General features: G+C 67.5%; 116 protein-coding genes, 1 tRNA gene and 1 riboswitch. Of the genes, 39 read left to right on the top strand and 78 right to left on the bottom strand.

Translation table 11 applies throughout. The annotated features are described in order from the left end of the window. Window positions 1-146: 146 nt before the first annotated feature. The gene (locus VO99_RS00575; protein ID WP_157039389.1) at window positions 147-1244 is read right to left on the bottom strand and encodes a CAP domain-containing protein; all 1098 of its coding nucleotides are present in this window, start codon (window positions 1242-1244) and stop codon (window positions 147-149) included. A gap of 460 nt (window positions 1245-1704) precedes the next feature. Between VO99_RS00575 and VO99_RS00570 the strand changes: the two genes are divergently transcribed. Together VO99_RS00570 and VO99_RS00565 are read left to right on the top strand one after the other, a co-directional pair. Next, entirely contained in the window at window positions 1705-2238 is a 534-nt protein-coding gene (locus tag VO99_RS00570) for an antitoxin Xre/MbcA/ParS toxin-binding domain-containing protein (RefSeq protein WP_083440262.1), read from the top strand. Then, window positions 2235-2711, top strand: a complete 477-nt coding sequence (locus VO99_RS00565) for an RES family NAD+ phosphorylase (protein ID WP_046110852.1) — start codon at window positions 2235-2237, stop codon at window positions 2709-2711. Before VO99_RS00570 ends, VO99_RS00565 begins: the two co-directional genes overlap by 4 nt. A 713-nt stretch (window positions 2712-3424) precedes the next feature. Here the strand turns inward: VO99_RS00565 and VO99_RS00560 are convergent. Next, a complete protein-coding gene (locus VO99_RS00560) occupies window positions 3425-3589 on the bottom strand; it encodes a hypothetical protein (RefSeq protein WP_157039388.1) in 165 nt (54 codons plus the stop codon). Window positions 3590-3671: 82 nt separating this feature from the next. Here VO99_RS00560 and VO99_RS30030 point away from each other — a divergent pair, with 82 nt between their 5' ends. From VO99_RS30030 to VO99_RS00545, 4 genes are all read left to right on the top strand, one after another. Next, window positions 3672-4595 carry a hypothetical protein gene (locus tag VO99_RS30030; protein WP_157039387.1) on the top strand — a complete coding sequence of 308 codons (924 nt, stop codon included), beginning with the start codon at window positions 3672-3674 and terminating at the stop codon, window positions 4593-4595. Window positions 4596-4835: 240 nt separating this feature from the next. Continuing rightward, complete coding sequence (locus VO99_RS00555; protein ID WP_198156827.1) at window positions 4836-7088, top strand: AAA family ATPase; 2253 nt, start codon at window positions 4836-4838, stop codon at window positions 7086-7088. Window positions 7089-7116: 28 nt separating this feature from the next. After that, on the top strand, window positions 7117-7323 hold the full coding sequence (locus tag VO99_RS00550) for an AAA family ATPase (RefSeq protein WP_046110849.1): 207 nt from the start codon (window positions 7117-7119) through the stop codon (window positions 7321-7323). Window positions 7324-7450: 127 nt separating this feature from the next. Next, window positions 7451-7768, top strand: a complete 318-nt coding sequence (locus VO99_RS00545) for a hypothetical protein (protein WP_046110848.1) — start codon at window positions 7451-7453, stop codon at window positions 7766-7768. A gap of 186 nt (window positions 7769-7954) precedes the next feature. On the opposite strand, the gene VO99_RS00540 is transcribed toward VO99_RS00545, so the two are convergent. From VO99_RS00540 to VO99_RS00515, 6 genes are all read right to left on the bottom strand, one after another. Then, window positions 7955-8140 carry a hypothetical protein gene (locus tag VO99_RS00540; RefSeq protein ID WP_046110847.1) on the bottom strand — a complete coding sequence of 62 codons (186 nt, stop codon included), beginning with the start codon at window positions 8138-8140 and terminating at the stop codon, window positions 7955-7957. 116 nt (window positions 8141-8256) lie between these two features. Continuing rightward, on the bottom strand, window positions 8257-9072 hold the full coding sequence (locus tag VO99_RS00535; protein WP_046110846.1) for an SIR2 family NAD-dependent protein deacylase: 816 nt from the start codon (window positions 9070-9072) through the stop codon (window positions 8257-8259). Window positions 9073-9515: 443 nt separating this feature from the next. Next, window positions 9516-9956 (bottom strand): hypothetical protein, encoded by a 441-nt coding sequence (locus VO99_RS00530; protein ID WP_157039386.1) that lies wholly within the window; start codon window positions 9954-9956, stop codon window positions 9516-9518. A 118-nt stretch (window positions 9957-10074) separates the two neighbouring features. After that, window positions 10075-11073, bottom strand: a complete 999-nt coding sequence (locus VO99_RS00525) for a helix-turn-helix transcriptional regulator (RefSeq protein ID WP_232315221.1) — start codon at window positions 11071-11073, stop codon at window positions 10075-10077. Then, on the bottom strand, window positions 11049-13073 hold the full coding sequence (locus tag VO99_RS00520; RefSeq protein ID WP_157039385.1) for a DUF2779 domain-containing protein: 2025 nt from the start codon (window positions 13071-13073) through the stop codon (window positions 11049-11051). The genes VO99_RS00525 and VO99_RS00520 overlap by 25 nt, the downstream gene beginning before the upstream one ends. Then, entirely contained in the window at window positions 13070-13660 is a 591-nt protein-coding gene (locus tag VO99_RS00515) for a hypothetical protein (protein ID WP_046110842.1), read from the bottom strand. The genes VO99_RS00520 and VO99_RS00515 overlap by 4 nt, the downstream gene beginning before the upstream one ends. A 279-nt stretch (window positions 13661-13939) precedes the next feature. Here VO99_RS00515 and VO99_RS30025 point away from each other — a divergent pair, with 279 nt between their 5' ends. From VO99_RS30025 to VO99_RS00475, 8 genes are all read left to right on the top strand, one after another. Continuing rightward, window positions 13940-14797, top strand: coding sequence for a hypothetical protein (locus tag VO99_RS30025; RefSeq protein ID WP_157039384.1), 858 nt, complete (start codon window positions 13940-13942; stop codon window positions 14795-14797). A gap of 1437 nt (window positions 14798-16234) precedes the next feature. Beyond that, the gene (locus tag VO99_RS00505) at window positions 16235-21532 is read left to right on the top strand and encodes a DEAD/DEAH box helicase family protein (protein ID WP_046110840.1); all 5298 of its coding nucleotides are present in this window, start codon (window positions 16235-16237) and stop codon (window positions 21530-21532) included. Window positions 21533-21550: 18 nt separating this feature from the next. Next, complete coding sequence (locus VO99_RS00500; RefSeq protein ID WP_046110839.1) at window positions 21551-24403, top strand: DUF8741 domain-containing protein; 2853 nt, start codon at window positions 21551-21553, stop codon at window positions 24401-24403. 23 nt (window positions 24404-24426) lie between these two features. Further along, entirely contained in the window at window positions 24427-28497 is a 4071-nt protein-coding gene (locus VO99_RS00495) for an Eco57I restriction-modification methylase domain-containing protein (protein ID WP_046110838.1), read from the top strand. Beyond that, the gene (locus VO99_RS00490; RefSeq protein ID WP_046110837.1) at window positions 28497-29855 is read left to right on the top strand and encodes an AAA family ATPase; all 1359 of its coding nucleotides are present in this window, start codon (window positions 28497-28499) and stop codon (window positions 29853-29855) included. Before VO99_RS00495 ends, VO99_RS00490 begins: the two co-directional genes overlap by 1 nt. Next, the gene (locus tag VO99_RS00485) at window positions 29842-30378 is read left to right on the top strand and encodes a hypothetical protein (protein ID WP_046110836.1); all 537 of its coding nucleotides are present in this window, start codon (window positions 29842-29844) and stop codon (window positions 30376-30378) included. The genes VO99_RS00490 and VO99_RS00485 overlap by 14 nt, the downstream gene beginning before the upstream one ends. Next, window positions 30375-31082 (top strand): RNA ligase family protein, encoded by a 708-nt coding sequence (locus tag VO99_RS00480; RefSeq protein ID WP_046110835.1) that lies wholly within the window; start codon window positions 30375-30377, stop codon window positions 31080-31082. Before VO99_RS00485 ends, VO99_RS00480 begins: the two co-directional genes overlap by 4 nt. Window positions 31083-31107: 25 nt before the next feature. Continuing rightward, on the top strand, window positions 31108-31896 hold the full coding sequence (locus VO99_RS00475) for an HNH endonuclease (RefSeq protein WP_046110834.1): 789 nt from the start codon (window positions 31108-31110) through the stop codon (window positions 31894-31896). 228 nt (window positions 31897-32124) lie between these two features. Here the strand turns inward: VO99_RS00475 and glmS are convergent, their stop codons facing one another. Beyond that, a complete protein-coding gene (glmS, locus tag VO99_RS00470) occupies window positions 32125-33954 on the bottom strand; it encodes a glutamine--fructose-6-phosphate transaminase (isomerizing) (protein WP_046110833.1) in 1830 nt (609 codons plus the stop codon). Between the two features lie 154 nt (window positions 33955-34108). On the opposite strand from glmS, the gene VO99_RS00465 reads away from it, so the two are divergent. Continuing rightward, entirely contained in the window at window positions 34109-34570 is a 462-nt protein-coding gene (locus tag VO99_RS00465) for an Lrp/AsnC family transcriptional regulator (RefSeq protein WP_046110832.1), read from the top strand. On the opposite strand, the gene VO99_RS00460 is transcribed toward VO99_RS00465, so the two are convergent. The 7 genes from VO99_RS00460 to VO99_RS00430 all read right to left on the bottom strand — a co-directional run bounded on the left by VO99_RS00460 (window position 34560) and on the right by VO99_RS00430 (window position 40340). Continuing rightward, complete coding sequence (locus tag VO99_RS00460; protein ID WP_046110831.1) at window positions 34560-35759, bottom strand: class I SAM-dependent rRNA methyltransferase; 1200 nt, start codon at window positions 35757-35759, stop codon at window positions 34560-34562. The genes VO99_RS00465 and VO99_RS00460 overlap by 11 nt on opposite strands. 22 nt (window positions 35760-35781) lie before the next feature. Further along, window positions 35782-36000 carry a hypothetical protein gene (locus tag VO99_RS00455; protein WP_157039383.1) on the bottom strand — a complete coding sequence of 73 codons (219 nt, stop codon included), beginning with the start codon at window positions 35998-36000 and terminating at the stop codon, window positions 35782-35784. 88 nt (window positions 36001-36088) lie between these two features. Continuing rightward, complete coding sequence (locus VO99_RS00450) at window positions 36089-37048, bottom strand: tyrosine recombinase XerC (protein ID WP_046110829.1); 960 nt, start codon at window positions 37046-37048, stop codon at window positions 36089-36091. Further along, on the bottom strand, window positions 37045-37728 hold the full coding sequence (locus tag VO99_RS00445) for a DUF484 family protein (RefSeq protein WP_046110828.1): 684 nt from the start codon (window positions 37726-37728) through the stop codon (window positions 37045-37047). The genes VO99_RS00450 and VO99_RS00445 overlap by 4 nt, the downstream gene beginning before the upstream one ends. Further along, window positions 37725-38576: a diaminopimelate epimerase gene (gene dapF / locus VO99_RS00440; protein ID WP_046110827.1), complete on the bottom strand. Its 852-nt coding sequence runs from the start codon at window positions 38574-38576 to the stop codon at window positions 37725-37727. Before dapF ends, VO99_RS00445 begins: the two co-directional genes overlap by 4 nt. 7 nt (window positions 38577-38583) lie before the next feature. After that, complete coding sequence (locus tag VO99_RS00435; protein ID WP_046110826.1) at window positions 38584-39474, bottom strand: lysophospholipid acyltransferase family protein; 891 nt, start codon at window positions 39472-39474, stop codon at window positions 38584-38586. Continuing rightward, window positions 39471-40340 (bottom strand): lysophospholipid acyltransferase family protein, encoded by an 870-nt coding sequence (locus tag VO99_RS00430; protein ID WP_046110825.1) that lies wholly within the window; start codon window positions 40338-40340, stop codon window positions 39471-39473. The genes VO99_RS00435 and VO99_RS00430 overlap by 4 nt, the downstream gene beginning before the upstream one ends. A 193-nt stretch (window positions 40341-40533) precedes the next feature. On the opposite strand from VO99_RS00430, the gene metK reads away from it, so the two are divergent. The 3 genes from metK to VO99_RS00415 all read left to right on the top strand — a co-directional run bounded on the left by metK (window position 40534) and on the right by VO99_RS00415 (window position 43946). Next, window positions 40534-41715: a methionine adenosyltransferase gene (metK, locus tag VO99_RS00425; protein WP_046110824.1), complete on the top strand. Its 1182-nt coding sequence runs from the start codon at window positions 40534-40536 to the stop codon at window positions 41713-41715. Between the two features lie 85 nt (window positions 41716-41800). Further along, complete coding sequence (locus VO99_RS00420; protein ID WP_046110823.1) at window positions 41801-42898, top strand: DNA glycosylase AlkZ-like family protein; 1098 nt, start codon at window positions 41801-41803, stop codon at window positions 42896-42898. 136 nt (window positions 42899-43034) lie between these two features. Continuing rightward, a complete protein-coding gene (locus VO99_RS00415; protein ID WP_083440260.1) occupies window positions 43035-43946 on the top strand; it encodes a transglutaminase-like domain-containing protein in 912 nt (303 codons plus the stop codon). A gap of 27 nt (window positions 43947-43973) precedes the next feature. On the opposite strand, the gene VO99_RS00410 is transcribed toward VO99_RS00415, so the two are convergent. Both VO99_RS00410 and VO99_RS00405 read right to left on the bottom strand, forming a co-directional pair. Further along, window positions 43974-45173, bottom strand: coding sequence for a YbfB/YjiJ family MFS transporter (locus VO99_RS00410; RefSeq protein WP_083440259.1), 1200 nt, complete (start codon window positions 45171-45173; stop codon window positions 43974-43976). Then, window positions 45170-45979, bottom strand: a complete 810-nt coding sequence (locus tag VO99_RS00405; protein WP_046110822.1) for an HAD-IIB family hydrolase — start codon at window positions 45977-45979, stop codon at window positions 45170-45172. Before VO99_RS00405 ends, VO99_RS00410 begins: the two co-directional genes overlap by 4 nt. Window positions 45980-46075: 96 nt before the next feature. Further along, window positions 46076-46172: riboswitch (S-adenosyl-L-homocysteine riboswitch) on the top strand. A gap of 78 nt (window positions 46173-46250) precedes the next feature. Here VO99_RS00405 and ahcY point away from each other — a divergent pair. The 5 genes from ahcY to metF all read left to right on the top strand — a co-directional run bounded on the left by ahcY (window position 46251) and on the right by metF (window position 50098). Then, a complete protein-coding gene (gene ahcY, locus VO99_RS00400; protein ID WP_046110821.1) occupies window positions 46251-47678 on the top strand; it encodes an adenosylhomocysteinase in 1428 nt (475 codons plus the stop codon). 68 nt (window positions 47679-47746) lie between these two features. Beyond that, window positions 47747-48064, top strand: a complete 318-nt coding sequence (locus VO99_RS30020; RefSeq protein ID WP_157039382.1) for a FitA-like ribbon-helix-helix domain-containing protein — start codon at window positions 47747-47749, stop codon at window positions 48062-48064. Beyond that, window positions 48054-48524: a type II toxin-antitoxin system VapC family toxin gene (locus VO99_RS00390; protein WP_052736004.1), complete on the top strand. Its 471-nt coding sequence runs from the start codon at window positions 48054-48056 to the stop codon at window positions 48522-48524. The genes VO99_RS30020 and VO99_RS00390 overlap by 11 nt, the downstream gene beginning before the upstream one ends. Next, window positions 48514-49248 (top strand): TlyA family RNA methyltransferase, encoded by a 735-nt coding sequence (locus tag VO99_RS00385; protein ID WP_046110820.1) that lies wholly within the window; start codon window positions 48514-48516, stop codon window positions 49246-49248. Before VO99_RS00390 ends, VO99_RS00385 begins: the two co-directional genes overlap by 11 nt. Before the next feature lie 13 nt (window positions 49249-49261). After that, window positions 49262-50098 (top strand): methylenetetrahydrofolate reductase [NAD(P)H], encoded by an 837-nt coding sequence (metF, locus tag VO99_RS00380; RefSeq protein ID WP_046110819.1) that lies wholly within the window; start codon window positions 49262-49264, stop codon window positions 50096-50098. On the opposite strand, the gene VO99_RS31130 is transcribed toward metF, so the two are convergent. Next, a complete protein-coding gene (locus tag VO99_RS31130) occupies window positions 50082-50837 on the bottom strand; it encodes a choice-of-anchor Y domain-containing protein (RefSeq protein WP_046110818.1) in 756 nt (251 codons plus the stop codon). The genes metF and VO99_RS31130 overlap by 17 nt on opposite strands. A gap of 21 nt (window positions 50838-50858) precedes the next feature. After that, entirely contained in the window at window positions 50859-51461 is a 603-nt protein-coding gene (locus tag VO99_RS00370; RefSeq protein WP_046110817.1) for a 5-formyltetrahydrofolate cyclo-ligase, read from the bottom strand. A 66-nt stretch (window positions 51462-51527) separates the two neighbouring features. Here VO99_RS00370 and VO99_RS00365 point away from each other — a divergent pair, with 66 nt between their 5' ends. Then, window positions 51528-51905, top strand: a complete 378-nt coding sequence (locus VO99_RS00365; RefSeq protein WP_046110816.1) for a TfoX/Sxy family protein — start codon at window positions 51528-51530, stop codon at window positions 51903-51905. Between the two features lie 4 nt (window positions 51906-51909). On the opposite strand, the gene VO99_RS00360 is transcribed toward VO99_RS00365, so the two are convergent. Beyond that, window positions 51910-52290, bottom strand: coding sequence for a DUF2917 domain-containing protein (locus tag VO99_RS00360; protein ID WP_083440258.1), 381 nt, complete (start codon window positions 52288-52290; stop codon window positions 51910-51912). Window positions 52291-52385: 95 nt separating this feature from the next. Here VO99_RS00360 and VO99_RS00355 point away from each other — a divergent pair, with 95 nt between their 5' ends. From VO99_RS00355 to VO99_RS00340, 4 genes are all read left to right on the top strand, one after another. Next, window positions 52386-53345: a LysR substrate-binding domain-containing protein gene (locus VO99_RS00355; RefSeq protein ID WP_046110815.1), complete on the top strand. Its 960-nt coding sequence runs from the start codon at window positions 52386-52388 to the stop codon at window positions 53343-53345. 150 nt (window positions 53346-53495) lie between these two features. Next, window positions 53496-55508: a lytic transglycosylase domain-containing protein gene (locus VO99_RS00350; RefSeq protein ID WP_046110814.1), complete on the top strand. Its 2013-nt coding sequence runs from the start codon at window positions 53496-53498 to the stop codon at window positions 55506-55508. Between the two features lie 51 nt (window positions 55509-55559). After that, window positions 55560-56513 carry a complex I NDUFA9 subunit family protein gene (locus VO99_RS00345; protein WP_046110813.1) on the top strand — a complete coding sequence of 318 codons (954 nt, stop codon included), beginning with the start codon at window positions 55560-55562 and terminating at the stop codon, window positions 56511-56513. Window positions 56514-56518: 5 nt separating this feature from the next. Continuing rightward, the gene (locus tag VO99_RS00340) at window positions 56519-57778 is read left to right on the top strand and encodes a multifunctional CCA addition/repair protein (protein ID WP_198156838.1); all 1260 of its coding nucleotides are present in this window, start codon (window positions 56519-56521) and stop codon (window positions 57776-57778) included. Here the strand turns inward: VO99_RS00340 and VO99_RS00335 are convergent. Together VO99_RS00335 and VO99_RS00330 are read right to left on the bottom strand one after the other, a co-directional pair. Then, a complete protein-coding gene (locus tag VO99_RS00335) occupies window positions 57766-57957 on the bottom strand; it encodes a DUF2905 domain-containing protein (protein ID WP_046110811.1) in 192 nt (63 codons plus the stop codon). The two genes, VO99_RS00340 and VO99_RS00335, sit on opposite strands and share 13 nt — an antisense overlap. Window positions 57958-57969: 12 nt before the next feature. Continuing rightward, entirely contained in the window at window positions 57970-59082 is a 1113-nt protein-coding gene (locus VO99_RS00330) for a class I SAM-dependent methyltransferase (protein ID WP_046110810.1), read from the bottom strand. A gap of 17 nt (window positions 59083-59099) precedes the next feature. Between VO99_RS00330 and VO99_RS00325 the strand changes: the two genes are divergently transcribed. From VO99_RS00325 to VO99_RS00310, 4 genes are read left to right on the top strand one after another with little or no spacing between them, the layout of a single operon-like run. Continuing rightward, complete coding sequence (locus VO99_RS00325) at window positions 59100-59873, top strand: SDR family oxidoreductase (protein WP_046110809.1); 774 nt, start codon at window positions 59100-59102, stop codon at window positions 59871-59873. 9 nt (window positions 59874-59882) lie between these two features. Next, window positions 59883-60269: a dihydroneopterin aldolase gene (locus VO99_RS00320; RefSeq protein WP_157039381.1), complete on the top strand. Its 387-nt coding sequence runs from the start codon at window positions 59883-59885 to the stop codon at window positions 60267-60269. Between the two features lie 10 nt (window positions 60270-60279). Beyond that, window positions 60280-61191 (top strand): tRNA 2-thiocytidine(32) synthetase TtcA, encoded by a 912-nt coding sequence (gene ttcA, locus VO99_RS00315; protein WP_083440257.1) that lies wholly within the window; start codon window positions 60280-60282, stop codon window positions 61189-61191. A 16-nt stretch (window positions 61192-61207) separates the two neighbouring features. Next, complete coding sequence (locus VO99_RS00310) at window positions 61208-61810, top strand: DUF4136 domain-containing protein (RefSeq protein ID WP_046110806.1); 603 nt, start codon at window positions 61208-61210, stop codon at window positions 61808-61810. A gap of 7 nt (window positions 61811-61817) precedes the next feature. On the opposite strand, the gene VO99_RS00305 is transcribed toward VO99_RS00310, so the two are convergent. After that, complete coding sequence (locus VO99_RS00305) at window positions 61818-62702, bottom strand: DUF6279 family lipoprotein (RefSeq protein ID WP_046110805.1); 885 nt, start codon at window positions 62700-62702, stop codon at window positions 61818-61820. Between the two features lie 19 nt (window positions 62703-62721). On the opposite strand from VO99_RS00305, the gene glmU reads away from it, so the two are divergent. Next, entirely contained in the window at window positions 62722-64092 is a 1371-nt protein-coding gene (glmU, locus tag VO99_RS00300) for a bifunctional UDP-N-acetylglucosamine diphosphorylase/glucosamine-1-phosphate N-acetyltransferase GlmU (protein WP_046110804.1), read from the top strand. 55 nt (window positions 64093-64147) lie between these two features. Here the strand turns inward: glmU and VO99_RS00295 are convergent, their stop codons facing one another. From VO99_RS00295 to tsaB, 3 genes are read right to left on the bottom strand one after another with little or no spacing between them, the layout of a single operon-like run. Then, window positions 64148-64954 (bottom strand): uracil-DNA glycosylase, encoded by an 807-nt coding sequence (locus VO99_RS00295; RefSeq protein WP_046110803.1) that lies wholly within the window; start codon window positions 64952-64954, stop codon window positions 64148-64150. Further along, a complete protein-coding gene (rimI, locus tag VO99_RS00290) occupies window positions 64944-65444 on the bottom strand; it encodes a ribosomal protein S18-alanine N-acetyltransferase (protein WP_046110802.1) in 501 nt (166 codons plus the stop codon). The genes VO99_RS00295 and rimI overlap by 11 nt, the downstream gene beginning before the upstream one ends. A 13-nt stretch (window positions 65445-65457) precedes the next feature. Next, window positions 65458-66225: a tRNA (adenosine(37)-N6)-threonylcarbamoyltransferase complex dimerization subunit type 1 TsaB gene (gene tsaB / locus VO99_RS00285; RefSeq protein ID WP_083440256.1), complete on the bottom strand. Its 768-nt coding sequence runs from the start codon at window positions 66223-66225 to the stop codon at window positions 65458-65460. 78 nt (window positions 66226-66303) lie between these two features. Between tsaB and dacB the strand changes: the two genes are divergently transcribed. Then, the gene (gene dacB, locus VO99_RS00280; RefSeq protein WP_083440255.1) at window positions 66304-67782 is read left to right on the top strand and encodes a D-alanyl-D-alanine carboxypeptidase/D-alanyl-D-alanine endopeptidase; all 1479 of its coding nucleotides are present in this window, start codon (window positions 66304-66306) and stop codon (window positions 67780-67782) included. 45 nt (window positions 67783-67827) lie between these two features. Here the strand turns inward: dacB and VO99_RS00275 are convergent, their stop codons facing one another. Genes VO99_RS00275 through purE form a run of 4 tightly spaced genes read right to left on the bottom strand, consistent with a single transcriptional unit; the run spans window position 67828 to window position 71422 of the window. After that, window positions 67828-68748, bottom strand: a complete 921-nt coding sequence (locus tag VO99_RS00275) for a hypothetical protein (protein ID WP_046110801.1) — start codon at window positions 68746-68748, stop codon at window positions 67828-67830. Window positions 68749-68776: 28 nt separating this feature from the next. Further along, window positions 68777-69784 (bottom strand): L-threonylcarbamoyladenylate synthase, encoded by a 1008-nt coding sequence (locus VO99_RS00270; RefSeq protein WP_046110800.1) that lies wholly within the window; start codon window positions 69782-69784, stop codon window positions 68777-68779. Window positions 69785-69794: 10 nt separating this feature from the next. Further along, window positions 69795-70961: a 5-(carboxyamino)imidazole ribonucleotide synthase gene (locus VO99_RS00265; protein ID WP_083440254.1), complete on the bottom strand. Its 1167-nt coding sequence runs from the start codon at window positions 70959-70961 to the stop codon at window positions 69795-69797. Then, entirely contained in the window at window positions 70958-71422 is a 465-nt protein-coding gene (gene purE / locus VO99_RS00260) for a 5-(carboxyamino)imidazole ribonucleotide mutase (RefSeq protein WP_046111182.1), read from the bottom strand. The genes VO99_RS00265 and purE overlap by 4 nt, the downstream gene beginning before the upstream one ends. A 98-nt stretch (window positions 71423-71520) precedes the next feature. Here purE and VO99_RS00255 point away from each other — a divergent pair, with 98 nt between their 5' ends. Next, the gene (locus tag VO99_RS00255) at window positions 71521-72462 is read left to right on the top strand and encodes a tetratricopeptide repeat protein (RefSeq protein WP_046110799.1); all 942 of its coding nucleotides are present in this window, start codon (window positions 71521-71523) and stop codon (window positions 72460-72462) included. Between the two features lie 22 nt (window positions 72463-72484). On the opposite strand, the gene VO99_RS00250 is transcribed toward VO99_RS00255, so the two are convergent. The 3 genes from VO99_RS00250 to fba form a co-directional block, all read right to left on the bottom strand. Then, window positions 72485-73597, bottom strand: a complete 1113-nt coding sequence (locus VO99_RS00250) for a hypothetical protein (RefSeq protein ID WP_046110798.1) — start codon at window positions 73595-73597, stop codon at window positions 72485-72487. Between the two features lie 19 nt (window positions 73598-73616). Then, window positions 73617-74519, bottom strand: coding sequence for a phosphoribosylaminoimidazolesuccinocarboxamide synthase (locus tag VO99_RS00245; RefSeq protein WP_046110797.1), 903 nt, complete (start codon window positions 74517-74519; stop codon window positions 73617-73619). 76 nt (window positions 74520-74595) lie between these two features. After that, window positions 74596-75660: a class II fructose-bisphosphate aldolase gene (fba, locus tag VO99_RS00240; protein ID WP_046110796.1), complete on the bottom strand. Its 1065-nt coding sequence runs from the start codon at window positions 75658-75660 to the stop codon at window positions 74596-74598. A 207-nt stretch (window positions 75661-75867) separates the two neighbouring features. Between fba and VO99_RS00235 the strand changes: the two genes are divergently transcribed. After that, on the top strand, window positions 75868-76629 hold the full coding sequence (locus VO99_RS00235) for a DUF481 domain-containing protein (RefSeq protein WP_198156826.1): 762 nt from the start codon (window positions 75868-75870) through the stop codon (window positions 76627-76629). Window positions 76630-76725: 96 nt separating this feature from the next. On the opposite strand, the gene pyk is transcribed toward VO99_RS00235, so the two are convergent. From pyk to def, 9 genes are all read right to left on the bottom strand, one after another. Next, entirely contained in the window at window positions 76726-78156 is a 1431-nt protein-coding gene (pyk, locus tag VO99_RS00230) for a pyruvate kinase (protein WP_198156825.1), read from the bottom strand. A gap of 41 nt (window positions 78157-78197) precedes the next feature. Beyond that, window positions 78198-80525, bottom strand: coding sequence for an NADP-dependent malic enzyme (locus tag VO99_RS00225; RefSeq protein WP_046110793.1), 2328 nt, complete (start codon window positions 80523-80525; stop codon window positions 78198-78200). Window positions 80526-80687: 162 nt separating this feature from the next. Further along, window positions 80688-81875 carry a phosphoglycerate kinase gene (locus tag VO99_RS00220; RefSeq protein WP_046110792.1) on the bottom strand — a complete coding sequence of 396 codons (1188 nt, stop codon included), beginning with the start codon at window positions 81873-81875 and terminating at the stop codon, window positions 80688-80690. 63 nt (window positions 81876-81938) lie between these two features. Further along, window positions 81939-82268, bottom strand: coding sequence for an AzlD domain-containing protein (locus tag VO99_RS00215; protein ID WP_046110791.1), 330 nt, complete (start codon window positions 82266-82268; stop codon window positions 81939-81941). Next, window positions 82265-83026 (bottom strand): AzlC family ABC transporter permease, encoded by a 762-nt coding sequence (locus tag VO99_RS00210; protein ID WP_046110790.1) that lies wholly within the window; start codon window positions 83024-83026, stop codon window positions 82265-82267. The genes VO99_RS00215 and VO99_RS00210 overlap by 4 nt, the downstream gene beginning before the upstream one ends. 34 nt (window positions 83027-83060) lie before the next feature. Continuing rightward, window positions 83061-83444, bottom strand: a complete 384-nt coding sequence (locus VO99_RS00205) for a hypothetical protein (protein WP_083440251.1) — start codon at window positions 83442-83444, stop codon at window positions 83061-83063. A 107-nt stretch (window positions 83445-83551) separates the two neighbouring features. Further along, a complete protein-coding gene (htpX, locus tag VO99_RS00200; protein WP_046110788.1) occupies window positions 83552-84394 on the bottom strand; it encodes a zinc metalloprotease HtpX in 843 nt (280 codons plus the stop codon). Window positions 84395-84461: 67 nt separating this feature from the next. Beyond that, complete coding sequence (fmt, locus tag VO99_RS00195; RefSeq protein WP_046111181.1) at window positions 84462-85424, bottom strand: methionyl-tRNA formyltransferase; 963 nt, start codon at window positions 85422-85424, stop codon at window positions 84462-84464. Window positions 85425-85435: 11 nt separating this feature from the next. Further along, on the bottom strand, window positions 85436-85945 hold the full coding sequence (def, locus tag VO99_RS00190; protein WP_046110787.1) for a peptide deformylase: 510 nt from the start codon (window positions 85943-85945) through the stop codon (window positions 85436-85438). Window positions 85946-86189: 244 nt separating this feature from the next. Between def and VO99_RS00185 the strand changes: the two genes are divergently transcribed. The 3 genes from VO99_RS00185 to VO99_RS00175 all read left to right on the top strand — a co-directional run bounded on the left by VO99_RS00185 (window position 86190) and on the right by VO99_RS00175 (window position 89051). Then, window positions 86190-87368 carry a LysM peptidoglycan-binding domain-containing protein gene (locus VO99_RS00185; RefSeq protein WP_046110786.1) on the top strand — a complete coding sequence of 393 codons (1179 nt, stop codon included), beginning with the start codon at window positions 86190-86192 and terminating at the stop codon, window positions 87366-87368. A gap of 10 nt (window positions 87369-87378) precedes the next feature. Then, complete coding sequence (gene dprA, locus VO99_RS00180; RefSeq protein WP_046110785.1) at window positions 87379-88509, top strand: DNA-processing protein DprA; 1131 nt, start codon at window positions 87379-87381, stop codon at window positions 88507-88509. Window positions 88510-88598: 89 nt separating this feature from the next. After that, window positions 88599-89051: a Smg family protein gene (locus tag VO99_RS00175; RefSeq protein WP_046110784.1), complete on the top strand. Its 453-nt coding sequence runs from the start codon at window positions 88599-88601 to the stop codon at window positions 89049-89051. Window positions 89052-89075: 24 nt separating this feature from the next. On the opposite strand, the gene VO99_RS00170 is transcribed toward VO99_RS00175, so the two are convergent. From VO99_RS00170 to rpsJ, 35 genes are all read right to left on the bottom strand, one after another. Beyond that, entirely contained in the window at window positions 89076-91448 is a 2373-nt protein-coding gene (locus tag VO99_RS00170) for a DUF1631 family protein (RefSeq protein WP_046110783.1), read from the bottom strand. Window positions 91449-91487: 39 nt separating this feature from the next. Beyond that, window positions 91488-92519 carry a protein translocase subunit SecF gene (gene secF / locus VO99_RS00165; RefSeq protein ID WP_046110782.1) on the bottom strand — a complete coding sequence of 344 codons (1032 nt, stop codon included), beginning with the start codon at window positions 92517-92519 and terminating at the stop codon, window positions 91488-91490. Between the two features lie 11 nt (window positions 92520-92530). Then, a complete protein-coding gene (gene secD, locus VO99_RS00160) occupies window positions 92531-94417 on the bottom strand; it encodes a protein translocase subunit SecD (protein ID WP_046110781.1) in 1887 nt (628 codons plus the stop codon). 56 nt (window positions 94418-94473) lie between these two features. Then, window positions 94474-94800: a preprotein translocase subunit YajC gene (gene yajC, locus VO99_RS00155; RefSeq protein WP_046110780.1), complete on the bottom strand. Its 327-nt coding sequence runs from the start codon at window positions 94798-94800 to the stop codon at window positions 94474-94476. A 124-nt stretch (window positions 94801-94924) separates the two neighbouring features. Then, window positions 94925-95001: transfer RNA gene (locus VO99_RS00150), tRNA-Met, on the bottom strand. Between the two features lie 90 nt (window positions 95002-95091). Next, window positions 95092-95490 carry a 50S ribosomal protein L17 gene (gene rplQ, locus VO99_RS00145; protein ID WP_046110779.1) on the bottom strand — a complete coding sequence of 133 codons (399 nt, stop codon included), beginning with the start codon at window positions 95488-95490 and terminating at the stop codon, window positions 95092-95094. Window positions 95491-95558: 68 nt separating this feature from the next. Continuing rightward, complete coding sequence (locus VO99_RS00140; protein ID WP_046110778.1) at window positions 95559-96551, bottom strand: DNA-directed RNA polymerase subunit alpha; 993 nt, start codon at window positions 96549-96551, stop codon at window positions 95559-95561. A 157-nt stretch (window positions 96552-96708) separates the two neighbouring features. After that, complete coding sequence (gene rpsD / locus VO99_RS00135) at window positions 96709-97332, bottom strand: 30S ribosomal protein S4 (protein ID WP_046110777.1); 624 nt, start codon at window positions 97330-97332, stop codon at window positions 96709-96711. Window positions 97333-97467: 135 nt separating this feature from the next. Then, window positions 97468-97872: a 30S ribosomal protein S11 gene (gene rpsK / locus VO99_RS00130; protein WP_046110776.1), complete on the bottom strand. Its 405-nt coding sequence runs from the start codon at window positions 97870-97872 to the stop codon at window positions 97468-97470. Window positions 97873-97907: 35 nt separating this feature from the next. Continuing rightward, window positions 97908-98273 (bottom strand): 30S ribosomal protein S13, encoded by a 366-nt coding sequence (rpsM, locus tag VO99_RS00125; protein WP_046110775.1) that lies wholly within the window; start codon window positions 98271-98273, stop codon window positions 97908-97910. Window positions 98274-98302: 29 nt separating this feature from the next. Next, window positions 98303-98416 carry a 50S ribosomal protein L36 gene (gene rpmJ, locus VO99_RS29315; protein WP_009548427.1) on the bottom strand — a complete coding sequence of 38 codons (114 nt, stop codon included), beginning with the start codon at window positions 98414-98416 and terminating at the stop codon, window positions 98303-98305. A gap of 10 nt (window positions 98417-98426) precedes the next feature. Further along, window positions 98427-98645: a translation initiation factor IF-1 gene (infA, locus tag VO99_RS00120; protein ID WP_009855680.1), complete on the bottom strand. Its 219-nt coding sequence runs from the start codon at window positions 98643-98645 to the stop codon at window positions 98427-98429. Window positions 98646-98658: 13 nt separating this feature from the next. Next, the gene (secY, locus tag VO99_RS00115; RefSeq protein ID WP_046110774.1) at window positions 98659-99969 is read right to left on the bottom strand and encodes a preprotein translocase subunit SecY; all 1311 of its coding nucleotides are present in this window, start codon (window positions 99967-99969) and stop codon (window positions 98659-98661) included. Window positions 99970-99996: 27 nt separating this feature from the next. Then, the gene (gene rplO, locus VO99_RS00110; RefSeq protein ID WP_046110773.1) at window positions 99997-100428 is read right to left on the bottom strand and encodes a 50S ribosomal protein L15; all 432 of its coding nucleotides are present in this window, start codon (window positions 100426-100428) and stop codon (window positions 99997-99999) included. Beyond that, window positions 100428-100610 carry a 50S ribosomal protein L30 gene (gene rpmD / locus VO99_RS00105; RefSeq protein ID WP_046110772.1) on the bottom strand — a complete coding sequence of 61 codons (183 nt, stop codon included), beginning with the start codon at window positions 100608-100610 and terminating at the stop codon, window positions 100428-100430. The genes rplO and rpmD overlap by 1 nt, the downstream gene beginning before the upstream one ends. Window positions 100611-100632: 22 nt before the next feature. After that, window positions 100633-101151, bottom strand: coding sequence for a 30S ribosomal protein S5 (gene rpsE, locus VO99_RS00100; RefSeq protein WP_046110771.1), 519 nt, complete (start codon window positions 101149-101151; stop codon window positions 100633-100635). A 19-nt stretch (window positions 101152-101170) separates the two neighbouring features. Further along, window positions 101171-101542: a 50S ribosomal protein L18 gene (gene rplR / locus VO99_RS00095; RefSeq protein WP_046110770.1), complete on the bottom strand. Its 372-nt coding sequence runs from the start codon at window positions 101540-101542 to the stop codon at window positions 101171-101173. A 14-nt stretch (window positions 101543-101556) separates the two neighbouring features. Next, a complete protein-coding gene (gene rplF / locus VO99_RS00090; protein WP_046110769.1) occupies window positions 101557-102090 on the bottom strand; it encodes a 50S ribosomal protein L6 in 534 nt (177 codons plus the stop codon). A gap of 12 nt (window positions 102091-102102) precedes the next feature. Then, a complete protein-coding gene (gene rpsH / locus VO99_RS00085; protein ID WP_046110768.1) occupies window positions 102103-102495 on the bottom strand; it encodes a 30S ribosomal protein S8 in 393 nt (130 codons plus the stop codon). A 24-nt stretch (window positions 102496-102519) separates the two neighbouring features. Next, entirely contained in the window at window positions 102520-102825 is a 306-nt protein-coding gene (rpsN, locus tag VO99_RS00080) for a 30S ribosomal protein S14 (protein WP_046110767.1), read from the bottom strand. Window positions 102826-102833: 8 nt separating this feature from the next. After that, window positions 102834-103466: a 50S ribosomal protein L5 gene (gene rplE / locus VO99_RS00075; protein WP_083440249.1), complete on the bottom strand. Its 633-nt coding sequence runs from the start codon at window positions 103464-103466 to the stop codon at window positions 102834-102836. 5 nt (window positions 103467-103471) lie between these two features. Beyond that, window positions 103472-103789 (bottom strand): 50S ribosomal protein L24, encoded by a 318-nt coding sequence (rplX, locus tag VO99_RS00070; protein WP_046110766.1) that lies wholly within the window; start codon window positions 103787-103789, stop codon window positions 103472-103474. 26 nt (window positions 103790-103815) lie between these two features. After that, window positions 103816-104184: a 50S ribosomal protein L14 gene (gene rplN, locus VO99_RS00065; RefSeq protein ID WP_011831006.1), complete on the bottom strand. Its 369-nt coding sequence runs from the start codon at window positions 104182-104184 to the stop codon at window positions 103816-103818. A 223-nt stretch (window positions 104185-104407) separates the two neighbouring features. Further along, on the bottom strand, window positions 104408-104929 hold the full coding sequence (locus VO99_RS00060) for a peroxiredoxin (protein ID WP_046110765.1): 522 nt from the start codon (window positions 104927-104929) through the stop codon (window positions 104408-104410). Window positions 104930-105018: 89 nt separating this feature from the next. Further along, on the bottom strand, window positions 105019-105318 hold the full coding sequence (gene rpsQ, locus VO99_RS00055; protein ID WP_046110764.1) for a 30S ribosomal protein S17: 300 nt from the start codon (window positions 105316-105318) through the stop codon (window positions 105019-105021). Continuing rightward, window positions 105315-105515 (bottom strand): 50S ribosomal protein L29, encoded by a 201-nt coding sequence (gene rpmC, locus VO99_RS00050; RefSeq protein WP_046110763.1) that lies wholly within the window; start codon window positions 105513-105515, stop codon window positions 105315-105317. Before rpmC ends, rpsQ begins: the two co-directional genes overlap by 4 nt. 14 nt (window positions 105516-105529) lie before the next feature. Then, window positions 105530-105946, bottom strand: coding sequence for a 50S ribosomal protein L16 (gene rplP / locus VO99_RS00045; protein ID WP_046110762.1), 417 nt, complete (start codon window positions 105944-105946; stop codon window positions 105530-105532). A 2-nt stretch (window positions 105947-105948) separates the two neighbouring features. After that, window positions 105949-106785 (bottom strand): 30S ribosomal protein S3, encoded by an 837-nt coding sequence (rpsC, locus tag VO99_RS00040; protein ID WP_046110761.1) that lies wholly within the window; start codon window positions 106783-106785, stop codon window positions 105949-105951. Window positions 106786-106794: 9 nt separating this feature from the next. Next, window positions 106795-107124: a 50S ribosomal protein L22 gene (gene rplV, locus VO99_RS00035; protein ID WP_046110760.1), complete on the bottom strand. Its 330-nt coding sequence runs from the start codon at window positions 107122-107124 to the stop codon at window positions 106795-106797. Between the two features lie 12 nt (window positions 107125-107136). Then, window positions 107137-107412, bottom strand: coding sequence for a 30S ribosomal protein S19 (rpsS, locus tag VO99_RS00030; RefSeq protein ID WP_046110759.1), 276 nt, complete (start codon window positions 107410-107412; stop codon window positions 107137-107139). Between the two features lie 17 nt (window positions 107413-107429). Further along, window positions 107430-108254: a 50S ribosomal protein L2 gene (gene rplB / locus VO99_RS00025; protein ID WP_046110758.1), complete on the bottom strand. Its 825-nt coding sequence runs from the start codon at window positions 108252-108254 to the stop codon at window positions 107430-107432. Next, on the bottom strand, window positions 108254-108574 hold the full coding sequence (rplW, locus tag VO99_RS00020; RefSeq protein WP_046110757.1) for a 50S ribosomal protein L23: 321 nt from the start codon (window positions 108572-108574) through the stop codon (window positions 108254-108256). Before rplW ends, rplB begins: the two co-directional genes overlap by 1 nt. After that, a complete protein-coding gene (rplD, locus tag VO99_RS00015) occupies window positions 108571-109191 on the bottom strand; it encodes a 50S ribosomal protein L4 (protein WP_046110756.1) in 621 nt (206 codons plus the stop codon). The genes rplW and rplD overlap by 4 nt, the downstream gene beginning before the upstream one ends. Further along, window positions 109191-109871 carry a 50S ribosomal protein L3 gene (rplC, locus tag VO99_RS00010; protein WP_046110755.1) on the bottom strand — a complete coding sequence of 227 codons (681 nt, stop codon included), beginning with the start codon at window positions 109869-109871 and terminating at the stop codon, window positions 109191-109193. The genes rplD and rplC overlap by 1 nt, the downstream gene beginning before the upstream one ends. Before the next feature lie 187 nt (window positions 109872-110058). Further along, a complete protein-coding gene (gene rpsJ, locus VO99_RS00005) occupies window positions 110059-110370 on the bottom strand; it encodes a 30S ribosomal protein S10 (protein ID WP_046110754.1) in 312 nt (103 codons plus the stop codon). Window positions 110371-110484 lie beyond the last annotated feature (114 nt).

The raw sequence follows: 110484 nt of genomic DNA, 5'->3' as shown, positions 1-110484 counted from the left end.
CGACGGGGCCGACTGGACCGAGGGTATGGATGCGGGAGCCGTCAGCTGGCTGATGATGGCGAGGTCATTCATGCTCATGGGTGGGCTGCTGCAGAAACACAAGAGCCCGGCTGTGCCGGGTTCCGAGCTAGGCGGTAGGAGACCGCTTAGTTGTTGGTGGTGAAGCTCCAGGTCTTGGCGACAGGGGTACCGCCCGACTTCAGCGTTGCAGTGAAGGTCGCGGTGTAGACCGCGCCCTTGGCCAGCGGCGCCAGGGGCACCAGCACGGCGAAGCCTTCGCCCAGATTCGAGTCGGCCGTCAGGGCGACGCCGGAACCGGTCAAGCCCGCGTTCGCCAGGATGCCTGCCGGCACCACGCTGCCGGCCGTGTCCTTCAGCTCGAACTTGGTGACGACAGCCGCCAGGGTGCCGGCCGCCTTGAAGTTCACGAAGTCGGCGTTGCGCACGCTTACGATGACGGGCCTGCCCGCAGTCGTGTTCGGGAAAAGCGTGACCGGCGGGCGCGGCAACTCGTAGCCGACGTAGAACGTCTCGAAGACGCCGGTCTGGCCAGCCGACGGATAAGCGACCAGATCGCCGGCCGCCGCCACCTGCGGGTATGTCTCGCTGGCCGGGGCACCCAGGACCGTGACGCACATCGGGATGCCTGCAGCATCAGTGCCGACGCCCACGCCGACGTTGGTCGCCGGGCTCAGTACCGCCGCGGCGTGGTACACGGTGTTCAGCAGGCCCAGTACGCAGTCAGCGGCCTTCATGGTGGCGCCAGTGCCGCCCACCGCCTCGGTGACGAAACCGCTGGGATAGCCCGCCTTGGTGGCGCGGCTGTCCGCGGTAGCTTCGTAGTAGTCGGCCTTGGTCGGGTCTTCGGCGTGTCCGAGGCCGAGGGCGATGTTCGTCGTCAGGTACTTGGCATGCGCCGCTGCAGCGGTGTCCAGTGCAGCGCTCTGCGAAACGTAGCCGGCACCGGCGACGAGGCGGGTCGCGTTGATGGTGGCGAACGCTTCAGCTTCGAAGCCGGCGCCCGCGTACGGGGAGGTGCCGGCGGATGTCTTGAGGGTGCCCACGCTCGTCACCACGTCGGTCGAGGGCGTCGTCACCGTGCCGCCGCCGGGGTTGTTGACACCACCGCCAGTCGAGCCGCCGGAGTTGGAGTCGCTACCACCACCGCCACCACCGCATGCGGCGAGCGTTGCGGCCAGCGCCAGAACGCTGAGGTTGCGGAGCGTGTTCGTGCGTGCATTCATCGGAAAAATCCAAGAGGGAGGTGGTAAACGCCGGTCGAGTCCGTTGGGCGTCAATGCCAACGAGAATCACATGCGTTGTGATGTGCCAAGCTGATGACGCAGTCCGGCACGCTGTTTGACTGCTTCATCACAAGCGTAATCGGCCAGGTGGCCGAAAAGTTGAGTGGTCACTAACTGAGGCCGTGCCGCGGCCAGCCTGCTTACGACTTTGTACGTGGGGTCGCCTGCTCTCGGGCAATGGCGCCGGACAGAGCTAGTTGGATTCGCTCGCAGGCTCTGCGTCTGGGGCTGTCGGACAAGTCGTAGCGGCCTCTTGCGGCGCACGCGCTGGTTCTATCCGTGCACTGGTATGGGAAAGCGCAGGATCCGCGAAGTGCGCAGCCATCGACTCCTCATGAAGGAAAGTCGCCGGCGCAGTGGTCTCCGTATGGCGTAGAATCGCCACCAAATGGAGGCTCGTATGGACGCAGTCGTTCCCGCTCGTCGCCTGCACACCCGTGGGGGTTTCTGGGCGCTTCCCAGCAGCGTTGTGGAGAAGAGCTGGCGGTCCCAGTGGGATCGCTTGGTCGACCAAGTACGCCTGAGCGACCACCTCACGCTTTACCGCGCCGTGGAAGAGGGTGTGCCGGCCATCACCGTGATCCTCTTGTCCAAGGCCCTGAGCGAGCCGGCCCCTAGTGTGCTCGACATCATCGGTCTTCCGGAAACCACGTACCTGCGCAAGGCAAAGGCCGGCGAGGTGCTCCCCGACGCGGCTGGCCACCGTACCGTCGCGTTGATGCGCGTGGTGGCCACTTTGCGCCAGCTGCTGGAGGAGAGCGGGGACGCCGAACAGGTGAAGGACTTCGACCTCGAAAGCTGGGTCAGTACCTGGATCCGTACTCCGCTGCCGGAACTTGGCGGCGCCACGCCGGCGGCGCTGCTGCGCAACCCGGATGGGCAGCGCGTGGTCGAGACGCTTCTCGAACGCATGCGGGGCGGCCTGGTCGCATGACGGTTTCGCTCTGGCGCATCGCTTCCGATACGCCCGACTGGACCGTTGAGGACCTGGCCGGCAAGGGTGCGGCTCACAAGGGCGGACGCTGGAACGCCGCAGGCGAGCACGTGACCTACACGTCCATGTCGGCCTCGCTCGCCGCCTGGGAGACGCGTGCGCACCTGGGCCATCAGGGCACCAAGCTTCCGTTCAACCGGATCCTTGTGCGCATTGACGTCCCCGACGACGTTTGGGCGGCACGCGAGGTGAAGACCCTCCCGCTGCCGCTCGGCTGGGACGTTGTCCCGGAGGGAAGGGTGAGCACGACCATCGGGTCCACGTGGCTGGCGCGCGGGTCGAGCGCCTTGCTGTGTGTCCCCTCCGTCATCATCAACGAGGAACTGAACGTCCTGGTCAATCCGGCTCACGCAGATGCGAAGCGCCTTGTGACGCACCGTGTGAGACGGTTCTTCTACGATCAGCGAGTCTAGCCGGCGTTGACCGCGCGCCTGACGACCTCTTTGAGCAGGCGCGGCCCGGCATCGCAGCGGGGAAACTGACCACGGGGGCGTTCGTTGCCACGCACGGTCGCCTCGTAAGGTGCAGGTCCAAAGGTCCCATAGTTACCCTAGATGCTGACCGACAAATTGCGCTCTTATTGCCTCGCACGGGCTTTGCCGAAGAGAGGACACACTCTGTGCAAGTGCAGAGCACCGCTGACGGCATCGATTCGCTCGCACGTTGAGGTTCACCTTCATGAAGTGGTGAGCGAAAACTGAACTTAATCCGGGGCCGCATGTGCAGCGGCTCACACACCGCTAGGCTGCACCATCGGCGGCGCATTGCCGCCAACGACCATCGTGTTCCTAGTTGAGATCTTGGTCAAGTTTCGGACCCGCTTGTACGTTGGTCGCCACCTCCGCTATGTGGATTTGGAGGATGGCGGCTGTGCCCGATTGCCGGCCGCGCTCCTGCTAGTGTCGTAACGACGACATAAGTATCCGTTCAACCGGACTTATATCTGCGATTAAGGAGTGTCGCTTCGCTGGTGCAGTGCCTTTGAAGGCAACAAGATATAGTTTTCGGTCGCTACCAAGGATTTGGCGCAGTATTTCGTGGGAGAGCTGGCACTGCCCCGTTGGCCTGCAGACATCTACGTGTATTCCAATCGCCTCTATACGGCCGACGAGCGCGGGGGGCCGACTCATGCTTGCGGCGTGCACACCAGCAGCACGATCCGGCCGGTGACCAGACGCTCACGGATCTTTGCGCTCGCGGCGGCACATGCCGCCTCGTTCTCGTAGGACTGGGTCAACGACGTCACGCCCTGCGGCATCGCAAGCACGAGGATCAACAGGATCGAGGACATGGCGATTCCAGGGAGGCTGCTGGACACCTTCACATCGTGATCCATTGAACGACAAGGCATGTCGCTCGGATGCGATTGAAGGTTGGCCAGATTCGAGGTTGGCTTTGGCAAACTCTTGCTGCCCATTCAATGCCCAGCAAAAATGCTCAGATCTCAATTTGCCGTCGTCAAGGCCGGCACACTACTCAGTGCCGTGCTCCTCGCGGTGTCCGGCTGTGCGTCATCCGGAACGCCTATCGATCGCGACATCGACCTTGTCGTTGTACCGTCAGTTGAGCTTGCAGTTGCAGCTCACAGCCCTTCACTTCCTGTGTCGGCAGAACTGGTTTCGGTGAACGAAGTGGTCAAGATCGATCACAAAGCCAACCTCGGTCGAATCGCCACAAGCGAACAGCAGTCGACATTTCGTTGGCAGTCAGATGGTCGGCTTAGCTCTACCTCCACAGGGCGCTACAAGGGTGGAGACGGGTCGATGAGTGCTTCGATCGCGACTTCCGTCAGTCTCTGCGGACTTGTACCCTTGCTCGGTGAGTCTGGGAGTACGACCGACTCACGACTGACAACTGCGATCCCCGCCGGTGGGGTATTCCTGCCGTTCGACGTCAGCAGCAAGCATCAGATCGGCTCGCGAGTGAGGCTGGTGAGCTTCTCCACAAGCGCCGCGAATCTCTGCAAACCCACGCCAGGCACTTCGTTCACCTATCAGTCCACGCGAGAAGAGCAACGCAAGTTCCAAGGCTCGATGCTGTCTTCGAACACGCTGCACACGATCACAGAGTCGGCCTCGTGCACGGTAGGAAGCGCTGAAGTTTCAGCCAAAGCCCTTGACCCATCGATTGTCGGTAGCTACTTGCTTGTCACTTGCACCTACTCGGTCCCATCGCAGTCTCCGCGCAAGTCTGAATTTGCATATCTGCTCTCCTCAGGCCTATACCTTCCGGTGTTCATCCAGTCGAATGAGTACCAGGCCAACAGCATGCGCTACACCGCCCCTAGATACAGGTAGCGGCCCGAGTTCATGGTAAGCGGGGTCGGCCGCTCAGCGAGCCGGTGGTTGCTGCGCACCGCGGGGTCAGCGAAGCCTCGCCGAACTCGAAGCGATGGGCGGACAACGCGACGCTGTGCGCTGGCTTCATCGTCGCTCCGATTTCGCAGACACCTCGACGAAGCCGGCGTGTGTGCGACACATGCTGTCGTTCACCTGCAGACACTGAGTTCCTCAGCAGCAACAGTAGGGTCAGTCGTTATGCCTCGCATCAACAAAAACTTGTGGAAGCTCGATCCGAGCGACCCGCAGGCCGTTCCGACTGCGCGCATGGCACTTGCCTTGTTCTACTGTGTGCGGCACACAGGCAATCCCTTTCCCGAACACAGCATGGATGACCTCGGCGCTGCGTTCGCTCCAGCATTCCAAAAGCACCCTCGCGCGCTTTTGACCGCGTTGCAAGCGCACAGCAAGGCCCAAAGCGCAGCGGGCCTCGAACCTTGTGTCGAGCCGGGTGAAAAGCCGAGCATGCCCTTCAGCCGCGGCATCCTGAGTGCGCTTGGAGAGGCCATCGCTCGTGACCTGCCGCGATTCCGGACCCTGGTCGACAAGGTGGAGCAGACCCTGCTGACCTTTGTCACCGAGAACGAGTATCCGGGTGACCGGAACCTGGAGATGTTGACCAGGCTCGTCGGTCTAAACGACGGAGAGGCCGGGATGCTCCGCCTCGTCACTGCCTGCTCTTTCGGCCGTATCGATGCATCGCTTTTCCAGTTCGTCAAGCGAGCGGCTCGCGTCGAGCTGGCTGTGGCCACGCTCATGGACCTCAGCGCTGTCGAGGCCGCAAAGTTGTTCAGTTCCAAAGGCCGGTTGACGCGCTGCGGGCTGATAAAAGGTCTCAGCAGCATGCGTGACTGGAGCGAACTCGACGACCTGCTGTCCCTGAGCTCCCTCGGTGAACGCCTCCTGGGCGGCGTCTATGCCAACGAGCAAGAGATGGCGTTGTCCGTCTTGGCTCCCATCGCAAAGCCCGACACCGCCTCGCTCGAGTGGCCGCACCTTGAGCGCCAACGCACGCTCCTGAAGACTGCACTGCGCGGTGCGCTCGACAGCGCCGCGCACGGAGTCAACATCCTGGTCTACGGCCCTCCCGGCACCGGCAAGACCGAGTTCGTTAGGCAACTCGCGGCCGACATCGGCGCGAATGCCTTCGCCGTGAGTGCCTGCGACGACGACGGAGACGAGGCCAGCCGCAACGAACGATTGGCTCATTTGCAGCTGAACCAGAGCTTTGTCGGCCAAGCTGGAAGCTCCATCATCGTGCTCGATGAAGCGGAGGACATCTTCCAGCACAAGTTCAGCCACCCCGTCTTCGGAGAAATCAAGTCCCAGACGGAGGGCAAGGCCTGGATCAACAACCTGCTCGAGCAGAACCCGACACCTGTTGTCTGGATCAGCAACAGCATCTCTCAGCTCGACCCTGCCTACCTGCGGCGGTTCTCGTTCTGCCTCGAGTTTCCCGCCACCCCCTACGCCCTGCGTCGCACGATTGCGCAGCAGCGCCTGGGCGCACTGGGTTGCGACGACGAGACGGTCGAGTACGCCAGTGCCATCCCGGAGATCAGCCCTGCCCACCTGGACATCGCAGCGCGATTCACCTCGATGTGTTCGATGGACAAGTCGGCGGTCAACGACGCTGTTCGCTTCGTCCTAGATTCGCACCTCAAGGCGAGCGGCAAGACGTCCCTGTCGACATCTCCACAAAGGTCGACCCGGTTCGACCTGCGCTACCTGAACGTCCAGGGGAACACGACTCCGGCGGCCGTCATTCAATCGTTGAAGCGCCGAAGCACGGCGAAGGACGCAGGCGCAGGGGTGGCCATGGTCTTCTCCGGACCACCCGGCACGGGCAAGACGCAGCTTGCAGGTGAAATCGCAGCGCAGCTCGGCGTGCGCCTGGTAGTTCGCACCGCTTCCGACATCCACTCGAAGTGGTTCGGCGAGTCGGAGGGCAACGTGGCCGCCATGTTCCGCGACTGTGACCCTCGCACGGAACTGCTCTTTCTGGATGAAGCCGAAGTCCTGCTCGGCGCGCGAGGCCAGGACTCGCATCGGGCCGACAGCGCCGTGACGGCGGAGTTCCTGCGCTGGATCGAACTGTTCCAGGGCATCTTCATCTGCGCGACCAACCACGCGAGCTTCTTCGATGCAGCGTTGATGCGGCGTTTCACGTTCCGCATGGACTTCGCACCACTGCTGGAGCGTCAACGCATCGAGCTGTACGCCGAACTCGCACAAGGCTGGCGACCGGAACCTGAAGACAAATCCCCACCGGTTGACGATGTCACTCGAAGGGAGCTCAAGCACCTCGAAGGCCTGACACCCGGCGATTTCGCAAACGCGGCACGCCGCATCCGCGCGTTGGGGCTTCCCGGGTCTGCCTGGCTGGAGGAGCTGCGAGTCGAACACAGCACCAAGCGCGGCTCCAAGAGCACGCGCATCGGTTTCGTTTGAGCGGTTCGCTCAAGCCCTTGGAGCTTTCATGACACCTCAAACCACCCTCTCGATTCAGCAGGTCGGCACCTTCCTCCTGCAAGTGGCGCCCGTCCGACCGGTGTTCATCTGGGGGCCACCCGGAATCGGCAAGAGCTCGCTGGTCGAGCAGTTCGCACAGGACCTCGGCCTGGAATGCGTGTCGCTGCTCGGCTCGCAGCTCGCACTGGAAGACCTGATCGGCATACCGACCTGACGGTCGTGAGAGACCATGCATTCCTGTTGCCGCAGGGCCGCCGGTTACCGTCTCGCACCGGCAAGCCCGTCTTCCAGTTCAGCTAATCCGCCGGGTTCGCAACCGTCTACCACCAAGGAGATCACCGATGCCGTCTGCCATCTGCTTCATCGAGAAGGCCAACAACATCCGCCAGATCGACCGCGAGGCCCACCGGTACGAAAGTGGGAACTGGGTCGTCGCGGAGGAGAAGGCTGCGTCACTGGTGGGCCGCAGGATTTACTTCCTGGAAACGCAGGCCGGCGAGTCCTTCTACGGCGGCACCATCGAAAGCTTCCGCGTCCTCCCCGACAATCATCCGACAGCTCCGAAGCGGGTTGTGTTCACCTTCATCGCCGACCAGGCCGGTCGCGGGTTTCGTCCAGGGCCGGACGGGTGGAGCACCGAGCAGAAGACCCTGCCCTGATTCCCCGCTGCATTCAGCAGAGCCGCTGCACGCCGGCCCACAGCGCGGGGTCCGTGATCAGCCCGAGGTGCTCGATGTACTGACGCGCCAAGACGTGGCATGTGCGTTGTGTATCCCACAGCTCCTGCGCCACACGGATGCGCTCCTCCTGGGTCTTGCTGTCTGCTGGGAAACCAGACCGTAGTCTCACAGGAAGTATTTGAGATCGAACTGAAGGTCCGGGTCGTGATCCGGCAAGGGCATGCGTCCGTTCAGTTCGAGAACGTGGGTGCCATAGGCGTTCTCGAAAACAAGACCGACCCAGTGCCCATCAGGAGTCGGGTCTGGATTGGCCTTGCAGCGACGGGCGTGGATGTCGGGAACCTTCAGCATGGGAGCTTCCTGCGTTTCGAGACCCACGATGCTCGGCCGGCGTGCGACAGGCTGTGTCACATCCAGCCCGTTGAAGCTCCGCCGCGGCCCTCAGTCGCGCCATCGCATGCAACGTACTACTCCTCCTTCGCACACCCGGCGACCAGCGCCGGCAGCGCGACCGCCGCAGTGGATCGCCAGGCCTTTCTGAAGGTCGTATCAAGGCCATCGGCGGGATTGATGATCCAGACCGGGCAACCACGCTCCACGGCCATGTCGGGAAGGAGCGCCGCCGGGTACACCTCCCCAGAGCTGCCCACCACCAGGACCAGGTCGGCGCCCTGCACATGCCGGCAGGCTTCCGTCCAGTTCGCTGGCGACAGCAGCTCGTCGAACCAGACGACCGCCGGGCGAACCAGACCGTTGCAGCGACGGCATCGCGGTGGAGGGGTCGGGCGATCTTCCTCTGCATCTGGCTCAGCAAGATCCTCAACGGCCGACGGCGTATCCGCGACGTATGGGCGCTGGCAGGCGAAGCACTGCGACCCGAACAGGTTGCCGTGCAGGTGAATCAAATCGGTCGACCCTGCGCGCTCATGCAGGTCGTCCACGTTCTGCGTGATGACCGTCAAGCTCTCGACACCATCGAGCTTCGCCAAGTCCTGCAATGCGAAGTGGCCCGCATTCGGCTTTCGGCGCCTCACGTCGCGCCGCCGCCCTTCATACCAACCCCAGACGAGTGCCGGATTTCGCTTGAACCCCGATGCGCTGGCAAGCGCCGACGGATCGAAGTTGGCCCAAAAGCCGGTGCGCGTGTCGCGGAAGGTGGGGATGCCGCTCTCGGCGGACATGCCGGCACCGGTCAGCACCACGATGTTCCTTGCGGCTCGGGCATCGCGAACCAGTTCGGGTGGGACGTCAAGGGATTGAGAAGATAGAGGGTTCTCGTTCATGCCGGGATGGTGCCCAGGGCATGCGACGCGCTGTATCGCAGCGTGCGCTCGTCCTCTGAATCGACGCGCCCCCGGCTCGGTGCCCGCCGCTCAAGTCCAGGGTTTCGCCTCACGGAGGCCCCGGCGCCTCGCCTGTCTGACTGGATCCGCCTGGCTGCAGCGTGACCGCCGACCGCCGGTGGCTCTACTGTTCTCCCGCTGCGTGAATCGGTCCCACGCATTCACTTGCCGCAGCATCAGCCCGTCTGAGCCGTGCCAGCCTGCCACGCGGCGACGAACATCGGCCAAGAGACGATCCGCCACTTGTGCATCAGCACAATGCGTTCGCCACGCTGAGTCTTGTCGTTGACAGCCAAAGCCGCTGAGAAGCGCTTCCAGCGCCGCCACACCCTCTTCAGCGTCGTCGAGTCGGCATTCGACGGTCACGGCATCCGCCGCCTCGATCAGCTTTCGGAATCCGGTACCAAACTCTTCGGAAGTGGCTGGTCGAGGACAAAGCAGAGCGCGCGACAGTCGTCTTCAAGGGTGTGCCCGGAGGCACCGCCGCCGTGGTGCGTCAGAAGGAGGTCGATCGATGCATTCGCCAGACCCTCCGGTTGACGCCAGCCGATGTCCGTCATCGAACACGCCCAGCGCTTGTGAGTCAAGGCCTGGATCAGCGGCTCGAGGAATAGTCTGTCGAAGGCTGCGGCATGTGCGACAACCACGTCCGAGATCGACAGCACCGCATCGATCTCCGCCTCGTCGAATCGGCAGCCTTTCAGCTCCCGCTTCGTGACCCCGACCATGGCTTCCCCCTTGGGGCTCATGCGCCCTGGTTCGCGACGCTGCGCGGTTCTCATGAGCACGCCTGCACTGCGGCCCGTCTGAACGTCGATGCGCACGCACAAAAAGCTCAAGCCGATGACTCGTGCTGGTCCGGGTCGAGGCCGGTCGTCTCCGTGTCGACGAGCGTGACGTTGACGTACTGGCGTGCGGCACACGGTGCCGCCATGAAGCCGATCAGGGGGCGAGCAAGCCTCTCGGGCTGATCAGTTCGAGGTCTGCCCCGAATCCCCGCAGCCACCACTTCAACTGCTCCGACTCGGTCACCGTCGCCGTGAACTCGTATCCACCGGCCGACTCCCTGACGGTCTGATCCGGCGAGAGCGGCGACTCGGTCAGGTGGACACCCGCCAGCTTCGGCAGGCGGAACACGAGCGAGATGCGCTTTCCGGTGCTGAAGCCGAACCGCCCGTCTTCCTCATAGGCCTGGAGATCGAAGTCTGCCGGGCGCTTGAAGGGCATCCCCGTGTCCTTGGCCGACTGGAGGCGGTGCACGGCCAGGGCGCGCACGTCGTCGTGGCCATCGAACCGGCACGCGAGTAGCAGCCGCGCGCCTTGCTGCGCCAGCCCGAGCGGCATGACCTTGGCGTCCGACCGCTTGCCGCCGGCGTTGACGTAGCTGACCTCCAGCCAGTGGTCCGCGTAAAGCGCCTGGCTAACGGCCTCGAAGACCTCCATGCTGGTCTTCGGCGGCAGCAGCTTCTGGCTGGTCGGGATCACGCGCACCTTGCGTTGCCACGCCTTGGCCGAGTCGGAGGCGCCATGGTTCAGCGTCAGCCGGGCCTGCTGGAAGAACGCATCCATCGATTTCATGAGGTGCGCAGGCAGCAGGTTCTGCAGATGCTGCTGCGCGAGCGTCAGCAGCACGGCCTCCTGCTCGTTGATGCTCGGCAACGAGAATCCGGCGCCGTGCGACTTCCACGAATAGCCATAAGGCTTGTTCCGGGTGTCGCGCTCGATGTCGAAGTGCTCGCTGAGCGCCTCGAGCTGACGCTGGATGGTGCGCAGATCGCGCTCGAAGCCGGCATCCGCCAGCTGGCTTTGCAGTTCGACCGTCGTCACCTTGCGGCCACGCGGGATGCGCTTGAGCAGGTGCAGAGAGAACTGCACGGTGTCCAGGTTGTTGGATCGCTTCGTCATGACGTCGAGGATCAGGGCGCTGCTTCTTCGATCCATGCCTGCCAAGCCTGGACCGCCATCACCATCGCCAGTGTGTCGAGCTCGCAGTAGCGCAGAAGCGCGTTCTCGATGGCACGTCGCGCGGCCGGGTCGATGTCCTCGAACTGCAGACGCGCATAGGCCGACATCGCTGCTCCGCCCGCTCGCAGCTCGGACATGGCTTCGTCGCTCGAGGGCTCGCCCACCGCGTTGAGGTCGGCGAAGACGGGCGGCAGGAGTTCGTAGGGGTCCAGGATGCGCCCGTCCTGTTGCACCCACCAAGCCATGGGCTCGCGGAAATTCAGGCTCGAGATCTCGGCGCCCTGGCCGTACACGGGTCGGCTGTAGATCGACCGAAGCCGGGCCGAGCCGTGCATCAAGGCCGGCAGTACCTTCTTGAGCGATGCGCCGCCCTGCGTCGACGGATGGAAATGATGCAGCGCGGCGAGCTCGCACAGATCCACCATCGCGCGAGGGCCGTCCACCTCACCCTCTGCGATCTTGCGGCGGGTAATCGAGTCGATGAACGCCAGCAACTCCTCGGCATCCGCCGGTGGGGCCACGTCTTCGGCAAGCCGTGCGTGCAACTGGCGCAGCACGGTGTTCTCATGCGACGCCCACCGGAACACGGTGCCTTCGTCGCCGCTCAGCGCAGCGTGCAGCGCCCTCAGGAACGGCACAGTGGGATCCAACCCGGGACTGGCCTCGAGAAGCTGCGTGCGATGCTCCACGCGCCCGTCCGCGTGCATGACGTGGTGCGAGAACTGGAATGCGACCGTCTGGTACGGGCGCTGCCCACGGCGGAAGGGAATGGCCACGGCCGACGTCTCGAAGTCGACGAAGTGCAGCGGATAGCGCCAAGTGCGCATAGCAGCCCGAAGCCCGGCCGCGTTCACGTACTGCTCACCGCCGCCCGGCCATTGGCCGCTGCACTGGAACCATTGCCGCTGCTGCTTGCTCATGCCCTTGGGGCCAGGCTCCGCGTCCGCCAGAGGCAGGTGCTCTGATGTGATGTCGCTTAGCTTGCGGACGCCGCTCTCCAGTAGCTTTTGCTTGTTGCGCGAGTTCCACAGATCGAGGACCGTCCCGCCTTCAAAGTCAGCGGGCTGCCACCCGAACGCTTCGGTCCAGCACTCGTGGAACCCGCTTCGCAACTGGCCAGGCTGAGGAGGTGCCGACGACCTGAATTCGCAGGAACCGCAGTTCGAGCTCGGCTGGGCAGCAATGCGCCGATCGGCGCGGTAGGCATCGGCCAGCTGCGCGACAGCTGCGGGATAACTTATCAATTGTCCCGAGACCACCAGCTCGCCGCCGAGGATTTCATCCACTTGAGTGTCGACCGGCACGGCTCGAAGCAGCGGGGCTCCGAGTTGCCCTTCCGTGCCCGGTTCGATCTCAACACGCGTGCGCCGACCCGCACGCTTGATGCGGAAGCACTGGTTCAGCCCATCCACCGAGGACTGCGCCGACTTGTCGGCCAGCATAAGGAAACACTGGAACGCGATCTCCGGGAACGCCGCCTGTGCCACGTAGCGCTGGAAGGCGATGTCGCGCAGGTACGGCAGCATGCCTCTCGACAACTGGCCCTTGGCACCGCGGAAGTCGGCGTCCTCCATCGGGTCGTAGGACTTCGCCTTGACCTCGATCAGCTCGACCGTGTTGCCGCGCTTGCGCAGGATGTCCACACGCACGAACAGGCCGTGGGCCTCGAACGCGGCTTCGTAGATAGTGACCTCCGGCCGACGCAGCAGCTCGCGGGTCGTCGCCAGCTGGGCGGCATGGCTCGAGTCCGTGACCTCGATGCCGCCGGGGTACATCAGACAGGCCAGTGCCCCGACCTGGAACCCGCCTTCGGCTAGTGCCTGCAGGAAGCTGTTGTCCAGGGCGTTGTTCTGAAACTCCGGCTTGCCGGTGTAAAAGAGCTTGGTCGGGCACTCGAGCGCCAGCTTGAAGCGGCTCTTGGTCAGGTACCGAGGCGCCACCCGCACAGCGTCGGCCGAAACGGCCGCCGAACTCACGGAAGACTTCTCGGGTACAGGCGATATTTCGCAGCGCCCAACAGCTCGAAGAACACCTCTCCGTGCGGGTAGTGACCAGGAGGCGCTGCGTCAGCCCAGAACGTGCTGAGGGCAGTGGCTTCCTGAATGAAAGATCGCGCGACTTCGTCTTCTTCGACCAGTTTCTGCACATCGTCACGTGCACATGCGGGAGAGAACAGCAGAGATGCGCGCTGACGCGCCTCCCAGCTCAGCGATTCCCATGCGGGCTGTCTCTCCTGCAAAAGCCGAAGCACGCGGCGAATGTCTGGATGCTCCCGCGCGTCTCTTTGGGGAATCTGCGTGGCGAAATGCTCACCTTCGATGCGGACCTCGTACGCGGAGAACAGATGACGCTGATCTTCCGTCGCCGCACTGGACAGCGCGGACGCCGCGCTCGGGCTCGCGTAGATGGCTCGGCGGCGGCAGGGCATGCCTGTGGGGCGAAGGTACTCCCAGAGGTTGTCGACGACGTAGGGCACGTTGGCCGGCAACCGGGTCGTGTGGCGCGCAGCGATTGGCAGTTCGCAGTCTGAAGCTGCGAGGGTTTTGACGGCACGGAAGAACATCTGTCGACTCCAGAGGGACGACTCATCTTCGGCGGACGCTGCGACAAGTTGAGTCGCATGACTAGCTTGCAGGCACTCCCCAGCGCAAATTTCCGTGAAGTGGTGCCCGATGGTGCGAACCACATCGCCCGACGCGTGTTGCGCATCCGACCTCTTCAAGCACGCCTACCACCAATGACTGCGAAGGGCTCCTTCTGCAGCGACATCGACTGACAGCATCGATGACTCGGCATTCTTCCCGGTTCACCAACCCTCAAATACACCGTCAAGAAGGGATCGTTGGAACCGATTACCCGTAGAGTTCACCTGCACCTTCACGCAAGGTCTGGGATCCCCTCTGGACAACTCAAGTTCTTCAGTTTCAATATGCCTATCACCGCAGCGATCACCGAGCTCTTCTCTGAATATCACAGCCAACCATTCGCCGTTATGCGTGAAATCGGCCTCCAGGCGCGACTCCACGCGATGTTGCGGGAATGTCTCTTACAAGAGACCTGTCGAGTTCAAGTGCGAGCAGGACGCGCCAATCATCTCACTACCATGTTGACCGAACGCATCCAGATGGAGGTCCGGGTGACAGACAACGAGGGCATTGGCCCTAAAAAGTCGGACATCGTCATCCTTCGGTCTACAAGCGAAGCCACAGCCGACCCTATTACAGCAACGCGCTATCCAAACGGCGTATTCGACATCGTCTCGAAGCTGTGTGTTGCCGATACGTCTGCAGTGATTGAAGTAAAGGCTGCTTGCTCCGCTGATCTTGCAGAGCGCCACAAATTCCGGCTTGATCTTTCGAAGCTTCTTGAACTTGCCGAAGCCTGCCCTCAATGCACCGCCTGTCCGGAACTTCATTTTGTTCTGGTGGACAAGTCTGTCGGCCTGGGCGGCCAACGCTACGGCGCCCAGCCCTTGGCACATCGGATGCCCGTTCGTGATTGGCATTGTGAGGATCAGGAGTTCATTGCAAAACAGACGCCGCGTAGTCAGAAACTTTTCTGGGAGGATTCACCGAGGCTTCAGCTTCTGGACGCTCCCCCTGGCGATTCGCAACCCTACGTGCACGTTTGGGAGCTTGTACACGTCGACGGTGTCGCCACTGACAGCACGCCACTGCATCGCTGGGCAGTTCGAATCTGACATCAAAGCGATGCCGGGGCAATGCGCGCCTACTGTGATTGCATCCATGGACGGTCAAGGAATTTCCTTCGGGCGATCAGGCGGTCAAGGTGATACCTATGACCCGGACGTAGTGTTGATGATCCAAGCCATCGCCAAGGACAACTTCGGCCGTTACTCGCCCAAGTGGAAATCCGGGATCGTTCCTCGTTGGCGAGCCGAGGCAGTCAGGTCCGCACTCACATCACGGCCCTTGTCGTCAGCGCTGATAGGGGCGGACCTCCAGTGTGGGATCGCGCTGGCTCATCCGGTGAGCCAGCCGTGAAGAGCTGGCAACTAGGCGGTTTTAGCTAGCGGCCTTGCCCGGCGCACGGGCAGACTCCTCTTTAGTCTGTGTGATGTTGTTCTCGCTACGCTCCTGGAGACCGACGGATTGGTATCAGTCGGCGAAGTAACGGCGGACACTCTCTCGGTTTAAAAAGTTAAGTCGCTCACATCGTGAGCCGCAAGACGCAGACATCAAAACAGCAGCCGATCAGTCAGACGGCTCGATTCGCGACAGGCAGATCAGATATGCCAATTCCTTTCATCATCCTGGGCGCCGAGCCAATTCCGACTTCGTCGACGGCGAGCGTCTGGCGCGCTGGCGCCGCAACTCGGTTCAACTTCCGAGGATATCGCTTCGACGGCGTACAGCGCCTGGATACGTTGAAGCGCCTGACATCCGCTGGTACAGCAGGGAGTGGATCCGAACTTCACTCGGCCTCCGCATCCCCAACGAGCACCCAAAGCTTCTAGCACTCGCTGCATAACAGTACAAGAAAACCGCCGCACCCCCCAGAAGCTCGCGTCAACGCTCGGAAGTGGTTGAGTTAGCAGAACCTTCTTGGCTGCAAATTCGGCCGCGGGCACGCCAGCTCATGGGACCAGTCGACGCGTTGATGGCCTGCAGATTGACTCGCCTCACCCTGCTTCGCTGGGAGTGCTTGTCATTTTTAAAAGGGCAGCCTTCGACCTTCTTCATCTCGGCGCTTGGCAGACAGTTGACGCGGTGCTGGACAAGTACCTCTACATCGATCGAGACGCGATGGTCGCGCTACGGCGTACATTCAATCGGCATGATGGCCACGCCATGTCGTTGGCCGAGATCGGAAAGAAGCTGGGAGCAAGCCACGAGGCAATCCGACAGAACTTCCTATACACGTAAGACAGCTCGCGAGGACCAGCGAGCGCAAGCGGACAGTCGCAAGCGGAGCGCAACGGCTCCGCCAGAAACTCGGTCTGGACAGCTGACGCTTGGCCTCTTCAAATATAGCAAGCTGGCAAGCCTTCAGCCTACCTCGATACACCGGCGTTCTCCTTGATGGAGACGCGCGTCGAGAACCTAAACTGGACACCTCGCGTTTCAAAGTCCGATGAACGGACGCAGCGAGTCACTTTGCCAGGGAGAAGCCACACGTGAAGGACGTCTTCGACTTCCGCAACCGTCTCGTCGACGAGTACAGCGCGTTCTCGCGCAGCTTTTCCCGAATTGCCGCCGCGGATTTGGCTTCCCGGGTGGAGGAAGAGTACGCCCGCGGCCGCTACTGGCCAGAGCCGCTCATCCAGATCAATCCGAACTACAAGCGTAGCGGCACTGTTCAAGAGTTGGTCGCCCAGGGCAGCCTGCATTCGTCCTGTGCAGAGCTGTTCAAGACCGGCAAGGTGGAAGGCAAGCCCGCCAACCTTCACCTCTACGTACATCAGCTGCAAGCGATTGCCAAAGCGCACCAGCAGCAGAGCTACGTCGTGACCACCGGCACCGGGTCCGGCAAGTCGCTGTCTTTCTTCATCCCAGTCATCGACCGAATCCTCAAGGCCAAGCAGGCCGACCCGACACCCCGCACCCGCGCGATCGTCATCTACCCGATGAACGCGCTGGCGAACAGCCAGCTCGAAGAACTCGACAAGTTCCTGCATGGCTATGCGGCTGGGCAAGAGCCCTTCAGCGCCAAGCGCTACACCGGCCAAGAGAGCAGCGACGAGCGCAAGGCTATCGCCGACAACCCGCCCGACATCCTGCTTACCAACTTCATGATGTTGGAGCTGATCCTCACGCGCTTCGAAGACATCGATCGCCGCGTCGTCGATCACTGCCGAGGCCTGGAGTTCCTGGTGCTGGACGAGCTGCACACCTATCGCGGGCGACAGGGTGCGGACGTGGCCATGCTTGTGCGCCGCATTCGAGAACGCCTGCAGGCCGAACAGCTCGTGTGCATCGGCACCTCAGCCACGATGTCCTCCTCCGAGCGGGAAGACGATCGCAACAAGGCCGTCGCCGACGTCGCGAGCCTGCTGTTCGGCACACCGCTTACGGCGCTAGATGTGATTGGCGAAACCCTTGAGCGGGTCACGAACCCGTCTCGTGACGTTGCGGCCGTCAAGCGATTGCTGCTCGCGGCTCTCAAGAAAGCTGAGCACTCGTGGCCCAGCTTCGACGCTTTCAAGGACGACCCCTTGGCGATCTGGGTCGAGCTCAACCTGGGCATCGACCTCCCGGCCGACCAACCACCTCGCCGAGCGAAGCCGATCACCCTCAATGAGGCTTCATCGCGTCTGGCCGCTGACGCGGGGTGCCAGGTGGAGGTCGCGAAGGAGGGACTTCGCCGCTTCCTGGTAGCCGCTCATGACATGCGCACCCCGCAGGGCCGGGCACCCTTTGCGTTTAAGCTGCACCAGTTCATCAGCGGTCCAGGCAAGGTGCTGGCCACACTGGAAGCTCCGGGCCAGCGGCACATCACCCTCGACGCCCAGCGGTTCGCCCCCGGGCGCCAGACAGAGGGCACCCGCCTCTACCCCGTCCACTTCTGCCGCGACTGTGGTCAGGAGTACCACCCCGTGTGGCGCTCGGGAAAAGGGGCACCCAGCTTCGATCCCCGCGAGATCGATGACATCTCTGGCGACGACGATGAGGATGCGCGTTACGGCTTCCTCTGCCCCGTCCGCCCTGGGCTGACCTACAACAGCTGGGAGGACCTGCCCGAGAGCTGGCTCGACCTGACCAAGGTCGAGCCGAAGGTCAAGTCCACCTACAAGCACGCCGTGCCGGAGTCCGTCAGCGTCACTCCGCAAGGCGCCACGGGGCCCGGTGGGGAGTACTGGTTCATCCCGGGCAAGTACCGCTTCTGCCTGGGCTGCGGGCTCACGCACGAGGCCTACGGCAAAGACATGAACCGCCTGGCCAGCCTGTCCGGCGAAGGGCGCTCATCGGCAACGACGATGCTGACCCTCAGCGCCCTACGTCAGCTGTTCGAGCTGGGAGAGCCTTTTTCGGACCAGCCAGACCCTCGCAAACTCCTGGGCTTCTCCGACAACCGCCAAGACGCCGCCCTGCAGGCCGGGCACTTCAACGACTTCGTCTTCCTGCTCACCCTTCGTTCGGCACTCGTGGCCGCGCTGCAGAAGCAAGGCAGCGTGCTCGACGAAGAGCATCTGGCCGATGCCGTGTTCAAGGCTCTCGGCTTCGACCGCACCGACGCCGGCACGCTCGCGGAGTACCTGAAGACGCCTAAGCTCATGGGCTTGGCCCGCCAAGAAGCCCAGCGCACCCTGCGCTTCATCCTGGGCTACCGCCTGCTTCGAGACCTGCGCCGCGGTTGGCGCTTCAACAACCCCAACCTTGACCAGCTCAACCTGCTGGCCATTCAGTACCGAGGTCTGGACGAGTTCAGCAGCGAAGCGACGCTCTTTGCCGCGAACCCCGTGCTCTCCGCCATGACCCCGGCCCAGCGCACGGAGATGGCCGCCACGGTGTTCAACGCGATGCGGCGCGCTTTGTGCCTGCAGACCCGCTACCTCGACCCGGTCGAACAAGAACGCGCCAAGACCACCGCATTCCAGTACCTCAGCGAGCGGTGGAACTTCGGCGATGAGAACCTTGAAACGTCGCGTTGGTTGATTCTCAGCAAGCGGCCAGACGACAAAAAGGGCAAGCCCCGGACGGACCTGGTGCCTGGCGGGGCGCGTTCGCGTCTCCTTAAGGAGCTGAAGGTGCTTCCCCTGTGGAAGTCGCCCAACCTGCTGGGCAACGTCAAGGGCTGGAAAGACGCCCAGTGGCTGGAGCTGCTGCAACTGTTCCTCATCGGCGCCTCGCACTACGGCTACGCGCAGCGGCATGAGGTCGAGCCCAACCTGATCGGCTGGCGCCTGAACGCCTCCGCCATGGACTGGGTGCTCGTCGACACCCGCGAGGTCGAGCAAGAGGGCAAGCACAACCGCTTCTTCCGGCAGCTCTACCTTTCAGTCGCTGCCACCCTTACCCAGCAGCAGCACACGCTGTTCGACTTCGAGGCGCAGGAGCACACCGCGCAAGTTGATGCGGGCCGGCGTCAGCTGCTCGAACAGCGCTTCCGCTACACCGAGAAGGACCGAAAGGACTGGCTGGAGAACCCCGCCCATGAGGCCCCGCTTGAGCGGCTGCCGGTGATGTTCTGCTCGCCGACCATGGAGCTGGGCGTCGACATCTCGGCCCTCAATACGGTCTACCTGCGCAACGTTCCCCCTACGCCGGCCAACTACGCGCAGCGCAGCGGCCGTGCAGGCCGTTCGGGGCAGCAGGCTCTCGTCATTACCTACTGCGCGGCCTTGAGCCCGCACGACCAGTGGTTCTTCCACCACGCCAACGAGATGGTGCACGGTGTGGTCCGACCGCCTACGCTCGATCTGGCCAACCGCGACCTCATCGACAGCCATCTGCATGCCGTGTGGCTCGCGGCTGCCCAGGTGCAGTTGGACACCAGCATCGCACCGCTGCTCGATCTGGAGAAGCCCGACAAGCCGCTCGTTCCCGCACTCCGAGCGGCGCTGGAGGCGCCCGAGGTCACCCTACGGGCCACGGAAAGCGGGGAGCGCCTGATGCGACAGATTCGTCCGCTGCTGTCGTCCAGCACGTGGTTCACAGACGCGCACGTCTCCGCTGCGATGCAGCAAGCCAGCGCAGAGTTCAACGCCGCCTTCGGCCGCTGGCGGGTGATGGTCGACGCCACGCGCAAACAAATGGACATGGCGGACCAGGTGGTGAAGAGTTACACCACCACGCACCAGGAGAAGCAGAACGCCCAGCGCCGCTACGGCGATGCGGCCAGGCAGTACGCCGTGCTGCTGAAGTCGGGCAACACCCAGAACTCCGACTTCTACACGTACCGCTACCTGGCCAGCCAAGGCTTCCTGCCTGGCTACAACTTTCCGCGCCTGCCGCTGATGGCCTGGATTCCGGCGCGTGGGGGCAACATGGTCAAGGGCAAGGACGATGAAGGCAGCATGGTGAGCCGTCCCCGGTTCCTGGCGCTATCGGAATTCGGCCCCCGCAGCCTCATCTACCACCAGGGCCGCATGTACCGCGTGGTGCGTGCCAAGCTCAACGTCGGCTCGGCAGACCACGTGTCGGGAAACACCACCTTGGCCACGGTGGCAAGCCGCGTATGCAGCCAGTGTGGCTATGCTCATATGGGCGGCGAAGACGGCTCCGAGCCCACCGAGAACCTGTGCGAGAACTGCGGCGCCCTGCTCACCGACCATGACTGGGTGCGCAACCTCTACCGCATCGAGACGGTGGAGACCGTTCCAGTGGAGCGCATCTCCATCAACGACGAAGACCGCCAGCGCCAGGGCTTCGAGCTGCAGACCACCTACCGCTTCTTGCCAGGCCCGGAGGGTCGGATCGCGCTGCAGACCTCGCTGGTGATGGACGCCGCTGGCGACGCGGACTCTCCGCTCGCCAGCCTGAAGTACGCCCCCGCCGCGCAGATCTGGCGCATCAACCGGGGATGGCGCCGCCGCAAGCACAAGGAACAGCTGGGCTTCTACATCAACCCCATCACCGGCCAGTGGAGCCGGAAAGACGAACCCGGCGGCAGCGACGACGCGGCAGAGCCAGCGGAGGAGCTGCTCAACAAGGTTCCCAACCAGTCCATCGTCCCCTTCGTTGAGGACCACCGCAACGTTCTGATCCTGGCCCCCGTCAAGTCTCTCGAAGCCCCGGCCATGGCCACGCTCCAGGCGGCGCTCAAGCGCGGCATCGAACTGGTGTTCCAGATCGAAGAGTCCGAGCTCGTCGCAGAGCCGCTGCCCACCCAGGACGACCGCAAGGCGTTGCTGTTCTACGAAGCCGCGGAGGGCGGTGCCGGTGTGCTCACCCGCCTGGCAACGGAGCCCGATGCCCTGGCACAGGTAGCGGCACAGGCCCTCGAACTGATGCACCATCGCAAGCCCAGCGGCGCCTGGTCGGTGGATGGGCTACCGGATCTTGAGATCAAGCGCAAAGACGGCAGCAGCATCTGCGAAGCGGGCTGCTACCAGTGCCTGCTGTCCTACTTCAACCAGCCAGACCACGAGCACATCAACCGCCGCGACGCGGGCGCCTTAGGCTTGTTGGTCGCACTGGCCAACGCCCGGGTGGCTCCCCAGGCGGCCGAGGTCTCCGCCCCAGCGGCACCATCACAGCCTCCGGCGGCCGCTAGCGACGACAAACACGCCCAGTGGCTGCTCGCCGCCCGGGCTGCAGGCTGTCGCGCGCCCGACGAGGGCCAACTCGCCGTCCTGGGGGGGCGTGCCCAGGTTGCAGCCCGCTACAAGGCCACCCGCACGCTCGTGGCACTCGAGCCCTTGCAGCCCGATTTGGTGTCAGAACTGGCCGATCTGGGCTGGACGGTGCTGGACATGTCGGACCCATCCCAGTGGGCGCAACAATTCAGCACTCATGCCGCCCTGTTCGCCTGACTTCATTTCCGCAAGCTGATGACAACAACCGCCACCGAGTTCCTGCCTGGCAACCTCGTTCGGGCCCGCGGCCGCGAGTGGGTGGTTCAGTCCGACACCCGGCTGGCGGATGGCGCCTCCGCCCTGCGTCTGCGGCCCCTGGGCGGCTCTGACGGCGACGTGATCACACTGTTGCCAGAGCTGGAGGAATTCAGCCCGGTCGAACCGGCCACGTTCGAGAAGCCCGATCCGGCCCAGGCAGGCAACCACGCCGCAGCCCTGCTGCTGCGCGATGCCCTGCGCCTGAAGCTGCGCGCCGGCGCCGGCCCGTTCCGCAGCTTCGGCAATATCGCCGTGGAGCCGCGGGCCTATCAGCTGGTGCCGCTGCTCATGGCGCTGCGGCTGCCCACCGTGCGCTTGCTGATTGGCGACGACGTCGGCATCGGCAAGACCATCGAAGCCTCGCTGATCGTCCGCGAGCTGATGGACCGGGGCGAAATCCAGCGCGTTGCCGTGCTCTGCCCACCGCACCTGGTGGAACAGTGGCAGGGCGAGCTGCAGCAGCGCTTCAACCTGCCCGCCGTGGCGCTGACGGCCGCCAGCGCCAGCCGCCTGGAGCGGCAGCTGCCCCACGGCGTGGGCCTGTTCGATCACCACCCCGTGGTGGTGGTCAGCCTCGACTACATCAAGAGCGAACGCCACCGCGAGCACTTCCTCTCCATCGCACCCGAATGCATCGTGGTGGACGAGGCCCACACCTGTTCGGCCAGCGGTGCCGGCAAGCAGCTGCGCTTTGAACTGCTGCAGCGCTTGGCGGCCAACGCTGAGCGCCACCTGCTGCTGCTGACCGCCACGCCCCACTCGGGCGACGAGGTGGCGTTCTTCAACCTGCTGTCGCTGATCAATCCCGTCTTCGCCGAGCTGCAGCACCGCACGTCAAAGGATGATCCGCTGCGAGAGCAGCTGGCACTGCACTTCGTTCAACGCCGCCGCAAAGACATCGTCGAGTGGCAAACCGCCACCCAAGACGGCCACGGCTTCCCCCGTCGCATGAAGGCCGAGGTCACCTACCGCCTCAGCGGCGCCTGGGGCAGCTTCTTCGACGACGTACAGGCCTACTGCCGTGAGTTGGCCGAGAACGTCGAGCGTTCGGGGGACGCTGGCGGCGCACGGCTGATCTGGTACGCCACGCTGGCCTTGCTGCGCTGCGTGGCGTCATCACCGGCTGCGGCCGCCAAGGCCCTCAACACGCGGCTCGAAGGACACCTGGGCCTGGGAGAGGACGGCGATGACACCGAGGAAGACGCCGCCCTGGCCGACCTGCAAGACGGGGCGGCTGAAGACCTGAGCAGCCTCGACCTGGAGCCCGCTGCCCAACTGCAGGCAGAAGCCGGTGCGCAGCGTCTGCAGGCCCTCATCGCTACAGCAGAGCGCCTCAGCGGCGCGGCGGGCGACCCCAAGCTGGCTGCACTGGTGGCCCACATCGGCGACCTCCTGAAGGACGGCTACGCCCCCGTCGTTTTCTGCCGCTACGTGGCCACCGCCAACTACGTGGCGGCCGAGCTGCGCAAGCACTTTCCCAAGGCCATGGTCGATGCGGTGACGGGCGAACTGGTGCCCGAAGAGCGCCGCGAACGCGTCAACCGCATGGGCGAGGCTGACAAGGAAACCGGCCGAGTCCTGGTAGCCACCGACTGCCTGTCGGAAGGTATCAACCTCCAGCACCTGTTCACGGCCGTCGTGCACTACGACCTGGCCTGGAACCCCACCCGCCACGAGCAGCGGGAAGGCCGTGTCGACCGCTACGGCCAGCGCGCCACCGAGGTGCGATGCACCATGCTCTACGGGCAGGACAACCCGGTCGATGGCTTCGTCCTCAAGGTCATCCTGCGCAAGGGCGATGCCATCCAGAAGGAGCTGGGAGTGCTGGTGCCCATGCCCGAAGACCGCCCTCGCATCAACCAGGCCCTGGTCAAGGCGGCACTGATGCGGCGCAGCACCAACGCCAGCCCGCAGCAAACCTTTGACTTCGGCGAGCCCGAGCAACTGCTCGCACCGCTGCAGACCCGCTGGCAAGACGCGCTGGACAAGGCACGCAGTAACCGCACCGTGTTCGCCCAGCGGGCCATCCGGCCGGGCGAGGTTCTGCCCGAGTGGCACAAGCAGCAAGAGGCCCTGGGCTCGCAGGCCGATGTGCAGCGCTTCCTAGCCAGCGCCTGCGCGCGCCTGAACGCCCCGCTGGAGGCCCACCGCGATCAGCACCGGCTACACCCCCAACACCTGCCAGAAGCGCTTCGCCTACGCCTGGCCGACGAAGGCCTAGTCCCCGAGGGCAGCAACAAGCCGCTGCTGCTGGACACCACAGAGCTGCACCGCAGCCACCCGCTGGTGAGCGTGCTGGCCGAGTACTTGATCGAAACCTCATTGCAGGGCGAAAGCACCCTGGCCGCCCGCAGCGCAGCCACCGTCACCGCCAGCGTGGACCGTGTCACCACCGTGGTGCTGCTGCGGCTGCGCCACCAGCTGGCCTACCAACGCAAGCAGGTGAGCCACCAGATGCTGGCCGAAGAGTGCGTGGCCCTGGCCATCCGCGGGCGGCAGAACCCCGAGTGGCTGACAGGCCCCGAGGCTGCCCGCCTGCTGGAGAGCACCCCGGCCGGCAACCTGCCACGCGAAGCCGCCGAACGCGAGGTGACGAAGGCACTTGAAGCGCTGCAGGCAGAGACCCCGCGGCTCAACGAGCTGGCCAACCAGCGGGCCGCCGAGCTGCTGCAAGACCACGAACGCGTGCGCAAGGCCACCGAGCGCCGCGGCGGCGGTCAGCACCAGGTGCAGCCCTGCCTGCCGGTGGACCTGGTGGGCGTGTACGTGCTGCTGCCTGATACGGTGTAACGCTGCAGCCTGACAACAAGAACATGAAGACCTCTCGAACCACCGGCCTGAACCTTCCGGCACTGCGCCTGGAAGGCAGCTTGTTCCTGCCCGACATCCTGGAGAAGGCCGCGCTGGGCCAGGGCCGCCTGCAGACCGAGGCCGACTACGGCCTGCCGAAGGGCCTGAAGCTGCGTGACGAGGCCAGCCGGGCCTTCCAGATCGCCAGCGCGCAATGGCGCACCTTCGCCGCCTTGCTGGAACGCTCTGACTTCAACCCGCAGCGCGCCAGCGTGCAGTTCGTGAGCGAGCTGCTGCGCGATGCGCTGGCCTACCCCGCCGTCGCCGCCGTCAGCGGCGTGCCCATCGGCGACCGCACCTATCCCATCACCCACCTCGCACACCCGGCGCCGGCGGCAAAGGCCGCTGGCGCCAAGTCGGTGGCCATCGTCGTGGCGCCGCACAACCAAGGCCTGGACGACCCCGATCCGCGCTTTGCGGTGCAGGGCTCTGGGGCCAAGCGTAAGTCATCGTTCCAGCTGGCCCAAGAGTTCCTCAACGCCAGCCCGGCACACGAGTGGGCGCTGGTCAGCAACGGGCGCACCCTGCGCCTACTGCGAGATGCCGCCACGCTCACCCGCCCCAGCTACCTGGAAGTGGACTTGCAAGACCTGCTGGCCGGCCAACGCTTCGTGGAGTTCCGCAGCGCCTGGTACCTGCTGCAGGCCAGCCGCGCAGGCCTGTTGGACCTGGCCACAGAAGACGCCGCCAAGGCGCCGCCGCCCGTGGCCTGGGCCACCTGGCAACAGGCCGGTCAGGAGGAAGGTACCCGGGTCCGCGAGGGCCTTCGCCGCGGCGTGACCGAGGCCCTCATCACCCTGGGACAAGGCTTCGTTCAGAACCCGGCCAACGATGCCCTGCGCGTGAAGCTGCAGACGGGCGTGCTGAAGCGCGAGGACTACTTCGCCCAACTGCTGCGGCTGGTGTACCGCTTCATCTTCCTGTTCACCGTGGAAGAGCGCGGCCTGATCCCTGCTGCGGCTCAACCGGGTGACGACGACGCCACGGTGCAGGCCCGCCACGCCGCCGCCCAGTTGTATGCCGAGGGCTATGCCATGGCCCGCCTTCGCGACCTGGCCCTGCGTCGCCGCGCCCAGAACCGCCACAACGATCTTTGGCAAGCGGTGCGCATCGTCTTCCGCGGCCTGGGCAAGGGCCAACCGCGACTGGGCCTGCTGGCTCTAGGGGGCCTGTTCGCTGACACCCAATGCCCCGACCTCGATGACGCTTCGCTGAGCAACGCCAGCCTCCTCGCCGCCATCAAGAGCCTGCGCTGGACCACCACGGCAGGCGGCTCGCTTTCGCCCATCAGCTACCACAACATGGACACCGAGGAACTGGGCAGCGTCTACGAAAGCCTGCTGGAGCTGGTGCCCGAAGTAGACGTGCATGCCCGCAGCTTCGGCTTCGTCGGCCTCACGAGCGAAGGCAGCACCGCCGGCAACGAGCGCAAGACCAGCGGCAGCTATTACACGCCCAAGAGCCTGGTGCAGGAACTGATCCGCAGCGCACTCGACCATGTCATCGATGACCGCGTTGCCCAGAACCCCCAGCAGCCGATGGAGGCCCTGCTCTCGCTGAAGGTGGTGGACCCAGCGTGCGGCAGCGGGCACTTCCTGCTGGCCGCGGCACGGCGCATTGCCGAGCGCGTAGCGGCGCTGCGATCAGCCGACGGCGCCGTCACGCCCCAGGCCTACCGGCATGCCATGCGTGAGGTGGTGGCCCGCTGCATCTTCGGAGTCGACCGCAATCCCATGGCCATCGAGCTGGCGCGCACGGCGCTCTGGATCGAGGGCTTCGAGGAAGGCCGGCCCCTGGGCTTTCTGGACCACCACCTGCAGGTCGGTGATGCACTGCTGGGCCTGACGGACCTGAAGGCACTCGAGCACGGCATCGCCAAGGATGCGTTCAAGGTGCTGTCCGGCGACGACAAGGCCGTTTGCAAGGAGCTCACCAAAGCCAACAGCACGGCCTTGAAGGATCTGGAAAAGAAGCGCGTGGCCAAGGCCTTTGGCCAGCTGGACGTGGTGCACCAGGCCGACAGCGGACTGGCGGCACTGCAGGCCATCGAGGCCATGCCCGAAAGCGATACCGAACAGATCGCCGCCAAGGCCGCCGCCTACGATGCTTACCTGACTCAAGCACGCACCGGCCGGCTGGCCCAGGCCGCCAACCAGCTGCTCGGCGCCTACCTGCTTCCCAAGACCGCGGCGACAGCCGACACCAGCCCCACCACGGCCACCCTCTACCTGACGCTCCTGGGCGAGCCGCTCAAGCAGGCCCAGCAAGCTGTCCAGGCGGCGGCGAACGAGGCCTGCGCGAAGGCCCGTGTGCTGCACTGGCCGCTGGCGTTTCCCCAAGTGTTTGCGGCAGGCGGCTTCGACTGCGTACTGGGCAACCCGCCGTGGGAGCGCATCAAGCTGCAGGAAGAAGAGTTCTTTGCCTCTCGCCACGCCGCCATCGCCGAGGCGAAGAACAAGGCCGAGCGCAGCCAGCGCATCCAATGGCTGAGCGAAGGCATGCTGGCGCAGCACCTATACCCCGGCGACACGTCGCACCACTCGCCGGCTGAGAGTGAAGCGGAACAGCACCTGTATGACGAATTCATCACCGCCCGCCGCACGGCGGAGGCCACCAGCCTCTTTGCACACGTAAAGGGCGAGGACGGCGGGCGCTACCCACTCACCGGCGTCGGTGATGTCAATACCTACGCCCTTTTTGCCGAGACCATAAACCAAGTCACACACAGCGAAGGTCGAGCAGGTTTCATCGTGCCCTCGGGTCTGGCCACTGACGACAGCACAAAGAGGTTCTTTCAGAGTCTGGTCAATGATGATCGGCTGGTCTCGCTTTTCGGCTTCGACAACGCGCGAAGAATTTTCCCCGCTGTTCACCCAGATACCCCCTTCTCGCTCGTCACGCTGGGTCGTGCGCGCGCGAGTGTGGATCTCGCGCACTACATCCTGGCCATCGATCAGCTCGCTGACTCGCGTCGTCGATTTACGCTCACCCCAGATGAGTTTCGCCTTATCAATCCCAATTCACTCACCTGTCCGGTATTCCGAAGCGAGCGCGATGCCGAACTTACAAAGAAAATCTATCGCAGCGCTGCGTCCTATCTGACGCTACACAAGGAGGGTAACGAGATCAATCCTTGGCGCTTTGACTACATGACAAAGATGTTCGACATGGCAGACAACAGCCATGAGTTTATCGAGCTGTCAACAGTCAACGGAATGCTACGAGACTCACTTCGTCCGCTATATGAGGCGAAACACATCCACATCTACGACCATAGGTGGGCCTCCACCAAGCCCGGAACTGTCGATGCCACCCTGTGTTCTAGTGCTGAAAAAGCAGATCCGCAGTTTTCCGTTCAGACTCGATATTGGATGGCGTCCCCTCGGGTAGAAGACCGTTTGGCCAGCAAAAGTTGGGTGAGGCCATGGCTTATGGGCTGGCGGGATATTACCAATGCGACAAACGAGCGCACTGTGATTGCCACTGTGTTTCCGCGGGTTGCCGTCGCACATACGTTGCGCATCGCATTTATTGATGCAACACCGCGCCTTGCGGCAGCCTTCCTCGCCAATCTCTCCTGTTTGCCGTTCGACTACGTATGCCGCCAAAAGCTTGGCGGGACCCACCTCACAGTGGAAATTCTCAAGCAGCTTCCGACTCTCGCACCCTTACGCTACACCGAGTCTGATCTTGAGTTCATTGTGCCTAGAGTTCTAGCACTGACCTATACCGCATATGATTTGGCAGCATGGGCCGAAGATCTTGGCTTCAAGGGAAAACCGTTCAGCTTTGACATCGACACAAGATTAAGGCTAAGGGCTGAATTGGACGCCTACTTTGCCCGCCTCTACGGTCTCACCCTCGACGAGTTGCGATACATCTTGGATCCCGAAGATGTGATGGGGCCCGGGTACCCGTCCGAAACCTTCCGCGTCTTACGAGAACGGGAGGAGAAGGAGTTCGGTGGACACTTCCGCACTGCAGAATTGGTGCTGCAAGCTTGGGACCGATTGGACTCGGGAGCACTAAGCTGATGCTCAAGCACCTCAAGCTCGAGAACTTCAAGATCTGGCGCAGCACTGGCCCTATGCGGCTTGCACCTTTGACGCTGCTGCTGGGAACTAACTCGTCAGGCAAGTCGAGCCTGATCCAGAGCCTGCTGCTGATGCGGCAGACCGTGAAGGGCAACGACGCCGGGCTCGACCTCAACCTGGGTAACCCCGACGCCGGCGACACGGTAACGATGGGACAGTTCCGCGACCTGCTGTGCCGCCACGGGCAGGCCACCGAGACGACACGAGACAACCAGGTGGGCATCGAGTTTCGCTGGCAGCCCCACGGCAGCGAGACGGCCGACACTACGATGTTCTCGGCCCGCTACCGCGCCGGCCCAGCCGGCAGCGCCGAACTTGAAGCACTGCGACTAGGCCAGGATGGGCAGGGATTTGCCGTGCAGCGACGCAAGGCCGGCATCTATCGACTGTCCCTCGGCAGCCAGGCCAGCCCAGTAGGGCAGAGCGCCGATTTCCGCCCTGAACGCTCTTTCGTTTTCTCAGCGGCCACGCTGAACAAGCTGAGCAAGACGAAGAAGCTCGGCGTGCGGGTCGAAGAGATCCGACCCGTGGGTCCGGCACTGCTGGACGAGCTGAGCCGAATCATCTACCTAGGCCCCGTGCGCCAGCTGGCCCGCCGCGACTACGTGTGGAGCGGCCGCATGCCCGCCCACATCGGGGACGACGGCGGGCGGGCGGTCGATGTGCTGCTCGCCAGCGGCGTCGCACAGCAAAGAAGGCGCGGGGCGGCAACCGACACAGGGCGCATCTTCCGTGAGACCGAGCAGTGGTTGAAGACGCTGGAGATTGCTGATGGTCTTCAAGTGCGCGCGCTGGGCAGCTCGGCCCGCTACGAGTTGCTCGTCAAGCACCGCGACGCTCTGGTCAACCTCAAGGACGTGGGCGTCGGCGTCTCGCAGGTGATCCCTGTGGTGGTAGCAGCCCTGTTCGCGAAGCCTGGCCACATCGTCATCGTCGAGGAGCCCGAGAGTCACCTCCACCCGCTGGCTCAGGCGAAGTTGGCCGAACTACTCGCCAAAGTCAGCGCGGAACGCGGGGTGCAGTTCATCGTGGAGACACACTCCGAGCACCTGTTCCGCCGGCTGCAAACGCTGATCGCCCGGCAAGAGGTGCAGCCCGATCAAGCAGCGCTCTACTTCGTGGAGCGCGACGGCCAAGCGGCCAAGCTGCGCGAGCTGGAGCTAGACGCCCTGGGGCGCGTGGCCAACTGGCCTGACAAATTCTTCGGCGATGCTCTAGGCGAGACGCGAGAACAGACGGCCCTTGCCATCCAGCGCGCCAGGGAGCTCAGGGCACGAGGTGGCCATGATGCTGGTTGACACAAACGTCATGCTTGCAGCCAGCGCAGTGCATGCGCTCTCCCTCGTTGCCGCACGAGCCATGCCTCGCGAGCAGGCTTTGCGTGAACAGGTCTTCGAGTGGCTGGTCGAGTTTGACAAGTCACAGAACCACCTGGTGTTGGACGACGTGGGACTCATTCGGGACGAGTACGAACGCAATCTGCCCCATAACTGGCAGGCGCAGGAGTACGGTTTGCTGGTGCTGCAGAGCAAGCTGGACCGGAACCAGGTTGACTTTGTGCCCATCGATTCCCTGGAGGCCAACGGGGAGCACATTGCCGTGCTTGAGCCCGAGCACGAGGCGCTGGTCTCTGACCGAGCAGACCGCAAGTGGGTGGCCTGTGCGCTGGCAGCGCAGACATTGCACGGAGCCGTTCCGCCGATCGTCTACGCGGCGGAGTCCGACTGGTACTGTGCGGAGCAGCAGCTGCGTGCGATCGGCTTGTGTTTTGTTCGCTTGCTTCCTGACGAGTGGTACGAGGCTAAGCTCTCGGCCACATGACAGGAGACTTCTTCCGCTTTCCACACACGCCCCATCTGGCCTGGCTTGGGCCGGCCGAATCGCGGGCAGACAAGGTGCTGTCATCCTCCGAGGCGGCTTCGCTGACGGCCCACACCTTGACGGTCGAAGAGAAGCTCGACGGTGCGAACCTGGGCTTCTCGCTGGGACCTGAGGGTGAATTGCGCGTGCAGAACCGCGGCACCTACTTGTCAGAGCCCCACGTGGGCCAGTTCACCCGCCTGTCTGCTTGGCTGGCCGCGCACGGCGAGGGCATCGCGGAGGCTCTTCTGGATCACCACGACTCCCCACTCATCCTGTTTGGCGAGTGGTGCGCCGCCCGGCACTCGCTCGCCTACACCCGGCTGCCAGACTGGCTGCTACTGTTCGACGTCTTCGACTCTGGAGCCGGACGGTTCTGGAGCAGTACGCGCCGCAACGCCATGGCTGAGCGTCTGGGCCTGGTGACGACGCCAAGAGTGGCCCAGGGGCATTTCCACATTAACGATCTCATCAAAGGCCTGGACATCTGGCCCAGCCGGTTCCGGGACGGCCCGCTGGAGGGCGTCGTCGTCCGCAAGGAGTCGGCCGACTGGTGCGAACAGCGAGCGAAGCTCGTGCGGGCAGACTTCACCCAGGCCATCGGCGAGCACTGGCGCGGGCGCCAGGTGGAATGGAATCGCTTGGCGACGCCCAGCGGGCACTGACTCCACCCTGTAGCGCCCACCTACGATGAACCTGCTGCAGCGCGCGCTGATCGAGAAGGCTGGCCATGACAACGGCTTTGAAAACGTGTTGCCGTCCTCGGCCGATGGCTGGCTAATTCTGGGGTCTGCGCGGCATGCCACCACCGTGTCGGTGCAAGCCATCGCGCAAGGCTTCGATGCAAGGCTGCTGAGCTCACCGCCCAGCCTGCCCGCCGAGCTGTCCCGCAGCTTTCCTTCGGGCTCCAACGCAACGGTCTCGGAAGCCACGGCGTACCGCGCAGCAGACGTAGCTGCTTTGGCCCGTTGGCTGAGACGGGCCGCGGCGCTGGCCCAGGCGCTGCCCAACCAGGCGATGGCGGGGTTCGTGGCGGACGTAGAGGCGGCGTTGGCAAGCCTGGAGCCTGCTGCGGCCAAGAACACCGAGGTGCAGCGCATGGTGCGCCAGCGGGTGGGGCAGCAAGCCTTCCGCCAAGCCATGCTGGACTACTGGCAGGGCGCCTGCGCGGTCACGGGCCTGGCCGTGCCGCAAGCCCTGAGGGCCAGCCATGCCAAGGCTTGGGCGCTGTGCACCCATGACGCAGAGCGGCTCGATGTATTCAACGGCTTTCTGCTCAGCGCCAATCTGGATGCGCTGTTCGACAGCTACCTGGCCAGCTTTACAGACCACGGCACGCTGCTCATCGCCCCTTCGGTACCACCAGTGGCCCGAGAGCAGCTGGGGCTGACGGCCGGCCTGCAGCTGAGGTGGGTGGCACCACAGCATCAGCCGTACCTCGCTTTCCACCGGGCACAGTGCCAATTGCTCTCTTGGTGACAGTGAGCGCATACTAAGTCACTGGCCGCTGGACCCCGCAGCAGGGAATCAAGTGGGGCTCATGTCGATGGCCTGTAGATCAGTCGCAACAACTAGCGCCCTCCAGTCGCAACACTACGGCGCGAGTCGCAATTAATCTGGCGGCCTACGCCTCCAACGTCAAGTTGCTGTTGAGAATGTCAACTTACTGTTAGCAAGAACCTTCCCGATCTGGCCGCCTAGCGACCCTCACTCCACCGTCACGCTCTTCGCCAGGTTGCGCGGCTTGTCCACGTCCGTGCCGCGCGCACACGCCGTGTGATATGCCAGGAGCTGCAGCGGCACCGTGTGCAGGATGGGCGAGAGCCAGCCGTAGTGCTCGGGCATGCGGATCACATGCAGGCCGGCCTCGCTCTTGATGAACGAGTCGCCGTCGGCGAAGACGAACAGCTCGCCGCCGCGGGCGCGCACTTCCTGCAGATTGCTCTTGAGCTTTTCCAGCAGCTGGTCGTTCGGGGCCACCGTCACCACCGGCATGGCGGCCGTCACCAGGGCCAGCGGGCCGTGCTTGAGCTCACCCGCCGGGTAGGCCTCGGCGTGGATGTAGCTGATCTCCTTGAGCTTCAGCGCGCCTTCCAGCGCCACCGGATAGTGCAGCCCGCGGCCCAGGAACAGGGCGTTCTCCTTGCGCGCGAACTCCTCGCTCCAGGCGATCACCTGCGGCTCCAGCGCCAGCACCGACTGGATGGCGGCCGGCAGGTGGCGCAGGTCCTTCAGGTGCAGCGCCTCCTGCTCGTCGCTCAACCGGCCGCGTGACTGCGCCAGCGCCAGCGCCAGCAGGAACAGGCCGACCAGCTGGGTGGTGAAGGCCTTGGTGCTGGCCACCCCGATCTCCGCGCCGGCCCGGGTGATGAAGGCCAGCTTGCACTCGCGCACCATCGCGCTGGTGGCCACGTTGCACACCGTCAGCGTGTGCTGCATGCCCAGCGAGCGCGCATGCTTCAGCGCGGCCAGGGTGTCGGCGGTCTCGCCGCTCTGGGTGATGGTGACGACCAGCGTGCGCGGATTGGGCACGCTGTCGCGGTAGCGGTATTCGCTGGCGATCTCCACGTTGGTGGGCACGCCGGCCAGCGATTCGATCCACTGCCGCGCCACCAGCCCCGCGTAATAGCTGGTGCCGCAAGCCAGCACCAGCACCTGGTCCACTTCCTTGAACACGCCGTAGGCGCCGTCGCCGAACAGCTCGGGCGACACGCCCGCCACCGCTTCCAGCGTGTCGGCGATGGCCTTGGGCTGCTCGAAGATCTCCTTCTGCATGTAGTGCCGGTACGGGCCCAGCTCGGCCGCGCCGGTGTGGGCGTGCACGGTGCGCACATCGCGCTCCACCGGGCGCAGGCTGCCATCGGCCTGGCGGCCGTTGATCCACACCTTGTTGAGCTGCACGTCGACCACGTCGCCCTCTTCCAGGTAGACGATCTGGTCGGTGACGCCGGCCAGCGCCATCGCGTCCGAGGCGAGGAAGTTCTCGCCCTCGCCGCGGCCCAGCACCAGCGGCGAGCCCTCGCGCGCGCCGACCACCCGGTGCGGCTCGTCGCGGCAGAACACCGCGATGGCGTAGGCGCCGCGCAGCCGCTTGACGGCCTGCTGCACCGCCTCGAACAGGTCGCCGTCGTACAGGTGGTTGACCAGGTGCGCGATGACCTCGGTGTCGGTCTGGCTGGTGAACTCGAAGCCCTTGGCCGTCAGCTCGTCGCGCAGCTCGTCGTGGTTTTCGATGATGCCGTTATGTACCAGCGCAATGCGGTTGCCCGAGATGTGTGGATGCGCGTTGTGCACCGCCGGCGCCCCATGGGTGGCCCAGCGGGTGTGGGCGATGCCGGTGCCGCCGCTAATGGCGTCCTGTGCCACCTGCGCCTCCAGCTCTGCTACACGGGCGGTGCTGCGGGCTCGGCGCAGCTGGCCGTCCTGGTGCACCGCCAGGCCGCAGGAGTCGTAGCCGCGGTATTCCAGCCGGCGAAGGCCTTCGACGAGGATGGGGACGATGTTGCGGGTACTGACGGCGCCGACGATGCCACACATGGTTCAAGCCCTCTTGGGATCACGATGGGCGGAATGCTAGGCGTCATAGCATGAAATTTTCTTGCGAAATTGGCGCTTGAGTGACGACCAGAATTACGTCACGGCCAGCATGGTGATTTGGTGCAAAACGGGCTTTCAATCGAAACAATCTCTCATGCCCCCACTCGACGACATTGATCGCCGCCTGCTCGCGTTGCTTCAATCCGACGCTTCACGTACCAACCAGGACTTGGCCGCAGCAGCGCATGTGTCGCCCGCCACCTGCCTGCGCCGCGTCAAGCGTTTGGTGGACGAGGGCTACATCGAGCGCCGGGTGGCGCTGCTGTCGGCCGAGCGGCTGGGGCCGCAGCTCACTGCGGTGGTGGAAGTGACGCTCGACCGCCAGGGCGCGGAGCACCTGGCGGCCTTCCAGCAAAGGGCGGTGGCCGACGACGGCGTTCAGCAGTGCTACCGTACCTCCGCGGGCCCCGACTTCGTGCTGATCGTCGGGGTGGCCGACATGGCGGCCTACAACCAGCTGGTGGAGCGCCTCTTCACCCAGGACGCCAACGTGCGCAACGTGAAGAGCTACTTCAGCGTGGAGCGCGCAAAGTTCTCCACCGCGATCAGCTTTTGACGATGACCAGGCCCTTGAGGTATTCGCCCTCGGGGAATTCGATGGTGGTCGGGTGGTCGCACGCGCCCGACAGGCGGTCCAGCAGGATGCCGTTGACGCCCGCGTCCATGCCGGCGCCGGCCACGATCTTGTGGAACAGGTCGGCGCTGATGCCGCCCGAGCACGAGAAGGTGAACAGCAGGCCGCCCGGCTCCAGCAGCTCCAGCGCCAGCCGGTTGATGTCCTTGTAGGCGCGGGCAGCGCGGTCGGCGGCGGCGGCCGTCGGCGCGAACTTCGGCGGGTCGAGCACGATGGCGTCGAAGCGGTGGCCGGCGGCCTTCTGCTCGCGCAGGTACTTGTTGACGTCGGCATCGACGAAGGCGCACTGGCTGTCGTCCAGGCCGTTGAGCCGCACGTTGGCGCGCGCCATCTCCAGCGCCGGGCCGGACGAATCCACGCTGGTGACCTGGGTGGCGCCGCCTTTCAGGCCCGCGACGGTGAAGCCGCCGGTGTAGCAATAGCAGTTGAGTACCCGCTGCGCGCCGAAGTGCGCCACCAGCTCGGCAAAGCGCGCGCGGTTGTCGCGCTGATCGAGGTAGAAGCCGGTCTTGTGGCCCAGCGCCACGTCCAGCTGCAGCCGCCAGTCGTGCTCGTGGATCACCAGGCTGCTGTTGTCGTCGGCCTCGCCGGCGGGCGTGCGGCGCAGCCAGCCGCTGGCATGCGGCAGGCCTTCCAGCTCGCGCACGCTGGCGTCGGAGCGCTCGTAGAGCCGGCTGCAGCCGGTGATCTGCAGCAGCAGCTCGGCGATCACCGGCTTCCAGCGTTCGGCGCCGGTGGCCAGGAACTGCGCGCTCAGCGTGTTGCCGTACTGGTCGACCACCAGGCCAGGCAGGCCATCGGCCTCGCCGTGTACCAGGCGGCGGCCGTCGCTGGCGATGGGCAGGCAGTCGCGCAGCGCGATGGCGGTGCGCAGGCGGCGCTCGAAGAAGGCGCGGTCGATGCGCTCATGCTCGTCGAAGCTCCAGGCCCGCAGGCGGATCGTGGATTCGGGGCTGTAGGCGGCCCACGCGAGGAACTTGCCTTCGTCGGACTCCACGCGCACCGTCTCGCCCGCATCGGCCTTGCCGCTGACGACGCTGCCGGCAAACACCCAGGGATGGCGCCGCAGCAGCGAGCGCTCGCGGCCTTCGCGCAGCTTGATCTTTTTCATGCGGCGATTGTCGCCGCCGCCGTCAGCCGCGCGGCGTGGCGGGCGTGGCCTGCTGGCTTACCGGCACCGTCGCGGCGGGGGCGGCCTGCTGGTTCTTCACCGTGACGGTGGGCGCGGCCACCGGCGCGGCGGCGGACTGGGGTGCCTCCACCGCGCGGTACAGCCCGGTGAGCGCAATGCCCAGCACCAGGGTACCCACCGCGGCAACGGCACAGGAGATGGGGTCGGTCTTGGAGTTCACGTCTTGCTTGTCCTGCACTGCTTCAGGCCGGCAGTGTCGGCGCAGGGGCTGTGCGTTGGCATCGCCCAAAAGAGCCACCCTGGGCGGATCAGCCGCTTCGCTTGCGGGCCCGGGGATGGGCGGCATCGTAGACCTGGGCCAGATGCTGGAAATCGAGCCGCGTGTAAACCTGTGTGGTGGCGATGCTGGCGTGCCCCAGCAGCTCCTGCACCGCGCGCAGGTCGCCGCTGGACTGCAGCAGGTGCGAGGCGAAGCTGTGCCGCAGCATGTGCGGATGCACATGCACCGGCAGTCCGGCCTGCAGCGCGATGGCCTTCAACCGCGAGCGCACCTGGCTGGCGGTGATGCGGGTGCCGCGGCGGCTCACCAGCAGCGCCGGCTCGTCGGGCTTGGCCAGCGTGCCGCGCAGCGCCAGCCAGGCCGCCAGCGCGGTGCGCGCGGCGCCGCCCACCGGCACGCTGCGCCGCTTGCTGCCCTTGCCCAGCACATGGGCAGTGGCCTCGTCGGCCGGCTCGGCGTCGATCCAGCCGGCGGCCTGCGGGCTGCCGCGCACGTCCAGCGCCACCAGCTCGCCCACGCGCAGGCCGCAGCCGTACAGCAGCTCCACGATGCAATGGTCCCGCGCGCGCAGCGCGGGATCGGCGTCGGTGGGCTGGTGGTCGGCCAGCGCCACCGCATGGTCCACCGACAAGGCCTTGGGCAGCGGCCGGCCGGCCTTGGGCGCCCGCACGCCTACCACCGGGTTGTGCGTCACGCGGCCGTTGTCGCCCCACCAGCGGTACAGGCCGCGCCAGGCGGCCAGCACGATGGCGATGCTGCGTGGCGCCAGGCCCTGGCCGTGCAGCTGCGCGGCCCAGCGGCGCACATGGTGGCTCTGCACCTGCAGCAGCTCGATCGGATGGGCCTGCGCGGCGCGCACCAGCCGGCGCAGCGCCTCGGTGTAGAGGACCAGCGTGCGCGGCGCCAGGCGCCGCTCCACTTCCAGGTGCTGCAGCCAGGCCCGCAGGTCGTCGGGCAGCGGCTGGGGCTGCGCCGCGGGCTGGGTCATCCTTGGGGCAGCAGGCGCGCCAGCGCGCCGCCGGCCAGTTCGCTGATGCGGATGAGGAACTCGGTGCCCATGTCGGCGCTGTAGCGCGTGGGGTCGGGCGAGCCCAGCACCACCAGGCCGAAGGCCACATCGCCGCGGCGCAGCGGCACCAGGGCGATCGACATCACCGTGCTGGGGTCGTCCAGCCAGCGCACCGGCTCGAAGCCGGAATTCACGCCGCAGTAGGGCAGCGTCAGGCTGTTGGCGAAGCTGCGGGCGTCGTCGCTCACGCCCTGCGCGAAGGGGAGGTCCGCATAGCGCTCGTCCACGCCCCACACGCGCACGCCGGCCTGCGGAATCAGGAACTGGTGCTTGAGCTGCGACACCAGCACCGCGGGCAGCTCGGCCGGATCGGCGGTGTCCATCAGCGCGCGCGTCCAGCGGTGCAGGCGGTCGGCAATGGCCACGTTGTCCTGGCCGTTGCGGATCATCTCGACGATCTTGTGTTCCAGGCCCTTGATGCGGTCGCGCAGCATTTCCATCTGCCGCTCCTGCAGCGAGACGGCCCGCTGGCCGTGCGGGCTGGTGAGCTGGATGCTGGCCAGCAGCTCGGCGTTGCGCTCGAAGAAGCCGGGCGTGTTGGCCAGGTAGTTGGCGATGTCGGTCTCGGTGATGCCCGACGTGCCTAATGGATTGCTCACAGTTCGATTTCCCCTTCGAAAACAGTCTCGGCCGGGCCGGTCATCAGCACCGGATGACCCGGGCCGGCCCATTCGATGGTGAGGGTGCCGCCCCGGGCTTCCACGTCCACGCGGCCATCGAGCCAGCCCAGCAGGATGCCCGAGACCACGGCGGCGCAGGCGCCGGTGCCGCAGGCCAGCGTCTCGCCGGCGCCACGCTCGTACACGCGCAGCCGGATGCGGCCGCGGTCCACCACCTGCATGAAGCCGGCGTTCACCCGCTGCGGAAACCGCAGGTGGTGCTCGATCAGCGGACCTTGCGTGAGCACCGGCGCGCTGTCGACGTTGGCCACGCGCTGCACTGCATGCGGGTTGCCCATGGACACCATGTGCAGCTCCACCGGATGGCCCTGCACCTCCACCGGCCACAGCAGGCCGTGGCCTTCGGCGCGCGGCGTGAGGCCGGTGGAATCGAAGGGCACTTCCAGCAGGTCGAACACCGGCTCGCCCATGTCGACCGTGACGCGGCCGTCGTCCTGCAGATGCAGCTCGATCACGCGGTTCATCGTCTCCACGCGCACGCTGCGGCGGTCGGTCAGGCCGTGCTCGTGCACGTAGCGCACGAAGCATCGCGCGCCGTTGCCGCAGTGCTCCACCTCGTCGCCGGTGTTGTTGAAGATGCGGTAGCGGAAATCGATGCCCGGCGTGCCGCTGCGCTCCACCACCAGGATCTGGTCGGCACCCACGCCGAAGCGGCGGTCGCCGAGCGCGCGCGCCTGTTCGGGCTGCAGGTCGACGGGCGCGGCGGTGCCGTCGAGCACGACGAAGTCGTTGCCCGCGCCCTGCATCTTGGTGAACTTCAGTCGCATCGGTCGATTATCGGTACAGCTTCGGTTCGCCCTCGGGCCGGGTCTTGAAGCGCTTGTGCACCCACAGGTACTGCGCCGGATTGCGCCGCACTTCCTGCTCGATCCAGCGGTTCATGCGGGCCACGTCGGCCACCGGGTCGTCGGTCGGGAAGTCGGTCCAAGGCGGCAGGAAGCGCACGCGGTAGCCCTGGCCGCCGGGCAGCATCTCGGCCACGACCGGCTGCACCACCATGTCCAGCGCCCGCGCCAGCTTGGAAGGCGCCAGCAGCGTGGCCGCCGGCACGCCGAAGAACGGCACGAAGGCGGCCTCGCGGCGGCCGAAGTCCATGTCCGGCAGGTTGAAGAACATGAAGCCGCGCTGGCGGATGGCGCGCATCAGCGGCAGCAGGCCTTCCTTGCGCGAGAAGATGTCGCCCTGGCCGAAGCGCACCCGGCCGCGGCGCATGGCGGCGTCGAACACCGCGTTGCTCTGCGCCTGGTAGATGGAGCCCACCAGCCGGCTCTGGAACAGCTGGGTGGCCGAGCCCGCCACGTCCAGCCCCATGAAGTGCGGCACCAGCCACATCACCGGGCGGCCCGCGGTCTCGGCCAGCTTCACGTCGCCTTCCACATGGATGAGCCGGCGCAGCCGCTGTGGCGAGGCCCACCACAGCAGGCCGCGCTCCAGCAGGCTGCGGCCCAGCCAGCGGAAGTGCTCGCGCACCAGCGCATCCTGCTCGGCCGCGCTCTTCTCGGGAAAGCACAGCGCCACGTTGCGGCGCGCGATGCGGCGGCGCGAGCCGGCCAGCGCATGCAGCAGGCGGCCGGTCTGGGCGCCGATGAAGGCCTGCAGGCCCAGCGGCAGCAGGTGCAGCAGCCACAGCAAGGCCAGCGTCAAGCGGGCGGAGAGATGGCTCATGTGGGCAGCGAGTCGCGTGGCGTGCGGTAGCGGTGGTAGCCCCAGAGGTACTGCGACGGGGATTGGCGGATCAGGCGTTCCATTTCTCGGTTGACGAAGGCGGCGCAGGCGAGCTGCAGCGCCTCATCGTCCGCGGCTTGGGCGGGCATGGGCTCGGCAGGCGCGCTCACATGCAGCACCCAGCCCTGCGCGCCGGGCAGGCGCTCGGCCCACATCAGCAGCAGCGTGGCACCGGTCTGCAGCAGCAGCCGGGTGGCCAGCGTCATGGTGTAGGCGGGCTTGCCGAAGAACGGCGCCCACACGCCCATGCCTTCGGGCGGTACCTGGTCGGGCAGGAGGCCGATGGTGTCGCCCTTGCGCAGCGCCCGCATCATCTGCCGCACGCCGGCCAGCGAGGCCGGCGCGGTGGCCAGGCCGGGGCGGGCGCGCGCGGTTTCCTCCAGCTCGCGCAGCCAGGGCTGGCGGGCCGGGCGGTACAGCGCGGTCATCGGCCGGCGCGCGCCGAAGCGCTCGGCATAGGCCTGGGCGCACACCTCGAAGCTGCCCATGTGCGGCGTCAGCAGCACCAGGCCGCGGCCGGCCTGCAGCGCGTCGTCGATCAGCTCGGCGCCCTGCCAGCGGCACCAGCGCTCGATGGGCTGCGCGGCCGGGCCCAGCCACAGCCAGGGCAGCTCGGCCGCCAGCCGGCCGGCCTGGCCAATGGCGGCACGCTGCTGCGCGCGGGTGAGGCCGGCCAGATCGGCGTTCTCGCGGCAGCGCCGCCGGTAGGAGGACGAGCCCGCCCAGGCCAGCCAGCCCAGCAAAGAGCCCGCCCCGTGGAGAAGGCGCAAGGGCCGCCTCGATATCCAGCGAATGAAAGAAAGCATGGTTCCTATAATTGGCGCATCGCCGAGTTACTGAACAACTTGCGGGGCGATGCGCCAGGGCCGAAACAGCCCGGGCGCCGGGTTCCAGGCTTTCAGGCCGGGGCTCAACAAATGCTGCTAAAGCGTTCGCCGCTCTCCAGAGTTTCCTGGCCGGCAACGCGCAGGAACCAACCAACTCACGGAGTTTAAGCAAGTGGCGAACGACTTTCTCTTCACCTCGGAGTCCGTCTCCGAGGGCCATCCCGACAAGGTGGCCGACCAGATTTCCGATGCGATCCTGGACGCGATCTTCACCCAGGACCCGCGCAGCCGCGTGGCCGCCGAGACCCTGACCAACACCGGCCTGGTGGTGCTGGCGGGCGAGATCACCACCAACGCGCACGTGGACTACATCCAGGTCGCGCGCGACACCATCAAGCGCATCGGCTACGACAACACCGAGTACGGCATCGACTACAAGGGCTGCGCGGTGCTGGTGGCCTACGACAAGCAGAGCAACGACATCGCCCAGGGCGTGGACCATGCCAGCGACGACCACCTGAACACCGGCGCCGGCGACCAGGGCCTGATGTTCGGCTACGCCTGCGACGAGACGCCCGAGCTGATGCCCGCGCCGATCTATTACGCCCACCGGCTGGTGGAGCGCCAGGCCCAGCTGCGCAAGGACGGCCGCCTGCCCTTCCTGCGCCCCGACGCCAAGAGCCAGGTGACGATGCGCTACGTGGACGGCAAGCCGCACAGCATCGACACCGTGGTGCTGAGCACCCAGCACAGCCCCGACCAGAGCGAGACGCAGAGCAAGATGAAGGCGTCGTTCACCGAGGCGGTGATCGAGGAGATCATCAAGCCGGTGCTGCCCAAGGAGTGGCTGCAGGACACCAAGTACCTGATCAACCCGACCGGCCGCTTCGTCATCGGCGGCCCGCAGGGCGACTGCGGGCTGACCGGCCGCAAGATCATCGTCGACACCTACGGCGGCGCCTGCCCCCACGGCGGTGGCGCCTTCTCGGGCAAGGATCCGACCAAGGTGGACCGCTCGGCCGCCTATGCCGCGCGCTACGTGGCCAAGAACATCGTGGCCGCCGGCCTGGCGCGCCAGTGCCAGATCCAGGTGGCCTACGCCATCGGCGTGGCCCGCCCGATGAACGTGACCGTCTACACCGAAGGCACCGGCGTCATCCCCGACGACCAGATCGCCGCGCTGGTGCAGGAGCACTTCGACCTGCGGCCCAAGGGCATCATCCAGATGCTGGACCTGCTGCGGCCGATCTACACCAAGACGGCGGCCTACGGCCACTTCGGCCGCGAGGAGCCCGAGTTCACCTGGGAGCGCACGGACAAGGCCGCTGCCCTGCGCGCAGCGGCAGGTCGATAGCCTTCGGCGCTGTCGCGCCTGACCCCGCCAGAATCGACGGCACCGCTCACCCCGGTGCCGTTTTTCATGGCGCCCCCCGTCGCCCATGGCCACCAAGCCCGTCACCCTCGACCACCTGCGGCGCCACGCCGTTGCCCGCACGCTGTTCACGCCCACCACGCTGCCCGCGGCCATCCGGCAGCTGGGCTTCGTGCAGGCCGACCCGATCCGCGCGCCCGCCCGTGCGCAGGACCTGACGCTGCGCCACCGCGTGCGCGACTACCGCGCCGGCGACTTGGAACGGCGCTACCCGCGCCTGCCCATCGAGGAAGACGCGCTGGTGAACTACGGCTTCCTGCCGCGCGAGCACCTGGCGCTGATGCATCCGCGCACCGCCAGGCGAGTGTGGGACGGCACGCAGCAGCGGCGCGCCGCCAGCGTGCTGGCCTTCATCCGCGAGCACGGCCCCAGCCATCCGCGCGAGGTGCAGGCCGCCTTCGAGCACGGCCGCACCACCAATGCCTGGGGCGGGCAGTCCAACGAGATCACCCACCTGCTGGACGGCATGCACTACCGCGGCCTGCTGCGCGTGGCGCGGCGCGATGCCGGCGTGCGGGTGTATGCGGTCGCGGCCCATGCCGACGATGGCCGCTCGCCCGCCGAACGCGCCGCGGCGCTGCTGGCCCTGGTGCTGGACAAGTACGCACCGCTGCCGGCGCGCACGCTCGGGCAGCTCGTCAGCCACCTGGGCTACGGCGCGCCGCAGCTGGGGGCCGAGCTGCGCGCGGCGCTGGCCCATGCCCGCGCGAGCCTGCCCAGCGCCACTGTCGACGGCGTGAAGTGGCTATGGCCCGACGGCGAGCGACCGCAAAGCGCCCGCCATGAGCCTGCCGACGAGGTGCGGCTGCTGGCGCCCTTCGACCCCATCGTCTGGGACCGATTGCGCTTCGAGCTGCTGTGGGGCTGGGCCTACCGCTTCGAGGCCTACACCCCGGCGCCGCGGCGCCAATGGGGCTACTACGCGCTGCCGCTGCTGTGGCGCGACCGGGTGATCGGCTGGGCCAATATGTCGGTGCGGCAGGGGGTGCTGGTGCCTGCGTTCGGCTATGTGGGGAGTGCACCAAAAGACAGCGGATTCATCGCCGCGCTGGACGAAGAACTGCAGCGCATGCACCACTTTCTGGCACGCGAGGCGCAGACCTGATCGCGCGCGGCGGCTTCCTACAAAGCAGGAACCTGCGCGCCGATGGGCCGCCAGCCGGCCCGGCGTTGCAATGCGTTGCCGCGCCGGCCCGTCGTCGACGCGCCCTCCCGCTCTTTCGCGTCACCGCTCCACCATCATGACCACCGCCACCAGGAAACGACCCGCGCCCTCCCACATCGAAGTCGCGGAACCGGCCAAGCCCAGGCGCCAGCGCGCCACCGGCCCGGGTGCCGCGCCGCCGCCCTCGCGCCGGTTCAAGATCGACTGCACGCTGGGCTACCAGCTGCAGCAGCCCACCAGCTTCCTGTTCCAGATCCATGCGCAGCACGGGCGCGACCAGCAGGTGCTGGCCGAGGCGCTGACGCTGGATCCGATGATCGACAGCCATGTGTACCCCGATCCGCTGGAGCACCACCGCTTCCTGCGGCTGCAGGCGCCGGCCGGCAACTTCACGGTGCACTATGCGGCCACGGTGCAGGTGGCGCCCCGGGTGTGGAACACCAGCGCGCCCGAGGTGCCGGTGAACGAGCTGCCCGACTGCGTGCTCCACCACCTGATGGCCACCCGCTACTGCGAGAGCGACCTGCTGGGCAATGCGGCCTTCAAGATGTTCGGCCAGCATCCGCCGGGCTACCAGCGCGTGCAGGCGATCTCCGACTGGATCCACGACAACATCGACTACAGGCCTGGCTCGTCCACCGCCACCACCACGGCGGCCGACGTCTTCCGCAGCCGGGCGGGCGTGTGCCGCGACTTCGCGCACCTGGGCGTCACCTTCTGCCGCGCGCTGAACATCCCGGCGCGGCTGGTGGTGGGCTACGCCAAGTTCGAGGAGCCGCCGCCCGACTTCCACGCGGTGTTCGAGGCCTACCTCGGCGGCGAGTGGATGATGTTCGACCCGACGCGCATGTCGCCGGTGGAGGACCTGGTGCGCATCGCCGCCGGCCGCGACGCCAAGGACGTGGCGTTCTCGACCATCTTCGGCCCGGTGCAGATGCTGAACATGGCGCCGCTCATCGAAGAGGATCGGGCACCCGGCGCCGGCTGACGCCGTCGCACCCTCCAACGTCCTGCGTCAGCCCAGCGGGCGCTGTTTCAGCGCCAGGCCTGCACCCAGGGCGAGCGCAGCGGCGGAGAGCACGAAGCCGCGAGCCAGGCCGCCCGGGCCGTCCGCCACCCAACCGGTGATGCTGGGCCCGACGATCTGCCCAGCCGCGAACACGATGGTGAAGGCGCTGATGCCCGCCGGCCAGGCCGCCGGCGGCAGGTTGTGGCGCACGAAGGCGGTGGTGGCCGCCACCACCGACAGGAACACCGCCCCGAACAGCGCGCCCGAGGCGAACACCGCCACCGGATGCGCGCTGACCACCGGCAGCATCGTGGCCGCCGCCAGCAGCCCATTGAGCAGCGCCAGCGGCTGGCCGCCGCGCCAGCGCTGCAGCAGCCCGGCCCACAGCCACGACGAGGCCACCACGCCCAGCCCCAGCAGCACGTAGAAGGCCACGATCAGCCGCGGCGCCAGTCCCTGCTCGCGCAGCAGCGTGACCACGAAGGTCATGTAGCCGATGTAGCCCAGCCCGAACATGAGGTAGCCAGCCAGCAGCCAGCCGAAGGCGGCCCAGCGCACCTGCTGCCCCCCACCCGCCGCCGATGGATGCGCCGCCAGCGTGCCGGTGGTGGCGGCGGTGATGGCGGTGCACAGCGCGGCCAGGGCGCCCAGCGCCAGCCAGGCGTGCTGCCACGCATGCGCCGCCGCGCCGCCCGCCAGCGGCGGCACCACCAGCGCGGACAGCACGATGCCCAGGCCGGTGCCGCCGTAGTACAGCCCCAGCACCAGGCCGGGCCGCGTGGCGCGCTGCGCCAGCCGCGCGGCCAGCAAGCCGCCTGCGACGAACGTGGCGGCGCTGGCCAGCCCGGTCAGGAAGCGCAGCATGAACAGCAGGCCGTCGCCCGCCACCAACCCATGCAGTGCCAGCGCCAGCGCGGCGCCCGCGCCGCCGGCCAGCAGCACATGCCGCGCGTCCCAGCGCGCCAGCGCGCGCGGCAGCAGCAGCGCGCCGGCCAGGTAGCCGGCGGCGTTCACCGTGTTCATCGCGCCGGCGGTGAAGTAGCTCCACCCCAGGTCGGCCCGCATCGGCGGCAGCAGCAGCGCGTATGAGAAGCGCGCCAGGCCGAGCGACACCGCCGCCGCCAGGGCCAGCGAGATGGCGATGCCCAGCCGCGCCGGCTGCGGCGCATCGGCGGCCGGCGCCGGGCTTGGCCGCGCGGTGCTCACCCGCGCCGGCCCTGCAGCAGCCGCTCCGCCACCTCGGCGAAGCCGGCGCCGCGCTCGCCAGCCGTGAGATACGCCGGCCAGGTGTGCAGCTCGGCCGCGAAGCGCAGCAGGTTGGCCACGCCCACGCTGAGCGCGAAGCGGCCGAACATGGCCTGGTCGTTGGTGGAGTCGCCCACGTAGATCCAGCGGTCCGCCTCGGGCGCCAGCGCGCGGCCGAACAGCCTGCGCAGCATCCACTGCGCACCGCTCCACTTGTCGTGCGCGCCGTACCAGCCATTGATGTGGATGGAGCTGACGCTGCAGTGCATGCCCTCGGCGCGCATCACCCGCACCACCTCGGCGATGGCCTCGGGCGGCAGGTGGCTGAACTCGCTGTGGTCCACGGCGATGTCGGTCACGCGGCCGGCGCTGTCGCGGGCCAACGTGGCGCCGGGCACCTCGCGCAGCACGCGGGCGGCGGCGGCCTGCAGCCGCGGCGTGTTGGCGGCGCGGGTGGCCTCGTCCTGCGCGTAGACGGTGTGCCAGCCCCTGTCATGGCGGATCAGCGCCACCGCGCCGTTCTCGGCGGCCACCGCGCGCAGCGGCCAGGTGGCGGCCAACTCGCGGCTCCAGCCCAGCGGCCGGCCGGTGATGGCGATGACAGGCATGCCGGCCGCGTCCAGCGCCTGCAGCGCGGCCAGCGCGGGCGGGTCGATGGCGCCCCCCTCGGTCAAGGTGTCGTCGATGTCGGTGAACACGCCCAGCACACCGGCCAGCGCGTCGGCCGGCGCGGCCGACCAGGGAAGTGAACTGCTTGCAACAGGCATCCGTGCAGTCTTGCACAGGCTGCCCGCGGCCAGCCTCCGTGCAAGCCCACCGGCCTTGGATCGCCTGCAGGAATTCCGCGGCTGATTACAATCCCCGCTTCCGAGGAGCGTTGCAAGGCACATCCAGTGCCCCAGGCTCGGACCCCGCCGCGGCAGGCCTGCCGCCCGCGGATTGCAACAGCGCTCACCCGCACGTGTCGTGTCCAGGGTGAGCCGGTTCCCACGCCTCCCTTGACCGCGATTCGGCGGGCCCGTTGACCTGGAGCCCCCAATGAACGCCGTTCTCAAGCCCACCCAAGACTTCGCCATCGCCGATCCGTCGCTTGCCGCCTGGGGCCGCAAGGAAATCCGGATCGCCGAGACCGAGATGCCCGGCCTGATGGCCATCCGCGAAGAATTCGCGAAGAGCCAGCCGCTGAAGGGCGCGCGCATCACCGGCTCGCTGCACATGACCATCCAGACCGCCGTGCTGGTGGAGACGCTGCAGGCCCTGGGCGCCCAGGTGCGCTGGGCCTCGTGCAACATCTTCTCCACCCAGGACCATGCCGCTGCCGCGCTGGTGGACACCGGCACGCCGGTGTTTGCGTACAAGGGCGAGTCGCTGAAGGACTACTGGGACTACACCCACCGCATCTTCGAGTTCGGCGCCAAGGGCACCGAGGGCGAAGGCCCGAACATGATCCTGGACGACGGCGGCGATGCCACGCTGCTGATGCACCTGGGCCAGAAGGCCGAGAAGGACCTGTCGGTGATCGCCAACCCGACGAGCGAGGAAGAGCGCGAGCTGTTCGCCGCCATCAAGGCCAAGATCGCCGAGGACGGCAGCTGGTACACCCGCAAGAGCGCGCAGATCATCGGCGTGACCGAAGAGACGACCACCGGCGTGCACCGCCTGAAGGAGATGAGCGCCAAGGGCACGCTGCTGTTCCGCGCCATCAACGTCAACGACTCGGTCACCAAGAGCAAGTTCGACAACCTGTACGGCTGCCGTGAATCGCTGGTGGACGGCATCAAGCGCGCGACCGACGTGATGATCGCCGGCAAGGTGGCCTGCGTGGCCGGCTACGGCGACGTGGGCAAGGGCTCGGCCCAGGCCCTGCGCGCGCTGAGCGCCCAGGTGTGGGTGACCGAGATCGACCCCATCAACGCGCTGCAGGCCGCGATGGAGGGCTACAAGGTGGTGACGATGGAATACGCCGCCGACAAGGCCGACATCTTCGTGACGACCACGGGCAACAAGGACGTCATCCGCCATGAGCACATGGCCGCGATGAAGGACCAGGCCATCGTCTGCAACATCGGCCACTTCGACAACGAGATCGACGTGGCGTCGCTCGAGCAGTACGAGTGGGAAGAGATCAAGCCGCAGGTCGACCACGTGATCTTCCCGGACGGCAAGCGGATCATCCTGCTGGCCAAGGGCCGCCTGGTGAACCTGGGCTGCGGCACCGGCCACCCGAGCTTCGTGATGAGCTCGTCCTTCGCCAACCAGACGATCGCGCAGATCGAGCTGTTCACCCGCCCCGAAGCCTACCAGTCGGGCCAGGTCTACGTGCTGCCCAAGCACCTGGACGAGAAGGTGGCCCGCCTGCACCTGAAGAAGGTCGGCGCGATGCTGACCGAGCTGACGGACGAGCAGGCCGCGTACATCGGCGTGAGCAAGCAGGGCCCGTACAAGCCGGACACCTACCGGTACTGATCGGCCCCTGACCTGCACGGCGTTCCGGAATGGCGTCAGAATGGTGCCATTCCGGATCCGGAGCTGCCATGAGCATCAACCTGTCGATCAAGGGCGTTCCCGACGCCTGGGCGCAGCGCCTGCGTGAGCGGGCCGCACAGCACCATCGCTCGCTGCAAGGCGAGCTGATGGCGCTGCTTGGCGCCGCCGTGGGAGACGAGGCAACCCCGATGCCGGTGCAGTCGACCCGGATGCCTGCCGTGCGGTCGGCCGGCCTCGCCGCACGGCCGCTGTCGGTGGCTGAGGCAGCGCAGCGGGCGCGGGGCCGTTTCGGCGCCGATCCCGTGGCCAGCGGCCGCTCGACAGACATCCTGCGCGCCTTGCGCGACGAAGCTGATGGCCGGTGAGCCTGCGCCGCGGGCACTGCTGGTGGCCGAACCGCCGCCCGCCTACCTGGCCCAGCCGCCCGCCGTGGTGGACGCCAGCCTGATCTGCGCGCTGCTGTTCGACGAGCCCGAGGCCGAGCAGGCCCGTGCCGCGGCCGGCGGCTATGCCTTGCATGCGCCTTCGCTGATCGATTGGGAAGTGACCAGCGTCGCCGTCACCAAGATGCGCCGCGGCGCGGCGCCCGAAGCGGCCAGTGAGGCCTTGGCCGACCTGGCGCGGCTGGCTCTGCAGCGTGCGGAGGTCGACTTCACCGTGGTGGCGGCACTCGCCACCCGTTATGCGCTGTCGGCCTACGACGCGGGCTACCTCGCCCTGGCCGATGCGCTGCGCTGCCCGCTGCTCACCTTCGACCGCCGGCTGGGCGAGGCGGCGCAACGCCACCTCGCCTCGCTCGACCGGGAAGCCGACGATGCGCGCTGACCTGCTGATCGTTCAACTCGGCCTGGCGCCGACGCGTTCCGCGGCGCAGCGCTTGATCGAACGCGGGGCCGTTCGGATGCAGGGGGCCCAGGGCCGCGTGCTGCGCAAGTCGGGCGAAGACCTGGCGCCGGGCAGCGTGCTGGAGGTGACCGACGACGCCGAGCTGCGCTGGGTGTCGCGCGGCGGGCTCAAGCTGGAAGGCGCGCTGCAGCACACCGGGCTGGACCCGTCGGGCCGCGACTGCCTGGACGTGGGCCAGAGCACCGGCGGCTTCACCGACGTGCTGCTGTCACGCGGCGCGGCGCGCGTGGTGGGCATCGACGTGGGCCATGGCCAGCTGCATCCGCGGCTGCGCAGCGACCCGCGGGTGCAGGCGCTGGAAGGCGTCAACGCGCGGCACGTGGAGGCCTCGCTCGGCCGCTTCGGCCTCATCGTCGGCGACCTGTCGTTCATCTCGCTGACGCTGGTGCTGCCGGCCATCGCTGCGCTGCTGCAGCCCGGCGCCGGCGAGCTGCTGATGCTGGTCAAGCCGCAGTTCGAGCTGCAGCCGGAGCACATCGGCAAGGGCGGGCTGGTGAAGAGCGCGGCGTCGTATCCGGTGGTGGAGCAGCGCCTGCGCCAGGCCTGCGAAGCCCAAGGCCTGCAGGTGGCCGACTACTTTGAAAGCCCGATCGCCGGCGGCGACGGCAACACCGAATTCTTCGTGCATGCACGAAGCACCTAGCGAGACACCGACCATGAACACCGTGCCGATCAGCTTCGAGTTCTTTCCCCCCAATACGCCGGTGGGCGACGACAAGCTCAAGACCGTGGTGCAGGACCTGGGCGCGCTGAAGCCCGAGTTCTTCAGCGTGACCTACGGCGCCGGCGGCGCCACGCGCGACAAGACGCTGGCCACCGTGAGCGCCATCGCGGCCGCGGGCTTCGAAGCCGCGCCGCACCTGTCCTGCGTGGGTTCCACCCGCGAAGGCATCGCGCAGATCCTGGCCACCTACCGCGCGCAGAACATCCGCCGCATCGTGGCGCTGCGCGGCGACCTGCCCAGCGGCACCGCCACCGCGGGCGAGTTCCGCTATGCCTCGGAGCTGGTGCGCTTCATCCGCGAGACGCAGGGCGCCGACTGGGAGATCGAGGTGGCGGCCTACCCCGAATACCACCCCGAGCAGCGCTATGCCGCGCGCGACCTGCAGCACTACGCCGACAAGGTCAAGGCCGGGGCCAGTGCGTCCATCACGCAGTTCTTCTTCAACCCCGACGCCTACTTCCACTTCGTGGAGCAGACGCGCAAGCTGGGCGCCGAAGTGCCGGTGGTGCCGGGCATCATGCCCTTCCACAACTTCGCGAAGATCGCGCAGTTCGCGCAGCGCGACGGCATCGAGATCCCGCGCTGGGTGGCGATGAAGATGGAAGGCTTCATGGACGACGCAGCCTCGATCCGCGCCTTCGGCCTGGACGTGATCACCGCGCTGTGCGAGCGGCTGATCGCCGGCGGCGCGCCGGGCATCCACTTCTACACGATGAACCAGAGCGCGCTGACCCTGGAGCTGTGCAGGCGGCTCAGGCTCGGCGCCTGAAGCGGCCGGCGCCGGCCACCGCGCCCAGGCCGGCCAGCATCAGCGCCCAGGTGCCCGGCTCGGGCACCGCGCTGACCGACACGGCCCCCAGCGCCACCGCGGCGCTGCTGCGCGAGCTGTTGTCGCCGAAGAACACGACATTGGCCATGTTGTACGGCGAGCCCCCGGCTGCGTAGTTCTGCAGCGTGCCGCTGAACAGCGCCTGGCCACCGGCGCTGAGGCTGTAGCCGCCGCCCTGCACCACCAGGCGGTAGTCGGTCATCGCGGCCGTGGTGTCGAAAGCGGCACCGGCGCCCTGCACGAAGCGGTCCGGGTCGGCCGCATCGAAGCTCGGAACCCACACCCGGTTGTCCCAGAACGAAAGCTCCACCGACTGCGCCGGGTTGCTGGCCACCAGCAGCAGCGAAAAGCCGGCGCGATTGGCGCTGGCGTGGCTTTCGGACAGCAGCTTCAGCGAGAAGTCGACCGCATAGCCGCTGGTGGCGTCCAGCGCCACCGGGCTGAAGCGCGCGTTGCCGAAGGCCACGACGCCCGCGCCGGTGGAGTCGATCGTGAGCACGCCGCCGGCCACCGACTGGCTGCCCGCCACCGCACCTGCGGTGCTGCTGGTGAACCAACCCTGCGCGCTGGGCAGCGTACCGGCGGCCGCGTCGTACAGCACCACGGCGCGCGCGGCCGGCGTGGCGGCCAGCAGGGTCAGGGCCAACAGGGTGGCCGCGGTCGGGATCGGCAGCTTCATCGCATCACTCCTGCATCGGGTTCAGGCGCCGTCGGCGTCCACATCGGTGACCACGCCGTCCTCGTTCAGCATGGCGTCCAGCGGCACGTCGTGGGGCTCGGGCGTCAGCCAGGGCAGGTAGCCGTGGGCATAGCCTACGCCCACGGTGTACGGCTTGGGCTCGATCGCGGCCAGCGTGCGGTCGTAGAAGCCGCCGCCATAACCCAGCCGCAGGCCCTTGGGGCCGTAGCCCACGCAGGGCACCAGCAGCATCTGCGGCTGGAACTGCTCGGTGTCCTTGGGCTTCGGGATGCCGAAGGCGTCTTCCTCCATCGGGCAGCCGGGGTACCAGACATGGAAGCGCAGCTGCTTGGTCTCGCGGTCGATCACCGGCAGGCCGATGCGGCGCTCGGGGGCGCCCTCGGTCCAGCGGAACAGCGCCGGCAGTGCATCGAACTCGCCCTTGATGGGCCAGTAGGCGCCGATCGTCTGCTCCTTGCGGCCCACCAGCCACACCCGCAGCACCTGCTGCAGGTGCATCGCACGCTCATGCCGGTCGATCATCGACAGCCGCTCGGCCTGCAACTGTCGGCGCAGCAGCTTCTTGTCACGGGGCGGGTCGAGGCTGAAGTCGGACGGCTGCATGGCGGCGTGCTCTGGCGGCGGTGGAAATGCGCGATTGTGGCCGCGCCCGGCGCCTAGACTCGGCCCATGCGCAGCACCGCCCCGCTCGACCCCTTCGTCGCCCATTGCGTGGAGCTGATGGCTCCCCTGGGCAGCGTGCGCAGCAAGCGCATGTTCGGCGGCCATGGGCTGTACCTGGACGAGCACTTCATCGCCATCCTCACCCACGAGCGGCTGTACCTGAAGACGGATGCCGACACGCAGCCGCGGTTCGAGGCCGCGGGCTGCGAGCCCTTTGTGTACGACGGGGGCGGCAAGCGGGTGCAGATGGGCTTCTGGACGGTGCCGCCCGAGGCGCTGGAATCACCGGCGCTGATGACGCCGTGGGCCCGCCTGGCGCTGCAGGCGGCGCTGGCCAAGGCGAAGGCGCGGGCGGGCGCGCCGCCCCGGCCCCGCGCCCGCTGATGCCTCAGCCGGCGCAGGTGGCCGCGGGCGCGCCCCACTGCAGCGAGCGGCGCACACCTTCCAGCGTGCCGCCGGCCCGCTGCCAGGCGCTGCGACCGGGCACGCTGCGCGGTGCCGGCGCTTCCAGCAGCTGGAACGCCGCATGGCCGCGACCCTCCACCACCGCTTCCATGCCTGCACCCAGCGCAAAGCCTTGACCCGGCTGCAGCCACACGTCGCCGCCGGCATCCTCCGGCGCGTCGGTCAGCGTGAGCCACAGCTGGCCTTGTGTCACCGCGATCCAGCGGGCGTGGCTGGCGGCCGGGATCCGGCGTGCGGTGCCCGCGGGCAGGGCCACCGTCCAAGCGGCAGCAGCTTGCTGAAAGCTCATCAATTGAGTGCTCATGACATACTCCGGTGGAGGTGGAATGAGGGTAATTCTGGTAGCTTGAGCACCGGAAGTCGAATGATGAGTTGCGGGGTGATTGATGCGCTTCGGTCATGAATAGAGTGCGCCAGCGGCCGCTCGGCGTGGGGCCGCTGCGGGCTTTCGAGGCGGTGGCCCGCCGGCTGAGCTTCAGCGGCGCGGCCGAGGAGCTGCACCTCACCCAATCCGCCATCAGCCGGCAGATCCGCGCGCTGGAGGAAGAGCTGGGCGCGGTGCTCTTCCTGCGCGGCACGCGGCATGTGGAGCTCACCGGCACCGGCGCGACGCTGCTGCGCACGGTGGCGCCGCTGCTCGACCGGCTGGACGCGACGGTGCGGCAGATCCGCGTCACCACGGGCCGGCGGCATGTGAGCGTCACCACCTTCGCCTCCTTCGCCTCGCTGTGGCTAATCCCGCGGCTGCACTCCTTCCAGCGCCTGCATCCGGACATCGACATCCGCATCTCCGCCTCCGACGTGGTGATGGAGATGGACGACCCCGAGCTGGACATCGCCCTGCGTTACTGCCATCCGAAGGACGCGCCGCCCGGCGCCACCAAGCTGTTCGGCGAGGTGCTGACGCCGGTGGTCGGCCATTCGCTGGCGGAGCAGGCCCAGCGCGGCCTGGCACCGCCGCTGGGCGAGCCCGCCGACCTGGCCCGCCACACGCTGCTGGAGGAGGACGACCCGCGCCCCAGCGCCGAATTCCTCACCTGGCGCTACTGGCTGGCCCGCCGTGGCCTGCCCAACCAGGAACCGCTGCGCTGGCTGTACCTCAACTACACACACCAGCAGATCCAGGCCGCCCTGGCCGGCCAGGGCGTCGCGCTGGCCCGGCTGGCGCTGGTGCAGGAATCGCTGCAGCGCGGCGAGCTGGTGGAGCCCTTCGGCGAAGCCGGCCGCGAGCGATCGCCCTTCACCTACTGGCTGGCGCACAGCCAGGCGGCCATGCAGCGCCCGGAGCTCCGGCCCTTCATCGACTGGGTGATCGAGCAGGCGCGCGAGACGCGCCGGGCGGTGGGCGAGCCGGACTGAGCCGCCTTCGCGGCCGTGCTGCGTCAACCGGTGCCGCAACCGCTGCGCTACATTCAAATGCAACTGCCGCCATCCCGTGTCCGGGGTGTCTGCACCCGCCTTCCAGCCCTGACGCCGCCCACCGCCGCGCCACCCCATCACCGCCCGCCCATGCCCAAGCCCCGCCTTCTCGCCGCCCTCACCGGCCTGGCCACCGCCCTGTTGTTGACCGCGTGCGCCCCGGTGGTGCAAGCCCAGGGCGCCGACGGCCTGGTGCTGGAAGCGCGGGAAGCCGCCCGCAAGCGCGATCGCGTGCGCCTGCAGGCGCTGCGCGACGCCGCCCAGTCCACCCGCCATCCGCTGGCATCCTGGGTGGACTACTGGGAGATGGGCAGCCGCCTGGTGGAGCTGCAGCAGGCCGACCTGGACGCCTTCTATGCCCGCTGGCCCGGCAGCTACGTGGAAGACCGGCTGCGCAACGACTGGCTGCTGGAGCTGGGCCGCCGGCGCGACTGGGCCAACCTGTCGCGCGACTTCCCGCGCTTTCGCATGAACGACGACCGCCAGGTGACCTGCTACGCGCTGCTGGCGGCCCACCTGCAGGGCCAGCCGGTGCGCGACGCCGCCCTGCCCGCCTGGCGCGCCCAGCGCGACATGGACGACGGCTGCGCGCTGATGGCCAGCACGCTGTTCGAGGCCAAGGTGTTCACCAAGGAAGACGTGTGGACCCGCATCCGCGATGCGGCGGAATACAACAAGCCCGCCGCCGCCCGCTCGGCCGCCGCGCTGCTGGGCCCGCAGACGGCCACCGCCATCGCCGAGGCCTTCTCCTCGCCCGCCAAGCCGCTGGGCCGCAAGTCGGTGGTGATGGGCCATGACACCGCCGAGGTGACCGCCGTGGCCCTGGTGCGCATGGCCGCCGACGATCCCGACAACGCCGTGGCGATGCTGCGCGCCCGTTGGGGCCGGCTGCTGCCGCAGGGCCAGGCCGGCTGGGTGTGGTCGCAGGTGGGCCGCAACTATGCGCAGCGCCTGCAGCCCGATGCGGTCACCGCCTTTGCCGAAGCCTTCGGCCAGCGCGAGCAGAAGCCCCGCGCCGGCGACTCGCAGTGGACCAACGAGACCCTGTCCTGGGCGGTTCGCGCCGCCATCCGATACCCGGCCGCCGAGCGCTGGGCGATGGCCGCCCAGGCGGTGGACGAGATGGGCGTGGAGGAACAGGCCGACGCCAGCTGGCAATACTGGAAGGCGCGCGCGCTGAAGGCCACCGCGGTGGAAGGCCCGCGCGGCGACAACCAGCGCCGGGAGGCCGAGCAGATCCTGCAGGCCATCGCCTCGCCGCTGACCTTCTACGGCCAGCTGGCCACCGAGGACCTGGGTCGCACGCTGGCGCTGCCGCCGGCGCCCGCGCCGCTCAGCGCCGACGAGAAGGCCGCCGCCCGCAACCATCCCGGCCTGCAGCGCGCGCTGCAGCTCATCGGCCTGGGCCTGCGCGGCGAAGGCGTGCGCGAATGGAACTTCAGCCTGCGCGGCATGAGCGACCGCGAGCTGCTGGCCGCCGCCCAGTGGGCCTGCGAGCGCGAGGTGTGGGACCGCTGCATCAACACCAGCGACCGCACCCGCAACGAGATCGACCTCGACCAGCGCTATCCCACGCCGCTGCGGCAGAACGTGCTGGCCGCGGCCAATGCCATCGGCCTGGACCCGGGCTACGTCTACGGCCTGATCCGCCAGGAGTCGCGCTTCATCATGGATGCGCGCTCCCATGTGGGCGCCTCCGGCCTGATGCAGATCATGCCGGCCACCGCCCGCTGGACGGCCAAGAAGATCGGCCTGGACTACAGCCAGGACATGATCACCGACCGCGACACCAACCTGAAGCTGGGCACCGCCTACCTCAAGCTGGTGCTGGACGACTTCGGCGGCTCGCAGGCCATGGCCGCGGCGGCCTACAACGCAGGCCCCGGCCGCCCGCGCCGCTGGCGCGAAGGCGCCACCAGCGAGGCCGCGGCCTGGGCCGAGAACATCCCGTTCAACGAGACGCGCGACTACGTGAAGAAGGTGCTGTCCAACGCCACCGTCTACAGCGCGCTGATCACGGGCAAGCCGCCCGCGCTGAAGCCGCGCCTGGGCGGGCCCATCGGCCCGCGCACCGGCGGCAGCGGCGACCGCGACCTGCCCTGAGCCGCGCCCATTCCCTCATCCAGCAGTTCCTATCTCCGGAGAACACAACCCATGCGCAACATCCTCGTGCTCGGCGGTACCGGCTTCGTCGGCCGTGCGGTGGCCGAGCGGCTGGTGCGCCGCAGTGGCGGTGCGGGTGGCCGCATCCTGGTGCCCACCCGCCGCTTCTACCGCGGCAACTGGCTACGCTCGCTGCCCACGGTGGAAGTGGTGCAGGCCGACGTCAACCACCCGCAGCAGCTGGCCCGCCTGGTGGCCGGCTGCGACGCGGTGATCAACCTCGTGGCGATCCTGCACGGCAGCGAGGAGGCCTTTCGCCGCACCCATGCCGAGCTGCCACGCCACATCGCCGAAAGCTGCCGTGCGGCCGGCGTACGCCGGGTGCTGCATGTGAGCGCGCTGGGCGCGGCCAGCGATGCGCCTTCGCGCTACCTGCGCAGCAAGGCCGCCGGCGAGGCGGTGCTGGGATCGTCGGGCCTGGACGTCACCATCCTGCGGCCGTCGGTGCTGTTCGGTGCCGAGGACCGCTTCCTGAACATGTTCGCCGGTCTGCAGTCAATATTCCCGCTGATGCCGCTGGCCGGTGCCGACGCGAAGTTCCAGCCCTGCTGGGTGGACGACGTGGCCGAGGCCCTGGTGCGCTGCCTGGACCGGCCCGAGACCATCGGCCAGACCTACGAATGCGCCGGCCCCACCGTCTACACGCTCAAGCAGCTGGTGCAGCTGGCCGGCCAGTGGTCGGGCCACCGGCGGCCGGTGATCGGCCTGCCCGGCCCGCTGGGCCGGCTGCAGGCGGGCGTGATGTCGCTGATGCCGGGCGAGCCGCTGATGTCGGGCGACAACCTCGACTCGATGAAGGTGCCCAACGTGGCCACCGGCAAGCTGCCGGGGCTGCAGGCGCTGGGCATCACGCCCGCGCCGCTGGAGCAGGTGGCGCCGGGCTACCTGGGCCGCCGCCAGGGCATCGCCCGGCTCGATCCGCTGCGCGCCTGCGCACGCCGTTGACGGCGATGCGGGTGTATTGCGTGGGCGGCGCGGTGCGCGACCGCCTGCTGCGCGAGCAGGCCGGCCAGCACCAGGCACCGCACGCCGGCGATCGCGACTGGGTGGTGGTAGGCGCCACCGCCGAGCAGCTGGGTGCGCTGGGCTACGTGCCAGTGGGCCGCGACTTCCCCGTCTTCCTGCATCCGCACACGCGCGAGGAATATGCGCTGGCCCGCACCGAGCGCAAGTCGGCGCCCGGCTACCGCGGCTTCGTCATGCATGCCGATCCCTCGGTCACGCTGGAGCAGGACCTGCAGCGCCGCGACCTGACGGTCAATGCCATCGCCGAGGCCGAGGACGGCACGCTGATCGACCCCTACGGCGGCCAGCGCGACCTGCAGGCCAAGGTGCTGCGCCATGTGTCCGAGGCCTTCGAGGAAGACCCGGTGCGCATCCTGCGGCTGGCCCGCTTCCTGGCCCGCTGGCCTGATTTCAGCGTGGCCCCCGAGACGCTGGCCCTGTGCCGCCGCATGGTGGATGCCGGCGAGGTGGACGCCCTCGTGCCCGAGCGCGTGTGGCAGGAGCTGTCGCGCGGGCTGATGGAGCCGCAGCCCAGCCGCATGTTCGGCCTGCTGCGTGATTGCGGTGCGCTGGCGCGGCTGCTGCCAGAGCTGGACCGCCTGTGGGGCGTGCCGCAGCCGCCGCAGCACCATCCCGAGGTGGACACCGGCCTGCATGTCATGCTGGTGCTGGACACCGCCGCTGCGCTGCGCGCACCCCTGCCGGTGCGCTGGGCCTGCCTGGTGCACGACCTGGGCAAGGGCACCACGCGGCCGGACGACTGGCCGCGCCACATCGCGCATGAAGCCCGCAGCGTGAAGCTCGCCGCCGCGGTGGCCGACCGGCTTCGGGTGCCGGTGGAATGCCGCGAGCTGGCGCAGCTGGTGGCCGGCGAGCACGGCAACATCCACCGCAGCATGGAGTTCGGCGCCAGGGCGCTGATGCGGCTGCTGGAACGCTGCGACGCGCTGCGCCGGCCACAGCGCTTCGAGCAGGCGCTGCTGGCCTGCGAATGCGACGCCCGCGGCCGCACGGGCCTGGAAGACCGGCCCTATCCGCAGCGTGAACGGCTGCTGGCCGCGCTGCACACCGTGCAGGCGGTGGACGTGAAGCAGGTGGCGGCCGAGGCCGTGGCGCGCGGCGTGCAGGGCCCGGGCATCGGCAGCGCGATCGCCGAGGCACGGCAGGCGGCGCTGGAGGCCTGGGCCGGCGCTCAGATGAAGTAGCCGACGCCCATCGCGATCAGGCTCAGCACCAGGCTGCTGGCCACCGGCAGGTACCACTCGCGGCCGAAGAGGATGAAGCGGAAGTCGCCCGGCAGCTTGCCCAGGCCGATGCGCGCCAGCCAGTGCTGCAGGCCGTTGAACAGCAGGCAGGCGATGAGGAAGACCAGCAGCCAGCGCATGCGGCGCGGCGCCTACAGCCGGTGCGAGCGATCGCCCGCCGAAAAGCCGATGGCGTCGAACGGCGCGCCCTTGGCGAAGCCGATCACCTTGAACAGCTCGCCCATCTCGTGCTCGGCCACCAGCTTCTGGCCGGCCGACAAGGCCCGCAGGTCGCCCGCGGCCTGGGCGTCGCCGAGCAGCTGCGCCAGCCCGCAGTTGAGCAGGAAGCGGCCCTGGGAGGTGTAGCCCAGCACCTCCAGCCCGGCGTCCTGTCCGGCCAGTGCCACGCCGGTGAAATTGACGTGGGCGGTGATGTCCTTCAGGCCGGGGTCGGCCAGCGGATCGGTGTCCGCGCGGTGCAGGCGGTGGCACATCAGCGTGCCGCCGATGCGCTGGGGCAGGTAGAACTCATCCTCCGGAAAGCCGTAGTCGATGAGGAACACCGCGCCGCGCTGCAGCCGCTGCGCCAACGTGCGCACGAAGGCCTCGGCCTGCGGATGGATCTCCACCGTGGTGCCGGACACGAAGGCCGCTTCCACTGGCGGGCGCAGCGCGGTGTCGCGGTCGGCGAAGCTGAGCGCGCCGTCGGCATCCAGCGTCACGCCGCGCTCCCACCAGCGCTGGCCGTCGAAGTGCAGCAGCTGCACCGGCATCGCATCCAGCACCTCGTTGCCGACCACCACGCCCTGCATCTGCGCGGGCAGCTCGGCCACCCACTGCACCCGGTCGCCGAAGGCGGCCAGCCGCGCCTGCTGCCGCGCCCGCAGGCTGCCCGACAGGTCGACGATGGTGTAACGCTGCACCCGATCGCCCAGCGCCTGCAGCAGCGATTCCGCCAGCGCGCCGGAGCCGGCGCCGAATTCCCACAAGGCATCGGTGCCGGTCTCGTCCAGCGCCTGGCGGAGCTGGGCGGCGAGCGCGCGGCCGAACAGCGGCGTCATCTCGGGCGCGGTGACGAAGTCGCTGCCCGAGGACGGCATGGCACCGAACTTCACGCTGCCGTTGGCGTAGTAGCCCAGGCCCGGCGTGTACAGCACCGCGGCCATGTAGCGGTCGAAGGGCAGCCACCCGCCGGCGCGGCCGATGTCCTCGCGCAGGTGGGCCAGCAGCTCGCTCGATACACTGGCGGGTTCAACTTCGTGCATGCCGCATTCTAGGAACCATGCTCACGCGCCGCGTCGTACTCGTCACCGGAGCGGCCCGGCGCATCGGCCGCAGCATCGCATTGCACCTGGCGCAGCAGGGCTTCGACATCGCGCTGCACTGCCACCATGCCAACGATGAAGCCCATGCCACCGCCGCCGAACTGCAGGCCGCAGGCGCCCGCGTGGCGGTGCTGCCGGCCGACCTCACCGACGAAGCCGCCTGCCGCGTGCTGCTGCCGCAGGCCGTTCAGCAGCTGGGCCGGGTGGACGCGGTGGTGAACAACGCTTCGCTGTTCGAGCATGACGACGTGGCCAGCTTCAGCCATGCCGCGATGGAGCGCCACTGGCGCGCCAACACCGCCGCGCCCATCCTGCTGGCGCAGGCGCTGCATGCGCACCTGGGCCAGCGCGAGGACGACGCCACGCCGGCTGGCTGCGTGGTGAACCTGCTGGACCAGAAGCTGTGGAACCCCAACCCCGACCACCTGTCGTACACGCTGAGCAAGGCCGCGCTGGAAAGCGCCACCACGCTGCTGGCGATGGCGCTGGCGCCGCAGGTGCGCGTGGTGGGCGTGGCACCGGGCGTGACGCTGCCGTCGGGGCCGATGAACGAAGCCGAGTTCCAGCGCGCGCACCGCATGACGCCGCTGCAGCGCTCCTCCACCCCCGAGGACGTGGCGCGCACCGTGCGCTTCGTGCTCGATTCCCCCGCCATCACCGGGACCACGATCCTGGTCGATGGCGGCCAGCATCTCGCCGCGCAGCCGCGCGACGTCTACTTTCTCGCCTGAATGGCCGCCATGAACCTCCTGCATCCCGAGCTGGCCGACTGCCGCCGCCTTTTCCTGCGCGACTACGAGGTGTGGATCAACATCGGCGTGCATGACTTCGAGAAGCGCGGCGAGCAGCGCGTGGTCATCAACGTCGACCTGTTCGTGCCGCTGGCGCAGTCCACCCCCACCACCGACGAGCTGCACGAGGTGGTGGACTACGACTTCATCCGCCGCACCGTGGCCGAGCGCGTGCAGCAGGGCCACATCCACCTGCAGGAGACGCTGGCCGACGACGTGCTGAAGGCCATGCTGGCCAACCCCCGCGTGCGTGCCGCGCGCGTGTCCACCGAAAAGCCCGACGTGTACCCCGACTGCGACGCGGTCGGCATCGAAGTGTTCGGCATCAAGCGTTGAAAGAACTGCCATGAGCGACATCGCCACCGCCCCCGAGACCGACCGCAAGGCCGCCTTCGAGGCCAACAAGCTCTCCAAGCGCTTGCATAGACAAGTGGGCCAGGCCATCGCCGACTTCAACATGATCGAAGCCGGCGACAAGGTGATGGTCTGCGTGTCCGGCGGCAAGGACAGCTATGCCCTGCTCGACATCCTGATCAACCTGCGCAAGCGTGCGCCGGTGCCCTTCGAGCTGGTGGCGGTCAACCTCGACCAGAAGCAGCCGGGCTTCCCCGAGCATGTGCTGCCGCAGTACCTGGGCACGCTGGACGTGCCCTTCCGCATCGAGGAGCAGGACACCTACTCCATCGTCAAGCGGCTGATCCCCGAGGGCCAGACCATGTGCTCGCTGTGCTCGCGGCTGCGGCGCGGCATCCTGTACCGCGTGGCCAGCGAGCTGGGCGCCACCAAGGTGGCCCTGGGCCATCACCGCGACGACATGGTGGTCACCCTGCTGATGAACATGTTCTTCGGCAGCCGCATGAAGGGCATGCCGCCCAAGCTGGTGAGCGACGACGGCAAGCACGTGGTCATCCGGCCGCTGGCCTACGTGGCCGAGACCGACCTCGAGCGCTATGCGGTGCAGCGCGCCTTCCCCATCATCCCCTGCACGCTGTGCGGCAACCAGGAAGGCCTGCAACGGGCGCAGATCAAGTCGATGATCCGCGACTGGGACCGCCTGTACCCCGGCCGCATCGACAACATGTTCACCGCCATGGGCAACATCGTGCCTTCGCACATGATGGACCGGAAGCTGTACCCTTTCACCACGCTCCAGGCCACCGGCATGGCCGACCCCATGGGCGACAAGGCATTCGACGAAGACGAGGACCCCTGCGGCACGCCGGCCACCTCGGTGGTGAAGCTGCACCCGGGGGCCTGACGAAGGAACCCCTGTCATGAACTCACTGTCCCCCCTGCGTTGGGCCGCCGCCGGTGCCGCGGCGCTGGCGCTGGGCGGCTGCGCATCGCTCAACACCCTGAGCAGCGACGTGCGCAGCTACGGCACTTGGCCCACAGGCCGCGCCCCCGGCACCTATGTGTTCGAGCGCCTGCCCTCGCAGGCCTCGCAGCCGGAGCAGCAGGCCGCGCTCGAGGAAGCCGCCCGGCCCGCCGTGGAGATGGCCGGCTTCAAGCCGGCACCCGATGCGGCGCGGGCCGACGTCAGCATCCAGCTTGGCGCGCGCATCACCCGCTACGAGACCTCGCCCTGGGACGACCCGATGTGGTGGAACTGGGGCTATGGCTACGGCCGCTATGGCGGCTGGCGCCCCGGCTTCGGCCTGGGCTACCGCTTCGACAACCCGCGCTACGAGCGCGAGGTGGCGGTGCTGATCCGCGACCGCGCCACCGGCGCGCCGCTGTACGAGACGCGCGCGGTCAACGACAGCCTGATCGGCGCCGACGGCGAATCGCTGTCGCTGATGTTCGAGGCGGCACTGAAGGACTTTCCCACCCCGGCCGTGAGCCCGCGCCGGGTGGTGGTGCCGGTCAGCCGGTAGGCGCGCTTCAACCGCTGGCGGCCGCGGCCGCCAGCGCCCGCGCATCCGACTCCCAGCCACGCAGCTTGTCGCGGGCATGGCGTCGCTGCTCGGGCGTGGTGCTGTTGTGCAGCTCGGCCATCCAGGCGCAGTTGTAGTCGACCAGCTTGCGCTGGTAGGCCGCATAGGCCGGGCGCGGCGAGCGCATCCAGCGGCCCATCAAGGCCTTGACCTCGGCCTGCGCGGCCGCTGCCGGCTGGGTGCGGCCCTCGGCGGTGAGGGTGCGCAGCGTCTGCAGCGTGTCGCGCTGGCGGGCCAGGCGTTCCTGCTGCCACAGCTCCGCGTCGTAGGGTGAAGCGGCCAGGGCCTTGGCCACGCGCTCGCGCTGGGCGGCATCCAGCCGGCCATAGAGCTTTTCCAGCCGCTCGACGGTGCGCTCCTGCAGCTCTTCCAGGCGCTCGGCCGGATCGGGCTGCAGGTATTCCTCGCGAAATTCCTTGTTGTTGCGCTCGTAGCGCTTCTCGATGTGGCGCAGCTGTTGCGGCCGCAGCGTCACGGCCAGCTCCGCAGCGGGTGCCACCGCCTGCATCAGCGCGGCCTCGGCGCGCTGGCGCAGCTCCGGCTCCCAGCGGCAGAGCGCGGCGCCGGTGGTGTTGTCCATCGCCTGCGCCTGCATGCGGGCCAGCATGCCCGCGTACTCCGGCAGCTGCGTGCTGCGATGCCAGCGGAACCAAGCGTCGATGGCGTCACGGGTGCGCGGGCCCTGCTCGTCGTCCAGGTCGGCATAGCTGTTGATCCACCAGGAGGTCCAGCCCGGCGCCTGGTTGTAGGCCAACTGCACCACGGCGCAGCCGGTGAGGGCGAGTGCCAGCAGGCTGGCACCGATAATCCGCGACCACTTACGCCACGGCATCACAGAGCACGGTTCACGCATGACTCTCCACATCGTCATCATGGCTGCGGGCAAGGGCACCCGCATGAAATCCGATCGGCCCAAGGTATTGCACACCCTGGCCGGACGCAGCCTGCTGCAGCGCGTGCTCGACACCACCGCCACGCTGCAGGCCGAACATACGCTCGTGATCGTCGGTCATGGCGCCGACCAGGTGCAAAAGGCAATTGATGTGCCCGCCGTGCGCATGGTCAAGCAGGAACCGCAGCTGGGCACCGGCCACGCCATCCAGCAGGTGGTGCCCGAGCTGCCCGACGAAGGCACCACGCTGATCCTCAACGGCGACGTGCCGCTGATCCGCGCCGAGACAGCCCGCGCGCTGGCGGAGGCCTGCGGCGGCCAGCGGCTGGCGCTGCTGACGGTGACGCTGGCCGACGCCACCGGCTATGGCCGCATCGTGCGGTCGGCCGATGGCGGCAGCGTGCAGGCCATCGTCGAGCACAAGGACGCCACGCCCGCGCAGCGCGAGATCCGCGAGGTGTACACCGGCATGATGGCCGCGCCCACCGCCTGGCTGAAGCGTGCGGTGATGGCGCTGGACAACCAGAACGCGCAGCGCGAGTACTACCTGACCGACATCGTGAAGATGGCCGTAGCGCAGGGCGTGCCGGTGGTGGCGTCGGCCGCGGCGGCCGAGATCGAGGTGCGCGGCATCAACAGCCCGCGAGAGCTGGCGCAGCTGGAGCGGCTGCACCAGGCGGCGCAGGCCGATGCGCTGATGGAAGCCGGTGTGCGCCTGGCCGACCCCGCGCGCATCGACGTGCGCGGCACGCTGCACTGCGGCCGCGATGTGGAGATCGACGTCAACTGCATCTTCGAGGGCGAGGTGACGCTGGGCGACGGCGTGCGCATCGGCGCGAACTGCGTGATCCGCAGCGCCCGCATCGAGGCCGACGCGGTGATCCACCCCTTCACGCACGTCGAGCAGGCCCAGGTGGGTCCGGGCTCGCTGATCGGCCCCTATGCGCGGCTGCGGCCGGGCGCGGTGCTGGGCACCGAGGTGCACATCGGCAACTTCGTGGAAGTGAAGAACTCGACGCTGGCCCATGGCGCCAAGGCCAACCACCTGGCCTACCTGGGCGACAGCACCGTGGGCGAGCGGGTGAACTTCGGCGCCGGCTCCATCACCGCCAACTATGACGGCGTGAACAAGCACCGCACCGTCATCGGCAACGACGTGCACGTGGGCAGCAACTGCGTGCTGGTGGCCCCGGTGACCCTGGGCGACGGCGCCACCATCGGCGGCGGCTCCACCATCGCCAAGGACGCGCCGGCCGGGCAGCTGAGCGTCTCGCGCGCGCGTCAGCTCACGGTGCCGGGCTGGAAGCGCCCGGCCAAGCTGCCGAAATAGGCCGCCGGCGGCCGGGCGGCAGCGGCGAACGCGCCCCCTTGCGGGGCCGCGAGCGTCAGCGAGCTTGGGGGCCCCGTTCCATCACCTCGGCGGCCAGGCAAAGGTCGTCCCAGGAGCGCGCCTTGTCCATCGGCTGGCGCAGCAGGTAGGCCGGGTGATAGGTGACCACCAGCGGCACGCCCTGGTACTGGTGCACCTGCCCGCGCAGCTTGCCGATGGGCTCGTTGCTGCGCAGCAGCGACTGCACCGCGAAGCGCCCCATCGCCAGGATGACCTTGGGCTGCACCAGGGCGATCTGGCGCTGCAGGTAGGGCTCGCAGCGGGCGAGTTCCTCCGGCTCCGGGTTGCGGTTGCGCGGCGGCCGGCACTTCAGCGTGTTGGCGATGAACACCTGGCGTTCGGGCGGCGCCTCCTCGCGCGTGAGGCCCAGGGCCATCAGCATGCTGTCGAGCAGCTGGCCGGCCGGTCCGACGAAGGGTTCGCCGCGCAGGTCCTCCTGCTCGCCGGGCGCCTCGCCGATGATCATCCAGTGCGCCCGCGTGTGGCCCACGCCGAAGACGGTGTGGCGCCGCGATTCGCACAGCGCGCAGGCGGTGCAGCCGGCCACCATCTCGCGCAGCGGCTCCCAGTCGAGCGTGTCGATGGCGGACGGCGTGCGCATCGGTGGCTCGGCGGATGCCGGGCGTGGCGGGCGGGCGATGGTCGGCACGGGCGGGGGCGCGTCGGCCACCGGCGACTGCGGCGGGTCCGATGCCATGGGCTCGTCCTGCAGCAGCACATCCGCCGGCGCGGCCTGCGGCGGCTGCACGAACACGCGCACGCCCATTTCGGCCAGCATGGCCCGCTGGCGTTCAGTCCACATCGCGCGGCTCCACGGCCAGGGCCATGACGAAGGCGTCCTCCCGCTGGCCATGCGGCGCGGGGTAGTAGCCCTTGCGCTGGCCGATGTGCAGGAAGCCGGCGCGCTCGTACATCAGCCGCGCGCCGTCGTTGCTGGTGCGCACCTCCAGCAGCAGCGTGGGCAGGCCGGCGGCACGCACCTGGGCCACCACCTCGTCGAGCAGCGCCTGGCCATGGCCGCGGCGCTGCCAGCGCGGCGCCACGGTGATGTTGAGCAGGTGCACCTCGTCCACGCCCTGCATGGCCACGCTGTAGCCGATCAGCTCGCCATCGGCCGCCTGCAGCACGGTGGCGCTGTAGCCGGCGGCCAGCGAGTCGATGAAGTTGCCGCGCGACCACGGGAAGGCGTAGGCCTGCTGCTCGATGGCGGCCACGGCGTCCAGCAGGGGCACCGTCATCGGGCGGAACTGCAGCGGTGCTTGCGGCTCGGCGGCCTGGAGGCGTGCGCTCATCGCGGGGCTTTCCTCATGCCAGGGCGGCCTTGGCGGCCTCGCGCTCGGCCGTGGTCTGCGCCACCTTGTCGCGCAGGTACAGCGGCAGGGCCAGCGCCGGGTCGATGGCCTCGCTGGCATGCCAGGCCTGCAGTGCCAGCCGCAGCAGCGCAGCGGCGCGGTCGTGTTCGGCCGGCACGCAGGTGGCGCCGGTGGTGGGCAGCTGGTCGGCGAAAGCCACCAGCGCCGAGCCGGCGATGCAGGCGGGCGGCTGGTCCCGCCACTGCGCGGCCAGCAGCGCCAGCGGCCACAAGGCGGGCGGCTGCACCGTGTGCCAGCGGCCATCGGCCCAGCGGTAGGTGGCGGCGTAAACCTCGTTCATGCGCGCATCCATCGCCACGGTGATGGTGTCGGGCGCGCTGCTGCCGAGCTGCGCGCGGGCATCGTCGGCCACGATGGCCAGGCTGTCGATCGGCAGCACCGGCCTGGCCGCACCCAGCGCCAGGCCCTGCGCCACCGCGCAGGCGGTGCGCAGGCCGGTGAAGGCGCCGGGGCCGCGGCCGAAGGCGATGGCATCCATCGCACCGATGCGCGTGCCCAGCCGCGCCAGCAGCACCTGCACTGCCGGCAGCAGCCGGGCGGAGGCGAGCGCGCCGCCCGGCTCGTCCAGCCCGGACTGGCGGCCGGCGGCCTGCGCGGCCACGGCCAGGCGTTCGGTGGAGGTGTCGATGGCCAGCAGGGCAGGCGAGGCGGCGGTGGCCTCGGCGTGCGGGGGGCACGCGGTGATGGGCGACGACGACATGGCGCCCAGTGTAGGTGAACCCCCCGTGGCGCCCGGCACCGCGGGGGCACTCGCCGGGGTGCGTGCGATGATCCCCGCATGCCTTCCCAAACGCCCTGCCCGCGCCGATCCGCAGCGCCCGCGCGGGCCTGGCTGGTAGCCTGCTGGCTCGTGCTGGGGGCGCCGGCCCTGGCGCAGTCTTCGGCCGTGCTGCCACCCGAAGCCGCTGCCGTGCTGCAGCGTGAACGCATTCCGGCCGAGGCGCTGTCGGTGGTCATCGAGGAGGTGGGTCCGCCGCCCACGCCGCAGCCACGCCTGCGCTGGCAGGCGGAGCGGGCGGTGAACCCGGCCTCGCTCACCAAGCTGCTTACCACCTACGCCGCGCTGGACCTGCTGGGCCCGGCCTGGGCCTGGCAGACGCCGGTGTGGATCAACGGCGAGGTGCAGGACGGCGTCCTGACGGGCTCGCTCATCCTGCAGGGCCGGGGTGACCCCAAGCTGGTGCTGGAACGCCTGTGGCTGCTGCTGCGGCGGGTGCAGCAAGCCGGCGTGCGCGAGATCCGCGGCGACATCGTGCTGGACAACGAAGCCTTCGCGCCGCCGCGCATGCAGCCGGCCGACTTCGACAACGAGCCGCTGCGACCCTACAACGTGCGGGCCGATGCGCTGCTGCTGAACCAGAAGACGGTGAACTACCGCTTCGTGCCCGACCCGCCGCGCGGCGTGGTACGCATCACCGCCGAGCCCGCGCTGGCGGGCACCCGCGTGCAGGCCGAGGCGCCGCTGGCCACCACCGGCGCCTGCGGCGACTGGCGCGCCGCCCTCAAGCCGCGCTTCGACGAGCCGGCGCAGGTGCGCTTCGAGGGCCGCTACCCCGCGGCCTGCGGCGAGCGCCAGTGGCCGGTGGCGGACCCCGCGCCCGAGACGTATGCGGCCCGGCTGGTCGCCCAGCTGTGGGCCGAGGCGGGTGGCCGCCTGACCGGCAGCGTGCGCCATGGCCCGGCGCCCAGCGCCACGCCGCCCTCCTTCGTGTTCGAGTCGCCGCCGCTGGCCGAGGTGGTGCGCGACATCAACAAGTTCAGCAACAACACGATGGCGCAGCAGCTCTTCCTCACGCTGGGGCTGGAGCGCGGCGGCCAGGGCACGCCCGAGGCCGCGCGGCTGGTGCTGCAGCGCTGGATGGCCGAGCGCCTGCGGGTGGACGCCACGCCGATGGGCGAGCTGCTGATCGACAACGGCTCGGGCCTCTCGCGCGAGACACGGCTGACGGCGGATGTCCTTGCAAGGCTGCTGCAGGCGGCCTGGCGCAGCCCGGTGATGCCCGACCTGGTGGCTTCGCTGCCGGCCTCGGCCACCGACGGCACGCTGCGCCGCTCCCAGGTGGCGGCCGGTCGCGCGCACCTGAAGACCGGTTCGCTGCGCGACGTGGCCGGCGTGGCCGGTTACGTGCTGGGCGACAGCGGCCGGCGCTACCTGCTGGTGGCCATCGTCAACCATCCGAACGCCGCCGCCGCGCGGCCCGCCTTCGATGCGCTGGTGCAGTGGACGCTGCGCGACGCCTCCGCGGCCACGCCATGAAAAAGGGCCGCTGACGCGGCCCTCTTGATCCAGCCGGCGTGCCGGTCAGAACGGGTTGTTGTTCGAGCGGTAGTAGGCCAGGTCGCCCAGGCGGTCGTGGAACTCGATGCCGGGGCGGATGTCGTCAGCCCACAGGAATTCGGTGACGGGGTCGCTTTGGGTAACGGCGTCGATGACGGATTCCGTGGTGCAGTCGGGCAGCGCATTTTTGCAGACCGCGGTGTCGACGTTGCTCAGGCTGTAGCTGCCGGGGTAGCGCACCATCTGCTGGATTTCGATATCACCGAACACTAGGCCGATCATGCGGCCGTCCTGGATCAGCGCCAGACGCATCGCCAGGTTGTATGCGGCGACGAGTTCGGTGAGTACGGCCCGGCGTTCAGCCGATTGAGTCTTGAACCGCGGTGCCAATCCCAGGTCGGGGATGGTCACCACCTGCACACGAGGACCTGCCTTGGCGATCGAGTTGATCAGCTCGCCCCAATGCGTGCCGCGTGCCTTCAATTCGGCCAGGAGCGCGGCCTTGTTGTTGCCGTCATACAGCGCGTACTGCTCCAGCACGTCGTGCGTACCCACCATCACGGTAGCCAGATCGTCGTCGGTGAAGGTGCTGCTGATCTCCGTGATCTGCCGCGCAAAGTCTTCCACCTTGGCATTGGCGGTGGCCTTCATCACGCCGTTGTCGGCCGCGCCGGCCACCCGGCAGCCTGGGAACGACAGCCCGAACTCGGCCGCCACGATCTGCGTCCACACCGGGTAGGTGCGGCATTCCTGGTCGGTGGTGTCGGTGGTGGGGGCGAGATTGACGCTGTACTTCTTGCCGTCGGCGGTGACCAGGCTCTGCTCATCGCCAAACGCGATGATGCGCTTGGGCTTGAACTCGTCCACCTGCCCGCCACCGCACGCGGACAGCAGCGCGGCCACGGCCAGGGCAGCAGCGCCGCGCCATACAAACTTGAAATTCATCGGTTCTCCGTTGAGAAGGGTGCGGGATTCATTCGGCCGCGGCCCGTTGCAGGCGGTCGCGCACGCCGTCCCATTCGGGCCCGGGTGGCGGTTGTTCCACCCAGATCAGCGAGACGCCGGCGGCGTCCAGTTCGCGCAGCGTCGCAAACAGCTGCTGCGCGGCGCGGGCGGCGTCGTCCGGCATGCGCCGGTGAAGCACGGCAGCGGTGCCGGCGGGCACGGTGCGGGAATATACCGCCAGCGTTTTGCCGCCCGGTGTGCGGGTGTTGCCGGCCTTGGCGGCCTGGCCGAACACCTGCAGCGCATCGCGCAGCGCCGCCGCCGGCATGAGCCGAACCTTGGCCTGCGGTGCGTAGTGCGATGCCAGCGTGCCCGAGGCGCGCGGCGCCGCCGCATCAGGCGCATGAAGGGGCTGGCCGGCAGCCGCCTCGATCTCCGCCGCCGTGAGCATGCCGGGGCGCAGCAGCACCGGCATGCCGCGGGAGCAATCGACGATGGCCGACTCGATGCCCACGCCGCAGGCGCCGCCGTCCAGCACCGTCATGTCGTCGCCGAACTCCGCAAGCACATGCTCGGCCGTGGTGGGGCTGACGCGGCCGAAGCGGTTGGCGCTGGGCGCGGCCACGCCACGCACGCCCTGCGCCGCCGCGGCCCGCAACAGCGCCTGGGCCACCGGATGCGCCGGGCAGCGCAGGCCCACCGTGGGCTGGCCGCCCGCGGCCGTGGCGGCGATGCCCTCGGCACGCGGCACGATCACCGTCAGCGGCCCGGGCCAGAAGCGCTCGGCCAGGCGCTGCGCCAGCGGCGGCCAGTGCCCTGCAAAGGCGGCGGCGCCGGCCACGTCGGCCACATGCACGATCAGCGGATGGCCGGTGGGCCGGCCCTTGGCCGCGAAGATGCGCGCGGCAGCCTCGTCCACGTCGGCCCGGGCGCCCAGGCCGTACACCGTCTCGGTGGGAAAGGCCACCAGCTCGCCAGCGGCCAGTCGCTGCGCCGCGGCCTCGATGGCCCCTGGTGCCTGCGCGTCCAGTCGCATCACGTGGCCATCAGAAGGGCGCCAGGCCCAGCACGGCGGAGGCCTGCAGCGCCACGCGGCGTGCCTCGTCCGCGGTGGCGGCAGTCACCGTCAGGTGGCCCATCTTGCGAGCGCGGCGGGGCTCGGCCTTGCCGTACAGGTGCAGGTGCACGCCGGGCAGGGCCAGCACCTCGGCCCAGGCCGGCTCACGCTGCGCGCCGGCGGCGTCGAACCACAGGTCGCCCAGCAGGTTGAGCATGACGGCCGGCGAATGCAGGCGCGGCGTGGACAGCGGCAGGCCGCACAGCGTGCGCACCTGCAGCTCGAACTGGGACAGGTCGCAGGCGTCGATGCTGTAGTGGCCCGAGTTGTGCGGCCGCGGCGCCATCTCGTTGGCCACCAGCCGGCCATCGGCCAGCACGAAGAACTCGACGCACAGCACGCCGACATAGTCCAGCGAGGCCGCCACGGCCTGCGCGCATTCCATGGCCTGCTGCTGCAGCGCGGCCGGCACCTCGGGCGCCGGCACCTGCGTCACCGCCAGGATGCCGTCGCGGTGCAGGTTCTGCTGCACCGGCAGCTGCACGCAGGCACCGTCCGCACCGCGCGCCAGCACGACGCTGATCTCCCGGTGCAGCGGCAGCATCTGCTCCAGCACGCAGGGCGCATGCTTCATCGCGGCCCAGGCGGCGGCCAGCTCGGTACGGTTGGCCACGCGCGCCTGGCCCTTGCCGTCATAGCCCAGCCGCGCGGTCTTGAGGATGCCGGGCAGCAGCTCGTCGGTCACCGCCGCCAGCTGCTCGGCCGATTCGATCACCGCATACGGCGCGCAGGGCACGCCGCAGCGCTGAAAGTGAGCCTTCTCGGCCGCACGGTCCTGGCACACGGCGACGGCCGCCGCAGCAGGTGCAACGAAGCGCTGCGCGGCCAAGGTCTGCAGTGCCTGCGCCGGCACGTTCTCGAACTCGGTGGTGATGGCAGCCGACAGCGCCGCCAGCTGCGCCAGGCCTTGTTCGTCGGTGTAGGCGGCCAGCACATGGTGTTGCGACGCCTGGCCGGCGGGGCTGCTGGCGTCGGCCTCCAGCACCGCGGTGGCATAACCCATGGCCTGCGCCGCATGCACGAACATGCGGCCCAGCTGGCCGCCGCCCATCACGCCCAGCGTGGCGCCGGGCAGCACCTGCGTGGCAGCGGTCACTTCAGCTCCTGCGTCATCGCGCGGGCGGCTTCGGTCTGGCGTGCCCGGAAGGCCTCCAGCCTGGTGCGCAGCGCGTCGTCGCGGGTGGCCAGCATGGCCACCGCGAACAGCGCCGCATTGGCCGCGCCGGCGGTACCGATGGCGAAGGTGGCGACGGGGATGCCCTTGGGCATCTGCACGATGGAATGCAACGAATCGACGCCCTGCAGATGGCGGCTGGCCACCGGCACGCCGAGCACCGGCACCACCGTCTTGGCGGCGAGCATGCCGGGCAGGTGGGCGGCGCCACCGGCCCCGGCGATGATGGCCTGCAGCCCGCGCGCCTGGGCGCCTTCGGCGTAGGCGAACATGTCGTCGGGCATGCGGTGGGCCGAGACGACCCGTGCTTCGTGGGGAACGCCGAACTCGGCGAGAATCGCGGCCGCGTGTTGCAGGGTTTCCCAGTCGCTGCTGGAACCCATCACCACACCGACCACGGGCGCTGCGCTGTTCAAGGGCCGCTCCGTGGATTGCAGGAAGCCTTGAATTGTAGGCGTGCGCATTCACCTCTCTCGTTGCCATGATCGACATCACGCTCCAGAACTTCGAGGCCGACCTCATCCAGGCATCCATGCAGCAGCCCGTGCTGCTGGACATCTGGGCGCCGTGGTGCGGCCCCTGCCGCACGCTCGGCCCCCTGCTCGAGAAGCTGGAAGTCGCCTATGCCGGCCGCTTCACGCTGGCCAAGCTCAACAGCGATGACCAGCCCGAGATCGCCGGCCAGCTGAGCCAGGCCTTCGGGGTGCGCTCCATTCCCTTTTGCGTCATGTTCCACCAGGGCCAGCCGGTGGACGGCTTCGTGGGCGCGCTGCCCGAAGCGCAGATCCGCGAGTTCCTCGACAAGCATGTGCCCTCGGTGGACGCGCTGGAAGCCGAGCAGGAGACCGAGGAAGCCGAGGAACTGGCCGCCGAGGGCGACACCGATGCCGCGCTGGCCAAGCTGCAGCATGCGGTGGCCATCGACCCCGGCAACGACGCGGTGCGCGCCGACTATGTGAAGCTGCTGCTGGAGAACGGCCTGGTGCCGCAGGCCCGCGCCGCGCTGGAGCCGGTGGCCAGCAAGGCCATGGTCGATGCACGCATCGCCGCGCTGGGCCACTGGCTGGCCGCCGCCGAGAAGGCACCGCAGGCGCGTGGTGCCGATGCCCTGGCCGCGGCCATCCAGGCCAACAAGCGCGACTTCGAGGCCCGCTTCGAGCTGGCGCAGACGCACTTCGCCGCCGGCCGCTTCACCGCGGCGATGGACGAGCTGCTCGAGATCATCATGCGCGACAAGGCGTGGTCGGACGAGCTGGCGCGCAAGAACTACGTGGCCATCCTGGAGCTGATGACCAAGCCCGCGCCCAAGCCGGCCGCGGCCGAAGCCAAGGGCACGCTGGAAGTCACCGGCAAGATCGCCGCGGCGCCCTCCGATCCGGTGGTGGACCAGTACCGCCGCAAGCTGAGCATGGCGCTGTTCTGACGGCGCCGCGCCCTGCCACTGCTCATGCAGTGGCGGGGTCGATGTCCTTCAGGCCCTCATCCAGCAGCGCCACCAGGCGCTCCTGCTCACCGCGGTGGGCCTGCAGGTCGCTGCGGGCGCGCTCGCGCAACAGCGCGGCCTCGCGCGCCTGGCCCAACCGTTCCATCACCTGCGCCAGCCTCGCCTGCGCCAGCGCGCGGTCGTCCAGGTCGCAGGGCTGGCGCAGGCTGGCCTCGGCGGCCTGGGCATCGGCCGCGGCCAGCCTGGCATCGCCCAGCTGCAGCCGGCACCACGCACGGTCGGCCAGGAAGCAGGGCTTCATGCGCTCCAGGCCCTCGGCCATCGCCGCATCGAAATGCAGCTCGAACAGCGCCAGCGCCTGCGGCCAGCGCTGGTCGTGCGTCAGTAGCTGCGCCTGCATCATCGGCACCAACGACACCAGCGCCGCGGTGCCGATCCCGGCATCGAAGCGGGTGATGGATTCGCTGCTGAGCAAGGCCTGCCGCGTGGCCTCGGGCGACGGCTCGCCGAACATGGCCGTCAGGCGCGCCTGGTTGCCTCGCAGCGAAGCCTGGTTGTGCATCAAGGCCGAGAGATGGGCCTCGTCGCCATCGGCGGTGGCATGGAAGTGCGAGCGGGCATACCAGGGCAACGCCCGCGATTCGTCGCCCGCGAAGTGGTAGGCATAGGCCACCACCAGGCAGGCCCGCGATCGGGCCGAGTGATGGTCGGGCGCGGCACCGGCCAGGGCCTCGTGCAGATGCTGCACCATGCGGCCCATGTCGTGGTTGGCGACGTCCATGTGGGCCAGCCAGGCGGCACTGAGCGCACGCAACGGCGCCAGGTGCGCCGCGCCGGACAGCGCATGCGCACGCATCACCCGGTCGCGCGCGGAGGTGGACAGGTGGCTGTAGTAGTCGTTCAGGCCTTCGGCCAGGCTGAGCCAGGCGCTCACCGCCGCATGCGGCCGCCACGCGAACTGCGTGTGCAGCGCATCGACCAGCACGCGCGCCTGCGCCAGGTGGCCCTGGCGCGCGAGGAAGCAGGCGCGCTCGGCCTTCAGGCAGGCCACCTCGACCGGATTGCGCGCCTTCGCGATGGCGGTGTCGAGCCGGGTGAGGAGACGGGAGCGCATGACGGCCACGCGCTTCGCCTCAGCCGGCGTCGACGAGACGCCGATAGGCTTCCTGGTACTTGTCGGCGGTCCTGGCCACCACATCGGCCGGCAGCGCCGGCGCCGGCGCAGTCTTGCCCCAGGGCTGGCCGTCCACTTGCGCCTGCTCCAGCCAGTCGCGCACGAACTGCTTGTCGTAGCTGGGCGGGTTCATGCCCTCGGCGTAGCTTTCCACCGGCCAGTAGCGCGACGAATCGGGCGTCAGCACCTCGTCCATCAGCGTCAGCGTGCCGTGTTCGTCCAGGCCGAACTCGAACTTGGTGTCCGCGATGATGATGCCCTTGGTGAGCGCATAGGCCGCTGCCTCCGTGTACAGCTGGATGGCGACGCGGCGCACCGCCTCGGCGCGATCGCGGCCGATGACGTCGATCATCTTCTCGAACGAGATGTTCTCGTCGTGCGTGCCCATCTCGGCCTTGGTGGCCGGCGTGAAGATGGGCTCGGGCAGGCGGCTGGCGTTCTTCAGCCCGGCGGGCAGCTTCACGCCGCACACCTCGCCGGTCTTCTGGTATTCGGCCCAGCCGCTGCCGGCCAGGTAGCCCCGCACCACCGCTTCGATGGGCAGCGGCGTCAGGCGCTTGACCAGCATCGAGCGGCCCTGGACCTGTGGCACTTCTTCCGGCGACACCACGCTTTCCGGCGCCTCGCCGGTGAGGTGGTTGGGCACGATGTCCTTGAGCCGCTCGAACCAGAACAGGGCCATGCGCGTGAGCAGCTCGCCCTTGCCGGGAATCGGCTCGCCCATGATGACGTCGAAGGCCGAGAGCCGGTCGCTCGCCACCATCAGCAGCCGGTCGTCGCCCACCGCGTAGTTGTCTCGCACCTTGCCCCGGGCAAGCAAGGGCAGCGAGGCGATCGACGACGTGTGGAGAGCGGCTGTCATGGCACGGCAGGCCCTTGTAAGGGCCGGTGAAAAGGAAGCGCTGATTCTATTCGGCGGCCCCTGGGGTACAGCCGGTTCAGACCACCGTCTGCGCCAGCTTGCCGGTGGCGTAGGCGGCGGCCATGTCGGTGAGCGAGCGGCCCTTGATCTTGCCGGCCTGGCCTTCGCATCCGAACTCGACGTAACGCTGCCGGCAGATCTGCTTGGCCGCTTCGCGGGCCGGCTTCAGCCACTCGCGAGCGTCGAACTTGTCCGGGTTCTCGGCCATGAACTTGCGCACCGCACCGGTCATCGCCAGGCGGATGTCGGTGTCGATGTTGATCTTGCGCACGCCGAACTTGATGGCCTCCTGGATCTCCTCGACGGGCACGCCGTAGGTCTCCTTCATCTTGCCGCCGTACTGGTTGATGATGGCCAGCAGGTCTTCCGGCACCGAGGAAGAACCGTGCATCACCAGGTGGGTGTTGGGGATGCGGGCGTGGATTTCCTTGACGCGGCTGATCGCCAGGATGTCGCCCGTGGGCTTGCGCGAGAACTTGTAGGCGCCGTGGCTGGTGCCGATGGCGATCGCCAGCGCATCCAGCTGCGTGCCCTTGACGAAGACGGCGGCTTCTTCCGGATCGGTGAGCATCTGGCTGTGGTCGAGCTTGCCTTCCGCGCCGATGCCGTCTTCCTCGCCGGCTTCCCCCGTCTCCAGGTTGCCGAGGCAGCCCAGCTCGCCTTCGACCGTCACGCCCACCTTGTGCGCCATGTCGACCACGCGGCGCGTGACGTCCAGGTTGTAGTCGAAGGAAGCCGGAGTCTTGCCGTCCTCCATCAGCGAGCCGTCCATCATCACCGAGCCGAAGCCCAGTTGGATGGCGCCTTCGCAGACCTTGACGCTAGTGCCGTGGTCCTGGTGCATGACCAGCGGGAGGTGCGGATACATCTCGGCGGCAGCCTGGATCAGGTGCTTGATGAAGGGCTCGCCGGCGTACTTGCGGGCGCCTGCACTGGCCTGGAGGATGACCGGCGCATTCACTTCGTCCGCGGCCGACATCACGGCCTGCACCTGCTCGAGGTTGTTGACGTTGAAGGCCGGGATGCCGTAGCCGTTTTCGGCGGCGTGATCCAACAGCTGGCGCATCGAGACGAGAGGCATGGCGAACTTCCTGGGGAGAGTGAGTAATGCATTTGGGGCGCGCGCGGCATGGCGGCCGGCGCCCGATGTGACGGATTTTACGGTCCAGCGGCAGCCATGTACCCCCTTCGTAACCGGGGCGAGCCGCAAGCAAATGCTGCAGTGCGGGATCGGCGGTTGCCAACGAGGCCAGACCCTTCATCCACTCCGTCACCGAAAGGACTTCCCGTGCCGCCTTTGCGCCTCACCCTCGCCGCCGCCTGCCTGGCCGCCGCGCCGATCGCCACCCTGGCCCAGGTCACCGTAAAGAACGACGGCCAATGGCGTGCGCTGGTCACCGCCGGTGCCAGCATCTCGTCGGGCAACAGCGACTCGACCAGCATCAACCTCAACGGCGAAGCCGTGAAGGCCACGCAGATCGACAAGATCACGCTCAACGCCAAGGCGCTGTACGTGAACAACGATGGTGCGGAATCGGAGAACCGCATGGCCGCCGGTGGCCACTACCAGCGCGACCTGAACCAGCGCATCTTCGGCTTCGCGCAGCTGGATGCGTTGCGCGACGAGCCGGCCAACCTGTCGTCGCGCACCTCGGTGGGCGCGGGCGTGGGCTACCACGTCATCCGCCGCGACGACCTCACGTTCGACCTGTCGACCGGCCTGGGTTATTCCCGCGAGCGTTACGTGGAGCCGGAAGTGGTGGACGGCAGCTCGCGGGATTCCTACAACAACCTCGAGCTGATCCTGGCCGAGGAATCGAGCCACCGCCTGACCGACACCACCACCTTCCGCCAGAAGCTGACGCTGCTGCCCAACCTGCGCAACAACGACCAGATGCGCGCCATCTTCGACGCCAGCCTGTCGGTGGCGATGACCAGCCGGCTGGCGCTGACGGCCAGCGTGTCACACCGCTACGACAGCGATCCCGGTCCCGGCCTGAAAAAGGGCGACACGCTGTTCATCACCGGCGTGACCTTCCGCATCGATTGAGCGAAGCGCCCGCGGCCGCCGCCCGGCCGCTCCGAAGGCGGCCGCGCAACCCGCCCGGCGGGTGGGCCTGCGTACCCGCAGGACCGGGTGCCCCCTTCAGCCGACCCGGCACACCTTCAGCATGTTGGTGCCGCCGGGGTAGCCCATCGGCTCGCCGCAGGTGATGGCGTAGGTGTCGCCGGGCATCAGCACGCCGCGCTCGATGAGCAGGGCCTCGGCCTTCTCGAGCGCGGCGTCGCGGTCGGTGAAGGTGGGCATGATCATCGGCTGCACGTTGCGGTAGAGCGCCATGCGACGCTCGCTGGCGGGCTGGCTGGTCAGGCCGTAGATCGGCGTGTGCAGCCGGTGGCGGCTCATCCACAGCGCGGTGGAGCCGCTTTCGGTCAGCGCCAGGATCGCCTTGCAGCCCAGGTGGTGCGCGGTGAACAGCGCGCCCATCGCGATCGACTGGTCGATGCGGCCGAAGCGCTTGTTGGTGAAGTCGGCGTCCAGCCGCACGTCCTCGGCGCGCTCGGCCTCAAAGGCGATGGCGGCCATCTGCTCGATGGTTTCCACCGGGTACTTGCCGGCGGCCGTCTCGGCGCTGAGCATCACCGCGTCGGTGCCGTCCAGCACGGCGTTGGCCACGTCGCTCACCTCGGCGCGGGTGGGCACCGGGTTGACGATCATGCTCTCCATCATCTGGGTCGCGGTGATGGCCACCTTGTCCATCTCGCGGGCCATCTTGATCATCTTCTTCTGCAGCGCCGGCACCGCGGCGTTGCCCACTTCCACCGCCAGGTCGCCGCGCGCGACCATGATGCCGTCGCTGGCCTTGAGGATCTGCTCCAGCACCGGGATGGCCTCGCTGCGCTCGATCTTGGCGATCATCGCGGGCTTGTGGCGCCACGGCTCGCCGGCCATGTTGGCCAGTTGGCGCGCCATCTCCATGTCGGTGGCGTTCTTGGGGAAGCTCACCGCCACGTACTCGCACTGGAAGCTCATCGCGGTCTTGATGTCCTCCATGTCCTTGCCGGTGAGCGCCGGCGCCGTGAGGCCGCCGCCCTGCTTGTTGATGCCCTTGTTGTTGGACAGCTCGCCGCCGATGCGCACGATGGTGTGCACCTGGTCGCCGTGCACGCCCTCCACGTCCAGCACCAGCAGGCCGTCGTTGAGCAGCAGCACGTCGCCGGGCTTCACGTCGCGCGGCAGTTCCTTGTAGTCCAGGCCCACGCGCTCGTTGGTGCCCAGCTCGGTGGTGCCGCCGTCCAGCACGAAGCGCTGGCCCGGCGTCAACTCCGTCTTGCCACCTTCGAACTTGCCCACGCGGATCTTCGGGCCCTGCAGGTCGGCCATGACGGCCACGGCCTTGCCCACCCGCTTGGCCACTTCACGCACCATGGCGGCACGGTCGATGTGGTCCTGCGCCTTGCCGTGCGAGAAGTTCAGCCGCACGACGTCAACCCCCGCGCGGATCATGCGCTCCAGCACTTCGGGTGAAGAAGACGCGGGGCCCAGCGTGGCGACGATCTTGGTTTGACGGTTCATGGAGATGGGTCAGCTCGGTTCAGGAGGCTTGGTTCAAGGGGTCAGGCGGCGTTGGCGGCGTCGGCCGCCTGGGCGGCCACCTCGGCCACCGCCAGCGCCGTCATGTTGACCAGGCGGCGCACGGTGGCCGAAGGGGTGAGGATGTGCACGGGCCGCGCCGCGCCCAGCAGCACCGGGCCCACGGTCACGCCATTGCCGCTGGTGACCTTGAGCACGTTGAACAGGATGTGCGCGGCGTCGATGTTGGGCAGCAGCAGCAGGTTGGCTTCGCCGGTCAGCTGGTTGTCGGGCAGGAAGCGGCCACGGATGTCTTCCGACAGCGCGGCGTCGCCATGCACCTCGCCTTCGCACTCGATGTCCGGATGCTTGCCGCGGAACAGCGCCGCGGCCCGGCGCATGCGCTTGGCCGAGGCGCGGCTGCTGGAGCCGAACATCGAATGCGACAGGAAGGCCGCCTTGGGCTGCACGCCGAAGCGGCGCAGCTCGTCGGCCGCCATCGAGGCGATCTCGGCCAGTTCCTCGCTGCTGGGCTCCTCGTTCACGAAGGTGTCGGCGATGAACAGCATGCGGTTTTCCAGCAGCACCGCGTTCATCGTGGCGAAGGTGTTGGCGCCCGGGGCACGGCCGATCAGGTCGCGCACATGGTCCAGGTGGTGCTCGAAGCGGCCCACCAGGCCACAGAGCATGGAATCGGCGTCGCCACGGCGCACCATCATCGCGGCGATCAGCGTGTTGGAGCGGCGCACCGCGGCCTTGGCCATGTCGGGCGTGACGCCCTCGCGGCCCATCAGGCGCTGGTAATCCTCCCAGTAGGCGCGGTAGCGGTTGTCGTTCTCGGGGTCGACCACCTCGACGTTGACGCCGGGCTTGAGGCGCAGGCCCGCGCGCTCGATGCGCATGGCGATCACCGCCGGCCGTCCGATCAGGATGGGCTTGGCCAGGCCTTCGTCCAGCACGATCTGCACCGCGCGCAGCGTGCGCTCGTCCTCGCCTTCGGCATAGGCCACGCGGGCCGGCAGGGCCTTGGCGGCGGCGAACACCGGGCGCATCACCATGCCGGTCTGGTAGACGAAACGGGTCAGGGACTGGCGGTAGGCCTCGATGTCGGCGATGGGCCGCGTGGCCACGCCGCTGGCGGCAGCGGCTTCGGCCACCGCGGGTGCGATGCGCAGGATCAGCCGCGAATCGAAGGGCTTGGGAATGATGTATTCGGGGCCGAAGTGCAGCTCCTGGCCGGGATACGCGGCCGCCACCTCGTCGCTGATCTCCGCCTTGGCCAGCGCCGCGATCTCGCGCACGCAGGCGAGCTTCATCTCCTCGGTGATGCGGGTGGCGCCGCAATCCAGCGCGCCGCGGAAGATGTAGGGGAAGCACAGCACGTTGTTGACCTGGTTCGGATAGTCCGACCGGCCGGTGGCGATGATGCAGTCGGGCCGCGCGGCCAGCGCCAGCTCGGGGCGGATCTCCGGCTCGGGGTTGGCCAGCGCCAGGATCAGCGGCTGCGGGCCCATGGTGGCCACCATCTCGGGCGTCAGCACGCCAGCGGCCGAGCAGCCCAGGAACACGTCGCAGCCCTTGACCACGTCGGCCAGCGTGCGGACGCTGGTCTTCTGGCAGTAGCGCTGCTTGCTTTCGTCCAGCTTGCCGCTGCGGGCGTCGTCGCGCTCGAACTGGATGACCCCGCGCGAATCGACCACGAAGATGTTCTCGCGGCGGATGCCCAGGCCCACCATCACGTCCAGGCAGGCGATGGCGGCAGCGCCGGCGCCGGAGGCCACCAGCTTCACGTCAGCCAACTGCTTGCCCACCAGCTCCAGGCCGTTGAGCAGCGCCGCGCCCGAAATGATGGCCGTGCCGTGCTGGTCGTCGTGGAAGACCGGGATCTTCATGCGCTCCTTCAGCGCACGCTCGATGTAGAAGCACTCGGGCGCCTTGATGTCCTCGAGGTTGACGCCGCCGAGCGTGGGCTCCAGCGCGGCGATGATCTCGATCAGCTTGTCCGGGTCCTTCTCGGCGAGCTCGATGTCGAACACGTCGATCCCGGCGAACTTCTTGAACAGGCAGCCCTTGCCCTCCATCACCGGCTTGGCCGCCAGCGGACCGATGTCGCCCAGGCCCAGCACCGCGGTGCCGTTGGTCACCACGCCCACCAGGTTGCCGCGCGAGGTGTATTCGGCGGCGGCGTTCGGGTCTTCCTCGATGGCCAGGCAGGGATAGGCGACGCCGGGCGAATAGGCCAGCGACAGGTCGCGCTGGTTCATCAGGGGCTTGGTCGGCGTGACCGAGATCTTGCCGCGCGAGGGCGAGCGGTGGTATTCGAACGCGGCCTCGCGCAGGGCCTGCTCGGCAGGGGAAAGTTCTTGTGCCATGGGGTCTCCTCGGATCACTGCGCGAAGTGTTGAAAGCTTCACGCAAGGTTCGCAGGGTACTGCGGAACACCAGGCACCCGCCCGCATTCCCCCCGCGAATTTGTCTTATGCAACCCGGGCCGCGCCAAGAACCGCTGCGACCCACCCCGGGTCACGCTTGCTTCAGCCTGCAGCGCGCTTCTGCAGGATCTCGAACGCGGGCAGCGTCTTGCCTTCCAGCACTTCGAGGAAGGCGCCGCCGCCGGTGGAGATGTAGCCCACCTTCACGTCGTACTTGGCGATGGCCGCCAGGGTGTCGCCGCCGCCGGCGATGCTGAAGGCGCTGCTCTCGCTGATGGCCTTGGCCACCGTCTCGGTGCCCTTGGCGAAGGCGTCGAACTCGAAGACGCCCACCGGGCCGTTCCACACGATGGTGCCGGCGGCCTTGAGCTGCTGCGCCAGGATCTCGGCGGTCTTGGGGCCGATGTCCAGGATCAGGTCGTCGTCGGCCACGTCGGCCGCGTCCTTCACCGTGGCGGGCGCGTCGGCCGCAAAGGCCTTCGCCGTCACCACATCCACCGGAATCGGCACAGCCGCGCCGCGCGCCTTCATCGACTCGATCACCGCCTTGGCCTCGCTCACCAGGTCGGGCTCGGCCAGGCTCTTGCCGATCTTCAGGCCGGCGGCCAGCATGAAGGTGTTGGCGATGCCGCCGCCCACGATCAGGCCGTCCACGTTCTTCGACAGCGCCTGCAGGATGGTGAGCTTGGTGCTCACCTTGGAGCCGGCCACGATGGCCAGCAAGGGGCGCTTCGGGTTGGCCAGCGCCTTGGTGATGGCGTCGATCTCGGCGGCCAGCAGCGGGCCGGCGCAGGCCACCTTGGCGTACTGCGCGATGCCGTAGGTGCTGGCCTCGGCCCGGTGCGCGGTGCCGAAGGCGTCGTGCACGAAGATGTCGCACAAAGCGGCCATCTTGCGCGCCAGTTCCTCGCTGTTCTTCTTCTCGCCCTTGTTGACGCGGCAGTTCTCCAGCAGCACCACGCTGCCGGGCTTCACATCCACGCCGTCCACCCAGTCCGCCACCAGCGGAACGTCGCGGCCCAGCAGCTCGCCCAGGCGCTGGGCGACGGGCGCCAGCGAATCCTCTGGCTTGAAGGCGCCTTCGGTCGGGCGGCCCAGGTGCGAGGTGACCATCACCGCCGCGCCGGCGTCGAGCGCCATCTGGATGCAGGGCACCGAGGCGCGCACGCGCGTGTCTTCGGTGATGCGGCCGTCGTCGTCCTGCGGGACGTTGAGATCGGCGCGGATGAAAACCCGTTGGCCGGCGACGCGGCCTTGCGCGATGAGATCGGAGAAGCGGATGACGTTCATGGGGCCCTCTGACTGAAGGCCGCGATTCTAGGAGCGGCAATGCGCCCCGCCCCGCGCCGCGCGTTACCAGCCGAGAACGAAACGCAGCACCAGCATCACCGCCGTGCCGATGAGGATGGTGCCCAGCATGCCGCGCCGCCACCAGAAGTAGAGGCCGCCGGCCGCCGCGCCGAACAGCCGTGCATCGCGCCAGGTGCCGATGAGCTCACCCTGCGTCATCACCAACTCGGGCACCACCACCGCGACCAGCGCGGCCAGCGGCGCATAACGCAGGCCCTCGCGCAGCCAGCCGGGAATGGGCACTTCCTTGTCGGGGATGAGGAAGAACGAGCGCGTGAGCACCGTGATGGCACCCAGGCCGATGATGGTCAGGATGGTTTCCCAGGTGCTCATCGCCCGTCTCCGGTGGCCTGCCGGGGCTGTAGGTGCTCCAGCATCACGCCCATGGCCACCGCCGCGGCGATGGCGATCACGATGTTCAGCTTCAGCGGCAGCGCATAGGCCGCCACCGTGGCCAGGCCCGCCACCGCCGCTGCCACCCAGGTGCTGAAGCTGCCCAGCAGCGTGCCGGTGAGCGCCACCAGCGCCATGGTGCCGGCGAAGGCCAGGCCCCATTGCGTGGGAATCTGGTCGGCCAGCACGATGCCGATGATCGACGGCACCTGCCAGGTGATCCAGTTGCAGGCCACGCCGCCCCAGAAGTACGGCAGCTGGTCGGGCCGCGACTTCTGCGGGTCGGGAAACTGCCGCATGAACACCACGTAGTTGAGGTCGGCGGTGAAGTAGCTCAGCGTGACCCGTAGCCGCCGCGGCAGGTGGCCGAAGTACGGCCGCCATTGCGTGCTGAAGACGACGAAGCGCAGGTTGATGCACAGCGCCGTGGCCCACACCACCCAGATCGGCGCACCGGCGGCGATCAGCGGCAACGAGGCCAGCTGCGCGCTGCCGGCGAAGACCACCAGCGACATCAGGATGGCCAGTGGCACGCCCAGTCCGCTCTTGGCCATGGCCACCCCGGCCACCAGGCCCCAGGCGGCCAGGCCGGGGGCGATCTCCAGCATCTCGACGAGCCCGCGGCGGAAGGCCGGATGTCGCCAGGTAGGCAGCTGCGGCGTGCTGCTGCGCGCGCTGCCGTTTGTTTCGGAAGTCATTCGCGCCATTGTCGGCGCTCGCTGCGCCAGGGCGTCAGGTCTCGCTCTTGTGACCCTTCGCGGGCTTGGCAGCGGGCTTCTCGGCAGCGTCGTCTGCCGCGGCCTCCTCGGCGCCGGAAGCCGGCTTGGCGGGCGTATCCGCGCGGGCGATCTGCGGGGCCACCGGCTCGATCTGGTTCTCGCGCATGTAGTCGTTCATCTCGCGCCAGCCGGCGAACACGGCGGCCTTGTCGGCCTTCTTGTTCAGCGTGTAGCAGTCCTCGATGGCGCGGGCCGCGTGGCGGCAGGCGGCGCCGATGGCCTTGCCCTCGGCCTCCTTGCGCTGGGCCAGCAGTTCCGGCGTCTCGATGCCCAGGCGCTCGCAGCCGGACAGGGCCAGCGCCATCAGCACGAGCAAGGGAGCAGAGGGGCGGAACATCGGAGGGTGGGAGGGTGGGGCGACCCTCCCGTTTTCGGCCCCCGGCGCAACGACTTGAACGCCGCCAGGGGCCGGATCACGGCGCTTTTCGGCCGGCCGTGCCGGCGTCAGCGCGCCATGGCCAGCAGCCGAGCCACCCGTTCCTCGGTCGACGGGTGGGTGCTGAACAGGCCGCGCAGGCCGCCGCCGGACAGCGGATTCATGATCATCATCTGCGCGGTCGCAGGATTGCGCTCGGTGGTCTCGAACGGAATGCCGCGGGCGTAGTTGTGGATCTTCTGCAGCGCGCTGGCCAGCGCCTGCGGGTCGCCGGAGATCTCGGCACCGCCACGATCGGCCTCGAACTCGCGGGCGCGGCTGATCGCCATCTGGATCAGGCTGGCAGCCAGCGGCGCCAGCAGCATCACCAGCAGCCCGGCGATGGGATTGGCCGGCCGGCCCTCGCTGTCGCGGCCGCCAAAGAACATCGCGAAGTTGGCCAGCATCGAGATCGCACCGGCCATCGTGGCGCTGATGGTGCTGATGAGGATGTCGCGGTGCTTCACGTGCGCCAACTCGTGCGCCATCACGCCGCGCAGCTCGCGGTCGCTGAGCACGCGCAGGATGCCCGTGGTGGCCGCGACCGCGGCGTTGTCCGGGTTGCGCCCGGTGGCGAAGGCATTGGGCGCGTCTTCCTGGATCAGGTAGACCTTGGGCATGGGCAGCTGCGCGCGCTGGGCCAGCTCGGCCACCATGCGGTAGAACTGCGGCGCGGTGGTCTCGTCCACCTCGCGGGCGTTGTACATCTTCAGCACCAGCTTGTCGCTGAACCAGTAGCTGAAGAAGTTCATGCCCAGCGCCACGGCCAGCGCGATCAGCATGCCGCTGCGGCCGCCAAGGAGGCCGCCGATGGCCACGAAGAGCGCCGTGATCGCCGCCATCAGGACGGCGGTTTTCAGCAAATTGAACATGTGATGCGTCCTTTCGTCGTGCCGCGTGGCACCTTGGCTGCGATAGATGCGGCCCCGGGCCGGGAGTTCAATCGGCAGCCGGTGCGAGCACGCTACCCACGGCCACCGGCCGCGCCTGCAGCAGCGCCGCAACCGGCTGCCGCTTGCCGCCCGGGCGCTGCACCACCTGCAGGGCCAGCGCGCCTTGGCCGCAGGCCACCAGCCACTCTCCGGGCCCGGCCGCCAGCACCGTGCCGGGCGTGCCCGCCGGGCCGGGCCGGGCCTGGGCTTGCCAGAGCTTCAGCGTTTCGCCCGCGCATTCGAAGCTGGCGCCGGGAAAGGGATCGAAGGCGCGCACCCGGCGGGCGATGGCCTCGGCCGGCAGCCGCCAGTCGATGGCGGCCTCGGCCTTCTCGACCTTGTGCGCATAGGTCACGCCCTCCGCTGGCTGCGGCGTGCGCTGCAGGCTACCGTGGGCCGCGGCTTCCAGCGCCTGGACGATGAGGTGGCCTCCGAGCGCAGCCAAGCGGTCGTGCAGCGTGGCGGTGGTGTCGTCGGGCGCGATGTCGATGCGCTCGACCAGCAACATGTCGCCGGTGTCCAGGCCGGCATCCATCTGCATGATGGTGATGCCGGTGTGAAAGTCACCCGCCTCGATGGCGCGATGGATGGGCGCCGCACCCCGCCAGCGCGGCAACAGCGATGCATGGATGTTCAGGCAACCCAGGCGGGGCAGGTCGAGCACCCACTGCGGCAGGATGAGGCCATAGGCCGCGACCACCAGCACGTCGAGCGCGGCCGCCTCAAGCGCCTGGCGGCCAGCTTGCGCTTCGTCAGGGTACTTGCCATCCAGGCGCAGGCTGCGCGGCTGCGCCACCGGGATGCCATGCGCCAAAGCGAACTGCTTCACCGGCGACGCCTGCAGCTTCATGCCCCGGCCGGCGGGCCGGTCGGGTTGCGTCAGCACCAGCGGCAGCTCGTGGCCTGCCCCGTGCAGCCGGGCCAGGGCCACCTGGGCAAATTCCGGCGTGCCGGCAAACCCGACGCGCAAGGGCGCGGCGGTCACTTCTCGTCTTCCCGCGCCTTCTTCAGCATCTTGCTCTTGATGCGGTTGCGCTTGAGCGGGCTCAGGTATTCCACGAACACCTTGCCCATCAGGTGATCCATCTCGTGCTGCACGCACACGGCGGTCAGGCCCTCCGCCTCGAATTCATAAGGCTGGCCATCGCGGCCCAGCGCGCGCACCTTCACGCGGGCATGCCGCTCCACCTTGTCGTAGATGCTGGGCACCGACAGGCAGCCCTCGTCGCCGACCATCATCTCCTCGCTGCGCTCGATGATCTCGGGGTTGATCAGCACACGCGGCTGGTCGTGCGTCTCGGAGGTGTCCATCACGATCAGCCGCTCATGCACATCCACCTGCGTGGCGGCCAGGCCCACGCCGTCGGCCTCGCGCATCGTCTCAAGCATGTCGTCGGCCAGCTGGCGGATGCGGTCGTCCACCTCCTTCACCGGTTTGGCGACGGTGTGCAGGCGGGGGTCGGGATAACGAAGGATGGGAAGCAGGGCCATGGCTGATGCGTGTACGCCGGCAGGACGGCAACCACGGTGCCGCGGCTGCGTTTGCGGAAGGTGCCACAAATGGGCACTTTCGTTGCGATATCAAGGGTCTATGGGCACAATCTGCGGCAACATGTGAGCATTTCCGCGGCCCGGTCAAGGCCACGTTCGCTGGTGCAGTCGCAGACCGTTCGGCAACCCGTGATTTTGCACCGTCGGTTTCGGTCGTGATGCAAGCCCCCGGAGATCCCCACTCATGATTCGTCGCCCCTTGCGCCCGCGTCCTGCCGGCTTCCTTCGTGCAGGCGCCGGCTTGCTGGCACTGGCTGCCGCGGCTGCGGCGATGGCGCAGCCCGCCACGCTGCCTGTCACCCCGGCCCAGCGCAGCACCGCGCAACAGGTGGCCCAGCAAGGCGTGCCCTTCGACGAACTGGCCGCCGACGCGCCCGACTCGTACACCGTGAAGACCGGCGACACGCTGTGGCGCATCTCCGGCCTGTTCCTGCGCAAGCCGTGGCGCTGGCCCGAGCTGTGGGGCATGAACCTGAGCGAGATCCGCAACCCGCACCTGATCTATCCCGGCCAGGTGGTCTACCTGGACCGCAGCGGCGAACGCGCGCGCCTGCGCCTGGGCCAACCCGTGGGTCGCACCGATGGCACCGTCAAGCTCTCGCCGCGGGTGCGCAGCGGCCCGGTGCAAGGCGACGCCATCTCCTCGGTGCCGCTGCACCTGATCGCACCCTTCCTCAATGAAGCGGTGGTGTTCTCCGGCGACGAACTCGGCACGGCGCCGCGCGTGGTGGCCGCCCCGGAAGGCCGCGTGCTGATGGCCCGTGGCGACCTCGCCTACGTGCGTGGCGAGATGGGCGGCATGCGCGATTGGCGCGTGTTCCGCGAAGCCAAGCCGCTGCGCGACCCGGAAACGCAGCAGGTGCTGGGCTACGAGGCACGTTTTGTGGGCACGGCCGAGTACGTGCGGGCCGGCGACACCATCGCCACCCCCGACGGCAAGGCCCAGGTGGTGCCTGCCACGGTGCGCGTGATGAGCAACCGCGAGGAAGTGGGAATCGGCGACCGGCTGGTGCCGGTGCCCGCCCAGGACTTCAGCAGCTATGCACCGCATGCACCGGCCACGCCGATGAGCGGTCGCATCATCTCGGTGTACGGCGATGCGTTGAGCGCCGGCCAGAACCAGATCGTCTCGCTCAACCGCGGCTCGGCCGACGGCCTCGAGCGCGGCCATGTGCTGGCGCTCTGGCAGCGCGGCGACACCGTGGTGGACCGCAGCGACCCGCAGCGCGCAGTGATGAAACTGCCCGACGAGCGCAACGGGCTGCTGTTCGTGTTCAGCGTGTTCGAGCGCGTGTCGTATGCGCTCATCCTCCAGGTGCAGGCGCCCGTCCGGGCCAGCGACCGCTTCACCCAACCCGACTAGGCGGCGCGCCATGTCCGACCCTCGGGAAGTGGGGGCATGGCTGAGGTTGACTGCCGGGTCCGGGCTCGGACGCGCCAAGGCGCGGCGGCTGCTCGCGGCCTTCGGCAGCGCGCCTGCGGTGCTGGATGCAAGCGAGGCCGCGCTGGCCCAGGTCGCCGGGCCGGCCGCCGCCGCTCTGCTCACCGCGGAGCCTGACGACTTCCACCGCCGCCTGCTGGCCGACACCCTGGCCTGGCTGGATCGGAGCGAGGGCCGGACGCTGCTGATGCTGGGCGACGCCGCCTACCCGCCGGCATTGCTGCACACCGCCGATCCGCCGCTGATGCTGTGGGCACACGGCCGGCTGGAGCTGCTGCACCGCCAGGCCATCGCCATCGTGGGCAGCCGCCATCCCACCGCGCAGGGCACCGACAACGCCCGCGCCTTCGGCACCGCGCTCAGCCACGCCGGCTGGACGGTCGTCTCCGGCCTGGCGCTCGGCATCGACGGTGCGGCCCACCAGGGCGCCCTCACCGGGCCGGGCAGCACCATCGGCGTGGTCGGCACCGGGCTGGACCGCATCTATCCCAGCCACCACAAGGCGCTGACCCACCGCATCGCGCAGGAGGGCTTGCTGCTCTCCGAGTTCGCGCTCGGCACGCCGCCGCTGGCCGAGCACTTCCCGATGCGCAACCGCATCATCGCCGGCCTGTCGCGCGGCACGCTGGTGGTGGAGGCCGCGCTGCGCTCCGGGTCGCTTATCACTGCGCGCATGGCACTCGAAGCAGGACGCGATGTCTTCGCCATCCCCGGCTCCATCCATGCGGTGCAGTCCCGCGGCTGCCATGCACTGCTCAAGCAGGACGCGAAGCTGGTGGAACAGGTGGAGGACGTGCTGGAGGAATTGGCCGGCCTGGCGCCCTTGCCTGCGCGGGAAACCGACCTGCCCGACGATCTCCAGGCGCCGGACGACGACCCGCCGCCGGCCGAGTCCGACCCGGTGCTGGCTGCCCTGGGCCATGACCCGGCCACGCTGGACGCGCTCATCGCGCGCTGCGGCTGGCCGGCGCCGGCGCTCAATGCGCGCCTGCTGGAGCTGGAACTGGATGGCCTGGTGGTGCGGCTGCCCGGTGGGTTGTTCCAGCGCCGCGCACTGGCCTGAAATTCCGCCGTCGGCCGGCTCCAGACAGCCTCGAAAAGGCCGGATTGTTTCAGCCGAACGGGCTGAAACCCCTGGGGTATAGTCAATTCATGTTCGACGTCCTCGTCTATCTGTACGAAAACTACTGGCGTCCGGACGCCTGCCCGGACCACGACCAGTTGGCGCGGAAACTGTCGTCGGCCGGCTTTGAATCGGATGAGATCCAGGAAGCGCTTTCCTGGCTGGACGGCCTCGCCACCGTGGCCGAGTGCTACAGCGGCGAGCAACGCCAGACGAGCATCCGCGTCTACACGCCCGCCGAGCAGGACCTGCTGGGTGAGGAATCCATCGGCTTCATCAGCTTCCTGGAGTCGGCCGGCGTGCTGCCGCCGCCGATGCGCGAGATGGTGGTGGACCGCGCCAGTGCCATCGGCGTGGCGCCGATCGAGCTGGACGACATCAAGATCATCGTGCTGATGGTCTTCTGGAGCCTGGGCAAGGAGCCCGACACGCTGGTGCTGGACGAACTGTTCGTCGCACCGGAGGACCGCCTGATCCACTGACGGCGGCTGCCGGCCGCCGCTGCGTCAATTCAGCAAGCGGGCCGGGTCCACGTCCAGCCGCGCCAGCGCATTGCGCGTGGCACGCACCGTCAGCGCCTCGTCCTGCGCCGGCAGCAACAGCCCGGCCTGCAGGAACGCCGCCAGCCGCTGCTGCTGGAACAGCACGCAGCGCCCGCTGGGCGTGACGAACAAGCTCAACTGCCGACGCAGCCCCTGCCAAGCGAGCTGCACCGGTTCGTTCCGCCCGCGGAAGTCCAGCATGAACCAGCTGCCCACCTGCAGCTCCCGCGCCCAGGCCAGCATGGCAGGCGTGGGCACCGAGCCGCCTTCGGTCGCCACTTCCAGCTCCGAAGTCTCGTGGCCCGAGAGGTCCAGCACCGTCGATTCGTCGATCTGCACGTCCTCGGTGTCGGGCAGCAGTTCCTCCAGCGTTTCCAGCCGCTCCATCAGCTCTTCGAAGCGGTCGTGGGGAATCGCCGCGGCCTTGGCGGTGAAGGCGGCGGCCAGCGAGTTGTTCAGCGCACGCACCTGCTCGTCCTGCTTGTCCGGCGTGACCCCGGCCGAAGCCATGCCCTCGCGCAGCGTCTTCAGCAGCGGCGGCAGGCGGCGGATCACCTCCGCGCGGTCCTCGCGCGACACCTTGGCGCTGGCCGACCAGATGAGGTCGGCGGCCGCGCGCTTCATGGCCTTGGTCTCATCGCTCTGCACGCCGAACTTCACGGCGGTCATCGCCAGCACGTCGGCCCACACCTGGAACAGGAACTGGCGCACGCCCTCCTGCACCGGCACCTCGTTGAGCATCTTGCGCAGCTCGATGGTGTACTGGATGGCCAGCGTCTCGCGCTGCTCCACCTGCTGAGCGAGCGACACGCCCTTGCGAGTGGCCTCGTTCTCGTTGCGGAAGTAGTGCTCCAGGAACTTCTCGAACTCGGTCAGCACCGTCTGGAACACGCGGCGGCCGGTGTCGGGATAAGCCTCCACCACCTGCACCACCCGCTTGATCTCACGCTCCAGCGCGTCGCCTACCGCGCGCGACGACGCATCGAAGCCCATCACGCAGGCGCCCATCCGGTCGATCAGCTTGCGCGCCGGATGGTCGGTGGTGGCAAAAAAGTCGGGCTCGGTCACCGCCACCCGCAGCACCGGCATCTGCAGCCGCGCGAACCACACGCGCACGCTGGCCGGAATGCTCTCCTCCGTGAGGATGGCCTGGAACAGCAGCGCGACGATCTCGATGGTGGCGCGCTCGACCGGCGTCTCGGCGGCCTTCTTCAGCACCTGCTTGCGCTGCTGCAGGTCCTCCAGCAGCGTGGGCGCGCTCACCGTGCCCGCTGCACCACCCGCCACGCCCACCTGCGACGCGCTGAAGCGCCGCTGGATGCCCTGTTGCGCCAGCCCGATGGCCGCCGTCAGGCCCGGCGAGGCCGTGCGCGCGGTGCTGCGCTGCGTGCTGCCGGCAAATTCCGGCAGCTGGCGGCCCACCAGGCGGTTCAGCCGGCCGAGCACGGCTTCCGCATGCTCGCCACCGCGCGGCAGCGGCGCCGCGGAGGTGAGCATGCGGGTTTCGTCCGAGTTGCCCAGGCCGGGTCCGCCCGATGGCAGGCGTGCCTGCTGGGTGCGCCCACCCGAGAAGCCGGTGCGCGCGGTGACCGAGGCGTCGGCCTGACCCGGCAGTGCGCCGGGCACGGTGCCGCCGCTGCGCTGCGGCAGGCTTCCGTAGCCGGTGGCGCCTTGTGGGCTGCGGCGGATCATCGGCCGCAGATCAACCTGGGGCAGCACCTGCTGGCTCGCCAGCCACTGGTTGCATTGGTGATAGGCCGCCTGGCCCAGCGCCGCCAGTTCCTCGTGCAGCACGGGCTGCAGGTCTCGCCACGAAGCCACGGACAGGCCGGCGCTGCACCAGGCGTCCACCGTGATGCGGGCCAGCACATGCGCCCGCAGCATGTCGTTGGCATCGAGCTCCTCGCGCCGCTCCAGCAGCGCTACCCGCGAGCGCAGGTCGGTGAACTCCCAGGAGGCACGGTCCATGATGGCCAGCGCCAGGCGCGAGCCAAGGATCTCGCGCTCGATCGTGTCGTCATCCACCAGCGACAGCTTCTGTTCGCTGTCGCGCGGCGCCCGTGGCAGGTCGCCGGGGCGCGACGCCGAGACGCCGTACAGCATCGCGTTGCGCAGCGCGCCGACGGTGGCCTGGTGCCAGGCGCCGCCGCGCTGCTGCAGCGCCGCGACGGTATCGCGTCGGCGTTGCGTGGTGGTGTAGTCGGCCGGCTTGTCCTGCTGCTGGCGGGCCAGCGCCTCCACCGCCGTCAACACACCGACGAAGCCCTTGACCAGCTCTTCCGTATAGAGACGCCGAACCTGGTTCGCGAGTGCGGAGTAGTCGGCTGCGGTCGCCATGCGTGGGTGCGTAGGTTCGCTTGTGAGGGCGAACTGACTCTACACCACCGCCCCGGCGTTCGGGTCGTCGGGGTCGGAGGCCTTGGCGGGGCCGCCCTTGACCAGGTCTTCGCGCTTGATGCCCAGCCACATGGCGATGGCCGCGGCGACGAACACGGACGAGTAGATACCGAAGCAGATGCCGATCGTCAACGCCACCGCGAAGTAGTGCAGCGAAGGGCCGCCGAACAGCAGCATCGACAGCACCATCAGCTGCGTGGAGCCGTGGGTGATGATGGTGCGGCTGATGGTGCTGGTGATCGCGTGGTCGATCACTTCCGCGGTGTTGAGCTTGCGGTACTTGCGGAAAGCCTCGCGCACCCGGTCGAAGATCACCACCGACTCGTTCACCGAGTAGCCCAGCACCGCCAGGATCGCTGCCAGCACGGTGAGCGAGAACTCCCACTGGAAGAAGGCGAAGAAGCCCAGGATGATCACCACGTCGTGCAGGTTGGCAATGATGCCGGCCACGCCGAACTTCCATTCGAAGCGGATGGCCAGGTAGATCACGATGCCGATGATCACGAAGGCCAGCGCCTTGGCGCCGTCGATGGCCAGCTCGCGACCCACCTGCGGCCCCACCACCTCGCTGCGCGACAGCTCCAGCGGCCGCGCCTCGCCGGCGGCGCACTGCTGACGGGTGGCCGGGTCGCCGGCCACTGTGACGGCGATCGATTGGACGGTGCCCCCCTCGGCCTTGCACAAGCCTTGGAACACCCGGTCGACCACCTCGGTCTGCTTGACGTCGCCACGCAGCGGCAGGCGGATCAACACGTCGCGCGAGGTGCCGAAGTTTTGCACCTGAACCTCGCCGAAGCCCATGCCTTCGACCGTCTCACGCACCTTGTTGATGTCGGCCGGCTGGGCGTAGGCGACTTCGACAACAGTGCCGCCAGTGAACTCGATCGACAGGTGCAGCCCGCGCGTGACGAGGAAGAACACGGCCGCCACGAACATGATCAACGACACCGCATTCAGCACCAGTGCATGGCGCATGAACGGGATGTCGCGGCGAATGCGGAAAAACTCCATCTGTCGCTCCTTCAGGCCTGCGCCGCTTTGCCGGGTTCAGCGCTGGGGCGCCAAACCTGGCCAATGGACACCGACTTGAGCTTCTTCTTGCGGCCATACCAGAGATTGACCAGCGCACGCGAGAACACCACGGCCGAGAACATCGAGGTAAGGATGCCCAGGCAATGCACCACCGCGAAGCCGCGCACCGGTCCCGAGCCGAAGGCCAGGAGCGCGACGCCGGCGATCAGCGTGGTCACGTTGGAGTCGAGGATGGTGCCCCAGGCGCGTTCATAGCCGACCAGGATCGCCGTCTGCGGCGCGCTGCCGTTGCGCAGCTCCTCGCGTACACGTTCGTTGATCAGCACGTTGGCGTCGATCGCCATGCCCAGCGTCAGCGCAATGGCCGCCATGCCGGGCAGCGTCAGCGTGGCCTGCAGCATCGACAGGATCGCCACCAGCAGCAGCAGATTGAACGCCAGCGCCACGGTGGAGAACACGCCGAACAACAGGTAGTAGCAGCACATGAACACCGCGATGGCGATGAAGCCGTACAGCACGCTGTCGAAACCCTTGGCGATGTTCTCGGCGCCCAGGCTCGGGCCGATGGTGCGCTCTTCCACAATCTCCATCGGCGCGGCCAGCGAGCCCGCGCGCAGCAGCAGTGCGGTGTCGTTCGCTTCCTGGGTCGTCATGCGCCCGCTGATCTGCACGCGCCCGCCGCCGATCTCGCTGCGGATCACCGGCGCGGTCACGACCTCGCCCTTGCCCTTCTCGAACAACAGGATGGCCATGCGCTTGCCCACGTTCTCCCGCGTGATGTCGCGGAAGATCCGTGCGCCCTTGGCGTCCAGCGTCAGGTGCACCGCCGGCTCCTGGTTCTGGCCGTCGAATCCGGCCTGCGCATCCGTCAGGTTCTCGCCGGTGAGGATCACCTGGCGCTTGACGATCAACGGGGCGCCGCCGCGCTCGACGTAGCGTTCGGTGCCGAACGGCACCGGCGCCGAACCGATGGCGGCCGCAGCCGCTTCCGTGCTGTCATCCACCAGACGCACTTCCAGCGTGGCGGTGCGGCCGATGATGTCCTTGGCCTTCGCCGTGTCCTGCACGCCCGGCAACTGCACCACCACGCGGTCGGCACCCTGCTGCTGGATCACGGGCTCCGCCACGCCCAGCTCGTTCACGCGGTTGTGCAACGTGGTGATATTCTGCTTGAGCGCCGCCTGCTGCACCGCGGTGGCGGCTTGCGGCTTCAGCGAACCGGTCAGCTGCAGATCGCCACTGCCAGCGGTGCCCTGCGTCCACTGCAGGTCCGGCAGTGAGGCCGTCAGCTCGGCAAGCGCCGAGTTCAGCGTGGGCGCATCGCGGAACGACACTCGCACGACGTTGCCGTCGCGCACGATGCCTGTGTGGCGGATGTTCTTCTCGCGCAGCAGCGAGCGGATGTCGCCGGTCAGCGCCTCGGCACGCTTCGTCAGCGCCGCCTTCATGTCCACCTGCATGAGGAAGTAGACGCCCCCGCGCAGGTCCAGGCCGAGGTACATCGGCAAGGCGCGCATGGAGGTGAGCCATGCAGGAGAACGGCTCACCAAGTTGAGTGCGACGATGTAGGCCGGATCGTTGGCGTCGGGGTTCAGCGCGCGAGACAACACGTCCTTCGCGCGGATCTGCGTGTCAGTGTCCCGGAAGCGGGCGCGCACCGAATTGCCGTCGAACTGAACGAAGTCCGGCGTCAGCTGTGCGTCCGCCAGCGCCCGCTCTACCCGCTGCACCAGCGAGCTGTCCACCTTCAGCGTGACCTTGCCGCTGGACACCTGCACCGCAGGTGCCTCGCCGAAGAAATTGGGCAGCGTGTACAGCAGCCCGATCACGAATGCGATGGCGAGCATCGCGTACTTCCACCACGGATAGCGGTTCATCGACAGACTCCCCTGGCGCGGGAGCCCGCGCCGGGTTTAAACGAACGGTGGCGGGGTTACTTGATGGTGCCCTTGGGCAGCACCTGGGTGATGGCGGTGCGCTGCAGCTGCACCTCGACGCCGCTGGCCAGTTCCACGTGCACGAAGCTCTCGCCCACTTTGTTGATGCGGCCGAGCAGACCACCCGCCGTCACCACTTCATCGCCCTTGGCGATGGCATCGATCATCGCCTTGTGTTCCTTCTGCCGCTTCATCTGGGGACGGATCATGATGAAGTACAGCACCACGAACATCAGCACCAGCGGCAGCATGCTCAGCAGGCTGGAACCCGCGCCCTCGGCGGCGGCAGGTGCGGTTTGGGCAAAGGCTTCGGAAATGAACACGGCGGTCGGTCCTTGAGACAAAGGCCCGTTCGATGCGGGCCCAATCGAAAAAAATCCATCCGAAGCAAAAAGCTTCGAACAAAAAAACAGGCCCCGCACTTACGTGGGGGCCTGTCTCGGATTCTGGTTGCGGGGGCAGGATTTGAACCTGCGACCTTTGGGTTATGAGCCCAACGAGCTACCAGACTGCTCCACCCCGCGACGGAAGCTGACAGTATAGCGTGCTTTCGGCGTCTTGCCAGCCCCTATCGAACAAAGTTCGAAAATAGTGGGCTGCAACGCCGAAGTGACTTACTCGGCAGCGTCGGTGGCTTCTTCAGCCACGGCGACGTCGGGACGATCCACCAGCTCGACGAAGGCCATCGGCGCGTTGTCGCCGACACGGAAGCCCATCTTCAGGATACGGGTGTAGCCGCCCGGGCGCGCCTTGTAGCGCGGGCCGAGTTCGTTGAACAGCTTGGTGACGATATCGCGGTCACGGGTGCGCGAAAAAGCCAGGCGGCGGTTGGCCAGCGTGGGTTCCTTGGCCAGCGTGATCAGCGGCTCGACAACGCGGCGCAATTCCTTGGCCTTGGGGACCGTGGTCTTGATGGCTTCGTGCTGCAGCAGCGAGTTGGCCATGTTGCGCAGCATCGCCAGGCGGTGGGAGCTGGTGCGGTTGAGTTTGCGAAGTCCGTTGCGGTGGCGCATGGTGCGTTCCTTTACTTATTGAACCCCGGCCGGATCAGGTACCGGGGGTTGCACATGACAGCGTTTGATTAACGCTTGTCCAGGCCCTGGGGCGGCCAGTTCTCGAGGCGCGCGCCGAGCGTCAGCCCGCGCGATGCCAGCACTTCCTTGATCTCGTTCAGCGACTTGCGGCCGAGGTTCGGCGTCTTCAGCAGCTCGGTCTCGGTGCGCTGGATCAGGTCGCCGATGTAGTAGATGTTTTCGGCCTTCAGGCAGTTGGCCGAACGCACCGTCAGCTCGAGCTCGTCGACCGGGCGCAGCAGGATCGGATCGAAGTTGCCACCGGCTCGCGGTGCCGAAGGCGCCTGGAAGATCTCGCCGTCTTCGTGCGGCAGCTGAGCGAACACCACCAGCTGCTCGACCAGGATCTTGGCCGAAGCACGGATGGCTTCCTCGGGGCTGATCGCACCGTTGGTCTCGATCTCCATCACGAGCTTGTCCAGGTCGGTACGCTGCTCGACGCGGGCGTTCTCGACGGCATAGCTCACGCGGCGCACCGGCGAGAACGAAGCGTCCAGCACGATGCGGCCGATCGACTTCGTGGGCTCGTCACCGAAGCGGCGCAGGTTGCCCGGCACGTAACCACGGCCCTTTTCGACCTTGATCTGCATATCGAGCTTGCCGCCCTTGGCCAGGTGCGCGATCACGTGGTCGGGGTTGATGACCTCGACGTCGTGCGGCGTCTGGATGTCGCCGGCAGTCACGGGGCCTTCGCCCTCCTTGCGCAGCACCAGGGTCACTTCGTCGCGGTTGTGCAGACGGAACGTCACGCCCTTCAGGTTCAGCATGATGTGGACCACATCTTCCTGAACGCCGTCGACAGTCGAGTACTCGTGCAGCACGCCGGCGATGGTGACTTCCGTCGGCGCGTAACCCACCATCGACGACAGCAGCACACGGCGCAGGGCATTGCCCAGCGTGTGCCCGTAGCCCCGCTCGAACGGCTCGAGCGTCACCTTGGCACGGCGATCGCCCAGCGGCTCGACTTGGATGGCTTTGGGTTTCAGCAGATTGGTTTGCATTGAGTGGTGTTCCTGTCAATACCCTCGGCTCGTTACACCGATAAGGCTGATGGACATGTCGGGCCATGCGAGGCCGCTGCGTGCCCGGCAAACACAGCGGCCGAAAACAAAACGCGCGCGCGCGGCCACACGGCCGCACGCGCGTCAGTCGCCTGGATCAGCGCGAGTAGAGTTCCACGATCAGCGCTTCCTTGATCTCGGCGCCGAATTCGTCGCGATCCGGGGTCTTCTTGAAGACGCCTTCCAGCTTCGACTCGTTCACTTCGACCCAGGCCGGCATGCCGATGGATTGAGCCAGCTTCAGCGACTCGGTCACACGCAGCTGCTTCTTGGCCTTTTCACGCACGGCGACCACGTCGCCCGCCTTGACCATGTACGAAGCGATGTTCACGACCTGGCCGTTGACGGTGATCGACTTGTGCGACACCAGCTGGCGAGCTTCGGCGCGGGTCGAGCCGAAGCCCATGCGGTACACCACGTTGTCGAGGCGCGATTCCAGCAGCGTCAACAGGTTGGTACCGGTGTTGCCGCGGCGGCGTTCAGCCTCCTCGAAGTAGCGGCGGAACTGGCGTTCCAGCACGCCGTACATGCGCTTGACCTTTTGCTTCTCGCGCAGCTGCAGACCGAAGTCGCTGGTACGCGAACCGCTGGTGCGGCCGTGCTGACCCGGCTTGCTGTCGAACTTCGCCTTGTCGCCGATGGGGCGACGCGCGCTCTTCAGGTAGAGGTCGGTGCCTTCACGGCGCGAGAGTTTGGCCTTGGGGCCGAGGTAACGTGCCACTTGGTTTTCCTTGTTTATCTGACGCGACCGATGTTTGTCGCGTGAGTCCGCGCCGACGTCACGGCACGAACGGTGGGCTGAAGGACAAACGTCGGCAGCGCCCTGGAGACGCTACCGACGTCCTTGGAACGTCGCTTAGATGCGGCGACGCTTCTGCGGACGGCAACCGTTGTGCGGCACCGGCGTCACGTCGGAGATCGACGTGATGCGGATGCCCAGCGATGCCAGTGCACGCACCGACGACTCACGGCCCGGGCCGGGGCCCTTGATCCGCACGTCGAGGTTCTTAATACCTTGTTCCTGCGCTGCACGGCCTGCGGTTTCCGCAGCCACCTGGGCCGCGAACGGGGTGCTCTTGCGCGAACCCTTGAAGCCCTGGCCGCCGCTCGAGGCCCACGACAACGCGCCGCCCTGGCGGTCCGTGATCGTGATGATGGTGTTGTTGAACGACGCGTGCACGTGAGCGATGCCGTCCGCAATGTTCTTGCGGACCTTCTTGCTCACACGACGTGCTGCGCTGTTGTTGGGTGCCTTGGCCATGTCTTAATCCTTCAATCCGTTGCCGACCGCGTCGATCACTTCTTGACCAGCGCGCCGGACTTGCGCGGACCCTTGCGGGTGCGGGCGTTCGTCTTCGTGCGTTGACCACGCACCGGCAGGCCACGGCGATGACGCATGCCGCGGTAGCAGCCGAGGTCCATCAGGCGCTTGATGTTGATCGACTGCTCGCGACGCAGGTCGCCTTCGATCGTCATGCGGCCGATCTCGTCCCGGATCTTCTCCAGGTCGGCGTCGGTCAGGTCCTTGACCTTCTTGTTGAACTCGATGCCAGCAGCGACGCAGATCTTCTGCGCGGTCGTGCGACCGATGCCGTAGATCGACGTCAGGCCGATCTCGGTGTGCTTGTGCTGCGGAATGTTGATACCAGCAATGCGTGCCATGGTGTCCTCTTAATCTGGTTCGGCGCTGATCAACCCTGGCGCTGCTTATGGCGCGGGTCGGTACAGATCACACGCACCACGCCCTTGCGGCGGATGATCTTGCAATTGCGACACATCTTCTTGACCGATGCTGCAACTTTCATGGTCTTCTCCTTATTTCGCGCGGAACACAATGCGTGCCCGGCTCAAGTCATACGGGGTGAGCTCCACGGTGACCTTGTCGCCGGGAAGAATGCGGATGTAATGCATGCGCATCTTTCCGGAGATATGTCCGAGAACCACGTGGCCGTTCTCGAGCTTCACACGGAAGGTTGCGTTGGGGAGGTTTTCGAGAATCTCCCCCTGCATCTGGATGACATCGTCTTTTGCCATACGGTCTCGCGCTTCAGCTTGCCTTGAAGTTGGCCTTCTTCAGCAACGACTCATACTGCTGACTCATCACATAGCTCTGGACTTGCGCCCAGAAGTCCATGGTCACCACTACGATGATCAGCAACGACGTTCCACCGAAATAGAACGGCACGTTGTACTTCAGCACCAGGAACTCGGGCAGCAGGCACACCGCCGTGATGTACACCGCACCGGCCAGCGTCAGCCGCGACAGGATGCGATCGATGTACCTCGCGGTCTGGTCACCCGGCCGGATGCCCGGGATGAAAGCGCCACTCTTCTTCAGGTTGTCAGCGGTCTCGCGGCTGTTGAACACCAGGGCGGTGTAGAAGAAGCAGAAGAACACGATCATCGCGGCATACAGCATCACGTAGATCGGCTGCCCCGGCGACAGCGCCCCGGAGATGTCCTTCAGCCACTGCAGACCCTCGCCGGTCGCAAACCAACCCACCACCGTCGCCGGCAACAGGATGATCGACGACGCGAAGATCGGCGGGATCACGCCGGACATGTTGAGCTTGAGCGGCAGGTGCGACGACTGGCCGCCGTACACCTTGTTCCCGACCTGCCGCTTGGCATAGTTGACCAGGATCTTGCGTTGACCGCGCTCCACGAACACCACCGCGAAGGTCACCAGGATGATGACGGCGATGATGAACAACGAAGCGATGATGCTCATCGCACCGGTGCGCACCAGCTCGAACAAGCCGCCCACAGCGCTCGGCAGGCCAGCGGCGATGCCCGCAAAGATCAGGATCGAGATGCCGTTGCCCAGCCCACGCTCGGTGATCTGCTCACCCAGCCACATCAGGAACATCGTTCCGGCCACCAGGCTGACCACCGTCGTCATCCGGAAGCCGAAGCCGGGCGCGAGCACCAAGCCGGGCGAACCTTCCAACGCCAGCGCAATGCCCAGGGACTGGAAGATGGCCAGTCCCAACGTGCCGTAGCGCGTGTACTGGGTGATCTTCCGGCGGCCCGACTCGCCTTCCTTCTTCAGCGCTTCGAGCGTGGGCACGACGTAGGTCATCAACTGCATGATGATCGACGCCGAGATGTACGGCATGATGCCCAACGCGAACACGGTGAAGCGCGACAGCGCCCCGCCCGAGAACATGTTGAACAGGTTCAGGATGCCGCCGCTCTGGCTCTTGAACAGCTGCTGCAGCTGCACCGGATCGATGCCCGGCACCGGCACGTGAGCGCCGATGCGGTAGACGACCAGTGCCAGAAGCAGGAACACAAGCCGGCGACGCAAGTCACCGAACTTGCCGCTCTTGGCCAGCTGATTGGCGTTGGTTGACACTCGAGGTTGTCCTTGCAGCTCGCGCTATCAGGCCAGCGAACCGCCTGCGGCTTCGATGGCAGCCTTGGCGCCGGCAGTCGCGCCGATGCCCTGCAGCGAAACCTTCTTGGTCAGCTCGCCCGACTTGATGACCTTGACCACCTTCGCCAGCTCGCCCACCAGGCCGGCTTGCTTCAGCATCACCAGCGTGACCTCGTCGGCGGCCAGCGCTTCCAGATCGGCCAGCGTGATTTCGGCGTTGTACTTCAGCGAATGCGACTTGAAGCCACGCTTCGGCAGGCGGCGCTGCAGAGGCATCTGGCCGCCTTCGAAGCCGACCTTGTGGTAGCCGCCCGCACGGGACTTCTGACCCTTGTGGCCGCGACCAGCGGTCTTGCCCAGACCGGAGCCGATACCACGGCCGACCCGGCGCTTCGCATGCTTGGAGCCGCTTCCCGGCTTGATCGTGTTGAGTTGCATCACAGCACCTTCACGAGGTAGGCGACCTTGTTGATCATGCCGCGCACGGCCGGCGTGTCTTCCAGCTGGCGCTCACTGTTGAGCTTGCGCAGGCCGAGGCCGCGCACCGTATCGCGGTGCGACTGGCGGGTACCCGCGACGCTCTTGACCAACTTCACGGTCAGGGTTTTCTTGTCGGACATGAAAGTTCTCCGGTCCGCAGGCTCAGTTGAAGATTTCTTCGACCGTCTTGCCACGCTTTGCAGCGACCGAGGCAGGCGTCGTCGAGTTCTTCAGCGCGTCGAGCGTTGCACGAACCATGTTGTAGGGGTTGGTCGAACCGAAGCTCTTGGCCACGATGTCGGTCACGCCCATCACTTCGAACACGGCGCGCATCGGGCCGCCGGCGATGATGCCGTCACCCGGCTTGGCCGGGCCCATCATGACCTTGGCTGCGCCGTGAACACCACGCACCGTGTGGTGGATGGTGCCGTTCTTCAGCGAAACCTTGACCATGTTGCGGCGGGCCGAGTCCATGGCCTTCTGCACCGCAACCGGCACTTCCTTGGCCTTGCCCTTGCCCATGCCGATGCGGCCGTCGCCGTCACCGACCACGGTCAGCGCAGCGAAACTCAGCGTGCGGCCGCCCTTGACCACCTTGGTGACGCGGTTCACCGCAATCATCTTTTCCTTCAGACCGTCGTCGTTCGCTTCGGTCTGGGCGCGAGGTTGAAACTTCGCCATGTTTAGTTCCTCAATTCAATCAGAACTGCAGGCCGGCTTCGCGCGCAGCGTCAGCCAGTGCCTTCACGCGGCCGTGGTAGGCAAAGCCAGCCCGGTCGAAAGCCACCTTCTCGATGCCCGCGGCCTTCGCCTTCTCGGCGATGCGCTTGCCCACGATCGAGGCTGCTGCAGCGTTGCCACCCTTGCCGGCGGCGCCCAGCTGCTCGCGGACTTCCTTCTCGGCGGTCGAAGCGCTGGCCAGCACCTTGGTGCCGTCGTCGGACAGCACGTTGGCGTAGATGTGCAGGTTGGAGCGGAACACCGTCAGGCGTGCAACGCGTTGGATCGCGATGCGGACACGCGTCTGCCGCGAGCGGCGCAGGCGTTGTTCCTTCTTGGTCGTCGTCGTCATGATGTGGCCGCTCCTTACTTCTTCTTGGTCTCTTTGAGGACCACACGCTCATCGCTGTAGCGGATCCCCTTGCCCTTGTAAGGCTCGGGCGGACGGAAGGCGCGCACTTCTGCCGCGACCTGGCCGACCACCTGGCGGTCTGCACCCTTGATCAGGATCTCGGTCTGCGTCGGGCAGGTCACGGTGATGCCAGCCGGCATTTCCTTGACCACCGGATGCGAGAACCCGATCTGCAGGTTCAGCTTCTGGCCCGTGGCCTGGGCACGGAAGCCCACGCCGACCAGGTTCAGCTTGCGCTCGAAGCCCTTGCTGACGCCCGTCACCATGTTCGCCACCAGGGCGCGCACGGTACCGCTCATCGCATTGGCAGCCGCCGACTCGTCGGCGGGCGCGACCAGCAGGGCACCGCCCTCGGTCTTCACCTTGACCAGACCGTGCACCGGGCGGGACAGCGAGCCCAACGCGCCCTTCACGACGATCTGCTCGTCCTTGATGGCCACGTCCACGCCTTGCGGGACGACGACCGGCATTTTTCCTACGCGGGACATTTCAGACTCCCCTTACGCGACGTAGCAGAGCACTTCGCCGCCGATACCGGCTTGGCGCGCCTTGCGATCGGTCATCACGCCACGCGGCGTCGTCACGATGGCAACACCCAGGCCGTTCATGACCTGGGGGATGTCGTGGCGGCCACGGTAGACACGCAGACCAGGGCGGCTCACACGCTCGATGCGCTCGATCACCGGGCGGCCGGCGTAGTACTTCAGCGCCACTTCGAGTTCGGCCTTGCCGTCGCCCTTGACGGCGAAGTTCTCGATGTAGCCCTCGTCCTTCAGGACTTGGGCAATGGCCACCTTCAGCTTCGAAGAAGGCATCGTCACCGTGGCTTTCTCGACCATCTGCGCGTTGCGGATGCGAGTCAGCATGTCGGCGATCGGATCACTCATGCTCATTTCTGGATCTCCTTCGAGTGCCGATTACCAGCTGGCCTTGATGACGCCAGGGATGTCACCCTTGAACGCCAGGTCACGGATCTTGCTGCGGGCGAGGCCGAACTTGCGGAACGTGCCGCGCGGGCGGCCGGTCAGCTCGCAACGGTTGCGCTGGCGGGTCGGGTACGCATTGCGGGGCAGCTGCTGCAGCTCGAGGCGGGCGGCGTAGCGCTCTTCCTCAGTACGCTTGAAGTCGTTGATGATCGCCTTCAGGTCGTTGTACTTCTTGGAATACTTGGCGGCGAGTTGCTCGCGCTTCAGCTCGCGTTGGATCAGGGAAACTTTAGCCACGGGGCACCTCAGTTCTTGAACGGGAAGCGGAAGGCGGTCAACAGGGCCTTGGCTTCGTCGTCGGTCTTGGCGGTGGTCGTGATGCTGATGTTCAGACCGCGCAGCGCATCCACCTTGTCGTAGTCGACTTCGGGGAAGATGATCTGTTCTTTGACGCCGATGTTGTAGTTGCCCCGGCCGTCGAAAGCGCGACCCGAGATACCACGGAAGTCGCGCACACGCGGCAGAGCCACGGTGACGAAACGGTCAAGGAATTCGTACATGCGGGTGCCACGCAGCGTCACCATGCAGCCGATGGGCACGCCGTCGCGGATCTTGAAGCCGGCGATGGCCTTCTTCGACTTGGTCACCACGGGCTTCTGGCCGGCGATCTTGGTCAGGTCGGCCACCGCGTGGTCCATCACCTTCTTGTCCGACACCGCCTCGCTCACGCCCATATTCAGCGTGATCTTGGTGATGCGGGGCACCTGCATCGGCGACTTGTAGCCGAACTTCTCGACCAGGCTGGGGGCGATGGTTTCGCGGTAGATCGCCTGCAGGCGAGCGACGCCGACCGGCGACGATTCACCCGCCGGCACTGCCACCGACTTCTCGGCCTTCGGGGCCTTGCTCGCCTTTTGGGCTGCTTTGTCTTGCGCCATGATGTTTAAGCCTTGATCTCTTCGCCGCTGGACTTGAAGACGCGGACCTTCTTGCCGTCATCCAGCAGCTTGACGCCCACGCGATCCGCCTTGCCCGTGGCCGCGTTGAAGATCGCGACGTTGGACTGGTGGATCGGCATCGTCTTGTCGACCACGCCGCCGGTGGTGCCCTTCATGGGGTTCGGCTTGACGTGCTTCTTCACCACGTTCACGCCTTCGACCACGATGTGGTCGGCGTCGACGCGCTGAGCGACGACGCCCCGCTTGCCCTTGTCGCGACCGGTCAGAACGACGACCTGGTCACCTTTGCGAATCTTGTTCATGGCTTGCTTGTCCTTGCTAGCAGGCGTCAGAGGACTTCCGGCGCGAGCGAGACGATCTTCATGAAGCGCTCGGTACGCAGTTCACGCGTCACGGGGCCGAAGATGCGGGTGCCGATGGGCTCCAGCTTGGCGTTCAGCAGGACGGCAGCGTTGCCGTCGAACTTCACCAGCGAGCCGTCCTGGCGACGCACGCCCTTGGCGGTACGCACGACCACGGCGCTGTAGACCTCGCCCTTCTTCACGCGACCACGCGGTGCAGCTTCCTTGATGCTGACCTTGATCACGTCGCCGATACCGGCATAGCGACGCTTGGAGCCACCAAGCACCTTGATGCACATGACGGACTTCGCGCCAGTGTTGTCCGCGACGTCAAGCCGCGATTGCATTTGGATCATGTTGTCATCCCAACTTGTCGGGCTGATGGCGCGCCGAGAACTTCAGCGCTGCCCGCCAGGCAGTCTTGGGCCCGTGGTGTGGGCGGATCCGCTCATCGGCTTGTTCGCTCGACCTGCTGCGCTGCGCATGACGCTGGCGGCGGGCTCGAAAACAAACCAGATTTGCGGCGAAGGCGCGATTATCGCGTCGAAGTGCCGGGCCTGTCAACAGGCCCGGCGAAAATCATTGGGCGACCGCCTGGGCGGTGGCGCGCTTGACCATGGTGTCGGCGTCGCTCACCTCGAACTTGCCCGGCGCCTCGATGTCCAGCGACTTCACGACGCCATCCACCACCAGCATGGAGTAGCGCTGCGAGCGCACGCCCATGCCGCGGGCCGTGAGGTCCAGCGTCAGGCCCACGGCCCGGGTGAATTCACCGCTGCCATCCGCGATCATGCGCACCTTGCCGGCGACGCCCTGCTCGCGGCCCCAGGCTCCCATGACGAAGGCGTCGTTGACCGAGATGCACCAGATTTCGTCCACGCCAGCGCCGCGCAGCGCATCGGCCTGCGCCACGTAGCCCGGCACATGCTTGGCCGAACAGGTTGGCGTGTACGCGCCCGGCAAGGCGAAGATGGCCACGGTCTTGCCGGCCAGCGCCTTGTCCAGCTCCACGGGGTTGGGGCCGAGGGCGCAGCCTTCGGTTTCCACGTCGATGAATTCCTGCAGCGTGACCGAGGGAAGCCGGTCTCCGATCTTCAGCATGGGATGTGCTCCGTCAAGTGAATGACACCATGGAAAACGGCCGGCCGCCATCGAGATAGCGAACCGGCCGTCGTGGGCAGCAGCAGCGCTTAAACCGCTTCCGCCTTCTTCACCAGGCGCGTGACGCGCCAGGACTTGGTCTTCGAGATCGGACGACCTTCGGTGATCTCGACCACGTCGCCCATCTTGTACTCGCCCGCTTCGTCGTGGGCGTGGTACTTGTTGGAACGCGCGACGATCTTGCCGTACAGCTCGTGCATGTGACGACGCTCCACCAGCACGGTGACCGTCTTCGAGCGCTTGTCGCTGACGATCGTGCCGATGAACGAACGGGGCACGCGGTTCGGCGTGACCTTCTCTTGCGTCTGCTCGGTGGCTTGCTCGCTCATTTCGCGGCCTCCTTCTTCTTCTCGTTCAGCACCGTCTTGGCACGTGCGATGTCACGACGGGTCTTGCGGAGAACGGTGTGGTTGCTGAGCTGCTGGGTCGCCTTCTGCATGCGCAGGCCGAAATGGGCCTTCAGCAGGTCGGAGACTTCCTTCTCGAGCGCCGCCACGTCCTTGGTACGCAGTTCGGATGCTTTCATGGTGTTTCCTTCGATCAGGTGCCGACCTGGCGCACGACGAACGTGCAGCTCAGGGGCAGCTTGGCCGCTGCAAGCGTGAACGCTTCGCGGGCCAGGGCTTCGGGCACACCATTGATCTCGTACAACACCTTGCCGGGCTGGATCTCGGCGACGTAGTACTCGGGGTTGCCCTTGCCGTTGCCCATGCGGACTTCGGCAGGCTTTTGCGAAATCGGCTTGTCCGGAAAGATCCGGATGAAGATCCGACCGCCGCGCTTGATGTGACGCGAGATCGCGCGGCGAGCCGCTTCGATCTGGCGCGCCGTCAGGCGGCCGCGCTCGGTGGCCTTCAGGCCGAATTCGCCGAACGACACGGCAGCGCCGCGCGTGGCCACGCCGGTGTTGCGGCCCTTCTGTTCCTTGCGGAACTTACGACGGGAAGGTTGCAGCATTTTTATTCTCCTTTGGCACCGGGCACGGCCGTGGCCGTGCGCGGCACGCGCTTCGCGCCGACCGGGCCGCGCGCGTCACCCGAAGGTGCGGCGCCGTCACGGCGTTCGCCAGGGCGGCCACGGCCACCCGGGGCACCACCAGGACGCGGGCCACGGCGCGGGCGACGATCGTCTTCCGGTACGTCCGACTTGAGCGCGGGCACTTCACCGTTGGCGAGGCGATCGCCGCGGTAGACCCACACCTTCACGCCGATGACGCCGTAGGTCGTCTTGGCTTCGGAGAAGCCATAGTCGATGTCGGCCTTCAAGGTGTGAAGGGGCACGCGACCTTCGCGGTACCACTCGCAGCGGGCGATTTCGATGCCGTTCAGGCGGCCCGACGACATGATTTTGATGCCCTGCGCGCCCAGGCGCATCGCGTTCTGCATGGCGCGCTTCATGGCGCGGCGGAACATGATGCGCTTCTCGAGCTGCTGGGTGATCGAGTCGGCGATCAACTGAGCATCGACTTCAGGCTTGCGCACTTCTTCGATGTTCACCGCGACCGGCACGCCGAGGCGGCGGGTCAGTTCGGCCTTCAGGTTTTCGATGTCCTCGCCCTTCTTGCCGATCACCACGCCCGGACGCGCCGAGAAGATGGTGATGCGGGCGTTCTTGGCGGGGCGCTCGATCAGAACGCGCGACACCGCGGCGTTCTTCAGCTTCGCCTTCAGGTACTCACGAACATCCAGATCCTCGGCCAGCATCGTGGCGAAGTTCTTGTTGTTCGCGAACCAGCGCGAAGCCCAGGCACGGGTGACGGGCAGTCGGAAGCCGGTCGGATGGATCTTCTGTCCCATGGTCTTCCTTTAGTTGCCGACGGTCACGTAGATGTGCGCGGTCGGCTTGCTGATGCGGTTGCCGCGGCCCTTGGCCCGGGCGGAAAACCGCTTCAGCGTGGCGCCTTGCTCCACGTAGATCGACTTGACGCGCAGTTCGTCGATGTCGGCACCGTCGTTGTGCTCGGCGTTGGCGATGGCCGACTCGAGCGCCTTCTTGATGATGCCGGCGGCCTTCTTGGGCGTGAACGTCAGGATGTTGAGCGCCTGATCGACCTTCTTGCCGCGGATCAGGTCGGCCACCAGCCGACCCTTGTCGCAGGAAAGGCGCACGCCGCGAACGATTGCTTGGGTTTCCATCGTCGCTGTCCTTTACTTCTTGGCCTTCTTGTCTGCCGGGTGACCCTTGAAGGTCCGCGTCAGAGCGAATTCGCCAAGCTTGTGGCCGACCATCTGGTCGCTCACGTACACCGGCACGTGTTGCTTGCCGTTGTGCACGGCGATCGTCAGACCGATGAATTCGGGGAGGATCGTCGAGCGGCGCGACCAGGTCTTGATCGGCTTCTTGTCCTTGATGGCCACCGCCTTCTCGACCTTGGCCTGAAGGTGTTGGTCGACGAAGGGGCCCTTCTTGAGAGAACGTGTCATGGCTGTCCTCCGCCTGTTTACTTCTTGCGACGCGAGACGATAAACGTCTGCGTGCGCTTGTTGCTGCGGGTACGGTAGCCCTTGGTCATCGTGTTCCACGGCGACACAGGCACCTGGCCTTCGCCGGTACGACCTTCACCACCACCGTGCGGGTGATCCACCGGGTTCATCGCCACACCGCGGACGGTCGGGCGGATGCCCTTCCAGCGGATCGCACCGGCCTTGCCGTACTGGCGCAGGCTGTGCTCTTCGTTGCTCACTTCACCGATGGTGGCGCGGCAATCGATGTGGATGCGACGGACTTCACCCGAGCGCAGCCGAAGCTGGGCGTAGGCGCCTTCACGGGCCATCAGCGTCACCGATGTGCCGGCCGAGCGTGCGATCTGCGCGCCCTTGCCGGGCAGCAGCTCGACGCAGTGGACGATCGAGCCCACCGGGATGTTGCGGATCGGCAGCGTGTTGCCGGCCTTGATCGGGGCCTCGGCACCGCTCATCAGCGTGGCGCCGACTTCCAGACCGCGCGGGGCGATCACGTAGCGGCGCTCACCGTCGGCGTAGCACACCAGCGCGATGTGGGCGGTACGGTTCGGGTCGTATTCAATACGCTCGACCTTCGCCGGGATGCCGTCCTTGTTGCGACGGAAGTCCACCACGCGGTAGTGATGCTTGTGGCCACCGCCCTTGTGGCGGATGGTGATGTGACCGTTGTTGTTGCGGCCGGCGTTCTGCTTCTGCGGCTCGAGCAGCGATGCTTCCGGCGCACCCTTGTGCAGGTGCTTGTGCACCACCTTCACCACGGCACGGCGGCCAGGCGAAGTCGGCTTGACCTTGACGACAGCCATTACGCGCTCTCCCCGGAGAAGTTCAGTTCCTGGCCGTTCTTCAGGCACACATAGGCCTTCTTGACGTGGTCACGGCGACCGATCGAACGACCGAAACGCTTGACCTTGCCCTTCTGGTTCACGGTCTGGACGGAGTCCACTTCGACCTTGAACATCAGCTCGACGGCAGCCTTAATCTCCGGCTTGGTGGCGTTGCGCAGCACCTTGAACAACACCTGGTTGTTCTTCTCGCCGACGCTGGTGGCCTTTTCCGAGACGATCGGGGCGACCAGCACTTGAGCCAGGCGGCCCTCATCGAATTTTTGCGGAGCGGTGCTCATGCAAACATCTCCTTGAGCTGCTCGATGGCCGCCTTGGTCACCAGCACCTTCTTGTAGAAGACCAGCGACAGCGGATCAGCGTAGCGCGGCTCGACAACCAGCACGTTGGCCAGGTTGCGCGAAGCGAGCAGCAGGTTCTCGTCGACGCTGTCGGCGATGACCATGACCGAATCCAGGCCCATGCCCTTGAACTTCTGGGCGAGCTGCTTGGTCTTCGGCGTGTCGACGGTGAACGAGTCCACCACGGCCAGGCGACCGTCGCGCGCGAGCTGCGACAGGATCGACGCCATGCCGGCGCGGTACATCTTCTTGTTGACCTTCTGAGTGAAGTTCTCGTCAGGGCTGTTCGGGAAGATGCGACCGCCCCCGCGCCACAGCGGCGACGAGGTCATGCCGGCGCGAGCGCGGCCGGTGCCCTTCTGGCGGAACGGCTTCTTCGTCGAGTGCTTGACGACGCCGCGGTCCTTCTGGGCGCGGGTACCCTGGCGTGCATTGGCCTGGTAGGCCACGACGATCTGGTGCACCAGCGCTTCGTTGTAGTCACGCGCGAAGACGGTATCGGGCGCGTCCACCTTCTCGGTGGCCTGGCCTTGTTCGTTCAGGAGCTCGAGTTGCATCACTGGGCTCCCTTCGCAACCTTGGCCTTGATGGCCGGACGCACGACCACGTGGCCGTTCTTGGCACCCGGGACGGCACCCTTGACCAGCAGCAGCTGACGGGCTTCGTCAACGCGCACGATGTCGAGGTTCTGGGTCGTCACGGTCTCGTCGCCACGGTGGCCGGACATCTTCTTGCCCGGGAACACGCGGCCAGGATCCTGCGCCATCGAGATCGAGCCGGGCACGTTGTGCGAGCGGCTGTTACCGTGGGACGCGCGCTGCGAACCGAAGTTGTGGCGCTTGATGGTGCCCGTGAAGCCCTTACCGATCGAGGTGCCCTGCACGTCGACGATCTGGCCCGCGGCGAACAACGTGACGGGCACGGTGGCGCCCGGCTTGTATTCGGCCGCCACTTCGGCGGGCACGCGGAATTCCTTGAGCACTTCGCCTGCCAGCACGCCCGCCTTGGCGAGGTGCCCTGCTTCAGGCTTGGTCACGCGCGAGGCGCGACGGGTGCCAAACGCCACCTGGATGGCGCTGTAGCCGTCGGTTTCGACGGTCTTGACCTGGGCGACGCGGTTGTTGGACACGTCGAGCACCGTCACGGGAACGGCGTCGCCGTCGTCCGTGAAGATGCGCATCATGCCCACCTTGCGGCCCAGCAATCCGAGCCGATGGCTCGCGCTTGCGGTCGTCATGGTTCTTCTCCAGCCCCTTGCCTGATGCAAGAAGCCCGGTTGCACAACACCCGACATCGATTGGCCGGGTTGACTTGTTTCCCGCGATCACGCCGTGGACGAGCCACGGAAGTCGCGAAAAGCCTGCGAGTGTAGCAGACCCGAGGGTCTGCCACGCTCACACACCACGTCGAGCGTGGTTTTGGGGTTACTGCAGCTTGATCTCGACGTCGACGCCGGCGGGGAGGTCGAGCTTCATCAGCGCATCGACCGTCTTGTCGGTCGGGTCGACGATGTCCATCAGGCGCTGGTGGGTGCGGATCTCGAACTGGTCGCGCGACGTCTTGTTGACGTGCGGCGAACGCAGGATGTCGAAGCGCTGCATGCGCGTGGGCAGCGGCACGGGGCCACGGACGATGGCGCCGGTGCGCTTGGCGGTGTCGACGATTTCCAGGGCCGACTGGTCGATCAGCTTGTAATCGAATGCCTTCAGGCGGATGCGGATCTTTTGCTTTTGCATGACGGTTCCTTCAAAGAGCGTTGCGGCCCGCGGGCCGCGGAGTTGTGGAACCCGGGCTCGCCAGAGCCCGGGCCGTCACGCAATTACTCGATGATCTTGGCAACGACGCCGGCG

Origin of the sequence: Aquincola tertiaricarbonis, from assembly GCF_000969605.1 — a bacterium.
GTDB classification, from domain to species: Bacteria; Pseudomonadota; Gammaproteobacteria; order Burkholderiales; family Burkholderiaceae_C; genus Aquincola; species Aquincola tertiaricarbonis.
This window is presented reverse-complemented; position numbering and strand designations above follow the sequence as displayed.

Excerpts from the sequence above, each read along its gene's own strand:
- VO99_RS00475 (WP_046110834.1), top strand. The coding sequence starts at position 31,108 with ATGAACCTGCTGCAGCGCGCGCTGATCGAGAAGGCTGGCCATGACAAC.
- VO99_RS00245 (WP_046110797.1), bottom strand. The coding sequence starts at position 74,519 with ATGACAGCCGCTCTCCACACGTCGTCGATCGCCTCGCTGCCCTTGCTT.
- VO99_RS00460 (WP_046110831.1), bottom strand. The coding sequence starts at position 35,759 with ATGAAAAAGATCAAGCTGCGCGAAGGCCGCGAGCGCTCGCTGCTGCGG.
- htpX (WP_046110788.1), bottom strand. The coding sequence starts at position 84,394 with ATGTTCAATTTGCTGAAAACCGCCGTCCTGATGGCGGCGATCACGGCG.
- VO99_RS00545 (WP_046110848.1), top strand. The coding sequence starts at position 7,451 with ATGCCGTCTGCCATCTGCTTCATCGAGAAGGCCAACAACATCCGCCAG.
- rpmC (WP_046110763.1), bottom strand. The coding sequence starts at position 105,515 with ATGAAAGCATCCGAACTGCGTACCAAGGACGTGGCGGCGCTCGAGAAG.
- VO99_RS00220 (WP_046110792.1), bottom strand. The coding sequence starts at position 81,875 with ATGAACGTCATCCGCTTCTCCGATCTCATCGCGCAAGGCCGCGTCGCC.
- dprA (WP_046110785.1), top strand. The coding sequence starts at position 87,379 with ATGTCCGACCCTCGGGAAGTGGGGGCATGGCTGAGGTTGACTGCCGGG.
- VO99_RS00185 (WP_046110786.1), top strand. The coding sequence starts at position 86,190 with ATGATTCGTCGCCCCTTGCGCCCGCGTCCTGCCGGCTTCCTTCGTGCA.
- VO99_RS00540 (WP_046110847.1), bottom strand. The coding sequence starts at position 8,140 with ATGCTGAAGGTTCCCGACATCCACGCCCGTCGCTGCAAGGCCAATCCA.
- VO99_RS00355 (WP_046110815.1), top strand. The coding sequence starts at position 52,386 with ATGAATAGAGTGCGCCAGCGGCCGCTCGGCGTGGGGCCGCTGCGGGCT.
- VO99_RS00535 (WP_046110846.1), bottom strand. The coding sequence starts at position 9,072 with ATGAACGAGAACCCTCTATCTTCTCAATCCCTTGACGTCCCACCCGAA.
- VO99_RS00525 (WP_232315221.1), bottom strand. The coding sequence starts at position 11,073 with ATGGATCGAAGAAGCAGCGCCCTGATCCTCGACGTCATGACGAAGCGA.
- rpmJ (WP_009548427.1), bottom strand. The coding sequence starts at position 98,416 with ATGAAAGTTGCAGCATCGGTCAAGAAGATGTGTCGCAATTGCAAGATC.
- VO99_RS00515 (WP_046110842.1), bottom strand. The coding sequence starts at position 13,660 with ATGTTCTTCCGTGCCGTCAAAACCCTCGCAGCTTCAGACTGCGAACTG.
- VO99_RS00450 (WP_046110829.1), bottom strand. The coding sequence starts at position 37,048 with ATGACCCAGCCCGCGGCGCAGCCCCAGCCGCTGCCCGACGACCTGCGG.
- rplN (WP_011831006.1), bottom strand. The coding sequence starts at position 104,184 with ATGATCCAAATGCAATCGCGGCTTGACGTCGCGGACAACACTGGCGCG.
- tsaB (WP_083440256.1), bottom strand. The coding sequence starts at position 66,225 with ATGTCGTCGTCGCCCATCACCGCGTGCCCCCCGCACGCCGAGGCCACC.
- VO99_RS00330 (WP_046110810.1), bottom strand. The coding sequence starts at position 59,082 with ATGCACGAAGTTGAACCCGCCAGTGTATCGAGCGAGCTGCTGGCCCAC.
- rplC (WP_046110755.1), bottom strand. The coding sequence starts at position 109,871 with ATGACGACCGCAAGCGCGAGCCATCGGCTCGGATTGCTGGGCCGCAAG.
- VO99_RS00060 (WP_046110765.1), bottom strand. The coding sequence starts at position 104,929 with ATGCTGAAGATCGGAGACCGGCTTCCCTCGGTCACGCTGCAGGAATTC.
- VO99_RS00175 (WP_046110784.1), top strand. The coding sequence starts at position 88,599 with ATGTTCGACGTCCTCGTCTATCTGTACGAAAACTACTGGCGTCCGGAC.
- VO99_RS00435 (WP_046110826.1), bottom strand. The coding sequence starts at position 39,474 with ATGAGCCATCTCTCCGCCCGCTTGACGCTGGCCTTGCTGTGGCTGCTG.
- rpsC (WP_046110761.1), bottom strand. The coding sequence starts at position 106,785 with ATGGGACAGAAGATCCATCCGACCGGCTTCCGACTGCCCGTCACCCGT.
- VO99_RS00570 (WP_083440262.1), top strand. The coding sequence starts at position 1,705 with ATGGACGCAGTCGTTCCCGCTCGTCGCCTGCACACCCGTGGGGGTTTC.
- VO99_RS00480 (WP_046110835.1), top strand. The coding sequence starts at position 30,375 with ATGACAGGAGACTTCTTCCGCTTTCCACACACGCCCCATCTGGCCTGG.
- rplR (WP_046110770.1), bottom strand. The coding sequence starts at position 101,542 with ATGACGACGACGACCAAGAAGGAACAACGCCTGCGCCGCTCGCGGCAG.
- VO99_RS00565 (WP_046110852.1), top strand. The coding sequence starts at position 2,235 with ATGACGGTTTCGCTCTGGCGCATCGCTTCCGATACGCCCGACTGGACC.
- VO99_RS00255 (WP_046110799.1), top strand. The coding sequence starts at position 71,521 with ATGATCGACATCACGCTCCAGAACTTCGAGGCCGACCTCATCCAGGCA.
- VO99_RS00420 (WP_046110823.1), top strand. The coding sequence starts at position 41,801 with ATGGCCACCAAGCCCGTCACCCTCGACCACCTGCGGCGCCACGCCGTT.
- rpmD (WP_046110772.1), bottom strand. The coding sequence starts at position 100,610 with ATGTCCGACAAGAAAACCCTGACCGTGAAGTTGGTCAAGAGCGTCGCG.
- VO99_RS00325 (WP_046110809.1), top strand. The coding sequence starts at position 59,100 with ATGCTCACGCGCCGCGTCGTACTCGTCACCGGAGCGGCCCGGCGCATC.
- VO99_RS00485 (WP_046110836.1), top strand. The coding sequence starts at position 29,842 with ATGATGCTGGTTGACACAAACGTCATGCTTGCAGCCAGCGCAGTGCAT.
- VO99_RS00370 (WP_046110817.1), bottom strand. The coding sequence starts at position 51,461 with ATGCAGCCGTCCGACTTCAGCCTCGACCCGCCCCGTGACAAGAAGCTG.
- VO99_RS00385 (WP_046110820.1), top strand. The coding sequence starts at position 48,514 with ATGCGCGCTGACCTGCTGATCGTTCAACTCGGCCTGGCGCCGACGCGT.
- rplE (WP_083440249.1), bottom strand. The coding sequence starts at position 103,466 with ATGGCGCAAGACAAAGCAGCCCAAAAGGCGAGCAAGGCCCCGAAGGCC.
- ahcY (WP_046110821.1), top strand. The coding sequence starts at position 46,251 with ATGAACGCCGTTCTCAAGCCCACCCAAGACTTCGCCATCGCCGATCCG.
- rplO (WP_046110773.1), bottom strand. The coding sequence starts at position 100,428 with ATGCAACTCAACACGATCAAGCCGGGAAGCGGCTCCAAGCATGCGAAG.
- VO99_RS00350 (WP_046110814.1), top strand. The coding sequence starts at position 53,496 with ATGCCCAAGCCCCGCCTTCTCGCCGCCCTCACCGGCCTGGCCACCGCC.
- VO99_RS00560 (WP_157039388.1), bottom strand. The coding sequence starts at position 3,589 with ATGTCCTCGATCCTGTTGATCCTCGTGCTTGCGATGCCGCAGGGCGTG.
- rplB (WP_046110758.1), bottom strand. The coding sequence starts at position 108,254 with ATGGCTGTCGTCAAGGTCAAGCCGACTTCGCCTGGCCGCCGTGCCGTG.
- glmU (WP_046110804.1), top strand. The coding sequence starts at position 62,722 with ATGACTCTCCACATCGTCATCATGGCTGCGGGCAAGGGCACCCGCATG.
- dapF (WP_046110827.1), bottom strand. The coding sequence starts at position 38,576 with ATGCGACTGAAGTTCACCAAGATGCAGGGCGCGGGCAACGACTTCGTC.
- VO99_RS00390 (WP_052736004.1), top strand. The coding sequence starts at position 48,054 with ATGGCCGGTGAGCCTGCGCCGCGGGCACTGCTGGTGGCCGAACCGCCG.
- rpsK (WP_046110776.1), bottom strand. The coding sequence starts at position 97,872 with ATGGCCAAGGCACCCAACAACAGCGCAGCACGTCGTGTGAGCAAGAAG.
- VO99_RS00210 (WP_046110790.1), bottom strand. The coding sequence starts at position 83,026 with ATGACTTCCGAAACAAACGGCAGCGCGCGCAGCAGCACGCCGCAGCTG.
- rplP (WP_046110762.1), bottom strand. The coding sequence starts at position 105,946 with ATGCTGCAACCTTCCCGTCGTAAGTTCCGCAAGGAACAGAAGGGCCGC.
- fba (WP_046110796.1), bottom strand. The coding sequence starts at position 75,660 with ATGCCTCTCGTCTCGATGCGCCAGCTGTTGGATCACGCCGCCGAAAAC.
- VO99_RS00550 (WP_046110849.1), top strand. The coding sequence starts at position 7,117 with ATGACACCTCAAACCACCCTCTCGATTCAGCAGGTCGGCACCTTCCTC.
- VO99_RS00345 (WP_046110813.1), top strand. The coding sequence starts at position 55,560 with ATGCGCAACATCCTCGTGCTCGGCGGTACCGGCTTCGTCGGCCGTGCG.
- secF (WP_046110782.1), bottom strand. The coding sequence starts at position 92,519 with ATGGAGTTTTTCCGCATTCGCCGCGACATCCCGTTCATGCGCCATGCA.
- VO99_RS00140 (WP_046110778.1), bottom strand. The coding sequence starts at position 96,551 with ATGCAAACCAATCTGCTGAAACCCAAAGCCATCCAAGTCGAGCCGCTG.
- infA (WP_009855680.1), bottom strand. The coding sequence starts at position 98,645 with ATGGCAAAAGACGATGTCATCCAGATGCAGGGGGAGATTCTCGAAAAC.
- VO99_RS00490 (WP_046110837.1), top strand. The coding sequence starts at position 28,497 with ATGCTCAAGCACCTCAAGCTCGAGAACTTCAAGATCTGGCGCAGCACT.
- VO99_RS00335 (WP_046110811.1), bottom strand. The coding sequence starts at position 57,957 with ATGCGCTGGCTGCTGGTCTTCCTCATCGCCTGCCTGCTGTTCAACGGC.
- VO99_RS00465 (WP_046110832.1), top strand. The coding sequence starts at position 34,109 with ATGCCCCCACTCGACGACATTGATCGCCGCCTGCTCGCGTTGCTTCAA.
- rpsS (WP_046110759.1), bottom strand. The coding sequence starts at position 107,412 with ATGACACGTTCTCTCAAGAAGGGCCCCTTCGTCGACCAACACCTTCAG.
- VO99_RS00575 (WP_157039389.1), bottom strand. The coding sequence starts at position 1,244 with ATGAATGCACGCACGAACACGCTCCGCAACCTCAGCGTTCTGGCGCTG.
- rpsJ (WP_046110754.1), bottom strand. The coding sequence starts at position 110,370 with ATGCAAAAGCAAAAGATCCGCATCCGCCTGAAGGCATTCGATTACAAG.
- rpsM (WP_046110775.1), bottom strand. The coding sequence starts at position 98,273 with ATGGCACGCATTGCTGGTATCAACATTCCGCAGCACAAGCACACCGAG.
- VO99_RS00225 (WP_046110793.1), bottom strand. The coding sequence starts at position 80,525 with ATGGCACAAGAACTTTCCCCTGCCGAGCAGGCCCTGCGCGAGGCCGCG.
- rimI (WP_046110802.1), bottom strand. The coding sequence starts at position 65,444 with ATGAGCGCACGCCTCCAGGCCGCCGAGCCGCAAGCACCGCTGCAGTTC.
- glmS (WP_046110833.1), bottom strand. The coding sequence starts at position 33,954 with ATGTGTGGCATCGTCGGCGCCGTCAGTACCCGCAACATCGTCCCCATC.
- dacB (WP_083440255.1), top strand. The coding sequence starts at position 66,304 with ATGCCTTCCCAAACGCCCTGCCCGCGCCGATCCGCAGCGCCCGCGCGG.
- VO99_RS00310 (WP_046110806.1), top strand. The coding sequence starts at position 61,208 with ATGAACTCACTGTCCCCCCTGCGTTGGGCCGCCGCCGGTGCCGCGGCG.
- VO99_RS00430 (WP_046110825.1), bottom strand. The coding sequence starts at position 40,340 with ATGCTTTCTTTCATTCGCTGGATATCGAGGCGGCCCTTGCGCCTTCTC.
- def (WP_046110787.1), bottom strand. The coding sequence starts at position 85,945 with ATGGCCCTGCTTCCCATCCTTCGTTATCCCGACCCCCGCCTGCACACC.
- VO99_RS30020 (WP_157039382.1), top strand. The coding sequence starts at position 47,747 with ATGAGCATCAACCTGTCGATCAAGGGCGTTCCCGACGCCTGGGCGCAG.
- rplQ (WP_046110779.1), bottom strand. The coding sequence starts at position 95,490 with ATGCGCCACCGCAACGGACTTCGCAAACTCAACCGCACCAGCTCCCAC.
- VO99_RS00555 (WP_198156827.1), top strand. The coding sequence starts at position 4,836 with ATGCCTCGCATCAACAAAAACTTGTGGAAGCTCGATCCGAGCGACCCG.
- rpsQ (WP_046110764.1), bottom strand. The coding sequence starts at position 105,318 with ATGAGCGAGCAAGCCACCGAGCAGACGCAAGAGAAGGTCACGCCGAAC.
- VO99_RS00305 (WP_046110805.1), bottom strand. The coding sequence starts at position 62,702 with ATGCCGTGGCGTAAGTGGTCGCGGATTATCGGTGCCAGCCTGCTGGCA.
- metF (WP_046110819.1), top strand. The coding sequence starts at position 49,262 with ATGAACACCGTGCCGATCAGCTTCGAGTTCTTTCCCCCCAATACGCCG.
- pyk (WP_198156825.1), bottom strand. The coding sequence starts at position 78,156 with ATGAACCGTCAAACCAAGATCGTCGCCACGCTGGGCCCCGCGTCTTCT.
- rplF (WP_046110769.1), bottom strand. The coding sequence starts at position 102,090 with ATGTCCCGCGTAGGAAAAATGCCGGTCGTCGTCCCGCAAGGCGTGGAC.
- VO99_RS00320 (WP_157039381.1), top strand. The coding sequence starts at position 59,883 with ATGAACCTCCTGCATCCCGAGCTGGCCGACTGCCGCCGCCTTTTCCTG.
- VO99_RS00365 (WP_046110816.1), top strand. The coding sequence starts at position 51,528 with ATGCGCAGCACCGCCCCGCTCGACCCCTTCGTCGCCCATTGCGTGGAG.
- rpsE (WP_046110771.1), bottom strand. The coding sequence starts at position 101,151 with ATGGCGAAGTTTCAACCTCGCGCCCAGACCGAAGCGAACGACGACGGT.
- VO99_RS00340 (WP_198156838.1), top strand. The coding sequence starts at position 56,519 with ATGCGGGTGTATTGCGTGGGCGGCGCGGTGCGCGACCGCCTGCTGCGC.
- VO99_RS00275 (WP_046110801.1), bottom strand. The coding sequence starts at position 68,748 with ATGAATTTCAAGTTTGTATGGCGCGGCGCTGCTGCCCTGGCCGTGGCC.
- secD (WP_046110781.1), bottom strand. The coding sequence starts at position 94,417 with ATGAACCGCTATCCGTGGTGGAAGTACGCGATGCTCGCCATCGCATTC.
- rpsH (WP_046110768.1), bottom strand. The coding sequence starts at position 102,495 with ATGAGCATGAGTGATCCGATCGCCGACATGCTGACTCGCATCCGCAAC.
- VO99_RS00495 (WP_046110838.1), top strand. The coding sequence starts at position 24,427 with ATGAAGACCTCTCGAACCACCGGCCTGAACCTTCCGGCACTGCGCCTG.
- ttcA (WP_083440257.1), top strand. The coding sequence starts at position 60,280 with ATGAGCGACATCGCCACCGCCCCCGAGACCGACCGCAAGGCCGCCTTC.
- rplV (WP_046110760.1), bottom strand. The coding sequence starts at position 107,124 with ATGGAAACCCAAGCAATCGTTCGCGGCGTGCGCCTTTCCTGCGACAAG.
- rplX (WP_046110766.1), bottom strand. The coding sequence starts at position 103,789 with ATGAACAAGATTCGCAAAGGTGACCAGGTCGTCGTTCTGACCGGTCGC.
- VO99_RS31130 (WP_046110818.1), bottom strand. The coding sequence starts at position 50,837 with ATGAAGCTGCCGATCCCGACCGCGGCCACCCTGTTGGCCCTGACCCTG.
- rplW (WP_046110757.1), bottom strand. The coding sequence starts at position 108,574 with ATGAGCACCGCTCCGCAAAAATTCGATGAGGGCCGCCTGGCTCAAGTG.
- purE (WP_046111182.1), bottom strand. The coding sequence starts at position 71,422 with ATGGGTTCCAGCAGCGACTGGGAAACCCTGCAACACGCGGCCGCGATT.
- VO99_RS00295 (WP_046110803.1), bottom strand. The coding sequence starts at position 64,954 with ATGTGGACTGAACGCCAGCGGGCCATGCTGGCCGAAATGGGCGTGCGC.
- VO99_RS00360 (WP_083440258.1), bottom strand. The coding sequence starts at position 52,290 with ATGAGCACTCAATTGATGAGCTTTCAGCAAGCTGCTGCCGCTTGGACG.
- VO99_RS00250 (WP_046110798.1), bottom strand. The coding sequence starts at position 73,597 with ATGCGCTCCCGTCTCCTCACCCGGCTCGACACCGCCATCGCGAAGGCG.
- rplD (WP_046110756.1), bottom strand. The coding sequence starts at position 109,191 with ATGCAACTCGAGCTCCTGAACGAACAAGGCCAGGCCACCGAGAAGGTG.
- VO99_RS00170 (WP_046110783.1), bottom strand. The coding sequence starts at position 91,448 with ATGGCGACCGCAGCCGACTACTCCGCACTCGCGAACCAGGTTCGGCGT.
- VO99_RS00405 (WP_046110822.1), bottom strand. The coding sequence starts at position 45,979 with ATGCCTGTTGCAAGCAGTTCACTTCCCTGGTCGGCCGCGCCGGCCGAC.
- VO99_RS00415 (WP_083440260.1), top strand. The coding sequence starts at position 43,035 with ATGACCACCGCCACCAGGAAACGACCCGCGCCCTCCCACATCGAAGTC.
- VO99_RS00205 (WP_083440251.1), bottom strand. The coding sequence starts at position 83,444 with ATGTTCCGCCCCTCTGCTCCCTTGCTCGTGCTGATGGCGCTGGCCCTG.
- VO99_RS00270 (WP_046110800.1), bottom strand. The coding sequence starts at position 69,784 with ATGCGACTGGACGCGCAGGCACCAGGGGCCATCGAGGCCGCGGCGCAG.
- VO99_RS00500 (WP_046110839.1), top strand. The coding sequence starts at position 21,551 with ATGACAACAACCGCCACCGAGTTCCTGCCTGGCAACCTCGTTCGGGCC.
- VO99_RS00215 (WP_046110791.1), bottom strand. The coding sequence starts at position 82,268 with ATGAGCACCTGGGAAACCATCCTGACCATCATCGGCCTGGGTGCCATC.